Annotated in this window: 114 protein-coding genes, 2 pseudogenes and 2 riboswitches (1 of these 118 running past the window's edge); of the genes and pseudogenes, 88 read left to right on the forward strand and 28 right to left on the reverse strand. The window is 36.9% G+C overall.

The annotated features are described in order from the left end of the window. The first annotated feature begins 64 nt into the window (after positions 1-64). Entirely contained in the window at positions 65-493 is a 429-nt protein-coding gene (locus AN161_RS13635) for a MarR family transcriptional regulator (protein WP_053594912.1), read from the forward strand. A gap of 1 nt (position 494) precedes the next feature. After that, positions 495-1,538, forward strand: coding sequence for a hypothetical protein (locus tag AN161_RS13640; protein ID WP_053594913.1), 1,044 nt, complete (start codon positions 495-497; stop codon positions 1,536-1,538). A gap of 438 nt (positions 1,539-1,976) precedes the next feature. Here the strand turns inward: AN161_RS13640 and AN161_RS13645 are convergent, their stop codons facing one another. The 3 genes from AN161_RS13645 to AN161_RS13655 form a co-directional block, all read right to left on the reverse strand. Next, the gene (locus AN161_RS13645) at positions 1,977-3,137 is read right to left on the reverse strand and encodes an acyltransferase family protein (protein ID WP_053594914.1); all 1,161 of its coding nucleotides are present in this window, start codon (positions 3,135-3,137) and stop codon (positions 1,977-1,979) included. Positions 3,138-3,412: 275 nt separating this feature from the next. Next, on the reverse strand, positions 3,413-3,856 hold the full coding sequence (radC, locus tag AN161_RS13650) for a DNA repair protein RadC (RefSeq protein WP_075807247.1): 444 nt from the start codon (positions 3,854-3,856) through the stop codon (positions 3,413-3,415). A 334-nt stretch (positions 3,857-4,190) separates the two neighbouring features. Next, complete coding sequence (locus tag AN161_RS13655) at positions 4,191-4,640, reverse strand: hypothetical protein (RefSeq protein ID WP_053594915.1); 450 nt, start codon at positions 4,638-4,640, stop codon at positions 4,191-4,193. A gap of 318 nt (positions 4,641-4,958) precedes the next feature. On the opposite strand from AN161_RS13655, the gene AN161_RS30600 reads away from it, so the two are divergent. Beyond that, positions 4,959-5,243, forward strand: a complete 285-nt coding sequence (locus tag AN161_RS30600; RefSeq protein WP_241774564.1) for a tyrosine-type recombinase/integrase — start codon at positions 4,959-4,961, stop codon at positions 5,241-5,243. A gap of 88 nt (positions 5,244-5,331) precedes the next feature. Here AN161_RS30600 and AN161_RS13665 read toward each other — a convergent pair whose 3' ends face one another. From AN161_RS13665 to AN161_RS13675, 3 genes are all read right to left on the reverse strand, one after another. Next, positions 5,332-6,444 (reverse strand): ABC transporter permease, encoded by a 1,113-nt coding sequence (locus AN161_RS13665; protein WP_053594916.1) that lies wholly within the window; start codon positions 6,442-6,444, stop codon positions 5,332-5,334. Further along, positions 6,437-7,135 carry an ABC transporter ATP-binding protein gene (locus tag AN161_RS13670; RefSeq protein WP_053594917.1) on the reverse strand — a complete coding sequence of 233 codons (699 nt, stop codon included), beginning with the start codon at positions 7,133-7,135 and terminating at the stop codon, positions 6,437-6,439. The genes AN161_RS13665 and AN161_RS13670 overlap by 8 nt, the downstream gene beginning before the upstream one ends. Positions 7,136-7,351: 216 nt before the next feature. Beyond that, entirely contained in the window at positions 7,352-7,816 is a 465-nt protein-coding gene (locus AN161_RS13675; RefSeq protein ID WP_053594918.1) for a hypothetical protein, read from the reverse strand. A gap of 159 nt (positions 7,817-7,975) precedes the next feature. On the opposite strand from AN161_RS13675, the gene AN161_RS13680 reads away from it, so the two are divergent. The 6 genes from AN161_RS13680 to AN161_RS31045 all read left to right on the forward strand — a co-directional run bounded on the left by AN161_RS13680 (position 7,976) and on the right by AN161_RS31045 (position 12,630). Next, positions 7,976-8,161, forward strand: a complete 186-nt coding sequence (locus AN161_RS13680) for a DUF4177 domain-containing protein (protein WP_053594919.1) — start codon at positions 7,976-7,978, stop codon at positions 8,159-8,161. Positions 8,162-8,382: 221 nt separating this feature from the next. Further along, a complete protein-coding gene (gene bioD / locus AN161_RS13685; RefSeq protein WP_053594920.1) occupies positions 8,383-9,087 on the forward strand; it encodes a dethiobiotin synthase in 705 nt (234 codons plus the stop codon). After that, the gene (bioA, locus tag AN161_RS13690) at positions 9,068-10,474 is read left to right on the forward strand and encodes an adenosylmethionine--8-amino-7-oxononanoate transaminase (RefSeq protein WP_053594921.1); all 1,407 of its coding nucleotides are present in this window, start codon (positions 9,068-9,070) and stop codon (positions 10,472-10,474) included. Before bioD ends, bioA begins: the two co-directional genes overlap by 20 nt. Continuing rightward, positions 10,438-11,028 (forward strand): biotin transporter BioY, encoded by a 591-nt coding sequence (locus AN161_RS13695; RefSeq protein WP_053594922.1) that lies wholly within the window; start codon positions 10,438-10,440, stop codon positions 11,026-11,028. Before bioA ends, AN161_RS13695 begins: the two co-directional genes overlap by 37 nt. Beyond that, positions 11,029-12,027, forward strand: a complete 999-nt coding sequence (gene bioB, locus AN161_RS13700) for a biotin synthase BioB (RefSeq protein WP_053594923.1) — start codon at positions 11,029-11,031, stop codon at positions 12,025-12,027. Between the two features lie 480 nt (positions 12,028-12,507). After that, positions 12,508-12,630, forward strand: a complete 123-nt coding sequence (locus tag AN161_RS31045; RefSeq protein WP_277815945.1) for a hypothetical protein — start codon at positions 12,508-12,510, stop codon at positions 12,628-12,630. 80 nt (positions 12,631-12,710) lie between these two features. Here the strand turns inward: AN161_RS31045 and AN161_RS13705 are convergent, their stop codons facing one another. Continuing rightward, on the reverse strand, positions 12,711-13,298 hold the full coding sequence (locus AN161_RS13705; protein ID WP_053594924.1) for a LysE family transporter: 588 nt from the start codon (positions 13,296-13,298) through the stop codon (positions 12,711-12,713). A gap of 115 nt (positions 13,299-13,413) precedes the next feature. Here AN161_RS13705 and AN161_RS13710 point away from each other — a divergent pair, with 115 nt between their 5' ends. Then, positions 13,414-13,968 carry a helix-turn-helix domain-containing protein gene (locus tag AN161_RS13710; RefSeq protein WP_053594925.1) on the forward strand — a complete coding sequence of 185 codons (555 nt, stop codon included), beginning with the start codon at positions 13,414-13,416 and terminating at the stop codon, positions 13,966-13,968. Between the two features lie 204 nt (positions 13,969-14,172). Here the strand turns inward: AN161_RS13710 and AN161_RS13715 are convergent, their stop codons facing one another. Beyond that, positions 14,173-15,339, reverse strand: a complete 1,167-nt coding sequence (locus AN161_RS13715) for a PLP-dependent aminotransferase family protein (RefSeq protein WP_053594926.1) — start codon at positions 15,337-15,339, stop codon at positions 14,173-14,175. Between the two features lie 133 nt (positions 15,340-15,472). On the opposite strand from AN161_RS13715, the gene AN161_RS13720 reads away from it, so the two are divergent. Together AN161_RS13720 and AN161_RS13725 are read left to right on the forward strand one after the other, a co-directional pair. Continuing rightward, positions 15,473-16,870 carry a PLP-dependent aminotransferase family protein gene (locus AN161_RS13720; protein WP_053594927.1) on the forward strand — a complete coding sequence of 466 codons (1,398 nt, stop codon included), beginning with the start codon at positions 15,473-15,475 and terminating at the stop codon, positions 16,868-16,870. A gap of 164 nt (positions 16,871-17,034) precedes the next feature. Continuing rightward, positions 17,035-18,270 (forward strand): DNA polymerase IV, encoded by a 1,236-nt coding sequence (locus AN161_RS13725; RefSeq protein WP_053594928.1) that lies wholly within the window; start codon positions 17,035-17,037, stop codon positions 18,268-18,270. A gap of 173 nt (positions 18,271-18,443) precedes the next feature. On the opposite strand, the gene AN161_RS31050 is transcribed toward AN161_RS13725, so the two are convergent. The 4 genes from AN161_RS31050 to AN161_RS13740 all read right to left on the reverse strand — a co-directional run bounded on the left by AN161_RS31050 (position 18,444) and on the right by AN161_RS13740 (position 22,726). Continuing rightward, positions 18,444-18,569, reverse strand: coding sequence for a hypothetical protein (locus AN161_RS31050; RefSeq protein ID WP_277815946.1), 126 nt, complete (start codon positions 18,567-18,569; stop codon positions 18,444-18,446). Further along, positions 18,566-19,309, reverse strand: coding sequence for a hypothetical protein (locus tag AN161_RS13730; RefSeq protein WP_053594929.1), 744 nt, complete (start codon positions 19,307-19,309; stop codon positions 18,566-18,568). Before AN161_RS13730 ends, AN161_RS31050 begins: the two co-directional genes overlap by 4 nt. Before the next feature lie 194 nt (positions 19,310-19,503). Continuing rightward, entirely contained in the window at positions 19,504-20,067 is a 564-nt protein-coding gene (locus AN161_RS13735; protein ID WP_053594930.1) for a hypothetical protein, read from the reverse strand. 559 nt (positions 20,068-20,626) lie between these two features. Further along, complete coding sequence (locus AN161_RS13740) at positions 20,627-22,726, reverse strand: hypothetical protein (protein WP_053594931.1); 2,100 nt, start codon at positions 22,724-22,726, stop codon at positions 20,627-20,629. Between the two features lie 211 nt (positions 22,727-22,937). On the opposite strand from AN161_RS13740, the gene AN161_RS13745 reads away from it, so the two are divergent. The 3 genes from AN161_RS13745 to AN161_RS13755 all read left to right on the forward strand — a co-directional run bounded on the left by AN161_RS13745 (position 22,938) and on the right by AN161_RS13755 (position 25,046). Beyond that, complete coding sequence (locus AN161_RS13745; protein WP_053594932.1) at positions 22,938-23,711, forward strand: alpha/beta hydrolase; 774 nt, start codon at positions 22,938-22,940, stop codon at positions 23,709-23,711. 212 nt (positions 23,712-23,923) lie between these two features. Next, the gene (locus tag AN161_RS13750) at positions 23,924-24,301 is read left to right on the forward strand and encodes a VOC family protein (protein WP_053594933.1); all 378 of its coding nucleotides are present in this window, start codon (positions 23,924-23,926) and stop codon (positions 24,299-24,301) included. 307 nt (positions 24,302-24,608) lie between these two features. Further along, positions 24,609-25,046, forward strand: coding sequence for a VOC family protein (locus tag AN161_RS13755; protein ID WP_053594934.1), 438 nt, complete (start codon positions 24,609-24,611; stop codon positions 25,044-25,046). 671 nt (positions 25,047-25,717) lie between these two features. Here the strand turns inward: AN161_RS13755 and AN161_RS13765 are convergent. Then, positions 25,718-26,629: a LysR family transcriptional regulator gene (locus AN161_RS13765; RefSeq protein WP_053594936.1), complete on the reverse strand. Its 912-nt coding sequence runs from the start codon at positions 26,627-26,629 to the stop codon at positions 25,718-25,720. Between the two features lie 206 nt (positions 26,630-26,835). On the opposite strand from AN161_RS13765, the gene AN161_RS13770 reads away from it, so the two are divergent. From AN161_RS13770 to AN161_RS13835, 14 genes are all read left to right on the forward strand, one after another. After that, complete coding sequence (locus tag AN161_RS13770; protein ID WP_053594937.1) at positions 26,836-28,212, forward strand: aspartate aminotransferase family protein; 1,377 nt, start codon at positions 26,836-26,838, stop codon at positions 28,210-28,212. 61 nt (positions 28,213-28,273) lie between these two features. After that, on the forward strand, positions 28,274-29,695 hold the full coding sequence (locus AN161_RS13775) for an NAD-dependent succinate-semialdehyde dehydrogenase (protein WP_053594938.1): 1,422 nt from the start codon (positions 28,274-28,276) through the stop codon (positions 29,693-29,695). Between the two features lie 167 nt (positions 29,696-29,862). Next, a complete protein-coding gene (locus AN161_RS13780) occupies positions 29,863-30,519 on the forward strand; it encodes a GNAT family N-acetyltransferase (protein WP_053594939.1) in 657 nt (218 codons plus the stop codon). Between the two features lie 157 nt (positions 30,520-30,676). Next, a complete protein-coding gene (locus tag AN161_RS13785) occupies positions 30,677-32,311 on the forward strand; it encodes an amidohydrolase (protein WP_053594940.1) in 1,635 nt (544 codons plus the stop codon). Between the two features lie 48 nt (positions 32,312-32,359). Continuing rightward, positions 32,360-33,712 (forward strand): APC family permease, encoded by a 1,353-nt coding sequence (locus tag AN161_RS13790; RefSeq protein WP_053594941.1) that lies wholly within the window; start codon positions 32,360-32,362, stop codon positions 33,710-33,712. A 42-nt stretch (positions 33,713-33,754) separates the two neighbouring features. Continuing rightward, on the forward strand, positions 33,755-35,143 hold the full coding sequence (locus tag AN161_RS13795) for an APC family permease (RefSeq protein WP_053594942.1): 1,389 nt from the start codon (positions 33,755-33,757) through the stop codon (positions 35,141-35,143). A gap of 77 nt (positions 35,144-35,220) precedes the next feature. After that, positions 35,221-36,474, forward strand: coding sequence for an ArgE/DapE family deacylase (locus tag AN161_RS13800; RefSeq protein WP_158003029.1), 1,254 nt, complete (start codon positions 35,221-35,223; stop codon positions 36,472-36,474). A gap of 299 nt (positions 36,475-36,773) precedes the next feature. Then, positions 36,774-38,084, forward strand: a complete 1,311-nt coding sequence (locus tag AN161_RS13805; RefSeq protein ID WP_053594944.1) for an aspartate aminotransferase family protein — start codon at positions 36,774-36,776, stop codon at positions 38,082-38,084. 16 nt (positions 38,085-38,100) lie between these two features. Then, on the forward strand, positions 38,101-39,528 hold the full coding sequence (locus tag AN161_RS13810) for an aldehyde dehydrogenase family protein (protein WP_281399325.1): 1,428 nt from the start codon (positions 38,101-38,103) through the stop codon (positions 39,526-39,528). A gap of 26 nt (positions 39,529-39,554) precedes the next feature. Further along, on the forward strand, positions 39,555-40,700 hold the full coding sequence (ald, locus tag AN161_RS13815; RefSeq protein ID WP_053594946.1) for an alanine dehydrogenase: 1,146 nt from the start codon (positions 39,555-39,557) through the stop codon (positions 40,698-40,700). Between the two features lie 265 nt (positions 40,701-40,965). Next, a complete protein-coding gene (locus AN161_RS13820) occupies positions 40,966-42,036 on the forward strand; it encodes a hypothetical protein (RefSeq protein WP_053594947.1) in 1,071 nt (356 codons plus the stop codon). Between the two features lie 213 nt (positions 42,037-42,249). Continuing rightward, positions 42,250-42,819 carry a hypothetical protein gene (locus AN161_RS13825; protein WP_053594948.1) on the forward strand — a complete coding sequence of 190 codons (570 nt, stop codon included), beginning with the start codon at positions 42,250-42,252 and terminating at the stop codon, positions 42,817-42,819. Between the two features lie 803 nt (positions 42,820-43,622). Beyond that, positions 43,623-45,053: a PLP-dependent aminotransferase family protein gene (locus AN161_RS13830; RefSeq protein ID WP_053594949.1), complete on the forward strand. Its 1,431-nt coding sequence runs from the start codon at positions 43,623-43,625 to the stop codon at positions 45,051-45,053. 196 nt (positions 45,054-45,249) lie between these two features. Continuing rightward, positions 45,250-45,696: a YfmQ family protein gene (locus tag AN161_RS13835; protein WP_053594950.1), complete on the forward strand. Its 447-nt coding sequence runs from the start codon at positions 45,250-45,252 to the stop codon at positions 45,694-45,696. 202 nt (positions 45,697-45,898) lie between these two features. Here the strand turns inward: AN161_RS13835 and AN161_RS13840 are convergent, their stop codons facing one another. Continuing rightward, positions 45,899-46,624, reverse strand: a complete 726-nt coding sequence (locus AN161_RS13840; protein WP_053594951.1) for a FadR/GntR family transcriptional regulator — start codon at positions 46,622-46,624, stop codon at positions 45,899-45,901. Positions 46,625-46,870: 246 nt separating this feature from the next. Here AN161_RS13840 and AN161_RS13845 point away from each other — a divergent pair, with 246 nt between their 5' ends. The 3 genes and pseudogenes from AN161_RS13845 to AN161_RS13855 form a co-directional block, all read left to right on the forward strand. After that, a complete protein-coding gene (locus tag AN161_RS13845; protein ID WP_053594952.1) occupies positions 46,871-48,271 on the forward strand; it encodes an FAD-linked oxidase C-terminal domain-containing protein in 1,401 nt (466 codons plus the stop codon). After that, the gene (locus AN161_RS13850) at positions 48,268-49,251 is read left to right on the forward strand and encodes a bile acid:sodium symporter family protein (RefSeq protein ID WP_053594953.1); all 984 of its coding nucleotides are present in this window, start codon (positions 48,268-48,270) and stop codon (positions 49,249-49,251) included. Before AN161_RS13845 ends, AN161_RS13850 begins: the two co-directional genes overlap by 4 nt. 84 nt (positions 49,252-49,335) lie before the next feature. Continuing rightward, positions 49,336-49,881: pseudogene (locus AN161_RS13855) on the forward strand (DUF4261 domain-containing protein); the annotation flags it as partial. 314 nt (positions 49,882-50,195) lie between these two features. Here AN161_RS13855 and AN161_RS13860 read toward each other — a convergent pair. Genes AN161_RS13860 through AN161_RS13875 form a run of 4 tightly spaced genes read right to left on the reverse strand, consistent with a single transcriptional unit; the run spans position 50,196 to position 53,275 of the window. Next, positions 50,196-50,741 (reverse strand): DUF402 domain-containing protein, encoded by a 546-nt coding sequence (locus AN161_RS13860; protein WP_053594954.1) that lies wholly within the window; start codon positions 50,739-50,741, stop codon positions 50,196-50,198. Between the two features lie 15 nt (positions 50,742-50,756). Continuing rightward, positions 50,757-51,611 (reverse strand): SDR family oxidoreductase, encoded by an 855-nt coding sequence (locus AN161_RS13865; RefSeq protein ID WP_053594955.1) that lies wholly within the window; start codon positions 51,609-51,611, stop codon positions 50,757-50,759. Then, the gene (locus AN161_RS13870; protein WP_053594956.1) at positions 51,608-52,636 is read right to left on the reverse strand and encodes a polysaccharide biosynthesis protein; all 1,029 of its coding nucleotides are present in this window, start codon (positions 52,634-52,636) and stop codon (positions 51,608-51,610) included. The genes AN161_RS13865 and AN161_RS13870 overlap by 4 nt, the downstream gene beginning before the upstream one ends. Positions 52,637-52,675: 39 nt before the next feature. Then, entirely contained in the window at positions 52,676-53,275 is a 600-nt protein-coding gene (locus tag AN161_RS13875) for a glycosyltransferase family A protein (RefSeq protein WP_053594957.1), read from the reverse strand. A gap of 397 nt (positions 53,276-53,672) precedes the next feature. Here AN161_RS13875 and AN161_RS13880 point away from each other — a divergent pair, with 397 nt between their 5' ends. Then, complete coding sequence (locus AN161_RS13880; RefSeq protein ID WP_053594958.1) at positions 53,673-54,113, forward strand: GNAT family N-acetyltransferase; 441 nt, start codon at positions 53,673-53,675, stop codon at positions 54,111-54,113. 477 nt (positions 54,114-54,590) lie between these two features. Here the strand turns inward: AN161_RS13880 and AN161_RS13885 are convergent, their stop codons facing one another. The 5 genes from AN161_RS13885 to AN161_RS13905 all read right to left on the reverse strand — a co-directional run bounded on the left by AN161_RS13885 (position 54,591) and on the right by AN161_RS13905 (position 61,040). After that, positions 54,591-58,088 (reverse strand): S8 family peptidase, encoded by a 3,498-nt coding sequence (locus AN161_RS13885; protein ID WP_053594959.1) that lies wholly within the window; start codon positions 58,086-58,088, stop codon positions 54,591-54,593. A gap of 319 nt (positions 58,089-58,407) precedes the next feature. Next, the gene (locus AN161_RS13890) at positions 58,408-59,244 is read right to left on the reverse strand and encodes an ATP-binding cassette domain-containing protein (protein ID WP_053594960.1); all 837 of its coding nucleotides are present in this window, start codon (positions 59,242-59,244) and stop codon (positions 58,408-58,410) included. Continuing rightward, the gene (gene cbiQ / locus AN161_RS13895; protein ID WP_053594961.1) at positions 59,244-60,014 is read right to left on the reverse strand and encodes a cobalt ECF transporter T component CbiQ; all 771 of its coding nucleotides are present in this window, start codon (positions 60,012-60,014) and stop codon (positions 59,244-59,246) included. Before cbiQ ends, AN161_RS13890 begins: the two co-directional genes overlap by 1 nt. Positions 60,015-60,019: 5 nt before the next feature. After that, positions 60,020-60,292 carry an energy-coupling factor ABC transporter substrate-binding protein gene (locus AN161_RS13900; RefSeq protein ID WP_053594962.1) on the reverse strand — a complete coding sequence of 91 codons (273 nt, stop codon included), beginning with the start codon at positions 60,290-60,292 and terminating at the stop codon, positions 60,020-60,022. 1 nt (position 60,293) lies between these two features. Further along, on the reverse strand, positions 60,294-61,040 hold the full coding sequence (locus AN161_RS13905) for an energy-coupling factor ABC transporter permease (protein ID WP_053594963.1): 747 nt from the start codon (positions 61,038-61,040) through the stop codon (positions 60,294-60,296). A 143-nt stretch (positions 61,041-61,183) separates the two neighbouring features. Further along, positions 61,184-61,369, reverse strand: a riboswitch (cobalamin riboswitch). Positions 61,370-61,586: 217 nt separating this feature from the next. After that, a riboswitch (cobalamin riboswitch) is annotated at positions 61,587-61,775 on the forward strand. Between the two features lie 137 nt (positions 61,776-61,912). Between AN161_RS13905 and AN161_RS13910 the strand changes: the two genes are divergently transcribed. The 20 genes from AN161_RS13910 (at position 61,913) to AN161_RS14000 (ending at position 79,308) form a co-directional block, all read left to right on the forward strand. Further along, complete coding sequence (locus tag AN161_RS13910; RefSeq protein WP_053594964.1) at positions 61,913-62,284, forward strand: (2Fe-2S) ferredoxin domain-containing protein; 372 nt, start codon at positions 61,913-61,915, stop codon at positions 62,282-62,284. Between the two features lie 4 nt (positions 62,285-62,288). Beyond that, a complete protein-coding gene (cobJ, locus tag AN161_RS13915) occupies positions 62,289-63,959 on the forward strand; it encodes a precorrin-3B C(17)-methyltransferase (protein WP_053594965.1) in 1,671 nt (556 codons plus the stop codon). A gap of 14 nt (positions 63,960-63,973) precedes the next feature. Further along, entirely contained in the window at positions 63,974-64,855 is an 882-nt protein-coding gene (locus AN161_RS13920) for a sirohydrochlorin chelatase (protein ID WP_053594966.1), read from the forward strand. Continuing rightward, positions 64,852-65,613: a precorrin-6A reductase gene (cobK, locus tag AN161_RS13925; RefSeq protein WP_053594967.1), complete on the forward strand. Its 762-nt coding sequence runs from the start codon at positions 64,852-64,854 to the stop codon at positions 65,611-65,613. The genes AN161_RS13920 and cobK overlap by 4 nt, the downstream gene beginning before the upstream one ends. 12 nt (positions 65,614-65,625) lie before the next feature. Further along, the gene (locus tag AN161_RS13930) at positions 65,626-66,285 is read left to right on the forward strand and encodes a precorrin-8X methylmutase (protein ID WP_053594968.1); all 660 of its coding nucleotides are present in this window, start codon (positions 65,626-65,628) and stop codon (positions 66,283-66,285) included. After that, positions 66,285-67,418 (forward strand): cobalt-precorrin-5B (C(1))-methyltransferase, encoded by a 1,134-nt coding sequence (locus AN161_RS13935; protein ID WP_053594969.1) that lies wholly within the window; start codon positions 66,285-66,287, stop codon positions 67,416-67,418. Before AN161_RS13930 ends, AN161_RS13935 begins: the two co-directional genes overlap by 1 nt. After that, a complete protein-coding gene (gene cbiE, locus AN161_RS13940; protein ID WP_082340087.1) occupies positions 67,375-68,595 on the forward strand; it encodes a precorrin-6y C5,15-methyltransferase (decarboxylating) subunit CbiE in 1,221 nt (406 codons plus the stop codon). The genes AN161_RS13935 and cbiE overlap by 44 nt, the downstream gene beginning before the upstream one ends. Beyond that, the gene (cobI, locus tag AN161_RS13945; RefSeq protein WP_053594970.1) at positions 68,588-69,295 is read left to right on the forward strand and encodes a precorrin-2 C(20)-methyltransferase; all 708 of its coding nucleotides are present in this window, start codon (positions 68,588-68,590) and stop codon (positions 69,293-69,295) included. The genes cbiE and cobI overlap by 8 nt, the downstream gene beginning before the upstream one ends. Next, entirely contained in the window at positions 69,295-70,080 is a 786-nt protein-coding gene (gene cobM, locus AN161_RS13950; RefSeq protein ID WP_053594971.1) for a precorrin-4 C(11)-methyltransferase, read from the forward strand. The genes cobI and cobM overlap by 1 nt, the downstream gene beginning before the upstream one ends. Beyond that, entirely contained in the window at positions 70,073-71,194 is a 1,122-nt protein-coding gene (locus tag AN161_RS13955; protein ID WP_053594972.1) for a cobalamin biosynthesis protein, read from the forward strand. Before cobM ends, AN161_RS13955 begins: the two co-directional genes overlap by 8 nt. 11 nt (positions 71,195-71,205) lie before the next feature. Continuing rightward, the gene (locus AN161_RS13960; RefSeq protein WP_053594973.1) at positions 71,206-72,573 is read left to right on the forward strand and encodes a cobyrinate a,c-diamide synthase; all 1,368 of its coding nucleotides are present in this window, start codon (positions 71,206-71,208) and stop codon (positions 72,571-72,573) included. After that, complete coding sequence (locus tag AN161_RS13965; protein WP_053594974.1) at positions 72,566-73,204, forward strand: NAD(P)-dependent oxidoreductase; 639 nt, start codon at positions 72,566-72,568, stop codon at positions 73,202-73,204. Before AN161_RS13960 ends, AN161_RS13965 begins: the two co-directional genes overlap by 8 nt. Further along, the gene (gene cobA / locus AN161_RS13970; RefSeq protein WP_053594975.1) at positions 73,201-73,968 is read left to right on the forward strand and encodes a uroporphyrinogen-III C-methyltransferase; all 768 of its coding nucleotides are present in this window, start codon (positions 73,201-73,203) and stop codon (positions 73,966-73,968) included. Before AN161_RS13965 ends, cobA begins: the two co-directional genes overlap by 4 nt. Positions 73,969-74,007: 39 nt before the next feature. Next, positions 74,008-74,568, forward strand: coding sequence for a nitroreductase (locus AN161_RS13975; protein ID WP_053594976.1), 561 nt, complete (start codon positions 74,008-74,010; stop codon positions 74,566-74,568). Between the two features lie 14 nt (positions 74,569-74,582). Next, positions 74,583-75,119 carry a cob(I)yrinic acid a,c-diamide adenosyltransferase gene (locus tag AN161_RS13980; RefSeq protein WP_053594977.1) on the forward strand — a complete coding sequence of 179 codons (537 nt, stop codon included), beginning with the start codon at positions 74,583-74,585 and terminating at the stop codon, positions 75,117-75,119. 51 nt (positions 75,120-75,170) lie between these two features. Next, entirely contained in the window at positions 75,171-75,407 is a 237-nt protein-coding gene (locus tag AN161_RS28875) for a hypothetical protein (RefSeq protein ID WP_143114802.1), read from the forward strand. Then, positions 75,367-76,866, forward strand: coding sequence for a cobyric acid synthase (locus tag AN161_RS13985; RefSeq protein ID WP_053594978.1), 1,500 nt, complete (start codon positions 75,367-75,369; stop codon positions 76,864-76,866). Before AN161_RS28875 ends, AN161_RS13985 begins: the two co-directional genes overlap by 41 nt. Next, on the forward strand, positions 76,863-77,699 hold the full coding sequence (locus AN161_RS13990; protein ID WP_053594979.1) for a class I SAM-dependent methyltransferase: 837 nt from the start codon (positions 76,863-76,865) through the stop codon (positions 77,697-77,699). The genes AN161_RS13985 and AN161_RS13990 overlap by 4 nt, the downstream gene beginning before the upstream one ends. Before the next feature lie 97 nt (positions 77,700-77,796). After that, positions 77,797-78,729: a ribonuclease Z gene (rnz, locus tag AN161_RS13995; protein ID WP_053594980.1), complete on the forward strand. Its 933-nt coding sequence runs from the start codon at positions 77,797-77,799 to the stop codon at positions 78,727-78,729. A gap of 348 nt (positions 78,730-79,077) precedes the next feature. Then, complete coding sequence (locus tag AN161_RS14000; RefSeq protein WP_053594981.1) at positions 79,078-79,308, forward strand: hypothetical protein; 231 nt, start codon at positions 79,078-79,080, stop codon at positions 79,306-79,308. Positions 79,309-79,382: 74 nt separating this feature from the next. Here AN161_RS14000 and AN161_RS14005 read toward each other — a convergent pair whose 3' ends face one another. Next, positions 79,383-79,826 carry a hypothetical protein gene (locus tag AN161_RS14005; protein ID WP_053594982.1) on the reverse strand — a complete coding sequence of 148 codons (444 nt, stop codon included), beginning with the start codon at positions 79,824-79,826 and terminating at the stop codon, positions 79,383-79,385. A gap of 247 nt (positions 79,827-80,073) precedes the next feature. Between AN161_RS14005 and cdaS the strand changes: the two genes are divergently transcribed. The 5 genes from cdaS to AN161_RS14030 all read left to right on the forward strand — a co-directional run bounded on the left by cdaS (position 80,074) and on the right by AN161_RS14030 (position 84,040). Next, positions 80,074-80,694: a sporulation-specific diadenylate cyclase CdaS gene (gene cdaS, locus AN161_RS14010; RefSeq protein ID WP_053594983.1), complete on the forward strand. Its 621-nt coding sequence runs from the start codon at positions 80,074-80,076 to the stop codon at positions 80,692-80,694. A gap of 254 nt (positions 80,695-80,948) precedes the next feature. Further along, entirely contained in the window at positions 80,949-81,392 is a 444-nt protein-coding gene (locus AN161_RS14015; protein ID WP_053594984.1) for a MarR family transcriptional regulator, read from the forward strand. Between the two features lie 56 nt (positions 81,393-81,448). Next, on the forward strand, positions 81,449-82,390 hold the full coding sequence (locus AN161_RS14020) for a ring-cleaving dioxygenase (RefSeq protein WP_053594985.1): 942 nt from the start codon (positions 81,449-81,451) through the stop codon (positions 82,388-82,390). Between the two features lie 15 nt (positions 82,391-82,405). After that, positions 82,406-83,461 carry an LLM class flavin-dependent oxidoreductase gene (locus AN161_RS14025; protein WP_053594986.1) on the forward strand — a complete coding sequence of 352 codons (1,056 nt, stop codon included), beginning with the start codon at positions 82,406-82,408 and terminating at the stop codon, positions 83,459-83,461. A 12-nt stretch (positions 83,462-83,473) separates the two neighbouring features. Beyond that, entirely contained in the window at positions 83,474-84,040 is a 567-nt protein-coding gene (locus AN161_RS14030; RefSeq protein WP_053594987.1) for an NAD(P)H-dependent oxidoreductase, read from the forward strand. Between the two features lie 71 nt (positions 84,041-84,111). On the opposite strand, the gene AN161_RS14035 is transcribed toward AN161_RS14030, so the two are convergent. Continuing rightward, positions 84,112-85,137: a DUF2332 domain-containing protein gene (locus AN161_RS14035; protein WP_053594988.1), complete on the reverse strand. Its 1,026-nt coding sequence runs from the start codon at positions 85,135-85,137 to the stop codon at positions 84,112-84,114. 122 nt (positions 85,138-85,259) lie between these two features. Between AN161_RS14035 and AN161_RS14040 the strand changes: the two genes are divergently transcribed. The 17 genes and pseudogenes from AN161_RS14040 to AN161_RS31055 form a co-directional block, all read left to right on the forward strand. Beyond that, a complete protein-coding gene (locus AN161_RS14040) occupies positions 85,260-86,141 on the forward strand; it encodes a LysR family transcriptional regulator (protein WP_053594989.1) in 882 nt (293 codons plus the stop codon). A gap of 253 nt (positions 86,142-86,394) precedes the next feature. After that, positions 86,395-87,078: a response regulator transcription factor gene (locus tag AN161_RS14045; protein ID WP_241774563.1), complete on the forward strand. Its 684-nt coding sequence runs from the start codon at positions 86,395-86,397 to the stop codon at positions 87,076-87,078. 82 nt (positions 87,079-87,160) lie between these two features. Next, positions 87,161-88,084: an ATP-binding cassette domain-containing protein gene (locus AN161_RS14050; RefSeq protein WP_053594990.1), complete on the forward strand. Its 924-nt coding sequence runs from the start codon at positions 87,161-87,163 to the stop codon at positions 88,082-88,084. Next, complete coding sequence (locus tag AN161_RS14055) at positions 88,077-88,859, forward strand: ABC transporter permease (RefSeq protein ID WP_053594991.1); 783 nt, start codon at positions 88,077-88,079, stop codon at positions 88,857-88,859. The genes AN161_RS14050 and AN161_RS14055 overlap by 8 nt, the downstream gene beginning before the upstream one ends. A 13-nt stretch (positions 88,860-88,872) precedes the next feature. After that, positions 88,873-89,757: a HAMP domain-containing sensor histidine kinase gene (locus tag AN161_RS14060; protein ID WP_053594992.1), complete on the forward strand. Its 885-nt coding sequence runs from the start codon at positions 88,873-88,875 to the stop codon at positions 89,755-89,757. 229 nt (positions 89,758-89,986) lie between these two features. After that, on the forward strand, positions 89,987-90,292 hold the full coding sequence (locus tag AN161_RS14065; protein ID WP_277815948.1) for a DUF6241 domain-containing protein: 306 nt from the start codon (positions 89,987-89,989) through the stop codon (positions 90,290-90,292). A 156-nt stretch (positions 90,293-90,448) separates the two neighbouring features. Continuing rightward, positions 90,449-90,700, forward strand: a complete 252-nt coding sequence (locus AN161_RS14070; RefSeq protein WP_053594994.1) for a hypothetical protein — start codon at positions 90,449-90,451, stop codon at positions 90,698-90,700. Positions 90,701-90,865: 165 nt separating this feature from the next. Beyond that, positions 90,866-91,357, forward strand: a complete 492-nt coding sequence (locus AN161_RS14075; RefSeq protein ID WP_143114805.1) for a hypothetical protein — start codon at positions 90,866-90,868, stop codon at positions 91,355-91,357. Between the two features lie 313 nt (positions 91,358-91,670). Next, positions 91,671-92,012, forward strand: a complete 342-nt coding sequence (locus AN161_RS14080; RefSeq protein ID WP_053594996.1) for a hypothetical protein — start codon at positions 91,671-91,673, stop codon at positions 92,010-92,012. A 244-nt stretch (positions 92,013-92,256) separates the two neighbouring features. Next, complete coding sequence (locus AN161_RS14085) at positions 92,257-92,565, forward strand: hypothetical protein (protein WP_053594997.1); 309 nt, start codon at positions 92,257-92,259, stop codon at positions 92,563-92,565. A 216-nt stretch (positions 92,566-92,781) separates the two neighbouring features. After that, entirely contained in the window at positions 92,782-93,240 is a 459-nt protein-coding gene (locus tag AN161_RS14090; RefSeq protein WP_053594998.1) for a hypothetical protein, read from the forward strand. Between the two features lie 315 nt (positions 93,241-93,555). After that, entirely contained in the window at positions 93,556-93,756 is a 201-nt protein-coding gene (locus AN161_RS14095) for an Imm51 family immunity protein (RefSeq protein ID WP_053594999.1), read from the forward strand. A 163-nt stretch (positions 93,757-93,919) separates the two neighbouring features. Further along, positions 93,920-94,339 (forward strand): SMI1/KNR4 family protein, encoded by a 420-nt coding sequence (locus tag AN161_RS14100; RefSeq protein ID WP_053595000.1) that lies wholly within the window; start codon positions 93,920-93,922, stop codon positions 94,337-94,339. A gap of 350 nt (positions 94,340-94,689) precedes the next feature. After that, positions 94,690-94,968, forward strand: a complete 279-nt coding sequence (locus AN161_RS14105) for a DUF1450 domain-containing protein (RefSeq protein WP_075807250.1) — start codon at positions 94,690-94,692, stop codon at positions 94,966-94,968. A 995-nt stretch (positions 94,969-95,963) separates the two neighbouring features. Continuing rightward, positions 95,964-96,734, forward strand: a complete 771-nt coding sequence (locus AN161_RS14110; RefSeq protein ID WP_053595001.1) for a hypothetical protein — start codon at positions 95,964-95,966, stop codon at positions 96,732-96,734. A gap of 213 nt (positions 96,735-96,947) precedes the next feature. Continuing rightward, a complete protein-coding gene (locus AN161_RS14115; protein WP_053595002.1) occupies positions 96,948-97,334 on the forward strand; it encodes a DUF3997 domain-containing protein in 387 nt (128 codons plus the stop codon). Positions 97,335-97,571: 237 nt separating this feature from the next. Further along, positions 97,572-97,655, forward strand: a pseudogene (locus tag AN161_RS31055) (IS3 family transposase); the annotation flags it as partial. 100 nt (positions 97,656-97,755) lie between these two features. On the opposite strand, the gene namA reads toward AN161_RS31055, so the two are convergent. From namA to AN161_RS29690, 3 genes are all read right to left on the reverse strand, one after another. Beyond that, the gene (gene namA / locus AN161_RS14120) at positions 97,756-98,769 is read right to left on the reverse strand and encodes an NADPH dehydrogenase NamA (protein ID WP_053595003.1); all 1,014 of its coding nucleotides are present in this window, start codon (positions 98,767-98,769) and stop codon (positions 97,756-97,758) included. Between the two features lie 42 nt (positions 98,770-98,811). Next, positions 98,812-99,618: a pyrroline-5-carboxylate reductase gene (gene proC, locus AN161_RS14125; protein WP_053595004.1), complete on the reverse strand. Its 807-nt coding sequence runs from the start codon at positions 99,616-99,618 to the stop codon at positions 98,812-98,814. Between the two features lie 669 nt (positions 99,619-100,287). Next, entirely contained in the window at positions 100,288-100,455 is a 168-nt protein-coding gene (locus tag AN161_RS29690; protein ID WP_158003030.1) for a hypothetical protein, read from the reverse strand. A gap of 294 nt (positions 100,456-100,749) precedes the next feature. Between AN161_RS29690 and AN161_RS14130 the strand changes: the two genes are divergently transcribed. The 13 genes from AN161_RS14130 to AN161_RS14190 all read left to right on the forward strand — a co-directional run. Beyond that, entirely contained in the window at positions 100,750-101,697 is a 948-nt protein-coding gene (locus AN161_RS14130; protein WP_053595005.1) for an MBL fold metallo-hydrolase, read from the forward strand. An 8-nt stretch (positions 101,698-101,705) separates the two neighbouring features. Beyond that, positions 101,706-102,461, forward strand: a complete 756-nt coding sequence (locus AN161_RS14135; protein WP_053595006.1) for an SDR family NAD(P)-dependent oxidoreductase — start codon at positions 101,706-101,708, stop codon at positions 102,459-102,461. A gap of 790 nt (positions 102,462-103,251) precedes the next feature. Beyond that, a complete protein-coding gene (locus AN161_RS14140) occupies positions 103,252-104,445 on the forward strand; it encodes an argininosuccinate synthase (protein WP_053595007.1) in 1,194 nt (397 codons plus the stop codon). 79 nt (positions 104,446-104,524) lie between these two features. Next, positions 104,525-105,898, forward strand: coding sequence for an argininosuccinate lyase (gene argH / locus AN161_RS14145; RefSeq protein WP_053595008.1), 1,374 nt, complete (start codon positions 104,525-104,527; stop codon positions 105,896-105,898). A 211-nt stretch (positions 105,899-106,109) separates the two neighbouring features. Next, positions 106,110-106,487 (forward strand): carboxymuconolactone decarboxylase family protein, encoded by a 378-nt coding sequence (locus AN161_RS14150; RefSeq protein ID WP_053595009.1) that lies wholly within the window; start codon positions 106,110-106,112, stop codon positions 106,485-106,487. A gap of 474 nt (positions 106,488-106,961) precedes the next feature. Then, positions 106,962-107,339: a GntR family transcriptional regulator gene (locus tag AN161_RS14155; RefSeq protein ID WP_053595010.1), complete on the forward strand. Its 378-nt coding sequence runs from the start codon at positions 106,962-106,964 to the stop codon at positions 107,337-107,339. A gap of 7 nt (positions 107,340-107,346) precedes the next feature. Then, on the forward strand, positions 107,347-108,426 hold the full coding sequence (locus tag AN161_RS14160; protein ID WP_053595011.1) for a DUF1648 domain-containing protein: 1,080 nt from the start codon (positions 107,347-107,349) through the stop codon (positions 108,424-108,426). A 13-nt stretch (positions 108,427-108,439) separates the two neighbouring features. Further along, entirely contained in the window at positions 108,440-109,732 is a 1,293-nt protein-coding gene (locus AN161_RS14165) for an alpha/beta fold hydrolase (protein ID WP_075807251.1), read from the forward strand. Between the two features lie 351 nt (positions 109,733-110,083). Further along, entirely contained in the window at positions 110,084-110,821 is a 738-nt protein-coding gene (locus AN161_RS14170) for an ABC transporter ATP-binding protein (protein ID WP_053595020.1), read from the forward strand. Then, the gene (locus AN161_RS14175; protein ID WP_053595012.1) at positions 110,790-112,346 is read left to right on the forward strand and encodes a hypothetical protein; all 1,557 of its coding nucleotides are present in this window, start codon (positions 110,790-110,792) and stop codon (positions 112,344-112,346) included. The genes AN161_RS14170 and AN161_RS14175 overlap by 32 nt, the downstream gene beginning before the upstream one ends. Positions 112,347-112,515: 169 nt before the next feature. After that, positions 112,516-112,836: a DUF1648 domain-containing protein gene (locus tag AN161_RS14180; RefSeq protein WP_053595013.1), complete on the forward strand. Its 321-nt coding sequence runs from the start codon at positions 112,516-112,518 to the stop codon at positions 112,834-112,836. A gap of 695 nt (positions 112,837-113,531) precedes the next feature. Next, entirely contained in the window at positions 113,532-114,380 is an 849-nt protein-coding gene (locus AN161_RS14185) for a MerR family transcriptional regulator (protein ID WP_075807252.1), read from the forward strand. A gap of 87 nt (positions 114,381-114,467) precedes the next feature. After that, positions 114,468-115,343, forward strand: the 5' portion of a protein-coding gene (locus tag AN161_RS14190) for a C45 family peptidase (RefSeq protein WP_053595014.1). The gene runs 228 nt beyond the window's last position; 876 of the gene's 1,104 nt are visible here — the first part of the coding sequence; the start codon lies at positions 114,468-114,470; its stop codon lies off the right edge, out of view.

The following is a 115,343-nucleotide window of genomic DNA, read 5'->3' on the forward strand; positions in this document are numbered from 1 at the left end:
TGACTGAACATGGGGATTCATCCAATCTTTCAAAATACTAAAGTAACTAAATGCGACAACTATATTGACAAACACCGATAGTCATTTCATAAAGTTACATCAAAATTTAGTGAGTGATGAATTATCTCCTAAACAAATAATTTTATTAGATTTTATAAAAAAAAATGGCCAAGTGACGATTGGACAAATTGCGAGTTATATGAATATAACTTCTAGTGCTGTCGGACAGCTAGTTAGTAAACTTGAAGAACAGCACTATGTATCTCGGAGCATTAATCCGGAAAATAGACGTGAAATATGTGTGAGCCTTGATACTTTAGGCATTAAGTATTTTGAAAGAGAAGAAGAAATAAAACGATTTATTATCTCGAGATATTATTCAAAGCTTGAGTTAAGTGAAATCGTGCAATTGAAAGAGATTGTTCAGAAGTTAAACCAAATTGTATTAAAGGAAGGAATTATACATGAAATAAATGATAAGGGAGAGATTTAACATGATTGCATTAAAGAAAAAGCAAAATATATGGCTAGCATTTTTGTTAGTGGTACTTGCCAGTAATTACACGCTTTATAACACTGGACTCGGTGTTTCCATTTTACCACCTGAAACAAATGGCGTTGTGATGGGCTCATTAATTGATTTTGTCTTAGTTATGCCTGTTTTATTTCTGCTCTATAAAGGGAAGTTTTCTATAAAACAAGCGGTACTTTTAGCAGCTTCTGGTTGCATTGCAGCTCGTTTTATTATCCCAATAGAACATCTACAGCCGTTTGTAGCGGTGACTTGGGCTGGGTTTGCCATTGAAAGTACGATTATTCTATTAGAAATTTTACTAATTGCAACGCTCGTTCGCTATATGCCAAGAATTCTAGCGGATGTACGATCAACTACTTTACCAGATTTGTTTTCATTTCCCAAAGCAGTTGAAAAACATGCACCGAAGCATCTTATTATCCAAATGCTTTGCACAGACTTTTTAGTGATTTACTACGCTTTTGCAAGCTGGAAGAGAAAAGAGCAATCTGGGTTAACCTTGCACAAAAATTCGAGCTATATTGCCTTTATCATTATGCTTATCCATGGAATCGCCATTGAAACAATAGGGATTCATTGGTGGCTACATGAGAAATCACTTGTTCTTTCTATACTATTGCTTATTTTAAATGTATACTCTGTCCTATTTTTTGTAGCGGATATGCAGGCCATTCGTTTAAATCCTGTTCATGTAACATCTGATAAATTGTATTTGTCTTTAGGATTGATGAAACGAGCAGAAATTCGCTTTGACCAGATTGAAGAGATTGTTGAGGATAAGGAACTGTTGGAAGGAAAACTAGCCAAAGATACAATTGATTTTATAGCACGTGATTTTGAAGCGGCATATCCACAGTTTATATTAAAAATGAAGGAGCCTGTGGAAGTGACTTTTATGCTGGGGCGTAAAAAACGTTATAACAAAGTAGCCATTAAAGCCGACCAAGCACAGGAATTTAGAAACATGCTGCTACAAGGAATGGAAGATAATAGATATCAATAAACAACAGGTGCTAGCAAACTAAGCTGGCACCTGTTTTATTAGTCGGATGATATTTGTTAAAACATATAAAAGTCGGAACGGAAATCAACCTAACGTTTTGAGAAATATACAGATATATTCTAAGTGTATTGAATACATCATAATCCATTTATATCAACGTTTTGGGAATTGTAATATGGATAAAAATGTATGGCAAAGGATTGAAATTGAAATTACTTGAACCAATTTGAACCAACAAGATAGATGTTAGTTGAATACATTTTGCTAATATATTCCACTGCTATGTGTACATTTAAAGTCTTTTAATAATGGAGCTTATTAAAGTAAAGCACCCGTTAGTTGAACAAGAACCATTATTTTTATGACACATCATTATCCTATTAAGACAAAAGCCAGCATTAATGCTGGCTTTTTCACTTATCTAAAAATTATTTCCTTTTACATCATTTTTTTGAGGTATGGAATCTTTCTCCATACAAAATGACTAAGCAAAAAGCTTAGAATGATTCCTAAAAATACCGTTATAAGAAATTTAGTCCAGACTGATATTGGTAGGTCATTCAATGTATATTGAAGGAAGACAACTACTGGGACATGGATGAAATAAACAACAAATACATTGTTTGCTAACATCTTTGACCAACGATTAGCGCCGTTAACTTTCTCTCTAAATAAAATTAGAAGACCGATTACAAGTGAAATACACAGTAACGTCTCAATTAATGATCGAGCCAACGAACCGAAGTTTTGTCCACCCTTTAAAAGAAAAGGATCTATCGTATTTCCTCCAAAATACAAAATGGTCACTATTAATATTCCAATAACAAGCCAGATGTATCCTGCTCTCGCACTCATAGTTAAAAACCATTTGCGATGATAAGCCATAATGCCTAAACAAAAGAAACTCACATACTGTGGTACATGTGCAAATTCAGTTTGAATAAATCCTAAAAAAGCTGTCCAATGATCAATAGGAAACCATATCCTTGTAATAAAAGTCACTAAACTAACGACCAACCACAGGGAGAGAATCTGATAAACCTTAATGTTTCTATCAGACTTTTGTGTGAATTTCTTAGATGTAAAGAAGGTCCAGACCGAAAACACAATCGCATACACAAGTAAATGCTCTAAAAACCATAAATGGCCAAATTGCATATCAGGCCATGATGGCCCAGTCCAATTCGCGGGTTCATTACCAAGTCCAAAAAATATATTAACATAGTAAGAAAAAAATGGGATGGGTTCATAATCTCTGAAATTAATGTAATATAAATACATCAGAATAGGAATCATCACGAGAAATCCCAGTAGTAATGGAATACCAATTCTAATAAGCCGTTCTTTTAAAAACCGTTTCGGCCCTTTTCTTGAGATTGATTGGGGGAGAAAATAGGCTGATAAAAAGAAAAACAAACTCATAAAAAATGCTGCATTTACAGAGAAAAATCTGCCCAACCAATTGATAGATTCATCATCCAAAAAAAACCACCAACCACCTGGTCCATAAGCTTGTCCAGCATGGTGAGCTACTACAAGCATAATTAAAGCTATTTTTAAATTATCGATGAAATATAAACGATCACTCTCTTTTTTCACCTATAAACTCCTTTCCCACTAGAAGTTACACTGAGATAATATAAATGTATTTTTTACCACCTAAGGAAAATAAATCCATTTTTTAATCAATAACTATCCTGTCCCGTCAGTTGAACAAGCTTCGAAAATTTCATTGAATAAAAACACTTTAATATGTAATGATTCCATATTCTATATGATACATTAACTCTAATAATCATACTACCAAAACCTACATTTAATAATGCGAATATATAAATATACTTTGAAGAAAAAAAGTGAGCTGCTTCTCCCTTTTAAATATAGCCTCTCTCTTTCAGGCTAGTAAAACTGGTATCACTATTTACTACTAAGTGATCAAGCACTTTGATGCCTAGTAACTTTCCAGCTTCAGCTAATCTCTTTGTAACGTTAATATCTTCCTTCGATGGCGCTATGTCACCACTTGGATGCTGATGAGCAACAATGACACTGGATGCATTATTAAGAATTGCTGATTTAAACACCTCGCGTGGATGGACGAGTGAGGCATTTAACGAACCTACATGACAACGATGAACCGCAATAACATTATTTTTCGTATTTAGACACATTACAAAAAACACTTCACGATCATCACGTCCAATAAAGCGAGAAGCTGTCTTTGCTCCATCTTCTGGACTACGAATAATGTAGTTGACTCCCTCATCTGCCTCTCGAATAACTTGCTCAATACGAATAATCTCAAAAATGGTTTCCATCTAGATCAACCTCTCTATAATTTTTTGACCTTTTTGGTCACCATACAGAGAATCTTCGCATCGATTAATGTCAAGTGGCGTAAGTAGCAAAGCTATCAAGTGATTCGTAAATGTTTTGGGGAAGCCCAATGAATTAGGGTGCGTTAAAAGCGTTAATTGCTTTCTTACGCACCCTTATCCTACTTGGCTGACTCATAACATCCGAAGAACGAAGACCCTTTACTTAATCTTCTAATTCGTCTCTGCTTTACAGACGAATTAGAAGATTATAATTAGAAGAGCTGAAAAGGGAAAAATCTAGTCCAACTGCTACTTATAATAATCTTCATCAAGACTAGTACTTAGGGTTATTAATAATTTCATTTTTTACATTATCTTTTAAGTAATTTATCGCATCAATTTTAAATCCTAATAATTCACCATTGTTTTCAATTGCTACAAGAGGGTTTGTATAATCATGAATTAAGCTATTATTCATAAAGTGTTCCTGTATGTCATCATTAAACTTATCTTTATCAATTAATTGTTCAAATATAATCTGTAATAATTCCTCTTTCTTTTCCCTTATTTCTTCCTTAGATGGTATAGGGATTCTTTCATTCTTCATTTTGATGTATTTTGTTTTGGGTATCTTTTTCTCGTAAATACTTGGGTCAACTTTTAAATCTAGTATCTCTGCATAATTTTCAAATGTCTTTATAGCGTGATGATCTATCGTCATTTTTCGATTACCATTAATCTGTTTTACTAAATTCTCCTTTCTAAATGAAATAATTTCTTCCAAATGACTTTGCTCGTTTAGTAAAAACACGTGGAGAGAATCCACCTAAACGTAATAAAGCATTATCTATCACCGATTTTAGAAAGCTTCGTAATTACGTTTTACAGCATCCATAAGACGAATTTAACTTACTTGTATTACTTGCATTAGAAACGGGGGCGACGTGGAGAACTGCTAGCAATACGCCCAGAGAGTCTTTATGAATACGGAATAAAAGTTAGGCATTCAATTAGTCCTACTTCTGATGACACTTCATTAAAGACACAAAATGCAAAACGTGATGTTTCTATTAACAAAGAAGTATATGAACTCATTCGTAAAATTCCTGTTAAAGAGAATGGTTATACTTTCAGCTTTGGCGGTTTTAAACAGTCGGAACAATTAGCGGAGTTATTGAAGAAATTAGATATTAAGAAAACAACGTTTCACGGTTTAAGAGATACTCATGCATCGTTTTTATTTGCCCAAGACATAGATATTGCTTATGTATCAAAGCGATTAGGTCACATTAATATTCAAACCACACAGAATTATTATCTGGAATTAATGCCAGAAAAAAAGCACCAGCAAGATGCCGATGCTTTAAATCTGTTAAGTTCTTTATGAGGTTCAAGCCGATTTGAACCAACTTGAACCAAAAAACCTTTGTAAACGTTGATACAATAAGATATTGATTAACGTTTTAAGCCTTAATTTACAAGACTAAAATAATAATTAAAATAATAAGGACAATCAATAATGGCAGATCTACAAATCCCTTAAGTAATCGCCTGCTAGCAGCATGAATTTGTTCATTGGATACTTGAAAGATTGACCAAATTTTATGCTCTAAAATTTGCTGGATCACCGATTGCATCATAGAGCGTAAAGTAAAATAAAGAATTCCGAGCATGATCATTTTCGCCCATGCTGGCACAATAATGATGAGCCCAATACCACTCAATAAAAAGCGAAGATATCCTAAGCGATATTGTTTTTGGCGAAGCATCGTTTTGCAAATTAGTTCCTCTATAAAATAATCGGAACGTCGAAACATACGCTTTGAATTTTTCCATAGTAGGCGAGGCTTTTTTAATGTCGGTACTAGCTGACTTCGAAGCTCAGGAGCAATCTGGAATAAAAGACTTTGCCATTTATAAAATGCTGCTTGATCGAGCTCCACCTGTTGATCAAAATACTTAGTGTTATAGATAAAATGTTTATCATAATAGCTTGTACAATAAACAAGAAGAATTAGATAAATAAGTGAAGTAATAATAACAGGTACATACAAAAAGCAAACTGTACCGAGAATACACATAAAAATGTTGCATACTAGTTGCTGCCATTTACGAAGCTTTAATTGTAAAAGTACCTTCACAAAATTAGTCGTGAATAGTAGCAATAGTAAAGAAAGCAATTCTAATACCGTTACATGATGAACGATTATAAAGATCGGCGCTAATAGAGCAAGGCCGGAACCTAGTAAAATTAGGTGCTTACTTAGCGACCGATATAGACCGGCTCGTTTTAAGCGTATCATTTGTTTTCGGTTTTGGATTAAAAAAAGACGATCGGCTCGCTGCAAATAGGTACGAATAGTTTCGATACGTGTAATAAAAAATAACAGTACAATTAAGAAAGCTAGCGGAATATGTACGACCCACGATGTACTTATCGTTAAGAGAAAGTCTTTGTAAAGGAAAAAGCCAATGACTAGAGTCGGCACAACAACATATAAGGCGACTGTCCAATCGATAACGCTTGCCAGTAGCTTGAAATTGTGGGAGCGCTCTAATTTTCTTCGTTGCTGCACTATATTAGTCATGGTGATTTTCCTCAAGAAGTGTGTCGAAAATATCAAGAAGAGATGCTTTGTCCTGTTTTACCGCTAAGCGTAACGATGCGAGTGTACCTTGCTGTAAAATTCGACCATGATCAATTAAGATAAAACGATCACATATTTTTTCTGCCGTATCAAGTGCATGTGTACTCATTAAAATGGCGGCACCTTGTGCTTTTAATTCTTCTAAAATCGTTAAGAGTTTACGCATTGCCTGTGGGTCTAGTCCCATAAATGGTTCATCTAAAATATAGGTAGAATGTTTATCAAGAAATGCTAAAATAAGCATCACTTTTTGTTGCATACCTTTGGAAAACGTTGTTGGATAATCGTGTAGCTTATGGTCCAATTGAAAAATTTCTAGTAATTCTTTCGCGCGATTTGTTAAAGAATTCTCTTTACCAGCTACACGCAAATAGAAATCTATATGCTCCCATAATGTAAAATACTCATACAAAATTGGTCTTTCTGGTACATAGCCGTAAGTTCCTATTGTCACCTGACCATCAACTATTGGTAATACACCCATCATTGCTTGTAAGGTTGTACTTTTACCAGCCCCATTGGAACCGATTAATCCAACGAGTTCACCGCTATTTACTTGAAATTGAATGTTTGAAATAATGGCTTCGTTTTCTACATAACCACCTTTATGTATGTTAATATCTATTGTCATTCACTTCCTCTCCTAATTTATTTACGAACGGAAGAGGAAAATGTTTCAAGTTTTGAGTTTTTACTTTAGGTAAGAAATGGAGAGGCGGCAAAGAGGGAATTGTTGTACAGGGTGATATCGACCATTTTCATGCTTTTATCTTTTGTCTAGTACTCCATGCCTATCGATGGATAAAGAGAATGTTATCAACGGATAGTCTTGCAATTGCCCACCTATTTAATCTAGGTTGGCAATTGCATGTAATATGTCTTCACTGACGGCATTCCAAAATTGTTGCTGTACAGAATCACAATACATATAAAGCTCTTTATTTTGAACATGCTCATATAGCTCGGTAATCGCTTCTTTTTGAAAATGGAGTCGATGGTTTAATGCCTCTCGTTCTTCCTCAATGCAAAACGATTTATACATATCTGCGAGACGTTCAAGCTTTGATAACTTTTGTTTCGTTCCCTCATATTGTGTTTGGTGAAAGCGACCTACTGCAGAAGTCATAGCAACCTTTGATCGATGCTCGATACTTAACGTTCGTAATTCTTCCTGACGAATAGCCACGCGATACCAAAATTCATAACGAATAGGTAAGTCTCTTAGCTCGTATGTGAGCAAGGATTTTAAAATAAAACCAACTTGTTCATAAGTATCTATAATCTTTTCTGATTCTTTAAAAATACCAAACATACAGCCACCCCCGTTTAGTTTAATACTACGAACGAACAGTAAAATCCTTTAAATTTTTGATAATATTCAGAAAAGCAATGAAGTTAATAAACACTCCCTAAAAATTATTGAAACCTTAGCTACAATCATTGCGTAAATAGTTGAAAAGGGGTGAGTAGCATGTATGAATATCAATTTATACAAACACATTTAGGTGGATTTTTTAAGGATGCAACACATCGGGAAACAATCGAAGAATACGCAAAAGACGGTTGGCGTTTAGTACAAGTATTACCTATGGTTTATAATGGGCATGGAAAGCCAACAGAATATGAAATTATTTTTGAAAGACTAAGACAATCGTAAAATTAAATATAACAATATCAGCACTAGATTTTACCTCAAGGTAAGAATCTAGTGTTTTTTGTTGATGAAAAAAGTTATTGAATTATCGCAAAATTCTCTATTTTCTGCAATGAAAAGAGCTATTTTTGAAGAAATATGGAAATAGCATTTACAAAATAAAATCAAATGTGTTAACTTAAAAATTGTGAATGGTTAACTTAAAAAGAGGGGGTAGGTTAACGATGCAACATTTTTGGGTTGTTGGGACAGATACAGATGTCGGTAAAACGGTTATCACCACATTATTGATGCGTCAATTACAACAGCATGATTTACAAGTCACGCCTTACAAGCCTGTGCAAACTGGCGAAGTTTGTGACAATGGGCATTGCTATTACTACGATACAGCAATGTATGAAAAGTATTCATTACAAAGACTAAAGCAAGAAAATTTAAATGGCTATTCGTTTAAGGAAGCTGCATCACCACATTTTGCTGCACAACTGGAGGGACAGCAAATTAATGTGGAACATTTATTAAAGCAAATTCAGTTGTTACAGCAATCATACGATGTCGTAATTTGTGAAGGAGCAGGTGGACTTTTTGTTCCATTGGATACATATGGAGAAAATACACTCCTTGATGTAATCGTTCAAAGTAAGCTTCCGGTTGTTCTTGTCACACGAACAACACTAGGGACGATTAACCACACATTGCTAACACTGGAGGCTTTACATGCTCGTAATGTGGAGGTTCTTGGCATTGTATTTAATGGAGACACAGGCAGTAAGATGGAACAAGATAATGTGAAAACGATTCTACAACATCATGATTTGCCTTATGCGACAATTCCAAAGCTACAAGATATTTTACACATTGTTGACTATTCCATTTCACACACATCTTTGTTTGAAAGGTTGGTCAAATATGAAACAAGCATTAACTGAATTACAGAAGAGAGATTTACAGTATGTTTGGCATCCATGCTCACAAATGAAGGACTATGAGCAATTTCCGCCTATTGTTATTAAAAAAGGACAAGGGGTATGGCTTTACGATGAAAATAATCAACGCTATTTAGACGCTGTATCTTCCTGGTGGGTTAATTTATTTGGACATGCGAATGCGCGTATAAGCCAAGCATTAAGTGATCAAGCATTTATATTAGAACATACAATTTTCGCTAATTTTTCACATGAACCTGCGATTAAGGTGGCAGAAAAATTAGTAGCCTTAACGCCAGACGGTTTAAATAAAGTATTTTTTGCAGACAACGGCTCGTCAGCAATAGAAGTCGCACTAAAAATGAGTTTTCAATATCATATGCAAACTGGAAAAACAACGAAAAAGCGTTTTTTAGCCTTAACGGACGCTTATCACGGTGAAACACTTGGTGCCTTATCTGTTGGGGGAGTGGGGTTGTATAACGAAGTGTACCAGCCACTTTTATTGGATACCGTACGTGCACAAGGGCCAGATTGCTTCCGATGTCCTTTTCAAGAGAAGCCTGAAAGCTGCCATGCCCAATGTATACAATTTGTTGAAGAAGAGCTTAGTCAGCATCATGAAGAAATTACAGCTGTTATTATTGAGCCACTCATTCAAGCGGCAGCAGGCATGAAAATGTATCCTCCGATATATTTGAAGCGATTACGAGAGCTTTGTACAAAATACGATATTCATTTAATCGCTGATGAAATTGCAGTTGGTTTCGGACGTACAGGTACATTATTTGCCTGTGAGCAAGCGGGGATTGCTCCAGATTTTATGTGCTTGTCAAAAGGTTTAACAGGAGGGTACTTGCCACTATCTGTTGTATTAACGACTGATGATGTATACAACGCTTTTTATGATGACTACGGTACGATGAAAGCGTTTTTACACTCCCATAGCTATTCTGGTAATACACTTGCTTGTCGCGTAGCCCTAGAAGTTTTGACAATGTTTGAAGAGGAACGTGTGATCGACATGATACAAAACAAGGGTGAACGTATGCGAAAGATCGCTATGGAGGCATTTGAAGAGTTGCCGTTTGTTGGTGAATATCGACAGGTAGGACTAGTTGGCGCTATTGAACTAGTCGCCAATCGTGAAACAAAGGAGCCACTTCCGAGTGAGGAACGTATCGGTTATCAAATATATAAACGTGCTTTAGCAAAAGGCTTACTGATTCGCCCTCTTGGCAATATATTATATTTCATGCCTCCATATATCATATCTGATGATGAAATGCGTTTTATGATTGAGACAACAAAAGAGACGGTCGTGCAATTTTTTGAGGAGAGGGAGGGAGTAAGTTGTTCAAACGACAATCAACGCTGTCACTTGTCATGATTGCGCTGTTTGCCGCTTTAACCGCAATCGGTGCATTTATTAAAATACCACTACCTGTAGTGCCTTTTACATTACAAATTGTCTTTGTTTTCTTAGCGGGTTGCTTGCTCGGCAGTCGCAATGGATTACAAAGTCAGCTTGTCTACATAGGGGTTGGTTTAGTTGGTTTGCCTGTTTTTACACAAGGTGGGGGTATCACCTATGTATTGCAACCAACATTTGGCTTCCTGATTGGCTTTGCATTGGCCGCCTTAGTAATTGGTTTCATGATTGAAAGAGTGGATACGCCAACAAAAAAACATTTTATCGGTGCAAATATTGTCGGGCTCATTATTATTTATGGGGTGGCAGTACCATATTTATATGTATCTTTGAATTTCTGGTTACATATGAAAACGAGCTGGTCACATATTTTCGTAGTTGGCTTTTTAAACAGCATTGTTGCCGATTTTTGTTTAGCGATAGCTTCTGCATTTTTGGCAGAGCGCCTTTACAAAGTATTTAATTCCACAAGAGATTTAAAAATTGTAAGAGTAGAGAGGGAGAATGTCTAAATGAATTGGTTACAGTTAGCAGAGGAAGTTATTGCAGGGAAAATCATTAGCAATGAGGAGGCTCTTGCCATTTTAAATAGTGATGACGATGAACTATTGAAGGTGATGGACGGTGCCTTTGCTATTCGAAAGCACTACTATGGGAAAAAAGTAAAATTAAATATGATTATGAATGCTAAGAGCGGTTATTGCCCAGAGGATTGTGGCTATTGTTCTCAGTCATCTAAATCTACAGCACCGATTGAAAAATATCCTTTCATTACGAAAGAAGAAATTTTAGCGGGGGCAAAACGAGCATTTGACAATAAAATCGGCACTTATTGCATCGTGGCAAGTGGTCGTGGGCCAACTCGAAAGGATGTTAATGTCGTTAGTGAAGCTGTTACTGAAATTAAAGAGAAGTATGGCTTAAAAGTTTGTGCTTGTCTTGGCTTATTAAAAGAAGAACAGGCACAGCAATTAAAAGAAGCGGGGGTGGATCGTTACAACCATAACTTAAATACATCTGAACGACATCACTCTTATATTACTACGTCTCATACTTATGAAGATCGTGTGAATACGGTTGAAATTGCGAAAAAGCATGGAATCTCACCTTGCTCAGGTGCCATTATAGGTATGAAGGAAACAAAAGAGGATGTCGTGAATATTGCGCGTGCACTTCATCAATTAGACGCGGATTCCATCCCAGTCAACTTCTTAAATGCGATTGATGGCACGAAGCTGGAAGGGACAAAGGAATTAAATCCACGCTATTGTTTAAAGGTTTTAGCGTTATTCCGATATATCAATCCAACAAAGGAAATTCGTATTTCTGGTGGTCGTGAAGTCAATCTTGGGTCACTTCAGCCACTAGGCATTTATGCGGCAAACAGTATATTTGTTGGAGATTATTTAACAACTGAAGGTCAAGAAGCAAATAGTGATTATCGTATGCTTGAGGATTTAGGATTTGAAATTGAATTATCAGAGAAGCAAGAAGAAGCATTCTGTTCATAAAAACCTATGGAATTAAAATCTACTACTACTACTTAATTATTATCGAAATTGAAAAGCCGTTTGTGCGTCGTGGAAAAGGCGTACATACGGTTTTTTTCTGTTGGATGAATAAAATCGTAGAAACGTGCTCGGGTTCGTCGGGGAAACGCTCAGGTAGGAAGGTAAAGTGCCCGGGTTACCAAGAAAACTGCTCAGGTCAGTCGAAAACCCACTATTGGCAAATTAGAGATAAAAAGTGATGGGTGCTAAAACGAAAAGAATTGTTTTTATGCCTTGAAAAATCAGGTTTTCACAAATTGTTCAATGAAAGCGTTTTGAAATTGAACAGTTTGTGAAGGGCTTCACATAAAGCTTTATTTTTAAAAAAATCGGCGTAAAATAAGAATCAGGTTAGAAATTGTTATAAAACAGTTAGAAAAAGTATCACGATTTTCGGTGGTTGTTATATTACAAAAACAAATTGAAAGGGAGAATTTAATTATGTGGGTTATTACAGTATTTGACAAAAAGGACGTTCGGATTTTTGAGTATACAAACAAAAATGAGGCAACACAAGCTTTAGCTAAATTTAAGAAAAATGCCGTTTTGACATATACAAAATAATTTCAGATTTGAGCGAAGTAACCCTTTTCGACGCTATAGCGCACGAAGAGGGTTGCTTTTTACGTTGTCGGATTATCCTATTAATGAATGAGAATTGAAATCGCGCTGTACACTAATAAAAGAGCCATCACAATATTAAACGATTGACGATACTGTTGAAGTATTTTTTGAAAAGCTGAACCAAATAGAGCCCAACTAAATGTACTCATTATACCTACCATTCCTAAAAATAAAGTAAAAAGAAAATAGCTGATATAGGAAGAATAATAGGGAAGAATATAGGTTGCTACTACAGTAATGCCAAACAAAATACCTTTAGGGTTCACGAATTGTAATAAGACGCCTACTAAAAATAAGCTTCGTTTGTTTTCCTCTTCTTGATCACTATCATTTTCCTTGCTAGTTAGTACTTTATAAGCCAAATATAACATATACCCTACACCAATAATGGTCAAAGGAAATTCGATCATTGGCATGATATTTGTAAGGACCCCATTAAATAAACAACTCAAGCCCGTAATCGTTAAAAAGCCGACCCCAACACCAATACAAAATTGAAGAGTTCTTGCTAATCCATGTTTGTTTGCAAATGACATCGCCATGATATTGTTAGGACCTGGAGTGAAACTGGTAATTATTACGAATACTAAAAAAGAAAATAAAGGCATTTGTGGACCCCCTTTGAAATTGTTTGTTATAATGTCTGAAATAAACAATATAACGACCGTCTTTTTATTATACATATCGGTCGTTATATTGTACATTTCGAAGAGGGGATATTTAATGGAAGAAATTCATCTTATTTTTGCAAGAAATTTAAAGACGATTCGCGAGAAAGAAAAATTAAGCTTGGAGAAAGTTTCTCAATTGTGTGGTGTAAGTAAAACGATGATAGGACAAATTGAAAGGGGAGAGTCCAGCCCAACTCTTACAACTATTTGGAAAATAGCGAATGGGCTAAAGGTATCTTTTACTACTCTAATTAATAATCCACAGCCTGATACTGAGGTTATATGTAGAGAAGATATTCAAATACTGTCTGAGGATAATGGAAGGTATAGGGTATACCCAAATTTCCCTTTTCAAGAGGATAACCGCTTTGAAATATATACGGTGGAGATTGAAAGGGAAGGGACATTAAGCGCTGAGGCTCATAAAGATGGCACAGAGGAGTTTATCACTGTTTTTGATGGTGAACTAGTGATTAGAGTCAATGAAGATGAATTTCACTTAAAGTGTGGTGACTCCATTAGATTTAAAGCAGATCGTCCACACATCTACATGAATCCTTGTGATACGTTAACACGATTAAGTATGACTATCTATTATCCAAACTAAATGTATAAATGGGAAAGCCGTATAAGCACAACATAAAAAGTGCTCATACGGCTTTTTGTTCTTCTTATCCGGCATTTACGGGCAACCAAAGCGTCAGGTACAAACCTCAAAATGAAGGCATTAGCTGGAAGTTGAACTGCCCGTAAAAGCCCGATTGGTGAAGACTAATAATCAGAAAGAACCCACCATTGATTAAGTTTCACTTTATAAAATGCTACCTAAGCGTTTTATTCCTTCTCGGATGACTTCTGGTGTTGCATTTGTATAATTTAGGCGCATTGTATTTACACCCGTTTTAGCTGTGTAGAATGGGTCGCCAGGTACGAAGGCAACTTTTTGCTCCATCGCTTTTTGGAAGATATCTAATGACGAAGCTCCATTGTTCATTGTAGCCCAAATGAACATTCCACCTTCAGGTCGTGTATAGTCCACATGTGCGGGGAAAAACTCCTCCATCGCATTTAGCATAGCATCTGCTTGATTTTTATATAACGCTATAATTTTCTGAACGTGCTCCATATAGTCATTGTTTGCTAAATAATCATAAATGACATATTGAGAGAAAATATTTGTGTGTAGGTCTGTTGCTTGCTTCGCTGTTTCGATATGCTCCATTAATTCTTTATTTTTTGTAATGATAAAGCCAAGACGCATTCCTGGTGTGACCGTTTTAGAGAAAGAACCTAGCAAAATACTATTTTCTAATTTACCAGCACCAATGTACGGTAGTGGCTCGCCTTGGAAGCGTAATTCTCCATACGGGTCATCCTCAATTAACGCTACATCATTATATTTTGACATGATTTCGCAAATTTGCTGACGTTTTTCTTTAGAATACGTAAGACCTGTTGGGTTTTGGAAATTTGGAACTGTATACACGAATTTTACATTTGGTTGTTGTAGTGCATTCTCTAATTCTTCTAAGTTTAATCCATCATTTTCGAGTGTTACACCATAGAAGGTTGGCTCACTTAATGTGAAAGCTTGAATAGCACCTAAGTAACCAGGCTCCTCGATGACGATACCATCGCCTTTGTTAATAAGTACTTTCCCAATTAGTTCAAGAGCTTGTTGTGATCCTGTTGTAATTAATACATCGTCAGCATGAACATCTAGTCCGTGTACTCGTTGATATTTTGCAGCAATGTACTCACGTAAAGGCGCATAACCTTGTGTACCTGAGTATTGGAATAGACGACTACCATTTTCCGTAATGGCATGGTTCGCAGAAGCCTTTAACGCTTCAACTGGGAAAGAGATTGGGTTTGGAAGCCCCCCTGCAAAAGAAATGACATCCTCAGATTCAGTTACTTTCAAAATATTTCGGATGAATGAGGACGGGGTATTTAATATCTTTTCTGAAAATTGCATTATTTTTCATTCCTTTTTTCTGATTTTTTAAAAATTATATCATTGCCATCATATGCATACAATATTATCATTGTATGCAAGACAATTAAATATTGTATGCAAAAAATGAGAAAGAAGGAGCTTAGCTTAGAATATGCCAGTTAATTCGTTTGAAGAATATCCAATGAGTTGGAAACCGAATATTAGCAAAGGTTCGGCTCCATTATATATAGCAATTGCTGAACAGCTTGAACAAGATATAAAGGATGGAAAATTATCGCCAGGCACGAAGCTACCTCCTCAGCGTGAGCTAGCTGATTTTTTAGATGTTAATTTAAGCACGATCACAAGAGCTTTTAAACTTTGTGGGCAGAAGGGGCTTATTTATGCTTCTATCGGAAGTGGAACATTCGTTTCATCAGATGCGGCGACAAATAAAATTTTATTACCAACAAGTAATGCTTCTCAGATGATCGAAATGGGTTCTGTTTTACCAGAAAATCATGCTAATGAGGATATTACACGTTATATGAAAAAGATGATGAATGACCCTAATTTTAGTAAATTATTTCAGTACGGACGACCTGAAGGAAATGCGTGGCAAACGGAAGCCGCAATGAAGCTTTTGGAAAAGGTCAACTTTCAAACGGATCAACCTGTATTGCTTGGGGCAGGGGGACAAAATGCGATTGTTGGCACGTTAGCTGCATTGTTTCAACCAGGAGATCGAATTGGAACTGATCCCATTACCTATGCAGGTATAAAAACAGCAGCAAATATGCTTGGGATCCAACTAGTAGCAATCCAACAAAGAAATGGAGAAATGACAAGAGAGGGGCTATTATACGCTTGTAAAAATGAGCATATAAAAGGTCTTTATGTTATTCCTGATTTTCATAATCCAACTACCCATACAATGTCGATGGAAACAAGAAAAATAATCGCAGAAGTTGCAAAGCAGAGAGGCTTAATCGTCATTGAGGATGCGATATATAGTTTTCTGAAGGAGCAGCCACTTGCACCAATAGCCTCCTATGCACCAGAAAAAGTCATTTATATTGCCAGTGTGTCTAAAACCATTTCACCTGGCTTACGACTATCCTTTATCGTTACACCTCCAACGCTTCGGAAAAAAATAATGGAAACACTTTATAATATAAATATTTCAGTATCCCCAATGATGGCGGAGCTTACAGCAAGGATGATTCATGATGGTGTTGCACAAACAATTTTAGAAAAACACCGGTTGTATGCAAAGCAACAAAATGCCCTTGTTAATCAATATTTGGGGGATTATACCATTTTAGGAGAGGAAGAATGCATTTTCAGATGGCTTATACTCCCTGAAAAATTCACGAGTGTTCAGTTTGAATTGCTTGCATCAAGGGCTGGTGTGCAAGTGTATGCAGCTGAACGTTTTGCAGTTGGAAATGCGAAGCCGGTAAATGCAGTTCGTTTGGCAATTACTGCTCCGGAAAATCAGCTTGAACAAGCCCTAATTATATTGAAGGATTTACTTGAAAGTAATGGTGATTATTCATTTGTTGATTAAAGTAAGGAAGGCTTATAATAAAGGTATGTAAAGAAAAGTGGTGATACGATGGCGCATAAAGTGCGTATTATTTCTCATGTAAATATGAATAGTTTTTATGCGCCATTGTGCAGGCGCATAACCCCAGTCAGAAGGGTAAGCCAAAGTAAATGAGGAGATAGAATATGAATAAAGGAAGAATCATTTTACATATTGACCTTAATTGCTTCTATGCCTCTGTTGAACAAATTTACGATTCCTCATTAAAAGGGAAACCAGTAGCCATCGCGGGTAATCCTAAAGAGCGTAGAGGTATTATTATTACGTGTAGCTACGAAGCAAGAGCAAGTGGTGTTTATACAACTATGAATGTCGGAGAGGCGCGGCGAAAGTGCCCAGAGCTAATTGTCCTACCTCCTAATTTTGAACGATATAGAGCTGCGTCCAAGGCTTTTTTTAATTTGTTAAAAGAGTATAGCGAAATTCTCCAACCAGTTTCCATCGATGAAGGATATTTGCAACTTCCTATAGTGGAAGGCCAAAATGTATTGCAACAAGTACAAAATATGCAAGATAGAATTTGGAACGAACTGCAACTTCCTTGTTCAATCGGCATTGCACCGAATAAATTTTTGGCGAAAATGGCAAGTGATATGAAAAAGCCAATGGGGATTACAATACTCCGTAAGCGTGATGTGCCAACAGTATTGTGGCCGATGAATGTCATTGAGATGCATGGGGTTGGCAAAAGTACAGCGGAGAAATTGAGGAAATTAGGTATCCGAACAATTGGAGAACTAGCCGTAGCGGATGAATATGTATTAAAACAATACTTTGGCATTAATGGTCTACGTATGAAGCAAAAGGCAAATGGTGAAGATGATAGACCTGTTGATCCAGAAGCAATATACGATACGAAAAGTGTAGGGAATTCAACAACACTTTCTCATGATACGACAGATAGAGATGAATTATATAAAATTATATCAACACTTTCTGAAAAGGTAGCGGACAGATTAAAGGCCAAGAAACTTGCTGGAGTTACTGTAAGTATCATGATTCGTTCAGCTGATTGGGAAACATGTACACGGAGTAAGTCCATCAATAACGCGATTCATTCAAAAGAGGATATAGTTGAGCATGCCTGGTATCTATTTAATAAGCATTGGGACGAGGAACCTGTACGATTACTGGGCGTTACCGTATCGAATGTCAGTGATATTAAAGAAACGACACAGCAGCTAACGTTATTTAACTTTGAAGAACATATAAAAGATGAACCAATCATTAAACTGGTGGATCAAATCGAGCAAAAGTTTGGAAAAGGAACGATTTTACGAGGGTCAGATATTGCCAAACCAGTAGGGGAATATCAAGCAAATACGAGTTTTAGTAAGGACTTTTGGGATGAACATAAGTAAAAAGAAACGTATAGAGAATTTAGTTTCTTATGGATATTAAATGATTTTCATTATTGTACCTCTTAGTTAGAAAGATTAACTCCCTATTGACATAGCTTTCTTTAAAATGTTTTTTTGCATTTACTGTTATACAAAGGTTGAAGAAAACTTTTTAATCAATTTTTATTCTAAAGCTACAATATACTATCAAAGCCTTCAATTAATTGATGGCTTTGATAATTGGCAGCTTCCCATTCACGAACTTCTATTGTTTTAATTTTATCTTCAGCTATTCTAGTTTGTCTTTTAACAAGCTTCATATCTTTAAATCATTTTCTGCTTCATCTACAAATGACCAATAGAGCTGATAAAACTCGTCTGATTTTTGTTTTTCGGCTGGCGTCAGTCCGTAAGACCATTGTCCATTTACGCTTTCCATTACCTTAATCCCTCCAACGACGACATCATAGTCATAACCACCTAAAGAATTGATACTAGGACGCAACACGCCACCTGCCACAAGACTTTTATTTGTTTCCGTTTGTATATTGTCGTGTTTAATCAAATAATCCACAAGCGTCATTTCACCTATCTGTGTTGTTTCCTCTGATTCAAATTTTTTTATTGCTTGCATCGCTTGTTTGTGAAGCGTTTTTCGGTCAGGGGATACGGAAGAAATATATTGTGCGTGTAATTTATTTTTCTCGTAATGAAAGCCTTCTATGGCGTCTCGATTTGTATTTCGCATTGATTTTTCAACTAATGCTTTGAGTTGGCTGATTAATACATCCTGCGGGGGAACTTTCATGCCTTTTGTCGGGATGATGTCCCAATTCGGTGTATTTAATGAACGACTTCCTTTGAATGAAACCAGATTGACATTCGACTTCATTCCTACTTCATTTGGCGTATAGTTGCACGGTAGTTCGGAAGTCTGAACACTCTCCTGAGAATATACACCTGCTTCTGTTAAATGAGACTGATCACTTTTTATATGATTATTTTTATTCGTTGAGTATACAGGGTTAGATTGTATTTGCGATAAATTAGTGATTTTCATAACTTTATTACATCCCTTTCAAATTTTAAGCATTTGAAGTGTTCTTTAACTTTTTGTCTACTTCACACTGTATGCAGAGTAGACAAAAAGCTAGGGTAATGTCTCCAGTGAGTGTAGTTCGTAATTAGATATGTAACGTACCACTTGCAGCACCATTTATATAATTAGGTCTCATAGTGCCGTTTTTAAAAGTATTATTTGTATTCTACTATCATTTTGCTACCGAATACGGTGAACCCATCCATACCTGTCTGTTGCTTAAGAATAATTCCTTCTAACTGAACGAACCACTTTACATTAGCATCTTTATCTTTAAAAAATGTTGTTTTACTAGTAGATGTTGGGCTATTCGTTTTCTGAAACTTTACGGTAGCAGATTGACTACCGTCATAGCTAATAAGATAGTTGTCAATTGTTGTAAATTGAGATTGTGTCACTTTTATATCAGTTGGACAATAGATAGTGATGCTGACTACTTTCGATTTAGCGGGAATTACTTTGGTTAAATCAACGTATTGTCCGATAGATGTAACCTTACCGGTTTGCCCCGCGGATGTAGCGAAATCTTTAGATAGTACGCTTGTATTAGTTGGATTAGTTGCATATAACGATGTATCTAAAACGTCCTCTAAAGATACCTCAATACTTTTCACCTCATTGTCATCTGTCGTCGGTATGTATTCTGATGCAAGAGTAGTAGGCATACCAATAGACAATACCATCGCTGCCGTCAATCCTGAGTATATGAGCTTTTTCAAATTTATAACCACCTTCATATTTTTGTTAATAATACTTTTAACTAGCGCTATGAATATTGATCATACCATATTTTACATTTAAATTACAATTTTGTATTTTTTAACTTTTTTATATATATTTATACAACTGATTAAATCTGTGTAAAAAGCCACTTACTAGTATTCATCGGCAATCCATAATTTCTTTTGAATTATTTTGGTGTACTTTATAATAAGGTTAATCGTTTTATAATAAAGATTGATGAAAATTACCTTGTTTTTTTCTTAGAGGTGATTTTTTATTGGATATTTATGTTGAAATTGAAGATTGTGAAGAATTAAATTAATGGAGCGGAATAGTATATTAAAAATATGTTTTAATTCGGTAAAATTAATCTAGAGGGAAGGAAATGTAATGAAAAAGTTACACACTTGGAGATACGACGGGGGCTTAGTACAATAAGAAATGATCAAACTTTAAAATGAAACAGAAAACCGTCATTTTCGATCAATCTTTTTTTTCGAAATAACGGTTTTCTATTTATATTTAGATTGAAAGCTGCTTATTTAGGTAGAAATTTTATATGTTCGTAAAATATTCATTTTCCTTTTGTTCATAGGCTTCGCGGCGATTTTGGATTTTTTGTAATACACTGTCTAGAACATTCCGTTCAGACAGCGTTTGATAAAGGACATTCTGTACCTCTGCGGCTTCCTTGTTTTCTTCTTGGTTACTTAGAAATTCACTATATGTTCCCATATATTCATGATAGTCTATATTGGAAAGTGTCTTAGCAGCAATTTGTTTGTGCTCTGTTAATGCAGAAGTAAACTGTTTACGTGCCTCATCTGGTTGGGCAGGTATTATTTTGATTTTACCTCTTGAATCTGAGCTATCTGTGAGATCAAGGAATTGATAATCGAACGCCAATGGTTTAGCAAGAGCGATATGAGCGTGAAGAGCAACAGCATGGTCACTAAGTTTTTCGGTTACTTCACGAAGGATATCATTCCCTTTTTCAAGATAACGACTGCCATCGAGTGCAAGTACACGGCCGACTTCTTCAGAGAAAAAGTCTTGAGCAAGGAATTCCTGATCGTATCCGGTAGGTGGCAAAACTCGAAGTCTTAAGTTATTTGATACGATGTTATGGCCGTTTATTTGCATAGCTACTTGAATGTTATAAAATCCTGGGTCATCAATTAACCAGCCATTTTTCCCAACGGAAGCGAAAATGGTTTCATACAGGGATTCACCAGGCATAATTACCTTGTTCTCTAGGTTCCATAAATACTGGACATGAGGTAGTAACCGACGTCCTTGTTTTCCATCTTTTTTAACCATTACAGACATTCCGTATAAATCGGACAATAAATGTTTATTGATTGACTGAGGTTGATTTGAAGTATTAGTTAGTTTGATTTCAATAACTGTAGGTTCTAACCATTGGAATATAGGTGTTTTACGGTTAACTCTTAATTCAAGATTAAAAGAAGGGTGAATAGAAATGATCGGTTGTTCAAACCCATGATCTACAGCCCAGTCAGCATTACCCATTTGTACGAAGTGCTCAGGTGCGTGTCGCATAAACAAAAGCTCTTGATCACTAAAACGATACTCAAAGTTTTTAAAGAACTCCTTGCCACCAGCTTTACTATCAAAATTGTAAGGATAATTCATAAAGCTTAGAGCCTTTGGTTCTGGGGTAAGAGGGCGCTCCAACGGTTCCCAAGGATGACCTAGGTGTTTTTGCCAAGAGTGCAGGAGATTGAAAGCATGTCCCATCTCATGGCAAGCACACCAAAAACGATATCGCTGTACAAAAGCTTCAGGAGCGGGGTCACCTTTAGGTGGATCGGCAATAAATGAATTATTAAAAATGGCAGTCCCTTGGCGATGATTCGGACCTATGCTATCAAACATAATACCGCCCAGACCATGGCCTTCTTCAGCTTCCGAATTTGCAAAAAATGTCCACATGGACCATTGGGGCTTATTATCAAAGTGTGACCAATATACTTGCATGGCATCATGCATCTCTTGAGTGTTCCACTTTTTATCAGTCCCTGCATAGTCTTTGGAAACAATATTATTACCGTCCGATATTTTTACATCAAACCCAGTTCGTTTAAATATTTCTGCGATTGATAGAGTTTCATCCGGCAAAGATGTAGGCTTGTCTGGATGCGCGTGAGTTTGATAGGTTGTAACGGGTGTTGTCCCTTCTTCAGCATCAAATTCAAATTCCACAGGATGGAAATAAGGGGATTGAAACTGGAACGTGCTAGTTCTGTCTGTCTCCCCTCCGATCAGAAACGCGACTTCGGCAGTATGCTGTTCAGGCAATGACCCGCGTGTTATTTGTATTTTTACATTTGTATAAGGAAATGATTGTATTTCGTCTAGGTATTTATTTCGAATATTGCCTGTCCAAGTATCTGGACCATTAGCTGTTAACTTAGCAATCCAATGAATAGTAGAAGACTGGTTCGAAATAATAGTTCCGCTTGCTACCATTTGTGAGTAGTATCCGTCTACGTCAAGGCGAAGTTCCTCACGGATTTGCTGTTCGCTCCATGCATATAAACCACTAATTGGTGAGAGGGAAAAATCGCCTAAACTGGAAGGGTTAATGGCTTTTACTAATTCTTTAGCTTCGTTCGTTTTGTTTTGATCCATCTGTATTACCTCCATGTTTATTATTTTTTGTCTTTCTTCCTCAATCCCAAGAGCCACAATGCTTCATTAAAAAATCAAAATGTTTTTCAAGTATTATATATGCAGCAGTAACTATAAATATGACACTATAAATAGTAAAATAAATAAAGTGAGTGAAATGTAAGAATAATCTTATTATTTCCCGAGAAATACAAGAACGAAGAAAGAAGGTGTGGTAATGCATTATAAGGAGTACGGTGATCTACATAAGCCACTCATACTGTTGATTCATGGGGGGGGTGTTGGAGGGTGGATGTGGGATAAACAAGTCCAATATTTTTCCGATTATCATTGCGTTGTACCAGAATTAATAGATAACGAGGCTAATAATACCTCTATTTTTTCAATTGAAGATTGTGCAAAAAAGCTTCTATCTTTAATCGAAGAAAAAGCAGAAAATAAACGGGTCATAGTGGTCGGTTTTTCATTAGGGGCACAAATTGCTATTCAAATGATTAGTCTAAAGTCGCAATTAATAGATTATGCTATTATCAACAGTGCTTTAGTGACGCCTTCCCCAGTTGCAGAAAAATGGATTAGACCATTAATAAAATTATCTTTTCCCCTAATAAAAAATAAATCATTCGCAAAGCTTCAAGCGAAAACATTGTATGTAGATGATGAATATTTTGAGCAATATTATGAAGATAGTTCAAAGATGAAATTAGATACCCTTATTAAAATTTTGCAAGAAAATATGTCATTTGCCATCCCGCATGATTTTTCGAAAGCCCAATGTAACATTTTAGTAACTGTTGGTGAAAAAGAGAAGGGCAACATGAAAAAATCTGCGCTCCATCTTGTAAATAGCAATCCTAATTGCCAAGGTGTTGTGTTATCAAACATCGGCCACGGTGTCTCATTAGCGAACCCTGAGTTTTTTAACCGTTTTGTAGAAGAGTGGCTAATAGATGGTAAGTTACCAGAAGGAAAGATTATTAAATAGTACATAGTGCAAATTTTTTAGTTGATTAGGGTGGAGATAAGATTTCTCCTTGAGAATCAGAGAATATCGGATGTCCCCAGAATTTACATCCAACGCATCTAACGGGGTAGAATAGTTGAAGAAGAAGGAAAATGTTCGGATTAAATAGAATAGATAGGATTGTGGCTCTTACAATTTGGCATACAAATCGAGTGTTCAATGGAGGAATAATAATGGAAACTAATGTAATTCAAAAGATTGGACAAATTGGAGTACCAGTGAAAAATGTAGAAAATGCAATTGAATTTTATAAAGAAGTATTAGGGTTATCCCTTCTTTTTAGTACAGAAAGAATGGCATTTTTTGAGTGCAATGGGCAACGACTTCTTCTTTCACTTCCTGAAAAAAATGAATTTGCAAATTCAAGTTCAGTTATCTATTTTCAGGTCGAAGATATAAAAAAAACCTTCGAAGAATTGCTTGAAAAAGGAGTGTCCTTTATCGATCAGCCACATGTTGTTGCGAAAATGGGAAATACAGAAACGTGGATGGCTTTCTTTAAAGATACTGAAGGAAATACACATGCTTTAATGAGCGAAGTACAAATTTAATTCGTAATATCTTCTTTATTAAATGAACTGGGGCTTTACCTCAAGATGGGATTCCACAAAGATCCCATCTTTTTCTTGTTCAACAAATTGTTAAATAATCAAAGTATGAAAAAATAGGTAGAAAGTATATGAATAATTATCCCATTGACAGCGTTAGGGTAATGGGAAGGAATTTAAAATAATTAATATAAAATTAGTTAAATGATTTTTTTCTTCACTGTTAGTATTATTGTAATCGTCCCATTGTTAATACTAGAATTTGAATACAGGATAGTGCAAAATAACAAGAACATAGGAGGTATGAAATTTGAAGATCCAAAGAATAGATCATGTGGGTGTAATCGTAAATGATCTCTCTGCCGCTAAAGAGTTTTTTCTCGATTTTGGACTTGAGGTGAAAGGGGAATGGGAAATGGAAGGAGAGTTAATGGGATATGCAGTTGGGCTTAATGACGCTAAAGTAGCGTGTGTAGGATTGGGAACGACAGATAGTCAGACATGGATAGAGCTAATCAAATTTTATACACCATCAGATGAAAAAGATATTCAGCAACCCCTCGCAAATACACTGGGTATCCGACATATTGCATTTACTGTTGAAGATATTGAAGCAGTTGTTGCCAAATTGAAAAAGAAGGGTACGGAAATCTTTAGTGAGATACAGCAATATGAAGAAAGTTATAAATTATGCTACGTTCGTGGTCCAGAGGGAATTATTTTGGAGTTGGCTGAGGAAATCAAATAAGTAATGTTAATTAAAATGAAAAGAATTCTGTAATGGAAGCAGTGTTATTAAAAAAAGAAATAACAGCTCCAGATTTCTGTTTCCTTTTCCTTTTATTTACCTAACAAGAAGCTTTATTGTTTTCCCCACTATTAAAACAGGGTGCAGGAGTTTAAGATCAAGCTACCAAAGTCAAAGGAGCCTTTCTTATTGAGTTAACTTTGCGGATTAGTAAGGTAAGGTAGCTGTGACAAAGTATCATGAAAAACACAAGCCTGCCAAATTTGATAAAAAGCAGCAACTTGAAAAAATACGTACGGAGTATTTGAAAAAGAAGCAAGAACAAACAGATAAATAATATGAATGAAAACATAGGAGGACTAAAATCTCCCTATGTTTTTCTTATTCGAAGTTCTTTTTCAATTGATGATAGAGTTATTTGAATTTAAGCTTAGCTACAATTGTTATAAAAAGAATTTAAAAGCTATACATTCTAGCGTAATCCCTTCATCACATCTTGTCTCGTAGCACATAGAGCAGGAAATAAAACTGCTCCCATACCTATTAATGGAGAAAGAACAAACTTTTAAGGCACTCTTATCTTAACTGATGTTATAGTGAGAATGCTTATTTTGACTTATTATGCATTATCTACCGAATATTTTAACTTGAACGCCATTACTTAAATCACATTAATCATTGAAAATGCTTGCCATTTTCTCTGCAACCTCTTCGGTAATCGCAAGAAATCGTTTGGAAATTGATGTCATGTAACGATCCTTAAGTGTAATTATATTAAGTTTTGTTTGTAACACTGGATTTGCTAGTGGTCTAAGTACCGGTAAATCAGGAGAATTAAGTAGCTTGAAACAGCTAGGTACAAAACAAATTCCTGCGCCTTTCATTACCATCATAAGTGTTGGTAATGTTTCTGTCCCCCAGTAAACGACATTAGGCGTAAATCCACTTTTTTGGCATGCCTCGATCACATCATCAGCAACACCTGATCCATAAGATGTTGTATTTAAAAGAAATCGTTCGTTTTTCAAGTCTGCAATATCAATAGAATCTTTTTCACATAGATGATGGTTGGGTGGAAGAGCTAAAAGTAAAGGTTCTGTTAGTAGTGTTGAAGTATGGATGTCCTCCGCTCTTACTGAAGTTCGGACAATTCCAATATCTATTTTATGACTTCTTAGTTCTTCTAAAATATATGATGTATTACCCTCGCGAACATGTGTAACTATGTTAGGAGTTTCCTTTTGAATTTTTTTTAAGACATTTGGCAAAATAAATAGATTTGCTGAAGTAGTACAACCCAATTTCACAGTACCTCTAATTCCTTCGTGAAACTCGACTAATTTCTTCTCCGTATTCTCAGATAAATCAAGTAATTCTTTTCCTTTTTCATATAAAAATACTCCACTTGGTGTTAATTCAAGAGATCTACCTAAACGATTAAACAAAGTGACATTTAATTCTTGTTCAAATTTTCTAATTAAAATACTTAAGGGGGGTTGAGTCATTTGCAGTGCAGTAGCAGCTTTTGTAATGCTACCTTCCTCAACTACTGTAATAAAACAATGTAAACGATGAAGGTTCATTTGGATAACTCCTCCTTTTAGTATTCATAAAATATATGGAAGTCATATAAATATTATAATTTACATTATAAAAATGTAAAGATATACTATTCTCATAATTAAGAATAGTTCAAAAATTGTATCTGAACTGTATTTCAATTTGAAGTTAGTTGATACCAGAGTATGTCCAATCGCAAATTATTAATTTATAAATGGAGGTTTTATCAATGACAACTAAAATTACTCAACAATCAAAAACTGTAGAGTTAGCTAAACTGGACAAAAAGCACTTGCTACATCCAGCTACAAATCCGAAGGCTTTAATTGACAATGGACCGCCTATAATTTTTGCTAAAGGTAAAGGCGTTACAGTTACAAGTACGGATGATGTGGAATACATCGACGGGATGTCAATGCTTTGGAACGTGAACTTAGGACATGGGAATCAAGAACTTGCAGATGCTGGTAATAGTCAATTATCTACCCTCGCGTATGCATCATCATTTAAAGGATTCTCAAATGAACCATCCATTCTACTTGCTGAAAAATTAGCTGAGTTAGCACCAGGAGATTTAAATAGTGTATTCTACACTTCTGGTGGGTCAGAATCAAATGATACAGCAATTAAATTAGCTCGTTTCTACTGGGAGCTTAAAGGGAAATCAGAAAAAAGAAAGATTATTGCGCTAACGAATGCTTATCACGGTGTAACAATAGGAGCACAAACAGCTACTGGTCTTGCAGCATACCACAAGTTCGCATCATCAAATATAGACGGAGTTGTTCGTGCAACAGCCCACCTATTAAACAGCGAGTTAGGTGATAAAAGTGACCCGAACTATGCAGATTCTATACGTGGAACAATTGAAAGAGAAGGTGCGGAGACGATTGCCGGAATTATTATTGAACCTGTGCAAGGTGCGGGCGGAGTTAATATTCCACCAGAAGGTTACTTAGAAGCAGTTCGTAAAATCTGTGACGAGCACAATATCCTTTTCATGGCAGATGAAGTTATTTGTGGATTTGGTCGTACGGGGAAAATGTTTGGTGTAAACAACTGGAATGTTGTCCCTGATATGATGTCAATTGCAAAAGGAATTACGAGTGGTTATTCGCAACTTGGCGGGGTCATGATGAATGATGAAATTAGAGAAACAATTGCTAACTTCGATGCTGTTATCCCACATGGTTTCACATATAGTGGCCATCCGACTGCTTGTGCGATTGGACTGAAAAACATTGAAATACTAGAGCGTGATAATATTATTGACCACGTAAACGAAATGGAGAAAGAACTTAAAAAAGGTTTAGATTACTTAGCTGAAAAACATATTATTGTAACAAATTGCAGAGTAATTGGTCTGTTGGCTGCATTTGAACTTTACGAAGATCCAACAAGTGGAAAATTATTTGATCCAACTGTTTTCCCAGCAAATGCGGTAGTTGACGCATGTTTCGAACGCCAATTAATATTAAGAGCGCTTGGAGCCAATAACCAAATTGTAGCAATTGCGCCACCGCTTATTATTAACAAAGAAGAAATTGAAAAAATGATTCAAATTATAGACGATTCGATTACTGCTTTTAAAAATACACGCAACTAAACTATTCCTATAAAGTAAGTTGAGTAGTGGTGGTTATAGTTAAAAAAGGGGAGGTTCTCTAGTGCTTTATATAAATGGTGAATGGCGAGATACAGGAAATAAATTAGATGTAACAAATCCTGCGACAGGAGAAATAATTAGAACTGTTGCTACAGGTGGTAAAACTGAAACTAAAGAAGCAATCGAAAGTGCGAAGAGAGCATTTGAATTCTGGGGTAAGACAACTGGAAATGAGCGCAGCAACTACCTGTTTCAAGTGGTTCAATTGATGAAAGAAAAAACAAAAGAATTAGCTGAAACAATTACACTTGAAAATGGTAAGCCTTTACCAGATGCTACTCGTGAAGTAGCAGGTGCGATCGGCTATCTAGAGTGGTATGCAGAGGAAGCTAAGAGAATTTATGGGGAAACAATTCCTGCATCTGCAGCTGATAAACATCTAATGGTAATTCGCGAACCTGTTGGGGTATGTGCAGCTATTACACCATGGAATTTCCCGTTATCGATGATTACAAGAAAAATTGCACCTGCACTTGCTGCAGGTTGTACGATTGTTTTAAAACCGGCTGACTTAACTCCTCTTTCGGCGATAAAAGTATTCGAATGCTTTCATGAAGTTGGACTACCTGCTGGAGTTGCAAACCTGGTAATTGGCCCAGCTGAAGAAATTGGAAACGAGATGACGAGTAACCCAGATGTTCGTAAAATCACATTTACTGGCTCGACGCGTGTGGGGAAAAAACTTATCCGTGAATCGTCTGATACAGTGAAGAAAATATCAATGGAGCTTGGTGGACACGCACCGTATATTGTATTTGAGGATGCTGATATTGACGCAGCAGTTAATGGTATCTTAGTGTCTAAGTTTATTAACTCAGGTCAAACTTGCATCAGCACTAACCGGATTTACGTAGCAGAAACTGTAGCTGATGAATTCTCAGAAAAGTTAGCTGAAAAGGTATCTAAATTAGTTGTAGGAAATGGATTAGAAGATGGCGTAAATGTCGGTCCAGTAATTAATAAAGTGGCTCTTGAAAAAGTGAAAAGTCAAGTAGAAGACGCTGTGAAACATGATGGTAAAGTAATTGCGGGTGGTAATGTATTTACATTAAATAATGGAAGCGGTTACTTCTTTGAGCCCACAGTTATTCAATATGCAAGCGATAATATGAAGATTACAACAGAAGAAACATTTGGACCAGTTGCACCAATTTATACATTTCAGACGGAAGAAGAGGTAGTTGAAAGAGCAAACCATCCTGAATATGGTCTTGCAGCTTATTGTTATACGCGAGACATTGGTCGAGGCTTACGAATGATGCGTGCTTTAGAGTTCGGAATTGTTGGTATTAATGATCCAGCTCCAGTGGTTGTACAAGCTCCGTTTGGTGGTATGAAGGAAAGTGGAATGGGGAAAGAAGGCGGTTGGTACGGACTTGAGGAGTACTTGGAGAAGAAGTTTGTATCGATTTATTTAAAATAATAAAAAATGTTACTAATCTAGGTAACTAAATATATTGTAGTAGACTTGTTTACATTCTCCATGTCTCCCATACATATTTTCTAAAGAATGTATGGGAGACAGTCTACACAATTAATAAAGTAATAAACTTTAATTTAATTCCAATAAAATAAGAGGGTGAATTTATTATGTCTCAAGTAAATTTAAAAAATAATGGACAAGAAATAGTTGTCCGCAATATTTTAAAAGAGGATCTTGCTGAAGTTGCCGCACTTTCTATGAGGTGTTTTGGACCTGATATGGCATTAAAATATGAGCATTTTGAAAGTCAGATTGAGTTGTTTCCAGAAGGTCAAATTTGTCTAGAATATAACGGTAAAATTGTAGGAACCGCTTTAAGTCTAATTGTAAATTTTGAAGATTACGGAGATAATCACTCATATTTTCAAATCTGTGATTTAGGATTTATTCGAAATCATAACCCTAATGGTAGAAACCTATATGGTATTGAAATTGGAGTACACGAAGATTTTAGAGGGTTACAATTGGGACGTCATTTGTATGATGGCCGAAAAAGAATATGTGAGAAACTTAACTTAGAAAGTATCTTAGTAGGTGGTCGTATACCTTTTTACTATAAATATGCTGAGCAGATGAGTGCAGATGAGTATGCACTAGAGGTAATGAAAGGGAAGATATATGATCCTGTATTAACATTCCAAATGAAAAACGGATACGTATTAAATAAAGTAATGCCAGGCTATTTACCTGGGGATGTTGAGTCATTAGAATATGCAACACTTTTGGAATGGAAAAATCCAGTTTATAAGCTTAAATTAGTATGAGTCTTTTGTCCGTTATGTTCGCCTATTATAATAGGCGAACAGTGGATGCCCATTGTTTATCGCGATTATTTAACTTCTTTAGATATGTAAGCGCTTTCAATTAATTGTTATAAGAGTTCCATTAGAAGTAAATCTTAGGTAAAGAGAGGCGTTATAAATGGTTATCGCTGATAAAGTTATTTCGAGTGAAGCAGTATTTACAGGTATAGAAAATGAAGCAAAGTCAGCTGCTATTGCGATTAAAGGTAACAAAATCATTGCGGTAGGTTTGATGGAGGAAATAAAACCATTTATAGGTTTAGACACGAAGGAATATCATTATGGCAACCAACTCATTATGCCAGGATTTCATGATGCGCACCTTCATCTCATGTTTGGTAGTCTTTTCTCGCATGCAAGTATCAATTTATCGGATGCTCATTCGGAAGAAGAAGTTGCTAGTTTAGTAAAGCAATTCTCGAAAAACGTGCATGCTGATGAGTGGATTATAGGCTATGGATGGGATCATACAAATTGGGCAGAGAAATGCTTGCCGACACGTTTTTCTTTAGACAAAGTAGTTCCTAATCGCCCGATTATTCTTTTCCACGCAGAAGGTCATTATTCGTGGGTTAATAGTTTAGCACTTGAAAATGCTAGGGTTACAAATGAAACTGAAGACCCTCCTAATGGTACGATTCAAAAAGATGAAAATAATGAAATTACAGGAGTTCTTCTTGAAACAGCAATGAATTTAGTTGTGGATATTGCTCTCGCATTTCCGGATAAACGGAAAGAAGAATTGTTTGAAGAGTTCTTAAAAAAATCAGCTCAATTAGGCATTACATCAGTAAATGATTTGTTTGCAAGTAGTTTTGATAAGTTAAATAGTTTCGATATGTATAAGGCATATGATGAAGCTGGAAAACTTACGACTCGAATTCATCTTTACCCTGAGTTAAATGATGATATAGATAGAGCGATAAGCTTGCGTGAAAAGTACAATTCCGAAAAATTACAGCTTGCAGGACTTAAGCAGTTTATTGATGGTGTTGTAACTGGACATACCGCATACATGTTAGATCCGTACTTAGACAAACCTATAACACGAGGGAGTACTGCTTTTCCTGTAGAAACGATCAAAAACTGGGTGACAAAAGCGGACAAAGAAGGATTTCAAATTCGCTTCCATACAATTGGTGATGGCGCAGTTAGGCTTGCTCTAGATATATTTGAAGCAGCAAGGATGGATAATGGTGTGAGAGATTCACGACATGCGCTAGAGCATATTGAAGTGATTCATCCGACAGATATTAAGAGATTTAAAGAATTGGGGGTTGTTCCATCTGTACAGCCTTCTCATCTAGCATTGATGCCAAAAGAAAGTCATACTTTGCGTGTCGGTAAAGAGAAAGACCCTTATACGTATTTATGTAAAACGTTATACGACGCAGTCGAGTATATTGCTCTTGGTACAGACTATCCAATAGCAACATTAGATCCTTTTAAAGAAATTTTCCATGCGATTACGAGACTAGACTTTACTGGTGATTATGAGTGGAATAGTCAAGAGCAGATAACACTCGCAGAAGCGTTGAAAGCGTATACAAAAGGTTCAGCATACAGCACATTCAGAGAAAAAGATTTGGGTACATTAGAAGTTGGAAAATTAGCAGATATTATTGTACTAGATAAAAACCTCTTTGAAGTAGAAAATAAAGAAATTCTTCAAACGAAAGTTTTGTTAACAATTATGGATGGTGAAGTTGTTTATAGTGAATCAGTCTACTATCCTACTATTTTAGTTAATTGATCATTTTACTGGGAAGATTTTTTTATTACTATTCGAGGAGTGAAAAAAATGAAACATCCAGTTAATTTGTCTAGATCGCTTTCTTTAACGTCTGTTGTTGTTACTGGGATGGCCTTTATGGCTTTAACTACAGTGTTTAGCACATACGGCATAGCCTCTAAAATATCTCATGGTATGGTCGCTGGATCGTATGTACTTGCATTAATTGTGATGATGTTTACGGCTCATAGTTATGGTCAAATGGCAAAAGCGTACCCCATTGCGGGATCTGCCTATACCTATGCGCAAAAAGCTATTAATTCTCATGTTGGTTTCTTAGTGGGATGGGCAATTTTAATGGATTATCTCTTGATCCCAATGGTTAACTTTTTACTATTTGGTATTTTCTTCTCAGCTGCTATACCTGAAGTTCCACAGTATGTTTGGATACTTACATTAGTAATTCTTGTGACGTTTGTAAATGTTAGAGGTGTAAAGTTAAGCGCAAATATCAACATGATCGTAGTAGGCTTATCGGTATTATTTCTAATTGTCTTTTGCATCTTATCAGTTAAATCAATAGTAACTGGAACCGGGACTGGCATTTTATTTAACCTTGATCCCTTTTTTAATACCGAGGAGTCATTTAAGTATATAGTTGCTGGTGCTGCACTATTATGTTTCTCTTTCCTCGGTTTTGATGCAGTTTCTACTTTTTCAGAAGAAGTAAAAAATCCGGAGAAAAACATACCGCGTGCAATATCTTTAGTAACAATAATTGGTGGATTATGTTTTGTAGTCGTATCTTATTTTGCACATAATGTTTGGCCAGATTATACGAGTTTTAAAGATGCTGATTCTGCTTCCTATGAAATTATTTTCCTAGTAGGCGGGAATGCCTTACAAGCAGCATTCCTAGCAAAAACTGCAGTGGTTGTATTTGGTTCCGCGTCCGCATCTCAAGCAAGTGCTGCACGTGTATTATACGCAATGGGAAGAGATGGACAATTACCTAAAAATTTTTTTGGAAAACTAAATAAAAGAACGAGAACCCCGGTTAACAACATTTTATTAATTGGTCTTTTATCATTATCTTCATTGTTTTTAAGTTTAACTATTGTCGCGTCTTTCATTAACTTTGGCGCCCTACTTGCATTTACTGCTGTGAATCTATCCGTTGTTTTTTTATATTACGGTAAGCGAAAAGAACGCTCCTTAAAGGGGATTATCTTCTATTTGATTTTTCCATTAATCGGAGCAGTACTTACAACTTGTTTGCTTTTCAACCTAGATGTTTATTCGATTGCTCTTGGTAGTGTTTGGTTAGGAATTGGTGTTATTTATTTATTATTTATGACAAAAGGTCTTAAGCATAAACCACCAGTGCTCAATACAGATCAGATTGATTATTCGCAGTTTTAAACATTAATGAAGCAGCTAAAAATATGTAAAGGGGATGGATGAATGACAGATAACACTACGCTCAAAAGGTCATTAGGTGTTTGGTCAATTGTTGCACTGGGATTAGGATATATGACGCCTACAGTGGTCTTTGATACGTTTGGAATTGTATCAAAATTAACAAATGGTGTAGTACCAATGGCGTATTTTGTCGCCTTGGTAGTAATGGTATTGACGGCGATTAGTTATGGAAAGATGGTACAGGTATTCCCGGCTGCTGGTTCAGCATATACATACACCCGGGAAACAATGGGGTCTCACCTAGGATTCCTCGTAGGATGGACATCGTTATTAGATTATTTATTATTACCTTTAGTTAATGCATTAATTATTCGAATATATATGGAATCTCTGTTTCCAAATGTACCTGTTTGGATTTGGGTTTTTGCTTATGTCATTGTAGTTACTGCAATTAATGCTTATAGTATGGAATCAACATCCAGCTTAAACTTTATACTCGTTGTTTTCACGATTTGTTTAATAGGTATCTTCATAATACTTGCTTCTGTACAACTTTATCACGGTATGGGAAATGGTACTTTATTCACGATTCATCCACTATCACATGAAAATGTGAAATTAATAGCCGTTTTAACTGGGGCAACAGTAGTAGCTTTCTCGTTTATCGGTTTCGACGCAATAACAATGTATACGGAAGAAGCAAAGGATACATCAACAGTTCCTAGAGCAATCCTTCTAACTGTTTTAATCGGTGGGGGTATTTTCTTTATTGCTTCTTATTTTACACAAGCATTATTCCCGGATGTTTCTGTGTTCGAAAATGTAGATGATACATTGCCGGAAATTGGTTTATATGTAGGAGGGAAGTTATTCCAACTGCTTTTCATTGCAGGAGCTTTCGCTGCTACTGTAGCTTCAGGACTTGCATCTCATGCAAGTGCATCTCGTTTGCTGTTTGTTATGGGCAGAAATGGTGTACTTCCTAAAAAAACTTTCGGATACTTACACCCTAAATTTAGAACGCCTGTTTTTACGATTGTTTTGACGGGAATCGTATCATTATTTGCAATAGGACCAAATTTAGAATTAATTGCTTCAGTCATTAACTTTGGGGCATTAATTGCATTCACATTCGTTAACCTATCTGTTATTGTTCATTTCTATATTCGTCAGAAAAGGAGATCAGGCAGTGAAACCTTTAAGTACTTAATTATGCCTTCTTTCGGAGCATTAGCTACTGGGGTTCTTTGGTATCATTTACACGCTGATGCATTTATAGGTGGAATCGTTTGGCTTATAATCGGAATCATTTACATGCTGTTTATAACACGATTCTTTAAAAAAGAACTTGGAAGCATGGACTCTATTGATGACTTGGAGTCATTAGATAAAGAGATTTTTAATGAAGATAAGATTAAAGTCTTGAATTAACTATTTAGAGGATGAGAATCTCTTAGATAATCTTCCTCTTTTTAATGACACAAGAAGTAAATAAAGGAGTGATTGCTTTGAAAGAAAAAATTCGACTGTATATAGAAGAAAATAAAGAAGAATTATTTAAAACAATTCAAGATGTCGTACGTATAAAAAGCGTTGTTGGTAATGAACAAGAGATGCAATTATACATGAAAAAAAAATATGAAGAACTTAACTTGATTTTGCATGAGATTGAACCAAAATATGAGAAGGTTTCAGCTCATGAAGCGTTTATTGATTCAGGTATTCCGTTTGAAGACCGAAAAAATATTATCGGAATACATAAAGGTGTCTCCAAAGGTAAGTCATTAACGATTCACGGGCATGTAGATGTTGTTTCTCCTGAACCATATTCAAACTGGACGATGGACCCATGGAGTGGAGATATTATTGGAAACAAGTTATACGGTCGAGGCTCTGCCGATATGAAAGCAGGACTTATTTCAAATTGGTTCGCATTGAAAACATTAATTGATTTAGGTTATCCAATTGCTGGAGATGTTCAGCTACATTCAGTAATAGAAGAAGAAGCTGGTGGTGGCGGCGGAGCTTTAGCATGTTTGGAGGAAGGCTTCGTAACAGATGGGTACATTTCGACAGAGCCACATAATTTGAATATGACAATATGTCATGGGGGGATTATGTATTTCCGAGTGTATGTAAAGGGAAGAACAGCGCATGCTGGTTTAGCGCATGAAGGCATAAATGCTATTTCAAAAATGATGAAAATCCTTAGTGCGCTGGATGAATTAAGTGAATGGCGTGCTAAAAATGTTAAGTTTGATTTATTTGAAAAGGGGTCTGGACAGTCCGTTCACTTAAACTTAGGTGTACTAAAAGCTGGGGACTGGGTATCGACAGTTCCAGGGGAAGCGATCCTCGAAGGAAGAATTGGTTTTATCCCAGGGGAAACTCGCGAAGAAATTAAGCAACTAGTACAAGACACGATTATGAAATCTGTCTTAGGCGATGAGTGGATGGATAAAAATCCACCTGTTATAGAGTGGTTTGGATGGTCAACGGAGCCATGGTACCAAGATCCTGAGAACCCTTTTGTAAAATTATTCAACGAAAATGCAGAAGATGTTATCGGACATAAAGTAATAATGGTTGGAAGAGCTGGAGGAAATGATGCACGATTTACTCAGTATTACGGAAAACAAGGATTGTGCTTTGGGCCAATTGGAGAAAATATGCATGGACCAGATGAATGTGTTCATTTAGATAGCGTAGTAGAAGTAACTAATGTTTTGGCAAATTATATTATTAAGTGGAGCGAGAGTTAATCATCGTTAACTTTTGGGAATATCCATTTCAAACTAATATAGTGTCTCTCATAATGCTTCTAGCTTAGGTAGCTGGATGATTAGGAATGTTATGGAAAAAGGGGGTAGGCTTATTTGATAAAACAAATCTCTCTTAACAATTAAATCGACGAAACAATTCCTATATTCAGAGTTAATTGAAAATTAAATTAATTTATTTCCGAGATGTAAGTAAATCACATTTTAGTAGTTGGCAAGCTTATTGTTTATTAATTGTGAGTGTATTGTTTAAAAACATTTAAAAGAGAGGATGTATTTTTATGAAAAGAAATTATTCTGTTGAAGAACTTAAAGTGTTAGACCAAAAGCATTTTCTACACCCTACTTCACCAGTAAAGACGGAAAATGGACCGGCATTTATTTTTACAGAAGGAAAAGGTGTTTATCTGTATGATATTACAGGTAAAAAAGTTATTGATGGTATGTCTTCGCTTTGGAATGTGAATATCGGACATGGTAGAACAGAACTTGGTGAAGTAGCGAAGGAACAAATGGATAAATTAGCCTTCAGTTCTTGTTTTGCAACGTTTAGTAATGAGCCTGCTATTCTATTAGCAAAAAAGTTAGCAGAATTAGCACCTGGTGATTTAAATACTACATTTTTTACGTCCGGTGGTTCCGAATCCAATGATAGCGCCTATAAATTGGCTCGTCATTATTGGATATTAAAAGGGGAAACTTCTCGAAAAAAAATTATCTCAAGATCGAGATCTTATCACGGGGTGGCAATCGGTGCTACAAGTGCGACGGGTTTAAAAGGATTTCGTGATTTTACAAATTCAAATGCACCGGATTTTCTATTCGTAGATCATTTCTCCATACAGGCTTTACGTGATTTGATTGAAACTGAAGGTCCAGAAACAATAGCTGCTTTCATCACCGAGCCAGTACAAGGTGCAGGGGGGGTGCATGTTGCACCGGATAATTATTTCAAAGAAATTCGTGAAATTTGCAATGAGTACGGTATTTTGATGATAACTGATGAAGTTATCACAGGATTTGGTAGGACGGGTAAGTTCTTTGCGATGGAACATTTTAATGTGGTACCGGATATGATGTGCTTTGCAAAAGGTGTTACTAGTGGATATGCACAATTAGGTGGTGTAATGATTTCAGAGAAAATACACCAAGAATTTTCTGAGTTATCAGAAGGAACTATATTGCATGGATACACTTATAGTGGTCATCCAATGGCCTGTGCAGTTGGGTTGAAAAACATTGAAATTATAGAGAAAGATAATTTAGTAGCAAATGCAGAAATTCGTGGTCAAGAGCTATTAGCAGGGTTAAAAGTATTACAAGCGAAGTATCCATTTATTGTAGATGCAAGAGGTTTAGGTTTAATGGCAGGTATAGAAATCTCTTATGAAGGAAAACTCCTCGCTCCGCAAATAGTGACAGAGGCAGCAAAGTTGGGATTAATATGTCGCTCTGTTGTACTAGATGCTCAAGATATTGTTGTATTTTCACCACCATTATCAATAAGCCAAAAAGAGTTAAGAGATTTATTAGATATTCTAGAAAAAGCGATTCAAGAAGTAGAGAATCAGGTATTGGCAAATAAGTTGTAATACGAAAGGTGAGGTAATTATAATGAGGAAAAATTTATTTATCAATGGGGATTGGGTGGAAGCAGCAGAGTATACAGAATTATGCTCTCCATATAGTAGCGAGATCATTGCAGAAATACCGAAGGCAAATGTCGAGGAAGTAGAAGCAGCTTTAGTAGCTGCCGATGCTGCACGTAAAACGATGGCGAATATGCCTTTGTATAAGCGTGCGATTATTCTTGAAAAATTAGCTTCTTTATTAGAAGCACGTGCTGAAGAAGCAGCAGAGCTAATAGCACTAGAAGCAGCCAAGCCTATTTCAACCGCCAAAGCTGAAGTTCAGCGTACAATTCAAACGTATAAATTTGCTGCTGAAGAAGCAAAGCGAATACACGGAGAAACAATTCCTGTGGATGCTGCCCCCGGTGGAGACGGGCGCATTGCCTATACGGTTCGTGAACCATTAGGCATCGTGGCAGCTATTACACCTTTTAATTTCCCAATGAATCTAGTAGCTCATAAAGTAGGGCCAGCAATAGCATCAGGTAACACGGTTGTATTAAAACCTGCAAGTCAAACACCATTAACTTCCTATTTTATTGGTGAATTATTAGTAGAGGCGGGATTACCGAAGGGTGCGTTAAATATCGTTACTGGTGCAGGTTCTTTAATTGGTAACAAATTAGTCACGGATAATCGCGTGAAAAAGATTTCTTTTACAGGTAGCCCCGCTGTAGGTATTGGCATACGCAATCAAGCAGGTCTTAAGAAAGTAACGCTTGAATTGGGTTCTAATGCGGCTGTTATTATCGATGAAAATGTTAATATTGATAAATTAATTCCACGTGTCGTTTCCGGTGCATTTGCATTCCAAGGGCAGGTATGTATTTCAGTTCAACGAATCTATGTTCACGAAAAAATGTATGATTTGTTTGTAGATAAATTTGTAGCAGCTACAAAAGAGTTGAAACTTGGTGATCCCCTAGATCCTACAACGGATGTTTCAGCCTTAATTAGTCCACAAGATGTAAAACGAACATTAAGTTGGATTGAAGAAGCAAAGGGGCAAGGGGCAATTATTGCAACTGGTGGAGAATCTGAAGGGAATATCTTACAACCTACCGTACTATTAAATGTAAAACCGGAGCAGAAGGTTTCCTGTCAGGAGGTATTCGCACCAATCGTATCTATTATGAAGTTTACATCTATTCAAGAGGCATTTGATCAAGTAAATGACTCCAAATATGGTTTGCAAGCTGGTATTTATACAGATAATATCCATGTTGCTTTACAGGCAACGCAAAAACTCCATGTAGGTGGTGTCATTATAAATGATATTCCTACATTCCGTTTAGATCATCTACCATATGGTGGCGTAAAGGAGAGTGGTATGGGAAGAGAAGGGCTGAAGTATGCAATTGAGGAAATGACAGAAATGAAACTTGTAGTTATAAACCAAAACTAATAAAAAAATAGGTAGGAGGAAATATAATGATAATTGGTGTACCTAAAGAAATAAAAAATAATGAAAATCGAGTAGGAATTACTCCAGCAGGTGTTGTGGCTTACAAAAAAGGTGGTCATGAAGTAATAATTGAATCGAGTGCAGGGCTAGGTAGTGGATTTACAGACCAAGATTATTTAGATGTAGGCGCTCAAATTACTAAATCGACTAAGGAAGCTTGGGATGTTGATATGGTGATTAAAGTGAAGGAGCCGATTCAGGAGGAGTACAAATATTTTAAAGAGAATCTAATTCTCTACACATACCTACATTTAGCTCCAGAGCCAGAATTAACGAAAGCTTTGCTTGAAAGTAAAGTTACTGGAATTGCTTATGAAACAATTCAATTAGATTCAGGTGCCTTACCGTTGTTAACGCCAATGAGTGAAGTTGCAGGCCGAATGTCTGTACAAATTGGTGCACAGTTTTTAGAAAATCCCAAAGGAGGAAAAGGAGTTCTCTTAGGTGGTATTCCTGGTGTTGCACCTGGAAATGTAGTGATTGTAGGTGCTGGGGTTGTCGGGACGAATGCTGCGAAAATGGCAGTAGGATTAGGTGCAAACGTAACAATTTTAGACGTTAATATTACACGCTTAAGTCAAATAGATGATATGTTCCAAGGACGTGTTCGTACACTTGCATCAAATACCTACAATATCGCTGAAGCAGTGAAAACAGCAGATTTGTTAATTGGTGCTGTACTAATTCCAGGTTCACGTGCACCACAATTAGTTTCAAAAGAAATGATTCAAACGATGCAAAAGGGGTCTGTTATAGTGGATGTAGCGGTAGATCAAGGGGGTTCTATTGAAACAATTGATCGAATTACTACTCATAGTAATCCTACTTATGAAGTATACGGTGTTGTCCATTACGCAGTTGCGAATATGCCAGGTGCTTGCGCGCGTACCTCAACAATGGGCTTGTCAAATGTAACTGTTCCATACGGTTTGCAAATAGCTAATAAAGGCTATCGCCAAGCTGCTTTAGATAATCCTGTTTTAGCGAAGGGGATAAACGTAGTAAATGGAAAAATAGTATATAAAGCGGTAGCTGATGCACATGGATTACCATATACGGATCTACAAGTAGAATTAGCAGCAGATTCAACTTCGGCGTTAGCAGTTAAATAGAATAAGAGAAATAATGTTATTTGAAATGAAAGAAGGTGAAAATTGGTAGGGAACGTAATCTACCAAGCTTTCACCTTCTTTTCTATTTTTAAATTTCGACCTATTAATTACATCATTTTTATTAAGGGAAAAGTTAATTTTATCAATGGTCGAATCCATGAAAAAAATAGTTATGGAAACGACCCTTATCCACCAAGAGGCTAATATTAATATCTATTCACCACTCCATGTTGGATAGAAGCGACCTACAGCGCGTAAATGTTGAATGATTGGTGTTAATAAATCGCCGTACAGCTTAGACCATGGACTTCGTAGAGAGCAATTTAGTTTAGATATTGAGACAGAGGAAAAAATTCAACGGGCAGACAAAATTATTTTGGTAAATAAAGGGACGAATAATCCAGACCAACGCTTAAAAGTATTGCTTGAGCATTTTATTTTGACCGGACAAATCCAAAAATTAGTGTTATGTCACACGCATATGGATACATTTAAGGGTAGTGAATTTAAAAAGGAAAGTACACGCCAAAAGCATGTAAAGAAAAATTTACAGCAGGTGGTTACACTGTTAGAAGAGCCCCAGCAACCAGCGATTGAAGCATTAATAGAAAGTGCAAGCTTCTACTTTTCTGGATTAGATATACAGTATGAGGAGAATGTGAAGAATGAGGAGCTAAGCTGTTTAATTGAATTCCTTTCTGAGGAAGCCCATTCTATTCGACTCAATACAGATATCCAGTTTGATGAGAAGAGCTTTATGGATGAATTTATACAACAAGTAGAAAACTATTATGATTTATGGGACAAGGGCTATTTAAACAAGCATTGGGCAACTGTAAAGGCATTGAATCGTCGCTATGCAGTGCTAGATGAGTATGAGTATCAGGGAATGAACCCGTTAAACGATTTCAAAAAAGTATTATATTTAGTATGTTACAATAGCTTCTGTCAGTCTCTTAAAAATAATCATTTAGATACTGAGGAGCGAAATCAAATTCAGCAGCAGTTTAGTCAGTCTTGTGCTAAGGATATTAATAAAAAAGCAAACCAACGCCTAGTAGAATCGAAAAAGCAGCAATGGGTTAGTGCTTTTAATTTAAGTGGGCAAGGTTCTACATTAGATCGTAAAACTGCGTTAAAAAATCTAGCTCAAGAAGTATATCCATCTACTAAGAAGCAAGGGCTTATAAGCGGTGACGATAGTAATGGCGTGCATTTTTACCAGGAGCTTAAAGTGATTGTTGATGTAGCCTTAAAAGAAATTGGTCAACAGCAGCCAGACCTATCGTTAAAAATTCGACCATTTGAAATTCAAGAGGTACACGAAGTTAAATAAAGGTCATAGCTCTGTTATAGGATTAAGTCTTTAACAAAATGGACACGAATGCAGGTATAAAACCTTAACACCATGCTGATCTCCAGTTTTCAGGTGTGTAAATTTATAAAAAGTTTCAAGAGGGAAGGGGAATACTCGATATATATAGGTAGGTAACGGATTAGTATAGTCTAGTTTGGATACTTGTGGGATATTGAAGGGAGAAATAGATTTATGGAGTATGTTAATAAATTTTTAGATAGAATTATTTCTGAAGCTCCTTCGCTTTTGGAATTTAGAATTGGGGAGCAAGAATATAAATTTAGTAAAATTAGACCGAGTTCTTCTGCTGGAGCAATTCTTCGATATGAAGCTAATACTGCATCAGCCTATTATATTAAGTTAGAAATTCGTCATGCATTTAACCCGGATACAAATTTTAATAGGCTAGAAATCCATGCTCCGGGTAAGAGTGCTCAACTTACTTGTTTTCATTTTGGACAATTAGGTTTTGTAACAGGAGAACGTATAATTGATATTTCACAGATTGTTAAATTTTCAGGACAAAATAATTCAGATATTAATAAACAGAAAAAAGAAGCGGTTGTGGAGATATTAGAAAATGAGGGGCTAATAATAAACGAAAAGAATAAAGCACCACGGTGGTATATAGGTACTTACAATAATGAAAATCAAGAATGGCTATATGGAAATAGCACTAGTGAATTGTTATCAAATTTTCTAAAAGTGTCTTTGATTATGGGACATTTTCGTGGAGACAGGAACATTGAATTAAATTTGTAGAAGTCCTTATTAAAATCATAGAATAATAACCCACCAGCACCGCATGTGTTGTTATATATACTCCACGTGGTTTGAACTAGCTGACTAAACCTAAATTAACTATGCTTTCTAACATAGCCTTTGTTAGGACGAAATTTAGGAATCGGTAATTTAATATTCGTTGAAACATAAAAAAACAGACGGTTTAGAAGTGCAATAATCCACTTCTAAACCCTTTTGATTTTACAATTATTTTATGAATGAAGCGGGCTCTTAGAATGCTCTGTTTTACCGTGTATAATATTTGAAACTTATAGGAGGTGACTCAGAGGTGACAATATGAAAAGTCATAGATAGATTTAATAATGGTACAAACCCTCAGGAAAGCTGTTATAACATTTATAGCTATAGTCCCTTTATATAACTCCATAGTGTCACCACCATACTTTTTATTTTCTTTTAACAAAAAACATTACTTACAGAATAACCATTGAAATAAGTACTTTCGCTTATGATTTAGTTTTACAGTACTCGGTCAGTCGAGTTTCTGTACTGATGGATTGTTTGTGGAGGTGCTTTTTTCTCTGTCCAAAAAGAAGGGAATATTGAAATACAGCACTACCTTATCAAACTTTATTTCATGCTCATTATAAAATAGAAAACGAAGATTGATTTTTTCAGTGGATGGCTAAAATAACAATAAAGTGGATGGTTTATTACAATTGAAATAATATTAATATATAATCTTTTCCCAGGAATAACATTGCTAAAAGAAAAAGCTAAAATTTTAAGCATGTTTGAAGGAAATAATGAGGTGTGAATATATGGATTGGAAACCTGATAGAAATGCGAAAAAAGCGATCTATAAACAACTCGCAGAATATATTGAAAAGGGAATTGCAGATGGTACATTTCCACCTGATAAACCATTGCCGTCAGAGAGATATTTAGCGAGTGCTCTAAATTTAAACAGAAGTACTGTTGTTCATGCATATGACGAATTAGAATCGATGGGACTGATTGAAAGAAATAGAGGAAGTGGTACTACCATTAGTAAAGATATATGGGGTATAACCAAAAAGCGGATTCCTAGCTGGAATAGGTATATTGAGGCGGGTTCTTTTTTACCTAGTCAACCTGTAACGCAAAAAATAAGAAAAGAAGCGGTTGAACATAAATTAATAAATTTAGCTTCCGGTGAATTGTCAGAAGAACTTTTTCCAAAAAGATTTTTAAGCGAGATAACGTCAACACGTTCTTTTATTGGAAGCCTAGGATACGATCATCCACAGGGGAATGAAATCTTTAGAACTACCATTGCAAAACACGTAAAAGAATGTCGGGGAATCGAAACTGATCCTTCTTCAATACTGATAACATCAGGAGCACAGCAAGCATTACATTTAATTGTACAATGTTTGTTAAAGCCTGGAGATGCTATAGCGATAGAAGATCCTTCCTACAATTTTAATCTTCCGATATTCAAATCGGTAGGTATACAAATACATTATCTACCTGTCGATAAGGATGGAATAAACCCAGAAGATTTGCAGTCATTATATAAAAAGCATCGAATTAAAATGGTTTTTTTAAATCCATGTTTTCAAAATCCAACAGGCTCCTTATTGAATAAAAAGAAAAAAGAAGCGGTTTTAGATATATCCTCAAAGCTTGGAATTCCAGTAGTAGAAGATGATCCTTATAGTTTAACAGCTTTTTCAGGAGATAAAATCTCTACCCTTAAATCAATGGATAGGAATGGCAATGTATTATACATTAGTTCATTGTCCAAAATTGTTGCCTCAGGATTAAGAATAGGGTGGATTATTGGCCCAACATCGGTGATTGAAAGATTATCCGATGCGAAGCAACAAATCGACTTCGGTCATTCTAGTTATACACAATGGGTAGCGAATGATTTTTTAGAATCAGAAAATTTTCAAATTCATATAAAACGTTTAATGAAGGAATTAGAAAAAAGGAGAGATAAAATTGTAAAAAGCCTTGATACTTATTTAAAAGATCTGGTGGAATATTCTATTCCTCAAGGTGGTATTCATATATGGTGTAAAATACTTAAAAATTATAATGAAACCCAATTGCTTGAAGAATCCATTAAAAGAGGCGTCATTTATGTTCCTGGTTCTACACTGGGATCCGAAGATGGTTTTGTTCGTTTTACTTTCGCAAAGGAAGATGAAGATTCAATAGATGAAGGAATCAAAAGGTTTGCAGAAGCTCTTAATAGTTTATAGACAATTGGATTATGATTAAAAGTGGATTAGATTGGATGGTCAAAAAAGCATCGAATTGGATGGTTATAAAAAATATAAAACCCTTATCATTGAGAGGTAGATGATAAAACATCGATATAGCCTAATTACTAAATATTTTTTTATTATATAGTAATTGCTATTAAAATGATTAAATTATTGAAAGAGTTGATATGATATGACAACGGGTTTGATTATTACGCTAGTGATTGGATCTATTATTAAATTGTTAATGAGCCCTCCCAGTATAGCTGTGGCATGGGGAGTAAGTAAATTTGAACTTCATAAAAAACTTGATTCAAAAGATGTTACGGTAACATTTAATGGAAAGGATTTAGAAGAGGAAGAAAAAAATAGATTTACAGACTATTTTAATAAAGCTTCCTTTTTGAAAAAACACTATATATTTCCGGGCAATGAAAAATTATTTTTACAGCCAGAGACTAATGTTACTCCATTTGTCATCAACGTAAAAAGAGGCAAAAAAGATGTTGATTTCTTTGTTTTTAGTTACGACAATCACGTTGATGTAGTCAAGAAGTACAAGGAGAAGGTTGTTTCATATAGTATTAGTTCTGAATACCTACAAAATTTTACCATTTTAACTACGAATGCAAACCATTAAAAAAGGTTTTCGAAAAATTAGGGATTCGGTCGGGGCTTCGGTCACTAACGTAGAATCCCTTTTTTATTACCCTGAAAATTACGTGAGTATAGTACCGGAATTATCCTCCAATTCAATTGAATGGAGGATTTTTTTATGGGGTTATATTACTACTCATCCCAGCACTCAATACTTGATGAACGACTTTCTTTAAATCGTGGTTTTAGTCGTGTTGTTCTCCAATATGACTTAAAAGCGATTCTGTCAATTCTCGCCTTATTTGCGTAATATGTTTTTCCATGAGTTGTTTGGCTTGATTTGCATCACCAGCTGCGATTGCTAAGAAAATTTCTTTATGTTCATCAATGGTCTCTTGCGTGCGTTCTGGATCTTTCAAGCGTTGTCTTCGGGTAACACGGATTGTGTCTTGCATATGTTCACTAAGGGTTTGAAATAATTGTAAAAATATTGAATTATGTGAAGCGAGAACAATATTAATATGGAAACTTAGGTCAGCTTGAATTCCTAATTCTACATCATTTTTAACTCGATCCATCATTTCTAATGCTTTACCAATTCGTTCTAAATCTTCAGAAGTGGCTCGTCGTGAAGCTAAAAAGGCACATTCAACTTCAAGTGCCTGGCGAAGTTCTAACATTTCATATATTAGTTTTTTTTCAGTTTTTATGATCGTAGATGAAAGTTCTTCTCCTAATGAATGGTATTCTGGTGTTTTGATAAAACTGCCACTGCCTTGTTTAATTTCAATAATTCCTTTGATTTCAAGCTTCCGAAGTGCCTCTCTAACCGATGTTCGACTTACATTAAAACGACTCGCTAATTCTCTTTCTGTCGGGAGTTTTTCTCCGGGCTGTAATTCCCCATTTAAAAAATATTCCCTTATTTGATCAACAATTACTTGATATGCTTTTTTCTTTGGTTGTGGCATTACCTATGTCACTCCCCTCAAATACGTAGTACTATAAATGCTTTAATCATACAGAAATACTTCTTGATTAGCAATTTAATAAAAATAATAATTATTGATATTTTCTGAATATTTAGTACAATAATAAAGGTTGGACCAATTTGAAGAATTCGATAAATTGGTATGACATATATATTTATAGTTCAAACAACTAAAATACCATTAACAAATACTTTGAAAGAATGAGCGTAAAAAGGGGAGAATAAAATGATTACAACAAATGAGGAATTAGTGATTGCTCTACGGAGTGTTCTTACTGAAAGCCAAGTAACGATCAATCAAACGATTTTAGAACAACATAGCAGTGATGAATCGTATCATAGTGCCAGTCTACCGGATATTGTTGTGTTTCCGACAACGACGGAAGAAGTGAGTTTTATTATAAACATAGCAAACCAATACAAAGTACCGATAGTACCATTTGGAAGAGGAACAAGCTTAGAAGGGCATGTTATTCCTTATGACCACGGGATAACGATAGATTTTTCTCTGATGAACAAAATATTAGAAGTTAGGGAGAAGGACTTTCTCGTAAAAGTTCAACCAGGGGTGACGCGTTCTCAGTTGAATAAAGAGTTGAAAAAATACGGATTGTTTTTCTCTGTGGATCCGGGAGCAGATGCAACACTTGGGGGTATGGCAGCAACAAATGCTAGTGGAACAACATCCGTTAAATATGGGGTTATGCGCGATCAAGTTCGAGATTTAGAGGTTGTTCTCTCAGATGGTACGGTAATTCATACGGGGAATTTAGCAGAAAAATCTTCATCTGGTTATCATTTAAACGGTCTATTTGTAGGGTCTGAGGGAACGCTCGGTTGCTTTACTGAATTGACGCTAAGAGTCTATGGGATTCCTGAATATGTTATGGCTGCTCGAGCATCCTTCAAAACAGTCAATGATGCTGTCGAAGCAGTCGTTAGTATTTTACAAGCGGGAATTCCAATTGCAAGAGTTGAACTGGTAGATGAACCTTCAATAAAACAAGTGAACTTGCATAGTAAAACAGCTTATGAGGAACAACCAACCTTATTTTTAGAGTTTCAAGGCAATGAAGCTGGCTTAAAGCAAGACGTTGAATTTATGAAGGAGATTGTAGCAGCGTACAATTGTGAACATATTGATTTTGAGGGCGATAATGCAGCTCGAAATCAACTGTGGGAAGCTCGCCATAATTTAGCTTACGCCTATGTTCATGGACACCCAGGAAAAAAACTAATGGTGACCGATGTTTGTTTACCGATTTCCGAGTTAGCAGGTGCTATTGCCCATGCGAGAGAAGCACTAGATTTATTAGCGCTTACAGGTGGGATTGTTGGCCATGTCGGTGATGGCAATTTCCATGTTCTTTTAATGATTGATATGAATGATTCTAATGAAATAAAAAAAGCTGATGAATTTAATGAGTTGATTGTGATGTATGCACTTGAACGAGGGGGAACTTGTACAGGAGAGCATGGTGTCGGCATTGGTAAACAGAAATACCAAGAGAAAGAACATGGTAAAGCATTGCTTGTGATGGAAAAGATTAAACAAGCGCTCGATCCTGACGGACTCTTAAATCCAAATAAAATCTTAAAAATAAAGAAAGAGGGAGTGGAAATATGAAAATTTTAGAAGCCATTAGTACGATAGCTGGAAAATACTTTGCCGTATGGGTCATCTGTATAGCAGTTATTGCCTTTGTAGCTCCAGATCCATTTTTAATATTTGGGGGATATATAACGATTTTGCTAGGCATTGTTATGTTTGGTATGGGGCTGACGTTAAAAGCGGTTGATTTCAAACTGGTCATAACGAATCCAGTGCCAGTCATCATTGGTGTATGTGCCCAATATATTATCATGCCACTTTCCGCTTTTTTAATTGCGTATATTATGAACTTACCAGCGGAATTAGCTGCAGGGCTAGTCCTTCTTGGCTCTGTTCCAGGGGGTACTGCTTCAAACGTCATGGTGTATCTAGCTAAAGGCAATGTACCATTATCAATCACAATGACATCTTTTTCGACGTTATTAGCTCCAATTGCAACACCATTAATACTACTATTACTTGCAGGTAAATGGATGCCGGTGGATCCAATGGCGATGTTTACTTCAATTATTCAAGTAATCATCTTCCCAATTATACTAGGTATTGTTGTAAGAAGATTTGCTCCACGTGTCGTAGAAAAAAGCATGAATGTCATTCCACTTATCTCAGTAGTTGCTATTATGATCATTGTCTCTGCTGTTGTTGCGGGTAATGTTAATAATATCGCTTCGGCGGGAGCCATTATTTTTGCGGCAGTAGCGCTCCATAATGCATTTGGATTGCTGTTTGGCTATTTAATAGGACGTGTATTAGGACTTGATGAAAGTAATCGAAGAGCTATCTCTATTGAAGTTGGCATGCAAAACTCTGGTCTAGGTGTAGCGTTAGCTACTGCTCATTTTGGTCCCTTAGCTGCCCTACCTAGTGTTCTTGGCGCTGTTTGGCATAATATTTCTGGTCCGATTCTCGCTACTTATTGGTCGAAGAAACAGGAGAACGTAAAGAAACAGCTTAATGAACAGATTCAGGAAGGTAACGGTGGAACTCATATTTAACTTCTTTAAAGCAAATGTCTTTTGTAGCGAAAGTGCAACGTCAGTTACAAATGACATTTGTACCGAAAGCCTAGCGACAAGTACGGTGAGGCTGAGCATTATGCACAGGGAAACTACATGTGGAAGGAAGCGGTGGAGGTTACTCAAACGCATGTAGCTCAAATCATCCTTGCTGCATTTACCCGCTCCGGTTCTCCGCTGGACAGTGGCAGGCTATAAACTAAGCTGGCTGCCAGTTGTTTAAAGCTTCCTAACGCAATAGGGATCTATACATCCGGCACCGTATTTCAGCCTGAACTTTTTCTGGATATGGCTGAAGGCATGAAGAATGACGACATGTTTCCTTTACTGAATCTGGTTTATTTCGGCCTGGTCGGAACGGAAACCGAGGTAGATGGATATACCTATGGGCTAAAAGCCTTTGGCAAGGATGAAATTGAAATCCTGGACAGTCAAGCATCTCCTGCCGAGCTACGTGAGTTTTTGATTACTATTTCCGGATATATTGTAGAAGAGAATGTCACTTTAAGAGATGGAGAAACGATCGGCTTCTCAGCAGAGCAAAAGCTGCCAATTTCCCGTTCCGAGGGAGTTTATGTCGGTGGGGATACTCTCAAAATTAAATACTAGTCTCATGCCAAAAAGGCACCGTAGCAGGTGCCTTTTATGCTGCATAATCAAAAATACTTTGCTTAACTAATAGCGAATTTCCGACCGTAAGTGAGGGAAGTAATACCATCTTTTTCAGCCTTTAAGATGTCAGCTTCATCATATTTTGAAATGCTACTGCCAAATAAAATACCTTTTACATTTGTATAGCCTAATAAACTTTTGGTCGATCCTTTATTCCGCTTGGTTTGTTGTTTTCTTGTTTCGGATGTTGTGCCTATTGAAGTATCTTATTCGCATATGATTAGGACTAGTTCGCTCTTGAAAAATATGATTTATGAAATTGATTCATTTATTAAAATATCTTTATGTTGTTTAGAAAGGTTAACCAACTTAAATTCACCTTTGCGTATATCTCTTTTTATGCTGTTTAGCTCGTTCCAAGCCAAATCATAAAGAGATTTATCAATGATGCCATTCAAATAAGCTTCTTCTAATTCATCAGCATCTTTTTCAATCAACTCTCCCGATGGCAACAAGATAAGATCTAAAAATAGATCATCCATATAAGGAACATTATTTTCTATTGAGTTTTTATAGCAAATATCGATATACCATTGAATTATTTCTCCGTTAGCATCAAACATTGTTGTTACAGAATGATTTTTCTCAAGAGGAAATTGTTGTAACCATATGTAGCCGTTATCAACAATACATAGGTTTTTCTCTCCATAATTCACGAATAAAGGTTCAGTAACTCGGATTGTTTTTAATAATGTTATAAAACCCTTAAATTCACTAGTATCAAGGTATGACTGACTATACTTTCTTTCTATAACTCGTTGCCATTCTGAACGGTTTCCAAACTTTCTCTTTAGCATCCTGATCCTCCAAATTCATTTAAAATAATGAGGATACAATTCTTTATGCCCCCATATCCATTTTTTCATCTCAATGATCATTTCTTCATAGTTAGGTACAGTAAATGAAAAATCTTTTCGTGTGTTAACTTGTGTTTTATCAATGTTTACGAGCTGATATGGACGGATAGTTACTTTATTTTCCTTGAAGTGCTTATTGAATAATTGCAGTAAATCAAACTTTGAAATACTACTATTGTTGACGAGGTGATAGAGGCCTGTTGTCCCTTCGATTGTTGCACGTTCAATTGCTTTTGCTAATGTTAGGGTAGTAACTCCGGTCCATATTGCGCCAGTATAGCCGTCAATAGTATCGTGCTGCTTCATAAACCAATGAAAGAGGCCTATGCCATCCTCTTTCATATCAGGGCCGATAATAGAGTTGCGAAACGTCAGATGTTGAGTGCTTTCAATTTCCCCTAAGCCCTTCGTACGGTCATAAAAGGTTACCCCGTCGCGAAGGCTTTTTTCATGATAGGGAGCGGCTTTTCCTGAAAATACACAATCCGTACTCAAATGAATAAGCTTAGTTTTCCTGTTTTTTAATAAAGATACAATGGCATGAGGCAAATAACTATTGAGATATATGCTCTTCTCACGGTCCGTTTCACAGGCATCATTTAATATACCAATACAATTGACCACAAAATCATAGTCGTGATCTAGTAATAGTGACCTTAAAAAATTTGAATCAGTAATATCTCCCGTTATATTTTTTCCGTATGAAAAGGCTGTTCTTGAATAGGTTGTCACATCATGCCCTTGAGAGCATAAATAGATTGAAATCGTGTGACCAGCCATTCCAGTAGCGCCAAGAACTAAAAATTTCAAGGTTTTCCTCCCATCCAATTATGTAATTCTTCTTGAATGAAAGGGAGCTTCAATAATTTTTCTTTTATTTCTGCCACGGACAGTATTTTCGTATTAGTAGAGTTGTATTCATCGGTTAATGTAATTTTAGGAGAGCCCTCATCAAGATATTTTCCATAATTTAAATCTCGATTATCGGCAGGGATTCTATAAAAATTCCCCATATCAATGGCCTTTGCAGCTTCTTCCTTTGTTAATAACACTTCGTAAATCTTTTCACCATGTCGTGTTCCGATAATTTGTATCTTATTTTGAGCTTGAAAAATTTCGAGTAGGGCCTTGGCTAAATTCTCAATAGAAGCAGCTGGTGATTTTTGCACCATAATGTCCCCGTTATCAGCATGTGAGAAGGCGTATAAAACTAGTTCTACTGCCTCATCAAGACTCATCATAAAGCGTGTCATTTTTGGATCTGTAATCGTTAAAGGCTTGCCAACTTTAATTTGTTCGATAAATAAAGGAATAACAGAGCCTCGGGAAGCCATTACATTCCCATATCGTGTACCGCAAATCAAGGTTTTATCTGGATGAACCATTCTTGACTTTGCAATAAACGTTTTTTCCATCATGGCTTTTGAAATGCCCATCGCATTTACTGGATAGGCAGCTTTATCAGTAGAGAGGCAAATAATTTTTTTAACACTTGCTTGAATAGCAGCCGTTAAAACATTATCAGTACCTAGGATGTTTGTTTTAACTGCTTCCAGTGGGAAAAATTCACAGGAGGGGACTTGCTTGAGAGCGGCAGCGTGAAAAACATAATCGACATCATACATCGCGTTGTGAATGCTTTGAATGTCACGTACATCGCCAATAAAAAATTTAACTTTCGGATTCTGATAGAGCTTACGCATATCATCCTGTTTTTTCTCATCCCTTGAAAAGATGCGAACTTCCTTAATGTCGGTATTCAAAAACTTCTTTAATACCGCATTGCCAAAAGAGCCAGTTCCACCTGTTATCAGTAAAACTTTATCTGTAAACATTGTATTGTCAATTACACCTCCTGCATGGAAATAATGGCGTTATTTTAATCCTCTTCGGTGTAAATCGTATTCAGAATTTTCCCTTGGGAAGTTATACCAGTATGCCAATTCATTTGTGTATTTACTTGTTGGGTTTTTATTCATTAAGGCACAATTAAAATCCCAATCCCCAGCAATATCCTTTCTCATCGTAAATTTTGCATCACCTATTAGACTTCTTCGAATGATTTTAAACTGACCAGGTAAACTGTAACGATTGGATTCATCTTTAATAAATGCATAGCCAGCCTTTGTTAACATGTTGTAATAATAAATGTCAAATTGACCATCTACTTGTGCTAAAACGTTTCGGATGGCGGGTAAATAATAATCATCACTATCGATGATAGCTATATAATCACCCGTAGCTTCTGCAATACATCGATTATAGGCTTCACTAGCACCCAAATTGCTTGGATGAACTAATATTTTTAAGGCATGACATTTTTTTTGATAGTTCTTTAATATGGCTAAAGTATTATCAGTTGAGCCGTCATCGCAAATGATAATTTCATAGGCATATTCTTTAGGGATACTTTCCAGCATGGTCAATATCCACTCTTCACTATTGTAGGCAGGTGATAAAAAGCTAATATTCATGTAAACCCTCGATTCTTTTATAGTTATTAGAAGTGTCCAATAGGCGTAAGCAGGAACATTGATGTTGTTTACTTTGTCGATACAAAGGATTCTTTATTACAATATGCGTTGCAAGAGTTGCTCTGTAGGCAATTGTTTACATTAGTTAGTTCTATAAAAGAGAGGGACACTTTAAACATGAGGTGATTTTGCTAGAGGAGATGTTGTTCATGGTGCTTAAATATACTAATCTTTTCACGTTGCAAAAAGTTGTTGAATATTTGGATGAAAAACCATGCTAAAGTGTATTCTTGCTTGAATATGGGGGAATTCTTTTCTTTATTCCATTATTTCCTATATAATGAAAAATAGATTCATAATTTTAGACGATCATGGGTAGACACAAGGGGAGAATAAGATGGAAATATTTCAAGCAACAATGAATGAACTAGAGGAGCTAACAGTGCTTTTTGATGAATATCGCCAGTTTTATGGGATTGAGTCAGATGTAAGCAGTGCCAAGGCATTTTTACAATTACGAATCGCCTTAAAGGAATCCGTTATTTTTATAGCTGTGGAAAATGGCAAAGCTATTGGAATTGCACAATTGTATCCAACATTTTCTTCCATTGCATTACAGCGAGCATATATTTTAAATGATATTTATGTAACGGAAGATGCTAGAGGCCTAGGGGTGGGCAGGGCATTAATGGAGAAGGTATTTCAATATTGTGAGCAGCAGTATGCTCGTTATGTGACGCTCCAAACAGCAACTGACAATGTTAATGCGCGTAAGCTATATGAAAAGCTAGAAATGACACAGGATCAATATAGTAATTATGTTAAATATTTCGGTTAGAAAAAAATCATCTCGTCCATTACGGATGAAGATGCTTTTTAGTGTGTGTAATCTATAGTGCGCTAATCTAGCCTGTTTCATTAAGTATTTTTTTATTTTTCCTAGCATATTGATTAGGGAAATATAGGGTTATAATTGATTGATAAATTTTTAAAGCGCCCAGTCGGAACGGAAATCAACTCCATGTTATGGTGATGAGCTTCAAATAAAAATAGTTTAAATAAAACACCTAATACTCTTTACTTTAAATAGTATCGAATTAGTTTAAAACACTAACAGGCGTGTTGATTAGGGTGGATAAAAATGGTTAATCAACACACCTGAAACACTAATAAAATAATCCCCTAGATTTTTAATCATCTAGGGGATAAACCTTCACTTTTTTGAAAATTTAAATAGTTCCTTGCTACACTATCTTCAACCGAAAATACTAACCTTTTACTAAGTTTATTTTTTCGGTCCAAAGGGATTTATATCTTATTTTATTTCAAGTGTATATGGTTGAGTACTAGCTTTGCCGTAATATTCACTTACTTCAATATAGTAAGTTCCTTTATCGAGTTCGACTGTACCTACTTCAGCATCTCCAGCTCCGTAAAAATCTAAAGTTTGTACTGTTTTTCCGTTTGCATCAATAATACGGATGACGCCATCTAGTGCTTTTTCTGTTTGAAGAGAGAAGAACACATCGCGTTTGCTGTCGTTTTTAAATTCAAAATAGTCTTTATCGCCAAATGGAACCCCTGCATTTAGATATTGAGTAGCTACCCATTTACCATCTTTTTTCGTAAGTACAGTTGGTTTCGTGGGTACACCGTTAACTAATTTGGAATCTGCATCTTCATCTGCATTTTTATGATCAAACAAAGTTAAAGTATACGGTTGGATTGATACTTGTCCAACATTGCTTCCGTTAAGAACAATAAAATACGCGTGATCCTTTTTGGCTTTAAAAGAAGTATTTACATCTGTTGTTCCTCCAAGGCCTAGTAGTTGTTGAAGGATGTCTTCACTCTGTCCAAATGGAATTTCTGTTGCCATTTCTTCTGGATCAATTTTCTTATTACCATTTGTATCTTCTATAATGGAGCCTGAAAACTTCAAATCATTTTGAAGTTCTTTAGGTAATTGATCTAGCTGTTCTTTTGTATATGGTGCAGAAGAAATAAGAAGGCTCATGACTTCATCTTTGCCTTGTTGTCTAAAATAGTAAAAATCTGTATCATCTTGATAAATGAGATGATCTTTGTAAGTGATATTAGGTCCAATCGTTTTAGCAGTTTTTGGTGTATTGTTTTTTCTATTATACTCTTCTGGAATAGCTGCCATTTTACTTGTTTTAAGTGTATACGGTTCAGCAGAACGGTCACCAAGATTCATTACTTTTACAACATAGGTTTTATCCTTTTTCAATGCAATTGCCTTAGCTTCGTTTTCATCAATTGTTGATCCAAGAAGTAGACTAAGTAACCCCATATCATTAGTTAATGAAGAAACTGGGATTAATTCATTTGTTTTCTCATCGTATTCGAATATATTACCAGCTGGTGATTGGTTGATACCTTTTTGAATCTTGAAACCATAAACGGCATTTTCTTTAGCTGTAAACGTGAAGTAATCTTCATCATCTTCAGTTTGGAAGTATGCTTTTTGATCTTGACCAATATCAAAACGAATTGCTTGTTCCATAATCTGGTCAGCGTTTTCTGGTTGTCCCATTGCATCTGGGTTCATGAATATATTCATGAAATCATTTACTTGATTACGTTTTTTTGTTTTATATTCAGCTAAAGGTAAAAGATCCTTTTGTATGTTGTTTTCTTGCATTTCCCCATTAAATGTAAGGCCGTCTTCATCTTGAGGAAGGGTTACGACTTCACTTTTTAATGTGTAAGGAATGATTGATTCACTAACAGTTTCTTCAGTATTAATACCGCCGCTAAAGAACATATCAAGTAAAAAATTGTTACTGTTTTTATTAGATACGCTTATTACATACTCTTGATCTGGCATAGCATCGACAACCAAGTTTACTCCTTCGCCTTTATCCGTACCATAAGATGTTCGAATTGGATATGCCTCATCTAATCCTTCAGCATCGAATTCCTCTGTTGGTACATTAACTAAGTCTTCTTTTAAATAAAGCTCCATGGATGCAGTAACACCTGGAATCCCAGTTAAATCAAATTTCAGTGTCGTTGGTTCATTTACTGAAAATGTAAAATAATCTTTGTCACCTAGATGATCTTCAGAAAGTAGGGTATAGTTTTTCCCTGCTGTACTGAATGGGAATTTTTCAATATTCTCCATATGCTCCATATCTAGTGAATCAATTGGTAATTTATTAGTTGTTTGAGCTGTGAAGACATAGTTAGAATCGCCCTTTGAGCTATAGTTACCATTATGATCTTTAACTCCAATAAGAAGGGTTCCCTTTTGCTCTGCTTTATATAGGTATCCTTCTTGCTTGCCAACGCGAACATCATTGACGTTAATTGGTTCTACTTCTTTACTGTTACCTTCAGGGTAGAAGTACAAATCAAATGCATAATCATATTTGTTTGCACCGTTTAATGTCAGCTGAGCATATTCATTTTCATCTAAATTAACCTTGTACCATTTCTTTTCGTCCGGTTGGTTGAATGCACCTTTTTCAGTATTTAATGTATCCTTTTTAAGGACTTTAGCGTTTTTCAAGCGCTCTCCTTTTGTTTCTGAATACTGTTTTGGTAAATCTTTTATATTATACTGTAATGCTTTCACAGGATCTACTAGACCATGTCCATATGTAAGATCATACCCCGTCTCACCTAAATCCTTTGCAGTCTGTTCGAGAATAGCTTCTATTTCATAAGGCTTTAAATCTGGGTATTTTGATTTTAATAGGGAAGCCACACCTGCAACAACAGGAGATGCCATCGATGTTCCACTAAATTTTACAAATGATGATCCTTTTTTCTCATCATGAACTGTACTATAAATTTCTTCACCTGGAGCTACTAGGTCAACCGATGGACCATAATTTGAATAGCTTGATAGTTTGTTTCGATCATTCGTAGAACCTACACTAATAACACCTTCGTATGAAGCAGGGAAGGAGTAGTTATCTGTCGATTCATTTCCAGCAGCTGCGACAATGGTAATTCCTTTATCAATGGCTTTCTGAACTGCATCCTCTAACAGTGGAGATGTTCCGTAGCCGCCAAGGCTCATATTAATAACATCAGCGCCTTGCTCAATGGCGTAAAGGATGCCTTGTGCAATGACGAAATCATTGGAACCTTCTTTTCCGTTGAATACATCAATCGGAAGAAGTTTGGCTTTTGGATTAATCCCGTGTCCTCCAATGCCATTATCTTTTGCCGCGCCAATAATTCCTGCTACATGCGTTCCATGATCACCAGGATAAGAAGTATTGGCAGGTGCTGCAGCATTATATGGTGGTAGCACTTGAGATTTTAAATCTGGATGTTTAAAATCCACACCAGAATCGATAACGGCTACTTTTACATCATTGTTGCCCGCTAATTCTAGTGCTTTATCAATTTGAAGTAGGTTTAAATGATACATATCCTGTTTCTTTGGATCTGTTTTTGTGCCAAAGGAATGATACACATAGCTTGGGGATACACTTTTAACCCCTTTTTGTGTAGCATAATATGAAACTGCTTTTTCTAAATTTGTTCCTTTGTTCAGTTGGATAACATCGTAACCTAATGAAGGGATAGAGCGGATCACTTTTGAGCCAATTTTATTATGTACATTCTTATCAAGACCGGAATGTTTGACGATAATCGTATCCTTGCTAATCCATTCTTTTTGATTTTTAAATGTTTGGTCCTTATTGCTAGCTACTTTCACTAAATCTTGGTTCTTTGCTGTTTTTTGTGGAGCTTCAGCAAAGGCAGAAGTAGCAGGAACCATTAGTGCTGCAGATGCTACTAAAGCGATTGATTTCTTATTCCATTTCTTCAATTATATTTCCTCCTTGAATGTCTTATTTTGTGACATCTATACTAATACGAATGGACGATAGAAAAGTTTCGTAATAAAAATATATTTTTCCAAAAGAACCAATCCGTATTTTTCTATTTAATACATGGTAAAAAAGTTGCGTTAGCAGACTAAAAGGGGAGGGAGTTCGAATACCCTCTTTGACCAATAAGTGTCCATAGCTAAAACAGACTTATAGGCTACGGGTGTCCCTTATCTAATCGATTTGTGAGATTGCAGTCAAGGAGAGTGAAAAAGCACGCAACAATAATCCCCAACAGGCTATGTTCCTAAAAATGTTTTAAAGCTGCTCAATAAGTCTTTGTAAATCTTCTTTCGATCGAGGCATTATAATGTTTTTCTCAATTAGTTTTTTGTTTTGTAAGGCAATCGTCATTTCAAAGACCCATGGACGTTCAAGATGGGCTCTTTCAAGCAAATCCTCTTGAAAGAACATTTCAACTGGATCCCCATTATAAATAATTCTCCCAGCTTCCATGACGATTATTTGATCTGCCCATTCATATGCCAAAGCGATATCATGCGTTGCTAGTAAAATTGTTCGTTCACCGTTCTCTAATGTAGCTAAATACTGTAAAACTTGTGCAGCATAATAATTATCTAGCCCAGCTGTCGGTTCATCTAATAGTAATACGGAAGGTTCCATTGCTAGTACTCCTGCCATTGCGACACGTTTTTTCTGTCCAACACTTAAAAAATGTATCGGTTTATCGAGCAATGCTTCAACTTCAGTTTGAGCGACAGCCCATGCAATTTTCTCTTCAATTTTTTCAGTTGTCCAGCCAAGATTCAGAGGCCCAAATGCAATATCCTGCTTAACTGTACCCGAAAAAAGCTGGTTGTCTGCATCCTGAAAAACAATACCAACCTGTTGGCGTAATACTTTTAATGCTTTTCTACTATAATTAAGTTCTTTGTCACAAAAGGCTATACTTCCAGTGGTTGGCTTCAAAATTCCATTTAAATGCTGAAATAACGTTGATTTCCCAGCCCCGTTATGACCAAGTAAAGCGATTTTTTTCCCCTTTGGAATCTGTAGTGTAATATCTGTTAAGGCATGAGTTCCATCTGCATAAGCGTAAGATAAATGTTTTAATTCAAAGAATAAGTCTGTCATCAGAAAAAACCTCCATAAATGATGAGGAATATAAAAATTGCAGCAATACCTAGCCAGTTTTTCATGTTATAGGTAACATCCTCCTGCCAATAGACAGTTTCGCCACCACGTGCTTCCATCGCATTGTTTAATTCACGACTTCGTTGGAACATCTCAGCAAATAAAGCTGTGATCAGCATTGATACTGAGCGAAGCCACTGCATAGGGGAGCTGTAACCTAGTCGAGCCTGCTGGGCAAGATGAATTTTTTGCATACTATCTAAAAAGATAAAAATAAATCGATACGTAAGTTCTACTAGTTCTACAAACAAAGTGGGAAGTCGCCAAAGTCGTAGGACGTGACAAATAGATTGTACCGATGTCGTGAGAATTAAAAAATACAAACAGCTAATGCTGCCAAGGACGATGAAAAAAAGCTGTTGCGCTGTCACTAGGCTCGCACTGCCTACAAAAATTGTCCAACTATTAAGAGAAAATGACCAAATGTGTGCAGGTAGCGTGCTCGTTGATGGCGTTATCGAAATTAAAATAGATACTAAACTTGACAGTAAAAAAAATCCCGGTAGCAATAGTAGTTTTGCATAATATTTAATAGGGATTTTTGCGCTTAAAATGATAAAAGCACTCATTACAATAAATGTAATGAGTGAAATTCGTTCATCTCTCATGATAAGCGACAATAGAAGAAGTCCAAGGGATAACGTCATTTTTTCTAGCGGATGAACAGACGCTAGCTTATTCATATAAGCATACTTATCAATGAGTAACATAGCGTTTAACCTTCTTTATGTTTGCCGCGCATTAAACCGATGAAATAGCCGATAAATCCAGCGCCGATAGCAGCTTGTAGTGCGAATAATAAGCTTTCAATTTCACCACTTGGTGGCTCCCATAAGCTTTCAAACCATGGCTCGTAGTCAGCATTTATTTCACTAATTGCTGCTTCCGCTTCGCCATCAGCACCCTCAAATTCTGCGCCCTTTTGGATAAATAGGGGGATGATTGCTAGTAACACAACAATTGCTAAGAGCAGTAAGTTTTTTTTCATTTTAGTGTGCCTCCTTTGCTGAGAAAACACGTAATGCTTTTAATTCGCTCACATTGTATTTTTTCAAGAAGTTCATAACGATCACTGTTAAAATTCCTTCACTAACAGCAAGAGGAACTTGTGTTAACGCAAAAATGCCAGCAAATTTTGTGAATGACGCCATAAAGCCTCCGACTTCAGATGGGAAGGCAAGGGCTAGCTGTACAGAAGTGACAACATATGTACCTAAGTCACCAAGCATTGCTGCTAAAAAGACAGCTACTGAAAAGGATAGTCCCATTTTTTGTGAGCCCTTAAATACATAGTAAACAATAATAGGACCAACAATTGCCATGGAAAAGGTATTTGCCCCTAATGTTGTAAGACCACCATGTGCTAAAAGTAAAGATTGGAATAATAATACGATTGTTCCGATAACACTCATGGCTAGTGGCCCAAAAAGAACTGTCCCAAGTCCAACTCCTGTCGGATGTGAGCAACTTCCCGTTACAGAAGGGATTTTTAAGGCTGATAGCACAAAGGCAAAGGCACCCGATAGACCTAATATCATTTTTGTCTCAGGATTTTCATCAATGGTTTTACGAATAGAACGTAATCCTAAAATAATAAATGGAATCGATACGACCCACCAAAAAATCGCCCATTCAATCGGCAAAAAGCCCTCCATGATATGCATCGCAAATGCACGATTTGGCACGAATAAAAATGCCAGTAAGAAATAACTAAGCTTCCAACCTGAGAATTTCAAATATCTCTCCTCCTAACATTAAATTTTTCGATTGTAGCGTGCGAAAATAAAAAAAACACTTCTCCAATTGCGGAAAAGTGTATAGCTAAAAAAGCAAATAGAATTCTAATCTGCTAAGCCGCACACCTATCCTCGTAGGTTGAAACGATCACATATTTTTCGGCAGGTCTCCTGGCTTTAGTTCAACGTTTTATAGGCCTTCCCATCCTTTGGACAGTGACATTATCTATAAAACTCTCTAGTACAGTGGCGGGACCGCGCCGGATTTGAACCGGCTTCCCTTTTAAGCGAAATGACGAACACTTCGCACCGAAAAAAGATGAAGTTGTGAGATTTCACGACAAAGTGTAACATGAATTTCCATATATATGCTATACTTTTTATGAAAAAATGTTTAATTGAGTCTCAATGTCGAAAATTCAGATAAATAGAGAACTAATGTCACATTTTTCTAAAAAAATTAATATAAATGTCACAAATTAAGAAAGAAATATTGAAATTTTAAAAAAATAAGCTATGATAGAAACAGTTTTCAATTACATAAATTCATATAAAACGTCCATAAGTGCTTGAATATTTTCAAGATAATAGGGAAATCGGTGAAAATCCGATACAGCCCCCGCTACTGTAATAGCTGATGAAATCGCAAAGGCCACCATTTATAAAAAAAATGGGAAGGTGCGAAAGTAAAAGGAAGCTTAAGTCAGGAAACCTGCTTATGTGATGATGCATGCAAACTTTTCGGAGGGAGAAGTTGAAGCGAGAGCGAGTACCCGTATATTCGTTTTTATTTAGCTTCTACAAAACCTTTACTCTTCCGTCTAGAGTAAAGGTTTTTCTTTTTCCTAAAAGCAAATGAGGGGAGAACAACTATGACAACTTGGAATTTAGAGGGGATGAAAACACATCTTTTTATTTGCAATGGTAGTAGCTGTATGAAAAAAGATGCAGAGGAAATTACACAGGCAATCCGAGATGAAATACAGTTGCTGGCACTTGATAAGGAGATACATACGACAAGGACTCGCTGTAATGGCAGATGTAAGGATGCTTGCGTTGTCATTGGATATCCTCAAGGGAATTGGTACCGTGTGCCGACAACGGAGCATGCGAGGGCACTCGTGCAAGATTTAAATCATGAATCGTTACATAATGAGCATGTCTTTACATTGCGTGAAGGTTCGTTACAGCGGACAGCACAAACAACAGCCATTAAAGGCATTGAAAAGGTGAAAGAGGGGTAACAAAATGGCGCAAAAAGGTAAGATTTTCGTAGTTGGCTTTGGCCCTGGAGATTTTAAACATATTACGACTCGTGCTGTGGAGGCACTACAACAAAGTGATATGATCATTGGTTATAAAACTTATGTTGAACTTATTCAGGATTTAGTTAGCGCAAAGTCGATTATTAGTACTGGTATGACAGAGGAAGTTTCACGTGCACAGGAAGCAGTACGTCAAGCAGAGGCTGGAAGTATCGTATCGGTTATTTCGAGCGGAGATGCAGGCGTTTATGGCATGGCAGGATTAGTGTATGAGGTATTAATCGAGCTAGGTTGGACAGAAGCAACTGGTATCGAGGTTGAAATTGTTCCAGGCATTTCGGCTATTAATTCGTGTGCAAGTTTACTAGGTGCTCCAATAATGCATGACGCCTGTACCATTAGTTTAAGTGACCATTTGACACCTTGGAATTTAATTGCAAAGCGAGTAGAAGCGGCAGCAATGGCGGATTTTGTTATCGCTCTTTATAACCCAAAGAGTGGCCGTCGTACGAGACAGATCGTAGAGGCACAACGAATTTTATTAGAATATCGTTCGCCAGATACGCCGGTAGGACTTGTGAAGAGTGCTTACCGTGATCGCCAGGAAATTACGATGACGACTTTAGCAGAAATGCTGGAACATGATATCGGCATGTTAACAACGGTTATTATCGGGAATTCATCAACGTTCTTCTATGACAATAAAATGATTACGCCGCGTGGTTATCAGCGCAAATATACACTTGGTGAAGAAAAACAACCGTTACGACCACATCAACGACTTAGAGATGAAAATGAACCTTGGGCAATGAATCAAGAAACAGGGAAGGCACGTAATGATTTTGCGACAGATCCCAATGCCAATCGAATTAAGCCCAGTTTAGCCATAACACCAGAACCGAAGCCTAAAAAATCATCACTTGAAATGGCGACAGCAGCTCTAACAATGGTGAATGGAACAAGTGCTATGAAGGTAACACCTAAGCTTGTTCAACAAAAAATCCAATCCATTTTTGAATTAGCTGTTAGTCCAGGGGTAGCCAATAAGTTCTTTACGCCTCAACAAATGATGACGTTAGCGGAGGTCGTTGGTGAGGAAGGAACGATGGAGTATACACCAGACCATCAAATTCATTTGAAAATTCCAACGGCTGAGCCTGAAGAAATTACTGCAAAGCTTCGTGAAGTGGGCTTTTTACTAACACCAATTGGTGACGTGCTATCGTTAAAGGCTTGTGACTTCTGTTACGGAGAAAAGGCCGATTCGATTCCTTATGCGGAAGAGATTCAAGAAAAGCTTGGAGGTATGTCGTTACCGAAAACATTAAATATTGGCTTTAATGGCTGTGGTATGGCATGTTATCGAGCCGTATTTGATGATATTGGTATTGTTTATCGCAAAAGTAAATTTGATGTTTTTATTGGTGCTAAGCCGGTTGGCCGTACTGCACATGCTGCCCAGCCTGTTGTTGAGGGCCTAGAGCCTGAACAGCTTATACCGCTTATCACAGACATTATCGAAGAGTATAAAGCAAATGCACATCCAAATGAACGTTTGTTTAAATACTTTAAGCGTGTGAAAAAGATCCTACATTTTACGTATCAGGATATGTCTTCAAAAATAAAAGTAGAGCCAGCTCCGTGCGGCGACTAGTGAGGAGTAATGAGATGAAAGCAATTTTATTTGTCGGCCATGGGAGCCGTTTAGCAGCAGGAAATGATGAGGTACGCACGTTTATCGAGCAAATGACACCTCGTATTGATGAAAGCTTTTTAGTGGAAACATGTTTCTTAGAGTTTGCATCTCCAAATATTGAAGAAGGTATTACGAACTGTGTGAAGAAGGGTGCTACAGAGGTACATGTTATTCCGATTATTCTTCTTCATGCTGGACATTCAAAACTTCATATTCCAGCAGAAATCGAACATGCGCGTGAGCATTATCCAAATATTACGTTCACATATGGCCAAACAATCGGTATCCATGACGAAATATTTGCTATTTTAGAAGACCGTTTAGCAGAAATTGGCTTTAATGCTGAGGAAGAACATAAGGATACTGCCATTTTATTAATTGCACGAGGCGGTAGTGACCCAGCTGCAAATGGTGATTTTTATAAAATTACACGTTTATTATGGGAAAAACTCCCGGTTCAGTATGTAGAAAGCGCCTTTATGGGTGTCACAGATCCTCGTGTTGAAGAAGGAATTGAGCGCTGTGTGAAGCTGGGTGCTAAAAAAATCATTATGCTACCGTATTTCTTATTCACAGGTATCCTAATGGAACGTATGAACGGCATGTGTAAGCAATTTAACGAAAAATATGCTGACTGTGATATTCAAATTGCCAACTATTTTGGCTATCATGAGCGTTTGCAAAATGTGTTATTAGAGCGAATTGAGCAAGCTGTGAATGGTACATCAACAGGTATGCAAGATTTAGAAAATTATCGTGCTTATGCGGCGGTGCATGGACATGCGCATCATCATCACCATCATGACCACGATCATGGACATGATCACCACCATGAAGAGGAGCCAGTGAAATGATTTTCATGTTAGCAGGGACGAGTGATGCAAGGAATCTAGCACTTGAATTACAGTCAGCAGGTTACGCTGTGACAGCTACGGTCGTTACTGAATCAGCCGCTTCAAGCCTTGCAGAAGTAGGCCTCCCTCATTTAATTGGTCGATTAACGGCTGAGGAAATGGCGACGATTATCACAGAGCGAGGGTATCGTTTAGTTGTAGATGCCTCTCATCCATTTGCTGAAGAAGCTTCAAAAAATGCTATGGCTGCTGCTGAGCAAGCAAATGTTCCGTATATTCGCTATGAACGTGCCCATGAGCATTATGCACACCCACTAATTACGATTGTGAAAGATTATGAGGAGGCTGCCCATTTAGCAGCGGAAAAACGCGGCGTCATTATGCTAACGACGGGCAGTAAAACGCTAGCAACATTTACAAAGGTGTTACATGGTTTAGAACATACACGAGTAATTGCGCGTATGCTTCCTCGACTCGATAATATGGAAAAATGCGAAGCACTTGGTGTGGCACAAAGAGATATTGTTGCCATACAAGGCCCTTTTTCAAAGGAATTAAACGAAGCCCTCTTTCGTCAATATGGTGTGACATTGATGATTACGAAAGAAAGCGGCAAGGTTGGCTCGGTGGATGAAAAGCTAGAGGCTGCTCTTGTATGTGGCATTGAAACAATTTTAATCGCAAGACCAAATATAAAATACGGACAGCAATATTCTACATTTGAAGATGTACTACAAGCTGTACAAAACACACTTTAGGAGGCAATCCAGATGGACTTTAAAACAGATTTCAAACCATTAACAGTAGACCCAGATAAAATTTACGATTACAGTTTCTCCATTATTGCAGAAGAAATGGGCGAGCATAATTTCTCAGAAGACGAGTGGAAAGTAGTACGTCGTATCATCCATGCTTCTGCTGATTTTGAGCTTGGACGTAGCGTTATTATTACACCAGGAGCGCTTGAGGCAGGTATTAAATCAATTCTTGCTGGTCGCCATGTCATTGCAGATGTGCAAATGATCGAAAGTGGTTCAGGGAAAAAACGTTTCCAAAAGCATGGCGGCGATTTGCACTGCTATATTGCAGATGAAGACGTATCGATTGAAGCCAAAAAACAAAACACAACGCGCGCGATTATTTCTATGCAAAAGGCTACTAAATTACATGAAGGTGGTATTTATGCAATTGGGAATGCACCAACAGCATTGCTTGAATTAATTCGTTTAATTAAAGAAGGCTTAGCGAAACCGGATTTAATTATCGGTATGCCAGTTGGCTTCGTGTCAGCTGCTGAGTCGAAGGAAGAGCTACTAAAACTAGAAGGTATTCCGTATATTACAAATGTTGGTCGTAAAGGCGGTAGTACAGTGACGGTTGCCGCATTGAATGCTGTCTCACTTTTAGCGGATGAACAGGCGAAAAAATAATGGAGCGGAAGCCTAAAAAGGATCCCAAAGACATGCGTCACGGTTATACAACTGGATCCTGTGCGACTGCAGTAACGAAGGCCGCATTACTTGCCTTAATAACAAATGAAGAGCAAGAAACAAGTACCATTCATTTGCCGATTGGGCGAGATGCGACCTTTACGATAGAAAAATGTACATTTCAGCATGATGCTGTTAGCTGTGAAACGATTAAAGATGCTGGTGATGACCCGGACGCAACACATAAAGCACTCATTGTTGGCACAGTAAGCTGGTCGGATATACCAGGCATTCATCTGGACGGTGGAATTGGTGTCGGGCGCGTAACAAAGCCCGGCTTACCAGTACCTGTCGGGGAAGCAGCCATCAATCCTGTACCACGGAAGATGATTCATAGTACTGTACAAGGCGTACTTGACGAATTTCAAATTAAACGAGGCGTTAACGTAGTTATTTCAGTCCCTAAAGGTGAGGAAATGGCTAAAAAAACGTTAAATGGGCGACTTGGTATTATTGGAGGCATCTCCATTTTAGGCACAAGGGGAACCGTCGTGCCTTTTTCGAGTTCCGCGTATATGGCCAGTATCGTCCAAGCGATTAGTGTTGCAAAAGAGGCTGGTTGTGAGCATTTAGTTGTCACTACAGGTGGACGCAGTGAAAAGTATGCAATGGCACAATACCCTGATTTGCCAGAGGAAGCGTTCGTTGAGATGGGCGATTTTGTTGGCTTTACATTAAAGCATTGTAAGCGACTCGGTATGAAGAAAGTATCGCTTGTTGGGATGATGGGGAAATTCTCGAAGGTGGCACAAGGTGTCATGATGGTGCACTCCAAAAGTGCTCCTATTGATTTTAACTTTTTAGCTCAATTAGCAGTGGATATAGGTGCAAATGAAGAAACCGTTACAAACGTACGAGAGGCAAACACTGCTTCGCAAGTCGGAGAAATTATGGCAGAAAAGGGCTATGATGCATTCTTCAACCACTTATGCGAAGCTTGCTGTTATTCATCATTACATCACATTAAGGGCGGTTTAACGCTTTCCACATCGATCTATTCGATGCAGGGACAATTATTAGGAAGGGCTGATGACATTGCATCGATCAATGAAATTGATTGGGATCGGGGATAATGGACAAGAAAGCTTGCTACGACAATATGTACAGTGGATTGAAGACTGTGAGGTGCTTGTTGGCGGGGAGCGTGTCCTAGAATTTTTCCCGAATTTTACTGGAGAGAAAATTTTGATTAAAGGTGGTCTTTCAGCGCTGGTTGAAAGATTATCTACAGAAACAAGAAATACAGTTATTTTTGCGTCAGGTGATCCATTATTTTATGGAATCGGTGGTTATTTAGCGAAAAAGCTAGATATTGAAATTTACCCATATATGAGCTCAGTACAGCTTGCTTTTTCAAAGATGGGGGAAAGTTGGCAAGATGCCTATGTAACAAGCATTCATGGGCGCTCTATGAAAGGCTTAGCACAACGTATTGATGGTCAAAAGAAAGTGGCACTGCTAACAGATGCAGAAAATAACCCAAACGCGCTGGCACGTTATTTAAAGCATTTTGGCATGACAGAATACCGTGCATTTGTGGCAGAAAATTTACAAGGTACAAATGAAAAATTTGGCTGGTATTCGCTTAATGAATTAGAAATGGCTGATTTTTCTCCATTAAATGTTGTCATTTTACAGCAAACTTCAGTGCCGAAACGTTATGCACTCGGTATTGATGATGAAGAATTCTCACAGCGCAAGCCAGATAAAGGGCTTATTACGAAAAAAGAAATTCGCGTCTTAAGTTTACAAGCGATGCAGCTACAACAGGATAGCATCATTTGGGACGTTGGTACATGCACAGGGTCGATGGCGATTGAAGCTGGCAAGCTTGCGCCAGAAGGTCAAATATTTGCAGTGGAGAAAAACGCTCCTGATTTAGAAAATTGCCTGCAAAACCAACAAAAGTTCCGTGTAGATATTACAGCTATTCATAGTAAAGCGCCAGCAGGACTTGAAAACTTCCCTGATCCGGACGCGATTTTTATCGGCGGCACAGGAGGAGAAATGGTGGAGCTATTACAATTATGCTGTACACGCTTAAAGCCAAATGGTCGTATTGTATTGAATGCTGCAACCATTGAAAATTTATATAAGGCTGTCGAAGCGTTTAAGTCTTGTGGCTTTGCTGTAGACATATTGCAGGCACAGCTTGCGCGCAGTAAACCAATATTAGATATGACACGTTTTGTCCCATTAAATCCGATTTACATTATTTCTGCATATCGAAAGGAAGAAAATCATGAGTAATCTAGGTATATTATATGGCTTGGGCGTAGGTCCTGGCGATCCAGAGTTAATTACAGTTAAGGCTTTCCGCGTCATTCAGGAATCGCCCGTTATTGCCTATCCGAAAAAACTAAAAGGTAGTAAAAGCTATGCCCATCGTATTGTAGATGTCTATATTAACCCAGAAGAAAAGGATATGCTTGGACTAGTATTTCCTATGACAAAAGATGAGGCTGTATTAGAACGCGAATGGACGAAATCAGTGGAACTTGTCTATGGAAAATTAAAAGAAGGTAAGGATGTCGCATTCGTTACAGAAGGTGACCCATTATTATATAGTACGTTCATCCATATGATGAAGCTTATGCAAGAAATGCATCCTGATGTTGAAATTCAAACAGTTCCTGGAATTTCTTCGTTCAATGGTTCTGCATCACGACTTGGGATCGCGCTAGCAGATGGTGATGACCGTGTTGCCATTGTCCCCGCCCATGATGACTATGATGCCATGCGTGAAGCGATTGAAAGTCACGATGCAGTGGTGTTCATAAAAGTAGCCAAGGTTATTGATTTAATGCTTGAGGTGCTACGTGATTTAGATTTACTGGATAAGGCATCAGTCGTAACAAAGGTAACGTCTGACGAGGAAATTATTTGGGATGTGCGCGAGCTAGACGGAGTCGATTTAGAATATTTAACATTAATGGTGGTGCGTAAATAATGAAGAAAATATATATTGTCGGCGCTGGTCCTGGTGATCCAGATTTAATTACAGTAAAAGGCTTACATATGCTACAAACAGCAGACGTTGTGATGTATACAGATTCTTTAGTAAGTGAGGACCTGATTGCAAAGGCAAGGCCAGATGCAGAGGTCATTCGTACAGCAGGTATGCACTTAGAGGAAATGGTAGCGGTCATGGTAGATCGTGTTAATGCGGGTAAAGTAGTGGCTCGTATGCATACAGGTGACCCTGCGATGTATGGAGCAATCATGGAGCAGGTGGCCCTATTAAAAAAAGAAGGCATTGGCTATGAGGTTATTCCTGGTGTTAGCTCTGTCTTCGCTTCGGCAGCGGCAATCGGGGCAGAATTAACAATTCCTGACTTAACACAAACACTTATTTTAACGCGTGCCGAAGGACGTACACCTGTGCCAGAGTTTGAAAAACTACGCGATTTAGCAAGTCACCATTGTACAATTGCCTTATTCCTGAGCGCAACGCTAACGAAGAAAATAGTAAAAGAATTGCAGAGTGCTGGATGGGCTGATGATACACCAGTAGCTGTTATTCAACGTGCTTCTTGGCCAGATCAAAAAATCGTGCGTACAACATTAATAGAGTTGGATGAAGCAATGCGTGTCAACGGTATTCGTAAGCATGCGATGATTTTAGCTGGCTGGGCATTAGATCCGACTATTCATGATAAGGATCAATATCGTTCGAAATTATATGATGCTTCCTTTACACATGGCTTTAGAAAAGGTGTGAAGACAAGTGATTGAGTTACAAGAGGGTTTATTACCAGAAGTTGATCAACGAAATCCTTATGCAGTTGTAGCCATCACAAAACACGGTGTTCAAATCGGACGTCGCTTGCAGCATACTTTTGCTGCGAGCGACTTATATTACATGAGTAAATTTGAGCAGGGCGATGAAGCAGAAAAGCATATTCAAATGTTTACAGGTACTGTGCGGTTACTGCTGCCTACTCTTTTTAAGCAATATAAAGGCCTAATTTTAATCATCTCACTCGGAGCAGTTGTCCGCATGATAGCACCGATTTTAAAGGATAAAAAGACAGATCCAGGCGTTGTTGTTATTGACGACCGTGGTGAAAACGTTATTAGCGTGTTATCGGGACATTTAGGTGGCGCCAATGAGCTAACACATGAAGTAGCTGCAGCGCTTGGGGCAAATCCAATTATTACAACAGCCTCAGATGTGCAAAAGACTATTCCGGTTGATTTATTTGGTGCACGTTTTGGCTGGGTATGGGATAGTGCCGATAAACTGACACCTGTAAGTGCCTCAGTTGTCAACGAGGAGCATGTTGCAATCGTTCAGGAAACGGGGGAACGTGACTGGTGGATGCGTGACACAGCGATGCCAGAACAAATTAAAATTTACTCGACAACATATGCTGCGATAGAAGCGAAACCACATGCGACATTGCTGATTACTGACCGCATCATTGACCCCGAAGAAGAAGTGCTTCTTGAAAATGGTGTCATTTATCGACCAAAATCGGTCGTGCTTGGCATGGGCTGTAATCGTGGGACATCTGTGGAAGAAATTGAGCAAGTCATTGATGAAACCCTTGCGGAGCTAAAGCTTTCGAAAAAAAGTGTTAAAGCGCTATGCACGATTGATTTAAAGAAGGACGAGCAATGCTTCCTAGAAATAACAAAGAAATACGATTGGGAATTTGTAACATATTCACCGGAGGAATTAAATGAAATTGATTTCCCATCACCTTCGGAAACCGTTTTTAAATATACAGGAGCATACGGAGTGAGTGAGCCTGCAGCAATGCGTTATGCGCAGGTGGAGTCACTTGTGCTAGAAAAGAAAAAATCGGGCAATGCTACTATCTCTGTTGCTAGATTAACATTTTAAGGAGGAAGCCTATGCAAACGAATCGTTTTGTACTTGCTGGTACTGGTAGTGGAGTTGGTAAAACAACCTTTACAATTGGACTCATGAAAGCATTACAAGAAAAGGGCAAAATTGTGCAGGGCTTTAAATGTGGTCCCGATTATATTGACCCTACTTATCATACTGCTGTTACAGGAAGGGTCTCACGCAATATCGATAGCTGGATGTTTTCACATGAAGCAGTGCGTGATATTGTTGCGCGCGCAAGTAAAGATGCTGATGTTTCCATTATTGAAGGAGTTATGGGTTTTTATGATGGCAAAAGTCCGCTATCGGATGCTGGCTCTGCAGCAGACATTAGTGTTGTCACAGAGAGCCCTGTTATTTTAATTGTCAATTGTGCAAGTATGGCACGAAGTGTAGCAGCAGTTGTGAAAGGCTTTCAATTGTTGTCGGATCAACCGAATATCGTTGGTGTCATTGCCAACCAAGTTGGTAGTGTCGGTCACTATGAGATTGCGAAGGCTGCAATTGAGCAGGAATGTGGTATTCCTGTTATCGGATATTTGAAGCGTGAGGAAGGGATTGATATTCCAAGTCGTCATTTAGGATTAGTGCCTGCAATCGAACGCGGAGAACTCGATACATTTTTTGATAAGCTAGGCTCTTTAATGGCAGAGACGATTGATTTAGATCAATTGCTTGCATTAACAAAGGCTCCCGTTCTACAAGAATCCGGGCAACTATTTGAGGAACAACCATCGGAAAATATTTGCATTGCCGTAGCTAAGGATGCCGCGTTTAACTTCTATTATGAAGAAAATTTGGCGTTGCTACGTGCAAAAGGAGCAGAGCTGCAATTTTTCTCACCACTTGCGAATGAGCCTGTTCCCGCAGAAGCAGACGGTTTGTATATAGGTGGGGGCTTCCCAGAGGAATTTGCTGATATATTAGCGAAAAATTCCGATGTGAAAAAATCTATTCGTGAAGCAATCGCCAAAGGTTTACCGACATTAGCTGAGTGTGGAGGCTTCATGTATTTGACAGAGGCTATTACGAATAGTAATGGTGACTGTTATGACATGGTAGGTGTTATTCCAGGAGAAGTAGCGATGCAAACAAAGCTAGCGGCTCTCGGCTACCGTGAAATTTTTGGCACACCCAATAATTTTTTAATTGGTACAGATGAAGAAGCAAAGGGACATGAATTCCACTATTCAAAATATAGCGGCACACACAATACGCCGGCCTATGAAACGAAGGGGCGCTTTGGTAATAAACAAGAGGGCTATCAAGCAGGAAATTTAGTAGCAGGCTATACACATTTTCATTTTGTATCTAACCCAAAGCTTGTTGACAACTGGTTAACAGCTTGTAAGAAGGTGAAAAATCATGACTAATTATTTTCCTATTCATATCAATATTGAATATAAAACGGTAGTAATTGTTGGTGGGGGGCACGTTGCAACACAGAAGGTAGCATCACTGCTTCCAGCTAAAGCAAATATTGTCGTTGTAAGCCCAACTCTAGATGACTCATTGGTGCCACTTGCGGAATCCGGGCAAATTACGTGGCATGAAAAAGAATTTGAACCGCGTGACTTAGATGATGCATCACTCATTATTGCGGCAACAAATGATACGTCAGTAAATGAGGCTGTACAAGAAGCAGCCCAGCATTGGCAGCTCATCAATCGCACTGATGCGCAGGCTGAGAGCGACTTTATTACGCCAGCGACAGTGCGCCGTGGTCCATTAGTGTTAACTGTATCAACGTCAGGTGCCAGTCCAGCACTAGCGCGTAAAATCAAAGCGGACCTCGAAGAGCAATTTGATGCCGTTTATGATGACTATGTATGCTTCCTACAGCAAGCGCGGTTAATGATTGCTGCTAAGTTTGAGAAAGGTCCGCAAAGACGTGCGGCATTACAATCATTACTTGAACCGAGCTTACTAGAATGGACACGTAATGGAGAGATTGATAGACGTGAAGCATTTTTACAACAAATACTGATGGGAGAAGCGCGATGAAAGACGGAATAGTGTATTTAGTTGGAGCTGGACCAGGAGATCCAAAGCTCATTACAGTGTACGGGCTCGAATGTATTCAAAAGGCTGATGTCATTGCATACGACCGTCTTGTGAACCCGAAATTATTAGAGTTTGCGAAAAAAGATGCTGAGCTTGTGTACTGTGGTAAATTACCTGGTAAGCATCACTTAATTCAAGATGAGATTCATTCATTACTTGTCGAAAAAGCGCAGGAAGGCAAGATTGTCACACGTTTAAAGGGTGGCGATCCATTCGTTTTTGGTCGCGGTGCAGAGGAAGCGGAAATCTTAAAAAATCATGGTATTGCTTATGAAATTGTACCTGGTATTACTGCAGGAATTGCTGCCCCAGCATATGCCGGCATCCCTGTAACACACCGTGATTTTGCGACAAGCTTTGCCCTTGTAACAGGGCACGGTCGTGAGGAAAAAGGACAGGACTTTTTAAATTGGCCTGCCCTTGCAACAGGTATTGATACAGTTGCCTTTTATATGAGTGTTGGCAATATTGCTTATATTTCAAAAAAGCTCATCGAAAATGGGCGCAAGGCAACTACTCCAGTTGCCGTTATTGAGTGGGGAACAACAGATCAACAGCGTACTATTACAGGACAGCTTGATGAAATAGCTAGCATTATTGAACGAGAAGGCTACCATAACCCTTCCATGATTGTCGTTGGCGAAGTCGTCAATGTGCGCGAGAAAATTCAATGGTTTGAAGAGCAAGGAATGGCCTTTACATAAAGGAATAAAACTTGTTTTCGCATAAGGAGGAAATACATCATGACAGTAATCGAGGCTTTAAAAAATCGTCGTGCGATTCGCAATTACACGACACAGCCTGTTGAAAAAGAGAAAATCGAGCAAATTTTACAAGCTGCCACTTATGCTCCAAATGACCGTATGCGTGAGCCTTGGCATTTTTATGTTATTCAAGACGATGCGATGAAACGCTATGAGGAAATGGCAAGTACTTATTTACAGGAGCGATTCCCAACAAAGCCAAATTTAGTAGAAAGCTCATTAAAGGTTGTGCAAACAACACCTGTTGCCATTGTTGTAACGGCAGATATTGTGGAAGACGATACTGATGCGACAGCAGATAATGTCTTTGCTGTAAGCAGTGCCATTATGTCCATGTGGCTTGCCGCAGAGGAGCTAGGGCTTGGCTTTGTATGGCGTACACGCGGTGTAGGACTTGTTCATGATCCACGTATGCATGCATTCATTGGCGCAAGTGAATCACAAAAGGTAGTAGGAACAATCTTTATTGGCTATCCAGAAGAGCAGGAGCTTAAAGACAAGAAACGTACCCCATTTGAAGAAAAAACAACATGGCTTTAAGGGAGGCTTAAAAAATGGCTAGAAAAGGCTTATTTTTAGTATATACAGGTGAAGGGAAGGGCAAAACAACAGCTTCTCTTGGTGTCACATTACGCGCAGTTGGTCGTGGCCTCAATGTCCGTTATATGCAGTTCATTAAATCACCAGAGCGTACATACGGAGAGCAAATTGCTCTTCGTAAACTTGGCGTAGAAATGGAGCAAATGGGAATCGGCTTTACATGGACAAAAACGCCTGAGGAGCATCGTGCTGCTTTAGCAAAGGCATGGAAGAAAACAAAGGCCGCCCTGCAAGACGACAGTATTGATGTACTCGTATTAGATGAGCTCAACAATGCGCTTGCTATCACAAAATTCCCGATTGATGATGTACTCCCATTAGCTGAAGTCATTGAAGCCATTCAACAGCGTCCATCTACAATGCATCTAGTTGTAACAGGGCGTAGCGCAAATCCAGCGCTCGTAGCTATGGCAGATTTAGTATCATCAATCGATGCGACAAAGCATTATTATGACGAAGGAATTCCAGCTGTCAAAGGTCTAGAATTCTAAGCAATAAAGGATAAGAGGGATATTCGCGGAGCCGGGCAGAATACCCGCGCTTTGGGGGGAAATACCCGCGGAGCCGGGCAGAATACCCGCGCTTCGGGGGGAAATACCCGCGGAACCGGGCAGAATACCCGCGCTTTTGGGGGAAATACCCGCGGAACGGAGCATAATACCCGCGCTTTGGCAAGAAATACCCGCGGAACGGATCAGAACACCCGCGCTTCAACTATAAATACGGAGGAAAAAGACTATGCCAGCAAAATCTATCATGATTCAAGGAACGGCTTCTGATGTTGGGAAAAGTATGATTTGTACTGCGCTATGCCGTATTTTTTCGGATGATGGGCTAAAGGTAGTACCGTTTAAATCGCAAAATATGGCCCTTAATTCGTTTGTAACTCAAGATGGTGGAGAAATCGGCCGTGCGCAGGGTGTACAAGCAGAGGCTGCACGTGTTGTCGCAACTACGGATATGAATCCTATATTGCTAAAACCGAAGCAGGATATGGTATCTGAAGTGATTGTTCATGGCAAGCATTTTTTAAATATGGATGCCAAAAGCTATCGCAATAAATTCGTACAAGAAGCGATGCCAATCGTAGAAAAGTCGGTACGAACTTTACAAAATACATATGATGTTATTGTACTTGAAGGAGCGGGAAGCCCTGCAGAAATTAATTTAAAGGACCGTGATATAGCAAATATGCGCATGGCTCATTTAGCAGATGCAGCTGTTGTGTTAGTTGCTGATATCGATCGGGGTGGAGTATTTGCATCGATTGTTGGAACACTCGCATTGCTTGACGATGTAGAGCGTGCACGTGTAAAAGGGTTGATCATCAATAAATTCAGAGGGATGCGTGAATTACTCGATGATGGTATTGAGTGGGTAGAGCGTGAAACTGGTATTCCTGTACTTGGTGTTGTGCCGTATGTAGATGTCAATATTGAGGCTGAGGATTCGCTAGCACTATCTTCATTGCGCTTTAAAAAACCAAAGCCTGGGGAATTCTCAGTCGATGTAGCTATGATTCGTTTACCGCGCATTTCCAACTTTACGGATGTTGATCCATTTTTCGATGAGCCAGAGGTTGGTGTACGGTTAATTGGCGATGTCAATGAGCTTGGTACGCCTGACTTACTGATACTACCTGGAACAAAAAGTACAATGGATGATTTAGTGTGGTTAAAGACACAAGGCTTCGATCAAGCCATACCTAATTTACGCCAACAAGGGACCAAAATTATTGGAATTTGTGGTGGCTTCCAAATGCTTGGCGAAACGTTACTAGACCCAGATGCAGTAGAAGGAAATGGAGATTCAGCGCAAGGTCTAGGGTTATTGCCAATGGAAACTATTTTCGTTGGTGATAAAAAAACGGTTCAAATGACAGGAACAAGAGGACAAGATACGTTTACTGGCTATGAGATTCATCTTGGACGTACAAAAATTTTGCGTGACGAAGTCTCACCATTTTTACAACTTGCAGATGGGCGGGAAGATGGGGCAGTAAGTGCTGACGAACAAGTTATCGGAACATATTTCCATGGTTTATTCCATAATCGCGCCTTTACACGACAGCTTGTCAATGACATACGCCTGAAAAAAGGGCTGACTACTTTACCAAGTGATGTAAAAAGTGACGCAGAACGTAGAGAGGACGCTTACAATATGCTGGCAAAGCATGTGCGCGCTAATCTCGATATGAAAAAAGTATACGAAATTATGAATATAGAGGTACCCGTATGACAAGAAAAGGACCGTTAGCTATTAATTATGAGGCATTGTGGCAGGAAGGTATGAAGGACTGGCATGGCCAAATGCCTGAAAGAATGGTCAATGATCAATTAGAGGAGCAGTTTTGGGCGCAGTCTATTGCACGTAAAAAGACAGGGCAAACAGATCCTTACGCTACAAGAATTTTTCAAGAAATAAAAAAAAGTATTCAACCAGAGCACTCGGTATTGGAAATTGGTCCAGGCTGGGGCAATTATACGTTTCCACTAGCTGATCATGTACGAAAGCTAACTTGTGTAGATAGCTCAGATAGCATCCTTCGCTACCTACAAAATTGTATGCACGATAAGCAACATGTGTCTTATATTCATGCAAAATGGGAAAGCCTTGCTGAGGATGAGGTAGAAGCCCACGATATCGTCATTGGTGTCAATTGTTTTTATCGTATGTATGAAATCAAATCGGCACTTTACCATATGAATCGTCTTGCTAAAAAGCGTGCAATTATTGGCATGACAACAGGGCCGATACAACCCCATTATGAAATTTTATATGAAAAGTATGGCTACGATATTAAATTTCCACGAAGAGATTATATAGAATTTTTAAATTTGCTATATGAAATGGATATTTATGCGGAGTGCAAAATCATTCCATTGGAAAGAGTGTATGAATATGAAAGCTATGAGCAGCTTGTGACAACACAAAGTAAAAAAATATTAAATACTAATTTTAATAGAGCACATGTTGAGGAGTCGCTCATGCCGTTTATGGAAGAGAAGAATGGGCGTTATTATTATCGCCATGACTTCCATGCGGCACTCGTATCATGGGAGCCGAAATAACTAATAAACCTTTGGAGAAAGCTGTTCACCAAAGGTTTTTCTTATTGTGAACGATAAGGTACAATAGAGCGATAGACATAGAAGAGAGGTGGCATATGTGCAACTACATTTTTTAGGAACAGGCGCAGGAATGCCTTCAAAGGAACGAAATACAAGTGCCCTAATGGTAAAGCTTTTAGATGAAGTGGGCGAAATGTGGCTTTTTGATTGTGGGGAGGCGACGCAACATCAAATTTTGCATACATCCTTAAAGCCACGTAAAGTAACGAAAATATTCATAACGCATTTACACGGTGACCATATTTTCGGTTTACCTGGCTTTTTAAGCTCCCGTTCATTTCAAGGTGGGGAAGAGCCATTAACAATATTTGGTCCACAAGGTTTGCAGCAATGGATTGAGCAAACCTTTGCCTTGTCAAAGACGCATTTAACATATCCATTACAATTTGTTGAAGTCCATGAGGGTGTTATTTATGAGGATGAACATTTTACAGTAAGTGCAAGTGAATTGCGACATGTAGTCCCATGCTTTGGCTACCGTATTGAGCAAAAAGATTTGCCTGGAGAACTGTTAATGGAAAAAGCGCTAGCTCTTGGTGTTCCCAAAGGTCCGTTGCTAGGACAATTAAAGGGTAGGCAAGATATTGAGCTTGAGGATGGCACCATTGTTTATGCGAAAGATGTTGTCGCTCCGCCTAAAAAAGGCTTTACGCTCACTATTTTAGGAGATACAAAATACTGTCCAGAGGCTGTTTCATTAGCTAATGGAGCAGATATCGTTATTCATGAAGCGACCTTTGATGGCACGACGACAGATTTAGCAGCTAGCTACGGACACTCTACAAATGTCGAAGCGGCAAAGGTGGCACAACAAGCAGGAGCAAATTATTTACTTCTGAACCATTTAAGTGCCCGCTTCTTACCACAGGATTTACCATTATTCTTAGCAGATGCACAGAAGATTTTCCCACAAACCTTCCTTACATCCGATCAATCAGTATTTACATGGAATAACAATAAATTAATTTAATGGAAAACGTAAAGTACCTTTTGAATGACGCTTCATTTAAAGGGTACTTTTTATATTTAGAACTAGTAAATATCAATTGAATGAAGCAAATAAGATAGAATAAAAATGTACCTAATAGCTTTAATGCTCATCACCAAAAGTTGAAGTTGACATTTTGAGTTGATTGAAGTGAAGGCTGGGCGACTCCATGGGGATCATCGGACGCCCCAAGGAAAGTGCCTAGTCGGAGTAGAAATCAACCCCACGTTTTGGTGATGAGCTAGTTTTCATGAAAATTTGGAATATAAAAGAAATATAATGCAGTTAATAGTAGATTTTCGTATAATTGAGTAAAGGGGAGTGGTTTATATGAATCAGCAAAAGATGCCACCAGCACTATTACGTTTAATCGTTATTTTTCCAAATGTGCTGAGCTATTTATTACTATTTGGACTTATTGTTTTTGTTATCTCTAATTATGACACATTAAAAGCAACGGACAACTTAACGGTTTGGCTTATTTTTATCGTAGTGCTTGCACCAGCTGCTGCCTACACGACATTCAGCATTGTTAAGAAAATTCGTGCTGGACATATGTAAGCTAAATGACAACACGTGTATTCGTTAGATAATCTAATGGCTACACGTGTTTTTTATCTTTAAAGTCTATATTTTCATTGATTTTTAGATTTTTTAGCTCGGAACATGACTCCAATTACAATTAGTGCCATTATTACAGCAACAGATATGAAGTAAATATTAGAAATTACATTCATTATGTGAAAAGGTGCTTTATGAACATAAATAGCCTTTACCCACTGATTAGCTTCTTTTACTGCAATTGCAGTGGAAGTTGATGTCCCTTTTATTTCATAATATTTTGTTCCTTTTGGGTAATAGTTTGAAGCATCCCCGTAATATTTTCCGGTCATACCATTAGGTTTGGTCTTTACTTCCCCTATAATTTGACCAATTTTACTATTTTCAATAAATTCTTCTTGTTTAATTTCATAAACTTTTTCTTTCCAAACGACAAAAGGATAAGCCCAGGATAGTGCTTGAACAGAGGATGAAATCATAAATATAAGTAATAGTGATAACAACGTTTTTCTTTTCATAAGCACCTCCAATGGTTAATCATTTTATTCTAGTATAAAAGGAAAATTTGGAAATGGTGAATCAATTTAAAAAAATTGCTTTTTAAAAAAATCTGTGAAACGGTAAGGTTTCTCATTTTATGAGGGCTATAGATCTAGTTGTATTAGTTGATTAAATAAATCCAAGACGAATAAAAAAATTCCATCTAGAGAAACTAAAAATAATACGAGGTGTTTCATAATAAATTTGAAAAGTGGGGTGTTTTTTATGGATCCAACAAATTGCGACTTCTCACCAATGAAACAAACATTAAAAGAAGAGCTTTTACAGGTTATTATGTCATTGCAGCAAAGTGTAGAAGCAATGGATACTGATACAAACTGTCTTCTTGGGAATTTTGAAAAAATTAAAGAAAAATTTGTAATGATCGAAATGAAAGCTGCAACATTTTATTTAAATTGCTATCTTTCCCCGTTTACTGAAAAATATCCTGAGCTTTCGCATTGCGTACAAAATATGTCTACGAGGAGACATGGAGGATTAATTGTTATTGAACGCAAGGATTCTCTGGCGTCTCTTATACAGCCTGGTATTCATATTGGCGCAGAAGTAACGCATTCCTTATTAGAATCTATTTTTTTTCCTGGAAATCCGCTTCATGATGGCGCAGTTTTAGTAAGCCAAAATCTAATTGAGTCCGCAGCAAATGTATTGCCGCTTTCAGATAGATACACAGGAGAAAAGAAATTAGGCACAAGACATAGAGCAGCATTAGGGTTAAGTGAAATAAGTGATGCGCTCGTCATGGTAGTGTCTGAAGAAACAGGGAGAATTTCTTTTGCCTTTAAAGGAAACTTATATCCAATCACAACGCATGGCATTATATAGTGTGAGCTTTACAGGCGTTTTCACAAGATGTGAAGTTTTTAGCCTGAGTTCCTCAATTTCAGTTAGTATTATAAGAGGTGAGATTCTTCTGTGGCTGCCGCATTGCTTTCGCCCACAAAAAACATCTGTGGCTGCCGCATGACTTTCACACAAAAACATGTACTGAATGAAAATTTATATCTTGAATTCGAGACATTCTCCTTGCTTGTCTATCACTTGCATGGTAAAGTGATGAATGAAAGGAGGATGAAGCGATGCGAAAACACACGCTTGGATCACTGACTTGGATTCGGATGATGCGCTTTACAAATCAAAGTAACCAATCATCCAATGAATTTTTAAAACGCTTTGACTTAACGACTGCACAATTTGATGTCCTGATACAAATAAAGACATATGCACCGTTAACGCAATCACAGCTAGCAGAGAAAGTGACAGTCACGCAAGGGGGTATATCTCGGATGCTTGCTCGTCTTGAAAAAGAGGGACTTATTGAGCGCAAACAAAATTGGAAGACCAAAACAATCTCGCTCACTGCTAAAGGCGAACAGATGATTGATGCAGCGACACCAAGTCAGCTTCACTTTCAATCCTCATTTTTTGAAGAAGTATTAACAGAAGAAGAAATGAAAACTTTATATACACTTATGTCAAAATTAGAAAAGCATAGTCGTGAAAAAAAATTACCACCAGCGTGATTTTTTTTACATTATCACTTGCTTAGTCAAGTGAAACGAACAAGGAGGAAATAAATATGAACAAACTAAGCGGACATCATCATATATCCATGCTAACGAAAAACGGCAAACGAAATAATGATTTTTATACAAAAATTCTCGGATTACGTCGTGTGAAAAAAACGGTCAACCAAGATTCGCCATCCATGTATCACTTATTTTATGGAGATTTAACAGGAGCTGCAGGTACAGAATTAACATTTTTTGAAATGCCTGTAGCAGGAAGAACAGTTCGAGGAACAAATGCTATTACACGTATTGGATTACTAGTACCAAGTTATGACAGTCTGCAATATTGGAAAAATCGCTTTCAACAGTTAGAAGTTGAACATAGTGAAATTACCACATATGCAGGTAAAGATGCATTGTTTTTTGAGGATCATGAAGGGTTACGAATGGTGCTTTTAAACTATCACGATCATGAAACACCAGCTCATTGGCAACCATGGAACGGCTCCGAAATCCCGGCAGAATATCGCATTTTAGGGATGGGTACAGTTGAGATTACAGTTCGTTATTTGCAACGAACAGTGGATTTATTAAAAGGGCTTTTTAATTACACAGTCGTTGCAGAAGATGAGAAAGAAACAGTATTGCAATCCATACTTGGTGAAGCACTTGGAGAGATTGTCGTTAAAGAATTAGAAGGGCCAAGTGAGAAACCAGGTCGAGGAAGTATACATCATCTTGCACTACGTGTCGCAAACATTGAGGAATTACAGGAATGGGATGTCAAAATTAGGGGGCGAGGCTTAGATAGTACAGGAGTAGTGGATCGTTATTACTTCCAAAGTCTTTATTTTAGAGATCGTAATGGAATTTTATTTGAAATGGCAACAGATGGCCCGGGCTTCACAGTGGATTCGACAGTAGAGGACCTTGGAAAAGAGTTAGATCTTCCGCCATTTTTAGAAGAAAAACGCGCAGAAATTGAAGCCATTCTAGAACCACTAGATTAAGGAGAGAATTTAATCATGGAAAAATATCGCATTGATCAATCGAAAGGCATCGAATTTGGTCTGTATTCATTAGGGGATCATATTCCAAACCCATTAACAGGTGAACGTATTTCAGCTCAGCAACGAATCCAAGAGCTAATTGAAGCAAGTCAGCTAGCAGAGCAAGCAGGTATTGATGTATTCGGTGTTGGCGAAAGTCACCAATCGTACTTTACTACACAGGCACATACGGTTGTTTTAGGAGCAATCGCACAAGCTACTTCAAAAATCAAATTAGCAAGCTCGGCAACGGTACTGAGTGTCTCTGATCCAGTACGTGTATATGAGGATTTTGCGACGATTGATTTAATTTCAGATGGACGTGCAGAAATTGTTGCAGGGCGTGGCTCTCGAGTTGGTGCCTATCAATTACTAGGCGTTGATTTACAGGATTATGAAGAGATTTTTGAGGAAAAATTAGAGCTGCTGAAAAAAATAAATGAAAATGAGCTTGTCACTTGGGAAGGTCAATTTCGTGCACCACTTCACAATGCGCAAATTTTGCCACAACCTAAAAATGGATCGTTGCCAATTTGGCGGGCTGTCGGAGGACCACCTGCAAGTGCCATTAAAGCAGGCTATATGGGCATCCCAATGATGTTGACGACATTAGGCGGTCCAGCTGTTAATTTTAAACCTTCAGTAGATGCCTACAAGGAAGCAGCAGAGCGAAGTGGCTTTGATCCGAAAGAGTTACCGATTGCTACAACAAGCCTATTCTATGTTGCTGATACGACGAAAGAGGCGCTACAAGGGATGTATCCACATTTAAATGGCGGTTTCCAAGCAATTCGTGGCGGGGGTTATCCAAAGCAGCAGTTTGCGCAAGCGCCAGATACACGCGACGCCTTAATGGTCGGAAGTAAGGAACAGATTATTGAAAAGCTACTGTATCAATACGAGCTATATGGCATGCAGCGATTTATGGCACAAATTGATTTTGGCGGTGTGCCATTCGATAAATTAATGAAAAATATTGAAATCATAGGGAACGATATTCTACCTGCTATCAAAAAATATACAGCAAAATAAGGAGTGTACAGCATGAAAATTGTTGCACTAGCTGGTTCAATTATTGGCTCAAAAACAAAAACAGCCATCAGTAAAGTGGTTGAAATTTTACAAGATAAATATCCAGAGCATGAAGTAACGTTACTAGATCTCGCTGAATATAATATGGAATTTAGTGATGGACGAAATTATTTTGACTATGATGGGGATACAAAATATGTGGCCGAAACAATTATGGCTGCAGATGCGATTGTCATTGGAACGCCGACATTTCAAGCTTCGATTCCGGCAACGTTGAAAAATATTTTTGATTTACTACCGGTCAATGCCTTCCGCGATAAAGTGGTAAGTATGATTGTCACAGCAGGTACAGCGAAACACTATCTAATGATCGAACAGCAGTTAAAGCCAATTCTTGCTTACATGAAAGCTCACATCGTCCCAACATATGTTTTTATAGAAGAAAAGGATTTTTTACGGAAGGAAATCGTGAATGATGATGTTCTGTTCCGCCTTGAGCGTTTAGCTGAGGATACAGTGATGGTAGCCGATGCGTTTGCAGAAATTCGTGCTAAAAAAGATGCGGAATATGATTTTTAGAGAATACTAATTTTAATAAAATATAGACGCTGCATAAGAGGGAAATCTTATGCAGCGTTTTTTCGTGCTTATTATTTATTGTTGGACCACTTGAACCAACGAGCATGGCCATCAGGGCGTTCCATTATACGTATAGATTCTATATCTCCTTGATCAATAAAATCCTGGTGCAGTTGCATATCAAATAAATTGTTATAACAATGGTAGAGAGGTCGTTCCATGCTTATCTCTTTTAACTGTTCAATTAGTTCAAGGCGTAATTCCAATGGGATTTGATTAGCCACGTGTGTATGATAAACAACTAACATCGCATCTTCATTAATATCTCTAACAATATCTTTTATAAGTTTAATGGCATCTCCTTTTATCAGTTGTAAATCGAGCTCTTTTAAAATAGGGAGCGCTTGATTTAACAAAAGTCTGCGTTCTTGATGCTCTGGCCAAATTAATGCTTGGAGCCATTGGAGCTCTTCCTCATTATGAATATCAATAGGATTTAAATCGATGCCCACCCGCTTACAAACAACTGGAGCATTTGAAATAGAAGCTGGAAGCGGCTGTCCTCGATTTTCTGAGGACAAAACGAAAGCATTATTAGAATTGTTTATGTGAAGCTGTTGATTATAGCAGTAATTGTATTGATCCATTCCAAGTTGAAGTCCTGCACTTGCACCGATTTCTAGTAAAGCTAATGGCTTTTTGTGGCGTTCATAAATTTCTGTCATCATCGGATAAAGGTAAGAACAACGGCGAATTTCATTAGTCTGAACAAGTTTTTCTTGAAATAAAGCTTTCAATTCATCTGAATGCGACAAAACGAATGCTTTAAAAACAGGATACACTTCCTTTATGGGCCTTGTTGTTGTTGTTAAGGATGGATAAAAATAAACTAAATCATCTTTTGATGGTGACAGTAAATACTGAACTCCAGCTAATAATAAATTAGGTACAGGTTGTCCTTGAGGTATAAATGTTGCAACTTTTAATAGTTCCTCATCATCGGCAATCTTATTGGCTAAATGTTCATACAGTGGACTTGAGTTTTCGCATTCATTTTTTGCAAAAGTACGGAATTGCTTACTTAATTTAGCTAACATACGATTCTCCCCTTTGTGTAAAAGTAATCGATCTACTTTTAAGTTTATTATTATTGGATAATTTAGTAAATTAAATATAGTTAATGAAGTTGATTAAAAACATTAATTGAAGGGGTGAGGTTTTGGATTATAAATGGATACAGTCTTTTGTAGTTGCAGCTAAATCTTGTAATTTTCGAATGGCAGCAGAAAAGTTGAATTTATCGCAACCAAGTATCACTGTTCATATTCATCAGTTAGAACAATTTTTGAATGTTAAATTATTTAAACGTGAAAAAAACCGTGTGCTATTAACGGAGGCAGGGCAGCTTTTTCTAATTGAAGCTCAGCAAATCATCCATCAATGGGATAAAAGTATTGAACGTTTTCAGTTAGCTACTAAAGGAATTGAAGAAAAGCTAATTATTGCAATGACGCCATTAATGGTGGAAACGATATTGCCTCATGTTATTTATCAGTTTATTAATGAAAATCCTTCTATCGAAATATCTATTTTAGTGGAAGATTCAGCAAAAATTGAGGATTTAATAAATAGTGATAAGGCGCATATTGGTATTTCATTATTGCCAACGCGTTATCGACATTGGCACCAAGAGCTTCTTGTAGAGAGCCCTCTAGAATTGGTTATTCCATTAGATGCTTTCGATGATGAGACAGGAGCTTATATTGAATATGAGGAATTATTTCAAACCTACACTTTATTTACAAACCATCATCCAACTATTTGGAAGGAGCTATTACATAAACTACAGGAAAAATATGTAGTTACAAAACAAGTGTCCATATCTCAATCCTATGTGGTAAAACGCTTAATAAAAGATGGATTAGGCATGTCATTTTTACCACGAATGATTGTTAGAAGAGAGCGAATGGAAGGGCGGTTTAACATTGTTCCCTTCGAAGAAATAGCATTACCAAGTGTTCCTGTATATCTTTTTTATAAGGATTCAGTAGAAATTCCAGAAGAGTTACTATGTTTATTTCAGACGAGGGATTATTTGTAAAATTATTGTCATCTATTTCAACACAATTACTTATCGATCTCATAACTTTATTAATGTGGTCATATCAAAAGTAGGGAAGTCTTTAGTAAAACTTATGCTATGTAAGTTGATTTCCATTCCGACTGGACGCCCCCAGGAAAGCGCCCAGTCGGAATGGAAATCAACCCATGTTATGATGATAGCTATTAAAATTATTTAATGTTGAACGACATAAAGTTTTATATAATATTAATAGGAATATTTTAACAAAGGTGTGATTGTATTGAGAATTTTAATGGTTGAGGATCATGAAGATGTAAATGCAATGTTAACAGAATTGTTTGAGCAAGCAGATTATCAGGTAACAAGTGTAATGGATGGAGTAGAAGGTCAGCGGGCATTTCTGCAAAATGAGTTTGATCTTGTGCTTCTTGATATTATGCTTCCCTTTAAAAGTGGGGATAAATTACTAAAAGAAATTCGCGCTATTTCGGATGTGCCTGTTGTCATGATTTCAGCTAAAGATTTAGTGTCAACAAAAATTGATTTGCTTCGTTTAGGAGCGGACGATTATATTACGAAACCTTTTGACCTTGGTGAGGTTCTTGCCCGTGTTGAATCTATCTTACGTCGTGTTAAAAAACAAGTTACACCAATGAAGCAACTACAATTTAAGGATATAGTACTGGATGATGTCGCTAAGCGAGTGACAGTGAGTGGTGAAGAGGTCTTGCTAACTGCAAAGGAATATTTATTGCTCGAATTGTTTATGAGAAACCAAGAGAAAGTATTCACAAAAGCAAATTTATATGAATCCATTTGGCAGGAAGAATATTTAGGAGATGAACATATTATTAAAATCCATATTAGTAATCTTCGACATAAATTAAAGACAAAAAATCCACAGGCGGATTATATCGAGACGCTTCGAGGGCTTGGTTATCGTCTACGTCCATAAATTATCCGTAATCTATACGCCATCTTTACTTTATCTATACCTTTCATGAGTAATCTATGAATATGAAAGGGAGGTGCTTAATATGGGGGAAACCATATTAAAAACGAATCAATTAACAAAAACATATAAAAAGCAACCAGTACTTCACGACGTATCAATCGAATTAAAAGAAGGACGTATTTATGGGCTTATTGGTGAAAATGGTGCGGGAAAATCAACCTTAATGAAGATTATTTCAGGGATTAGTTTTCAAACAGAAGGTTCATTTGAGTTATTTGGAAAATCATCTGATAAGGAAATACAGCAGCAACGAAAACGTATTGCCAGCATGATTGAACAACCAGCGATTAGTCCTGATATGACTGCAAAAGGTAACCTTAAATATCATCGTATAATGCGAGGGATTCCGAATGAGGAGCTTGAGGATGAGATACTGCAATTAGTTGGATTGACAAGTACCAACAAGAAGAAAGCGAAGCATTTTTCACTAGGAATGAAGCAACGTTTAGGCATTGCCATTGCGTTATTAACTAACCCAGAGCTTTTGATTTTAGATGAGCCAGTGAATGGGTTAGACCCTCTAGGTGTTGTTGAAATTCGTCTGCTTTTAACACGGCTTTGTGAAGAGCGACAGATGACGATTTTAATTTCGAGTCATAATTTACCAGAACTTTATCAAACGACAACTGATTATATCATTATTCATAAAGGGAAAATTATGAAACAAATGACTCAACAACAGCTCGACGAGGAGTGTAGACATTATATTCGCATGGGTTGTACAGCTCCAGAACAATGTGCACATGTATTAGAAACAGTTCTTAAAACACAAAACTTTCAAGTCATGCCTAATAAAACGATAAAATTGTATGATTTTTTAGAAGACCTTGGGGATGTGTCAACCGCATTATTTGAAAATGGGATAACACTTACGGAATTTAGTCTACAAGGAGATACATTAGAGAACTACTTCCTTACGTTAATTGGAGGTGAGCGACATGTTTAATTTAGTACGTGCTTACCTCTATAAAACAACTAAATCCAAAATATTTTGGGTCTTACTGGCTCTTACAACCTTTTCTGCAATAGGAATGTTTAGTATTGCATATGGCATTGGCAATAACTCCATAAATGAAAGCATCAGCAACGTTGGTTTTTTATTATCTGATATGAATACGATGACAATAGTAGGCGCAGTACTTGCCACTATACTTATTTGTTCAGATTTTGACACAAAAAATATCCATCATCCGATTATAAGCGGGTTTGCAAGAATCCAAATCGTCGTAAGTAAAGCGATTGTTTTCTGGATCTTACTTATAGTTCTTGTAAGTCCTTATATCATAGTGACAATAATTGGGCTATCAATGGACAGCACGTTTAGTATGGGCGGGAAAGCAGCAGGTTACTTAAGTATTTTAACGTTGACTACTACTGGCAGCTTCGGCGAATACGTAACAATAATGATCACCATGGCAATTGTCTATCTTGCCCAGTTAACGGTTTGTATTTTACTAGCATTTGCTTTAAGAAAATCTGTGCTTGTAGTAGCTGCGTATTATATGATGTCAATGTTCTTTGGGCAGGTAGCAAGCTTCCAAAACTCATTTGAGATTATGAATAAAATATTATCCTTTACACCATATGCAGCGGAATATATTACAATTAATTTAAGCATGAGTAAAGGTGATATGATGTCGGCCATTTCTATTTGTGTCATCTTTATAATAGTAGTGATGTATTTAACATTTATGACATTTAGAAAAGCAGAAATCAGATAAGGGGATGTAGGGAATGTGGATCGTGGCAATTGTAGTCATTGTAGGATTACTGTTTTATATTTTTTATATACAAAGGCAACTACGATTGATGAACGTACAATTGTCACAACGTATACATGAGCAATATACGCAGCCAATTAGCGTAGAGCTATTAAACAAAGAAGTAAATCAACTCGTGGCAAATATAAATCGCATATTAATAGAATCGCAAAAATCAAGGTCATATATTAAACGGGAAGAAAAATACTATAAGGAAATGATTTCAAACATTTCTCATGATTTTCGTACGCCGCTAACTGCGATCAAGGGCTATCAACAAATGCTTTTAAAAGAACCCTTAACAGAAAAGCAGCTTGCAAAGCTTGAAGTCGCACAAAAACATGTTGGAAGACTGGAGCAATTATTAGCAACATTTTTTGAATATTCCTATTTGCATAGTAATGAAGATAAACCTAAAAAGAATCGTATTAATATATCAAATATCGTCTTTGAAGCAATTGCTGGTGCCTTTGCACAATTTGAACAAAAAGGAATAGCCGTCAACTTGCCTAAATTTGAGCCACTCATTATTAATTCTGATGAAGAAATGCTTTTACGTATTGTGCAAAACTTAGTACGAAATAGCATCATGCATTCGCAAGGTGATGTAACTATCAAGATGTGGTTAGAAGAAGAACATGCATATATCTGTTTTCAAAATCCGATTGACGAAAATATTCAACTAAATCCTAACCAACTCTTTGATCGATTTTATACAACAGATAATTCCAGACGTAAAAATACTGGTCTAGGGCTATCTATTGTCAAGCTGCTTGCAGAAAAACTAGGTGGAAGTGCAACGGCCAAAATAGAAGATGGCATGATTGAGTTTTTAGTGTGCTTAAAAAAGAATTTGTAATAGTAATAGCCAAGAAGCTTAGTGCATCTTGGCTACTACTATTACATATAACGTTTACAACAATGTTATAATTACCATGGAAATATAAAACTTTTTATGGTAGTTATAGTATATTCTGTAATGATTATGTTGGTGGCGATTTCATCATTATATGTACACCTAATACATTTTGGATTGGACTTGCATTACTAGGGATATCTTGTATCTCTGATTTAGTCATATACAAATAATTTCACATCAAAAGATTATTGCAGATGAGAAAGAATCATCCATTTTGATTACACCGGAAAGAATTGAAACTTTACTGCAAATGGTAGAGGAAAATAAAGATGGATACGAACACAGTGATAAATATTTAGATATATTAAATCGTTGGAAACAAGGTGATTTTAAATCTGTTGATAAAGACCATAATGATATGTGGTTTATTCAAGGAACAAAAGAAGGTGGTATAGCCACTGGTATTACTACAAAAGAACAAGAGAAAGATTATATATTCCAAGTCTTTGGTATTCCAATAGAAAAGCAGAGTTAAATTCTGTTTTTTTGCGCTTGAAATTAGAGATAATTGCTAATTGGTTTAGAAAAGATTTAAAAGAAACAAATAATATCTCACTACATTTCCTGCCGATAAAATGAGTATCAAAATTCTTTATCTAAGACACAAAGTAAATAGGGCAAGTGATTAAGTGTGAATAAAGAATATAATAACGCAAAATTGAAAACTGACATTCAGAATGGCTTAATAAATCATTTTGAATTTTTTGACTTGCATAAAATCCTTAAGGAATATAAAGATGCCGGTGGTAAGCAAAATGATGCATATGCGGTGTTAGAAAGTTTAAGAGGAGACCTTAAGGATGATTCTTCTGAAGATATACTACTCGAATTATTAGATGTTGTAATTGGATTCTGTTCACCGCATATAAGGATATGGGACTGAAGTGTCTGAAAACCACTAGAAAACGCTTTGTTCAGCGATTCAAGTCTCTTCATACTGAGGATTGTGGAAACATAATAATTGAGCGTCTCGTGAGCCAGGTGTGTAACTTACACTGTTTAGAAAGAGGTGGGTGTCACGATAAAGAAAAGAAATTTTGATGAAATCATGGATTGCTTAGAACATCGAAATAGAATTCCTAAGATCAGTGAGTTTTCAAGGAAGGATTGTTTATTTTTATATGAGAAACTTGCCGATAATAAAATCGAGGCAGATCATATTTTTTTATCTTATGAAAAAGCGAAAAATTATAATAAAGAGTTCCACGAAGATTTTAGTGAATTTAAAGAAAGCCATTGGATATTCGCAGAAACTGGTAGAGGCGATTTTTGGATAATCGATCTTGATGATATTCAATCACCGCCTACAGTATTTTTTTATGATCATGACCTTGAGGATTTTAGTCCTGAAAACATGTTGAATATGTCAATTAATATACTAGAGTGGTTTGAGTTAGCAGATTTAATTTCTCAAATTCATAACGAAAATTTTTATGACGAAGATTTTAGATTAAAGGAGCAATGGAAGCAAAAAGCTATTGAGGAAATTGAAGAGATTAAAAAGGGACTTTCAAAAAAATCTCCTTTTCAATTATTTTGATTAATAGAGTTTATGATGTATATATAAAACTCTTTATTACACATGGTTTCAATCATACAAATTAACTTTTTTTAAGTGAAAATAGAGAAGTTCCGTTTTGATACCTTGAATCGGCTTTTATAGGAAAACCTTCCCCACATAGTAACGACGAAAAATGAGCTCTTTATATTGAGTTTGATGTTCCTACTTCTAGTATAAAACAGAAGGATGGGCAAAAATTGTAGAACCAAAAGAAAAAACTGTCGATAAAGAAGAGGTTACCGATTCCTGAACTGCTTGATATGAAAAATGTTGTTGGAAAAGGAGAAAATGGATGGAGGAAAGTGAAAATATTTTAAAAGATTTTGAAGAATGGTTTGTTACAGTAGGTAAGTCGTCATTAATATCTCCTAGTTCATTGAACATCGAACATATACTTCATCCAAATGGTAATCACTATTATTGTTTAAAAATAGATTTCGAAAGTAAAAATTCTATTGCAAGATTAACACTTTGGGAAGAGAAATCAGTGTATTTAGAAGCTATAGATTTGAAAAATGCTAAAAATTTTATTAATGAAAACTATTTTTTTTCAGATTTAAATGAATTAATAAACAAAGTGCTGCAATTTATAAAACAACTAAATGATAAAGAGCAAAACGCGCAAGCAAAGTAGTTTGAAGTAGCCTCTGTTAGTTAAGTTTTTTTTAATTAATGTAGGCTGTCTATACATGCAACAGATCTTATTGATTCTTCAAATGATATGAAGTATTGAATTTAAAAAGGGTAATAGAACCATTAAAAAGGGTTTATTGCCCTTTGTTTTTTGATGCTCGATATGGAAAAATACAACATGAAACAATAGACTCTTTAGAGATAAAAGATAAGTTTTATTAGAGTTCATAGGGGGGAGCGGACTTATGGATACAGAAGAAGCAATAGCTATAATTTATGATGGGTTAGTAAGTGAAAATTCAGTACCGGTAAAATTAAGAATGAATAGGGAATTAGATTCTGATTTATTAAATCTAGTGAGAGAGGCACTGGATGTAGTAACACAATACTATAAAGATAAAGAGACAGTTCCCAAAAAGTTAGCATTAGCTATGGTTGATATCTATGGTGCATTTTCATTTCAAGCAGGGTATTTTGACGATAAGTTTTTGGAGGAATTAGAGGGAATCGGTATTGAGTTACAGGAAAAGGCTACAGAGCTTTTTTCTGAATGATTTATTTCGTGGAATTTTATAATAGACATGGAGATAAATATGTATTTTAAGTGGAACTAGATGTGAAGCTTCAACTTTTCGAGAGACCAAAAAAGATGAAAAAGAGATTTATATTTGAAGGCATTGTGGAACAACAATTGAAAAAAGTCTATGGATAAGTATATTTTTTTACCAAATGTGTAAAATGTTAATTTGCCTTTTATAGGGGTGTGCTGTATGGATTTTTCAATAGTTTCAGACACTGCGGGTGCGAGAGTTGGTGAATTAGCTAGTGAATTAAGAAACGCATTGATATCTAATATAAATTCAAAATATAAGAATGTCGATGTTTCGATCGGGATAGCCTTTAGATGCTTACCAGAATCCTATGAAAGAAAATCATTTATTAGATATACGAAAAAAGATAACTATCTGACAATCGATATGGCAGTTACGGTAGAAGAATATGAAAAATTGTATAAAGTAGAACAAAGGTATTATTTAGGAAATCTATTTTTAGAGTTTCTAAACAGGGCGTTAGAAAAACACAACTTTGAAGGGCTTGAAAAAGAGATGTTCATAAGTGACATTAAAATGTGGGCAAGAGAAATCCCTTTGAAAATGGATAATGGTTCAACAAAATTGTGTAATTGGTTTAATGAAGATATTGATTGGTCTGTAGATCTTGATAAATAAAGGTTATTTGACCAAATATAATTTACGAAAAGGATTTAATGTCAGGTGTTGTAAAAATGAATGAGAGAACAAGAAAAAAATGTTAGTAGTACGGATCTTTGTTTGTTTAAAATGAAACGTTAAATTGAATTCTGCATGGAAGAAGAAACACGATGAAAATAACACTGACACTTAGTACTTGCCTGACAGTAAAGGGGACTGTAAAACATGAAATACCTAGCTCATTCGATATTAAAAAAATGAAAACGGTAATAAGATTAGGTTTCTAGAAACATCTGAAGAAACGAAAGGGGAGTTAGAAGAAGGAGGTTATGATTGGGAATCCTTGGCGATGTCTTTCTTGACGAAAAAATGCCCGAATTAAAAGGTATTGTCAAGTTTGATTCGGAAGCTAGCATGTTTTGTGCCTATTCCTTCGATAAAAAAGCATTAGAGAAGTTTGCTATTTCATTTAAAAATACATGTGAAGATGAATCTACTATTACGGATTTATTTTCTCGTGCAGAATTAGATTGAAGTTTTTTTTAGATTGTTTGAAATTTTCTTGAGTATTAGAGATTGTACAATGTCAGTGAGCTATTTTGTAACAGATTCTTTTATTAATTTAATGAATAATAATCAAATCAAAGGATTACGATATGAAAACGTTGGACATGCAGAATGAAAGAAGGAATGCTCAATGAAATTTTCAATTATGAAAGATAATACTAGTCTTCAGTTTACCCCAATAAAAAACGATGAAGTTGAACAAGTGGAAGGTGAACTAGGTATTGTTTTTCCAAAAGAATTAAAGCTATTTTTGACGGAGATTGGTTATGGGTCTTTTGTTGGCGAAGAAGAACTAGACGAAAATTGTGTGTTAAGCCCGGCATCAATTAGAGATTTTCGATTCAGACAAGGTTTTTTTGATGCTTACCCTAACTACGATGTAGAAAATAAAATAATTTTCTTTATTGGATGGGAATCAGTGCCTTTTTCAATCGAATTAACAGATGGGGAACAAAATGCTGTCTATGATAACGAAAAAAAGATTGCAAACTCTCTTGAAGAATTTTTATTAAAGATTATCGAAGATCCTGAATACTTCCAACGGGATTAGTGTGAAGGGTTAAAAATGGCGAAAAAATCATTGTTGTTTGTAACGTAAAGAGCTTTTTCAATTCAAATTGACGCAGGCTCCCCTATCCCTAAAGCTGAAGGTCAAGGTTTCTTTAGTTTTTCAACAGTTTTAGCAATTATGAGTATACTGATCTATAATGGCGCGAAGCATTCTTTATTTATGATTACTTTGCTTATGCTATTATATGGTATATACGAGATGATTTTTAAACAAAATCAAGCCGAAAAATGTGATATTTGGTGTGGCAATACTTTTGTTTTATTACGTATTGCATTTTTATTCATAGTTTGTTTGAGAGCGTAGGGGTACGTTCAAGGGAGGTAAAGTGAATGGTATTTTCTCTTTTTAAGAAAAAGAAAGAGCCGCAGCAGTTGAAAAATAGAGTAGAGTTTTGTATCACAAATTTATCACTAGGTGCAGCGGATGCCTATGATGTATTAATTGAAAGATCCGATATTGAAATTGAGGAATCTGGCTGTACATCACACTGTGAAATTTGTGAGCAAGGTATTTTCGCCATCGTCAATGGAGAAGTTGTCACAGCGGATGATGCAGAGGTGCTTGTACAAGCAATAGATGAAGAGCTGAAACAAAATCCTCTTTATTAAAATGAAAAACAGCTTGTTAAACAAGCTGTTTTTATTTGGCCTCATATAAATGTACCATCTTTTTAAGAAATATTTTAAAAAGAATATTCCATAACAAAAACCCGGAATAAATTCCGGGTTTGATTACCACTTACATTTCTTCCTCCATGACACACTGCCTCGCTTCCGTATTGGAAACTTAAGATTTTCCTAAGACAACCATACTTTAGCTTTATTCAGTATTGATGGTCCTTCAGAGTTATCGATCAACCGTACTCATCGGGTTAACCCTCCTAGTCACATTGGATTTGAAGTGAAATCTTTAATAGTATAGATCAATTATTATTTTTCATACACATTATTTTTGTGAAATTAGAGTTATGAGACTAAATATTTTATTGCACAAACGGCGGAGGTTAGTTCAACAAGAAAGGCTATTGAATGAAGTTCTTGTTAGTATCGAAATCTGATTGGTTTGCATATTAGTTCTTTAAGAAATATCTTCATTCAGCAAATGTTTTGGTAGCGAAAGCGAAGCGGCAGCTACAAATGTTTTGGTAGCGAAAGCGAAGCGGCAGCTACAAATGTTTTGGTAAGCGAAAGCGAAGCGGCAGCTACAAATGTCTTTTGTACCGAAAGCGTAGTGACAGGTACAGATGTTTTATGTAACGTAAGTGAAACGGCAGTTACAGAAGACTCCCACCTCTGCAGGTGGTGAGATGAATGCGGATGTGGTTCATTTTCAGTAGGTGTCCAAACACATGCTGAAATAGAGGAACTCAGTCTAAGAACGCCACGTCCTGTGGCAATTTATCTGTGCGAAAGCGAAGCGACAGCAACACTGAGTGACCAACATCACGTTGGCCCAAAGCCTCCGGCGGATGTCACGGATTTTCAAAGGAATGAATTGTGCTAGCACAATTCAAAATCCAGACGCAATTACGCCAAGGCGGAATTGATTTTTAATATAAGGGGAAAATAACTACAAAATTCACACCCAGAGGTGGCGACAATTCTTGAGAAAGTTAATGCTACTAGTCATGGTGATTGTTGGATTATTTACTCCAATGCAATTAGTAAATGCAAATAATCAACCAAAATTAAAAACAGAGGATATTTTATTTGTTCAAGTAAACCGTTTATACGGTGGAACTCGTTCATTTAAGGAAAATGATGGGTATGAGGAAGCAATCATCAGTAAGGTTGTTAACTGGATAAACACGTCAAGTCCTTCCGAAGGAGTAATTGAGTTAGAGTTAAATAAAATTCCCGTAGTCTCGACAATGAAAATAAAAATGAAAAACGGGGACGTTGCAGTTATTGAAACTGCATATAATTGTGTGACCGAATACCAAGTAAAAACATGCACGATAGCAGATGGTGAAGTTATATATACCCGAAATAATAAAAAGGTTCGATTGAAATCACTAGAACTTTATGATTGGCTCTTAGTTGGCTGGAAATATGAAAGTATTGGGGCACCAAAAGATGAGTTGCTTGAAGAAACTTTATATACCAAATATTATTCCTACCTAGACAAAACTTACTCAGATTTTGTCATGTGTCCCAAAATAGATAAAATTGAAAGAATACATGGCGATACAAGAAGACATCTCGTTCATGCAAGTGCGTTAAATTATAGTGCACATCATGGTGGCGCTCCCTTTGATAGAATCCATATCACGTTAACTGATACTCCAGAAAATGGTGTTAAAATAAATAAAGTTATTATACAGAAGGGTATCTCTGAAAAAGAAAGCCGTATGCAATGTAGACGGGAAAGTTGAGGGGTTTGGTTCAACTCCCATGAAAATAAAATCTCTGGCACTAAAAAATTCATTGCTAAAACAGACGCGATTTTGGTATTTTAAAAAATGGTAGCGCCTATTTAAATTGAACCCCGTTACCTAAAAGTTCGATATACATTAGAGGGGTGTGAAATTCTGCTAAAAAAAGTGATGTGAATATTACTATGTTTAATTTGATCTGGCTGTGCTGGGATGGCTGATTATACAATCAATTTAGAAAATGGATATCGAATTGACCGAATATCAGCTCATCAAATTGCTATTTACGGGGATGAGCCTGTACAGTCAGATGATAAAACAATCGATAATTATTTGTCTGTTCCGGCTAAAGTGACAGACGTTTGGTGGAACAAGGAATATATAGTTACTAAGCAAATAGTATTAGCTGCTGATGAAAATGGTTATGAAGAGCCACCTGAAAATCCATCTATTAATAACATTTCATATTGGATAATTGATGTAAATAATCATCAAGTTTTTGGTCCATTTGAGGAAAAAGAATTAGAATATGAAACAGATAAATTTGGATTAACTGAAAAAATATCCTTAACACCAATTAAAAAATTAAAAATAAATTAATTTAAGTATTTGATGGATTATCCGAAGGAGCTTATGACATATCTTATGTTGTACAAGAGGAAGAGTTCCTATAGATATAAAACTGAAGGTAAAGGTAGAGTTACTTCCCTAAGGCGGGGTTTGGAACAAGCAAAAATGATTCATTGCATGTCACGTAATAGGTGATGGATCAACGGGATCCTTTTGGGGAACGTAAAATGTAAAAAAATTTATTTACATTAGTAAACATTTGAAACGTTACAACAAGCGATCGGTGATTATATCCAGATTTACAATAACGAACGTTACCAAAAAAGATTAAACGGCTTGAGCCCCTTGGAATACAGAGTTCAAGCCGTTTTTACTTTGACAGGGGGCAGTTCAAACGCCGGAAGAACTAGGGGAAATGCCGATAGCTCAAAGAAACCGCCGACCATTATTTTTACCAGCCTCGTACGTATTGCACCGGAGGTTTCACTTCTTCTCCTAATTCCTTGGCAGCATGAAGTGGCCAATATGGTTCGCGAAGTAAAACACGGGCTAGGAAAATTAAATCAGCACGATTATTTTGTAAAATTTCCTCAGCTTGAATAGCTGTCGTAATAAGACCTACTGCACCAGTTGGGATACTAGCACCATGCTTAATCGCTTCAGCATGAGGCACTTGGTAGCCTGGAAAAACATTAATCCCTGCTTGCACGACACCTCCTGTAGAAACATCAACCAAATCGACACCTTGTGATTTCATCCAACGACTGAAGACGATAAAATCATCCATTGTTGTACCATCTTCTGCATAGTCTTCAGCAGAAACACGCACAAGTAAAGGGCCTTCCCAAACACTACGAATAGCATCGATGACTTGACGTAATAGTCGATAACGATTTTCCTCGGAGCCACCGTATTGGTCATTGCGTTTATTCGTTGCTGGTGATAAAAATTCACTAATTAAATAGCCATGTGCACCATGAATTTCAAGAACATCAAAGCCTGCTTTAGCAGCACGAACAGCCGCTAGTTTAAATGCTTCTACAACATATTCAATATCTTCTAAAGTCATCTCAATAGGCGTTTTATAAGCATCGCTAAATGCAATGGCTGATGGCGCAAATATTTCTCCCTCTACAGTTGCTTTACGTCCAGCGTGTGCAAGCTGTATGCCGGTTTTTGCTCCGTATGCCTTCATTCCTTGCACTAATTGACTTAAACCTTCAATATGAGCGTCATTCCAAATACCAAGATCGTTACTAGAAATACGACCCTCTGGTACAACACCAGTAGCTTCGACAATGATTAAACCAACTTGACCAGAAGCCCGCGTTGCATAATGTACTTGGTGGAATGGTGTAACAAGCCCATCATCCTGTGCCGAGTACATACACATCGGTGCCATCACAACACGATTTTTTAAAGAGATAGTTTGTAATTGATAAGGTTCGAATAATTTAGTCAACATAAAGCCCCCTAATTCCTAGTGATATACTTCATTTTGCACATGTTATTTACTATTTGCAAGTGAACGAGATCGAGCTTCAGCTTCTTTAATACATGCTTCAATGGCTTCATTAAACTGATATTGTTCAAGAGCCTTAATGCCAGCTTCCGTTGTGCCGCCTGGACTTGTTACTTTTCGGCGCAATACATCAGGATCGTCAACAGATTGCTTCAGCATTTCAGCAGTACCAGCAAGTGTTTGCGTCATTAATAGTCGTACTGTATCCTTCGAGAGGCCCACCTTTGTACCAACCCGTTCAAATGCCTCCATTAAATAATAAATATAAGCTGGGCCACTTCCTGAAAGAGCCGTTACAGCATGTAATTGATCCTCATCTACCTCAATAACTGAACCAACCGCTTCTAATAGCTGTAAGAAAATTGAGCGCTGTTCGGTTGTCACTTTGTCATTAAATGCAATCCCACTTGCAGACATACCAATAGTGGCGGAAGTGTTAGGCATGACACGTGCGACTGGACGAGCGCCTAAATGTTCTGTAATAGTATTAATAGCAATCCCAGCTAAAATAGAGAGGATGGCTGATTGCCCTGTGATTTTAGGCTTTAACTCATGCATAGCTGAAATGGCATCCTTAGGCTTCATCGCTAAAATGATTAAATCAGCCTGTTGATAAGTATCGTGATCAAAATTGCAATTAACACCATATGTGTCGTGTAAAAATTGTAAGCGTTCTTTGTCTGAACGATTGGTGACGTAAATTTCTTGCGCTGTAAATACTTTTTCTTTAATCCAGCCCTGAATCAATGCCTCTGCCATAGAGCCTGCACCTATAAATAGTATTTTTTTCATAATAAAACCTCCAGTTCTCAAAATCAATTTCGCCTTGGCGTAATTGCGTCCGGATTTTGAATTGTGCTAGCACAATTCATTCCTTTGAAAATCCGTGACATCCGCCGGAGGCTTTATCTTCATTCAGCTGCCGCTTCGCTTTCGCTACCAAAACATTTGTAGCTGTCGCTTCGCTTTCGCTACCAAAACATTTGTAGCTGTCGCTTCGCTTTCGCTACCAAAACATTTGTAGCTGTCGCTTCGCTTTCGCTACCAAAACATTTGTAGCTGTCGCTTCGCTTTCGCTACCAAAACATTTGTAGCTGTCGCTTCGCTTTCGCTACCAAAACATTTGTAGCTGTCGCTTCGCTTTCGCTACCAAAACATTTGTAGCTGTCGCTTCGCTTTCGCTACCAAAACATTTGTAGCTGTCGCTTCGCTTTCGCTACCAAAACATTTGTAGCTGTCGCTTCGCTTTCGCTACCAAAACATTTGTAGCTGTCGCTTCGCTTTCGCTACCAAAACATTTGTAGCTGTCGCTTCGCTTTCGCTACCAAAACATTTGTAGCTGTCGCTTCGCTTTCGCTACCAAAACATTTGTAGCTGTCGCTTCGCTTTCGCTACCAAAACATTTGTAGCTGTCGCTTCGCTTTCGCTACCAAAACATTTGTAGCTGTCGCTTCGCTTTCGCTACCAAAACATTTGTAGCTGTCGCTTCGCTTTCGCTACCAAAACATTTGTAGCTGTCGCTTCGCTTTCGCTACCAAAACATTTGCTGAATGAAGATAAAAAAGCGCTTTCGTCCTTATAATGAAGGACGAAAACGCTTGTTTCCGCGGTACCACCTTTGTTTGCCAATTGGCACAACTCATAGCCCTTTTATCGCAAGGGAAACGGTTATGTTTTCATAACTGCTCAGAAGTAGGTTCGGTAGTGGGAGCGGGTGATGTTACTTTCAGCAAATGTAACACTCTCTAATACACCTTCACCAATTACGTACTTGGCTTCATCAACGCACAAAAAATAATTAGATTATTCAAAATTATATTGATAATACGTCAACCTGTCAACAGGAGGGTGACGAAAAGAAGAAAAACTTGTAAAATAGAATGAATCGGTATTCACTAGTTGCATAAAAGGGGGAAACAGCTTTTGTCTATATACAAAATAGAAATACCAACACCCTATGAAGTGGGAGATGTAAATGCATTTGTTGTCAAAGGCGATGCATTAACAATTTTTGATGTTGGTCCAAAAACAATGGAAGCCTATGATGCGCTAAAATGGGGTATTCGAGCGGCAGGCTTTGAAATGAGAGATATTGAACAGGTTGTGTTAACCCATCATCATCCAGACCATGCAGGTTGGGTGGATGCCTTTCCGCATGCAGAAATTTTAGGGCATGCCTATAACGATAAATGGCTTCGTCATGACGAGGATTTTTTACGTTATCACGAGCAATTTTACAGTGAGAGCTTATTTGAGCACGGAGTTCCACAAGAATATATCCAAACAAGTGTACATGTACGTCGTGAAATAGAGCTTGTAGGTGAGCGACCATTAACACAAATTCTTTATGATGGTGATGAGGTGCCAGGACATCCTGGATTAAAGGCTATTGAAACATTAGGTCACGCACAAAGCCATCTAATCTTCTGGGATGAAAAAACGCATCATGTAATCGGTGGAGATTTATTGCTTGAAAAAATAACGCCCAACCCATTAATTGAACCACCATTGGACCGTACATTAGGACGTACTAAATCGTTACTGCAATATAATGAATCGCTAGAAATTTTACGTCGATTACCCGTAAAAATGATGCATACAGGACATGGTGCAGAATTAGAGGATATTCCTCAATTAATCGATAAACGACTAGAACGTCAACATCAGCAATCTTTGAAGGTTTACGAATTATTTGATGACGAATCATTAACTGCTGTACAAGTAACGAAACGCTTTTACCCAGCAATTTTTCAACGTCAGCTTGGTCTGACGCTGTCCAAAACGCTCGGTTATTTAGATTACTTAGAGGCCAACAATTTGATTACATCTACAAAAACGGAAGAAGGTATCTGTTTATTTCAAAGGAAGTAGGTTGAAACATGAGTGTTAATAAAAAGACTATCTTCGTGACAGGTGCAACAAGTGGTGTTGGACTGAAAATTACAGAAATATTAGTAGCACAAGGTCATACGGTTTATGCAACAGGACGCAATACAGTGGCATTAAAAGCATTAGAACGCGTAGGCGCCAACGTGATCCAAGCAGATTTAACTAATTTAGCTACAATAGATGAAGTATGTGCACAGCTCCCGCCTCTTGATGTAGCTATTTTATCTGCTGGGGTAGGTAAATTTGGCATTGTACCTAACTTATCAGATGAAGCTATTAGACAAATGGTTGAGTTAAATGTCAGTGTACCGATGTATTTAGCAAAACGTTTAGCAGCGCCTATGATACAACGTCAGCAAGGTCAGCTAATCTTCATCGGCTCACAGGCAGGAAAGGTAGCGACACCAAAGGCTAGTGTTTATGCTGCTACAAAGCATGCGATTGTCGGCTTTACGAATGGGCTTCGCATGGAATTGGCTCCTTATAACGTTAAAGTCACTGCAATACATCCAGGTCCAATCGATACACCATTTTTAGATAAGGCGAGTGATGAAAGTGGTTATCGAGAGTCTTTAGGGAGATTTTTATTAACCGCTGAAGAAGTGGCACAAGCTACTGTAAAAACAATCGAGCGCCCTGTCCGAGAGGTTAATTTACCATGGATCATGGGGTTAACAAGCAAGCTGTATGCAATCGCACCTACAACCGTTGAATTTTTAGGCAAATCATTTTTCAATAAGAAGTAACAAAAAACTCAATAAAATAATATTAATCAAACTGTAAACATACTTAAGTAAGAATTGAGTGTGTATACAGTTTTTTTATGGCTCTACACCAAAACGTGTGATTGATTTCTTTGATAGAAAGAGCTTGTTTTTCGATAAAAGCCCAAAAAGTTTCGATAAAATGAGATTTTGTTTCGATAAAAGCTCAAATAGTTTCGATAAAGAGCGATTTTGTTTCGATAAATCTTCAAAGTATTCCTATAAAACGANTCAAAGTATTAAAACGAACGAAAGGAGCTTTAGCGAGTTGTCTCTTGCGCTGAGACAGCTCTTTTTTGTATGCCGGGCTCCGTCAACTAAGTGATGAAAGTTCGCTGTGGCATTTAGGATATGCGAACCACTAGCTAAGTGCAAGGGTGTCCATTCGCGCAAAAAACAACCTGCCGCTGCCGCTAAGTTAGCGCTAGTTTTCGCACAGAAAACATTTGTTGCTCCGCCGCCCAAAGAAAGCGCACATCCGAAACGGAAATCAATACCTCGTTTTGCCGAAGAACCGTTTACTTTCCCGAAATCTATATTATATACATTCATGTTGCGAGTAAAAAATCGTTTTTCCGAGTAAATATATTCATAGTTTGTACAAAGGCTTAAAGTATTGGAGTGACACACTTTTTACAATAAACATAAAAGTCTATTAATTTATAAAAATACACTTGTTTTTATTTTTATAACATGATACTATTCGTGTATAAACTTTTAAATGGATGTATAAACATACATATCTTATAGATTAATTGGAGGCGCATTTTTTATGGCAAACAAAAAAGTAGTATTAGCATACTCAGGCGGTCTTGATACTTCAGTAGCAATTCCGTGGTTAAAAGAACAAGGTTGGGACGTTATCGCAGTTTGCCTTGATGTTGGTGAAGGTAAGGATCTTGAATTCATAAAAAATAAAGCTCTTCAAGTAGGAGCAATTGAATCATATATGGTAGATGCGAAGGACGAATTTGCTGAAGAATATGCATTAATTTCATTACAAGCACATACTTGGTATGAACAAAAATATCCATTAGTATCGGCACTTTCTCGTCCGTTAATTTCTAAAAAATTAGTGGAAATTGCTAACCAAGTAGATGCTGACGCAGTAGCTCATGGTTGCACAGGTAAAGGTAATGACCAAGTTCGTTTCGAAGTTTCAATCAAAGCTTTAAATCCAGATTTAGAGGTATTAGCACCTGTACGTGAGTGGGGCTGGAGCCGTGATGAGGAAATCGAATATGCAATGAAACATAATGTTCCGATCCCTGCAACTTTAGATTCTCCATTCTCTATTGACCAAAACTTATGGGGCCGTGCAAATGAAGCGGGTGTAATGGAAGATCCATGGGTATCTCCACCAGAAGAAGCTTACGGTTTAACAATTTCTGTGGAAAACGCTCCAAATGAAGCGGAATACGTAGAAATTGAATTTGTAGCTGGTAAGCCAGTATCTTTAAATGGTAAAGAAATGAAGCTTGCTGATTTAATCCAAGAACTAAATGCAGTAGCTGGTGCACACGGTGTTGGCCGTATCGATCACGTAGAAAACCGTTTAGTTGGTATTAAATCCCGTGAAGTATATGAAATCCCAGGAGCAAAAGTGCTATTAACGGCTCATAAAGAGCTTGAAGACTTAACACTTGTAAAGGAGTTAGCACACTTCAAGCCAGTCATTGAGAAAAAACTATCTGAATTAATTTATGATGGTTTATGGTTCTCTCCACTACGTGATGCATTGGAAGCATTCCTTGCTGAATCACAAAAATTTGTGAACGGTACTGTACGCGTGAAGCTTTACAAAGGTCATGCGATTGTGGAAGGACGTAAATCTCCAAACTCACTATATAGTGAAAAGCTAGCAACATATTCTAAAGAAGACCAATTCAACCATGCTTCAGCAGTAGGCTTCATCGAATTATGGGGTCTGCCAACAGTGGTTAATTCTTCAGTAAATAAAAAATAAATTCGACGAGCAAGGTGTAGTGAAGCATTGCGCTGAGCTGCACCTTTTCAAAAAGAAATGAAGGAAAAGGTGAGCTGTTATGACAAAACTTTGGGGCGGACGTTTCCAAAAATCAGCAGAAGCATGGGTGGACGAGTTCGGCGCATCGATTGGCTTTGACCAACAGCTTGTTCTAGAAGATCTAGAAGGTAGCGTAGCACATGTTACGATGCTCGGCGCAACAGGGATTTTACCAGCCGCTGACGTAGAGGCCATTCTTGGTGGTCTAGCACAATTACAAGAAAAGGCAATCGCAGGGGAGCTTGAATTTACAGTTGCTAATGAAGATATTCACTTAAATCTGGAAAAAATGCTCATTGATTTAATTGGGCCTGTAGGTGGTAAGCTTCACACAGGCCGTAGCCGAAATGACCAAGTAGCAACGGATATGCATATTTTCTTGAAAAAGCGCGTGAAAGAAGCAATCGGTTTAATGGAGACATTCCAAAAGACTTTGCTAGAAAAGGCTGAGGAGCATGTAGAAACAATCGCTCCAGGCTATACGCATTTACAACGTGCACAACCAATCTCATTTGCACATCACATAATGGCCTATTTCTGGATGTTAGAGCGTGATAAACAACGCTTCACGGAATCGCTTAAGCGTATTGATATTTTACCTTTAGGCGCAGGTGCCATGGCTGGTACAACATTCCCAATCGACCGATTAAAATCAGCTGAGCTTCTAGGCTTCAGTGAGGTTTATGCAAACTCAATGGATGCAGTAAGTGATCGTGATTTTATCGTTGAATTTTTAAGCAATTCGTCACTATTAATGGCACATTTATCTCGTTTTGCAGAGGAAATTATATTGTGGTCGACAGATGAATTTAAATTTATCGAGTTGGATGATGCCTTCTCAACAGGTTCTTCCATTATGCCACAAAAGAAAAATCCTGATATGGCGGAGTTAATCCGTGGAAAATCGGGACGTGTGTACGGTAACTTAATGGGTTTATTAACCGTTCTAAAAGGAACACCGTTAACATACAACAAAGATATGCAGGAAGATAAAGAAGGTATGTTTGATACAGTCCATACAATTCTTGGTTCACTAAAAATCTTTGAAGGTATGATTCGTACGATGACTGTTAATACAGAGCGTTTGCACCAGGCAGTACACTCTGACTTCTCAAATGCAACGGAGCTTGCAGATTATCTTGCAACAAAAGGTATGCCTTTCCGTGAAGCACATGAAGTGACAGGAAAACTTGTATTCACATGTATTCAAAAGGGCATCTATTTATTAGATTTACCGCTTGAAGACATGAAACAAGAAAGTGAGCTTATCGAAGCGGATATTTACGATGTTTTAGCACCTGAAGCAGCCGTTCGTCGTCGTCATTCTTTAGGTGGTACAGGATTTGATCAAGTAAAAATCCAAATCGAAAAAGCAAAAGCTTGCCTTGTTTAACCATTACCTTAGCGTGCATGTCCTTGTGACTTTTGCATAGATATTCATTAAAGCTGTCCAGTGAGGCACTATGAAAACCTATTTTCCTTTTTCGTTAGAGCCAGAGGGTGAAACGAAAAAGAGACCCTTACATAGGTGAAGGACAATCCCCAATTCTGGAGACGCGGAATTGGGGTTTTTGTATAAAGAAATAACAATGGAGGTATTCGCAATGAATGATCGTTTTACAAAGGGGTTAGAAACAGTTAAACAGTATGTCACTGAGGAGGAAGCAGCACGAATGATTGAAGCAGATGCACTTGCTGACGTGGCACCTGATTTACGCAAAATGATTATCGAATTTGCCTATGGTGATGTTTATTCACGACCAGGGCTAGATGCAAAAAGCCGTGCGCTTGTTGTTATTACAGCGGTAGTTTCTCAAGGCGCTGCTCCACAAACAAAAACACATATTAAACGTGGTTTATATGCAGGATTAACACAGACAGAAATTGTGGAAGCACTATTACAATTAGTGCCGTACATAGGTTTTCCACGTGTGCAAAATGCGCTAACCATTGCGCAACAAGTTTTTAAAGAAGAGGCTTAAAAAAATTACGCTTTTAAGGCAAAATCAAAACAAATAATAAAACATGAATATATATTAGTTAAACGGTTCATATTAAGGGAGTAAACACTTATTAATCTAATATGATTAGGAGGATGTAGAATGAGTAGTCAAGCACCGAAAGACCAGGAATCTCAGGAAAGTCCGCCACAACTGTATAGGGTGAGCTTCTAAAAAACTTAAGGAATCGGTGGGCAGAGGTTATTCTGTTTTGCTGTATCTTAAGAAGAAGCAAAAACCGATACAGATAAAATCAAATAGAAATAAGTGTTCTTGGATCCAGAATTTTTCTGGGTCCTTTTTTTATCTCGCATTAACTGCCCGTAAAAGCCCGATTGATGAAAACTAAAAGAAAAACCCCACTTAATACAAAATTTGACTTTATTAAAAAACTGTATTACTCTATGTATAACAGATTTCTGTTTGGTGATAAGCGATACAGATAGGAGAGATAAGATGCATATTCATTTAGATCCAAGCAGTGAATTACAGCTCTATAAACAGTTAGTGAATCAGTTAATTGAGTTAATTGCTAAGGGAGAGCTAAAAAATGGTGATACATTACCTTCAGTTCGTTCAATGGCTTCGGATTTAGGTATTAATGTCAGCACGGTAAGTAAGAGCTATCATGAACTTGAAGAAAAAGGTTTAATCGAATTAAAGCCGAAAGCGAAGGCTATCATTATCGGTGGTCAAAAAAAAGAACTAGAAGAGACGGAAGTAGAAATAGTAGAAAATGCATTAAAACCGATTATGGCAGAGGCATTTGCACGTGGTCTCGAAAAAGATCAGATGACAAGTTTGTTTCATCGAATTTTAAAACAATGGAAGTAGGGGAAATATGCTTTTTATAATAAGCATCTTCATCTTTGGAGGCGTACTGGAAACATTAACACCATTTTTGGCTAGAAAAACAACAGTATTTGGTGTTTCAATTCCTGAGCCCTATGTGCAACATGAGCAATTACAAATATTTAAAAAGCATTATAGCATGCTGGTAGGGAGCATAGCAGCTGCATTTCTTTTAGGCCAAATTTTACTACTATTTACTTCCATTAAAGAAGAGAAATTTGTTTTATTATCTTTTATCTTGCTATTTGTCATGCTACTCATATCAGCTGCTCTTTATATGTCTTATCATATAAAAATCAAAAAACTAAAAAAACAAGAAAATTGGGAAGCACATGTCAAAACTGTTTATGTGACGGATCTATCTATACGTGATAGAGATGAAGTACTATCACCTACATTTTTCGCATTACCGATCATTGTCACATTAGCGTTAATTACCTTTACCTATATGAATTACAATGCCATCCCAGATGTATTTGCTACCCATTGGAATGCAGCAGGTGAGGTAGACGGTTGGACTGAAAAAACATGGATCTCAGTAATAGTAATGCCACTTATTTTACTAGGGACACAAATTAGCCTTTTCATCATGAGTTTTGGAATGAAAAATGCCAAAATACAATTGAGCGCACAGGCAAAAGCAGCCTCGGTCAATAGAGAGCTTACACAGCGTAAATATAGCAGCTGGTACTTTGCGGCGATTAATTATAGTATGACTATTCTTTTTGTTGTTTTACATTACACGACAGTAATTTTAAAAAATCAAACAGCTCCTTATTTCTTCCCTCTTTTTACCAGTATTATGATTGTTTCTTTAGGGGGACTGATCCTCTTCATTTGGAAGTTAAGTAAAAGTAATGAGCGCTTTGATGATTTACATACAAACGAAACAGCTGCAGCCGATGATCGATACTGGAAATGGGGTATGATTTACATTAATAAAAATGATCCTTCACTATTAGTGGAAAAGAAATACGGTGTTGGTTGGACTGTGAATATGGCGAATAAATGGAGCTATATCATTTTACTTGTCATATTTTTGCCAATCTTATTAGTCATCTTCATATAGAAGGAGAGATTTTATGAAAAAACTATTGTTTTTATGTTGTGCACTCTTATTATTAGTAGCTTGCGCTCAGAAGGAAGACAATACAAAAGGGAAAGAGACGAAAGGGGACAATAAAATGAATGAACAACTAATCGGAAAATGGGAAGGGAATATTGAAACACCAAATGGAGCATTTCCAATTATCGTTGATTTGCAAAAAGATAACGGGAAATTATCAGTACCTGCGCAAGGGGATCATCCATTTAAAAGCATTACATATATTGGTGACCAAGTAAATGTTTCCATCAACTTAAATGGCTCTGCAGTTGAAATTAATGGCACATTAAAAGATGGGCAAATTGAAGCAACATTCCAACAAAATGGTGGCAAATTCCCACTTGTCTTAAAGCCATTCAAAGAACAGCCAGAACAACCAGTTACGTATGAACCGTTAAAGATTCCCGTTCAAAATGGTGAGTTAACAGCGGCTCTTCAAAAGGCTAGCAACGAGCCATCCCCAGTCGCACTCATTATAGCAGGCTCTGGTCCAACTGATAAGGATGGAAATTCAGCCTTAGCTGGTAAAAATAATAGCTTAAAAATGATAGCGGAGGGGTTAGCGAAAGATGGTATTGCATCTGTCCGCTATGATAAACGTGGAATTGGCGATAATCAATCCCTTTTAACAAAGGAAGAAGATATAACTTTTGACCAATACGTAGATGATGCAGTTCAAGTAATTAATGCCCTGTTAGCCGAAAAAGAATTTTCAAGTGTTCATATTATTGGCCATAGCGAAGGCTCACTGATCGGTTTGCTAGCAGCACAAAAAGCACATGTAGAGTCCTTTGTTTCCATAGCAGGTACTGGAAGACCAATAGATAATGTTCTGTTAGAGCAATTAAAAGTTCAGTTAACACCAGCCCTTCTAAAAGAATCAACAGATGCTCTTGCATCCTTGAAAAAAGGCGAGCTAGTGAAGAACGTTTCTCCAGAGTTACAATCACTCTTCCGTTCTTCCATTCAACCGTATATGATTTCATGGTTAAAATATAACCCTGCAAGTGAGTTAGCAAAAGTGAATAGCCGAGTTTTAATTCTTCAAGGAACAACCGATTTACAAGTAGTTGCAACTGATGCGGAGGCGTTAAAGAAAGGTAAACCAGATGCCGAACTGATATATATGGAAGGAATGAATCATGTGTTAAAAAATGCTCCAGCAGATCGCGCGAAAAATTTTGCGACGTATTCAGACCCAACATTACCACTTCATAAAGAATTGTTGCCAGCCATCCAGCAATTTATTATGAATGAAAATAGAGACTAGGTATGGTGAATGCCATTGTTTGTTTTATCATTATGATTCCAATCTTTGCGATAGTTCTATCTCAAGGAAAAGGTGCATTTTTATTAGCGGGCTAATACTATGCCCGCTAGTGAGAAAGAGAATATAACGAAAAAGCGTAGAAAGAGTGTTGAAAAGATTTCTGAAAGAATGATGCTTAGCAATGAGATAATTAATCCAGAATATAGTGAATGGATTTAAACTTCAAACATTTGATGATAACCACTTTTTTCATTTACTTGTGATGATCTCCATGAAAGCTTTACGAAGGTCATTAGCGAGGTTGTAGGTAATCGACCGGTAATAATAAGATAAGGAGATGAAAGAATGGGAATCCTAGATATAAAAAAATTTTCAAAGGTGTATAAAGATGGGAAAAAAGCTGTCGATAACATAAGTTTATCTGTTGAAAATGGCGATGTTTTTGGATTTATAGGTCATAATGGAGCGGGGAAAAGTACAACAATCAAATCAGTAGTAGGAATCCTAGATTTTGAGGAAGGCGACATCTACATTGATGGGCATTCTATTAAGAAAGAGCCTCTTGAATGCAAATCGAAATTTGCTTATATTCCTGATAGTCCCGAATTATATGAACATTTGACAGGAATCCAGTATTTGAATTTTGTAGCAGATATTTTCGGAGTACCGGAAGATGTTCGAGTAAAGAGAATAAAAGAACATGCTGGAATGTTTGGAATAACAGAAAGTCTTGGAAATCTAATATCCTCTTATTCTCACGGAATGAAGCAAAAGCTAGCAATAACTGGGGCTATTATTCATGAACCAAAGCTTTTGATTCTGGACGAGCCATTTGTAGGTCTTGATCCAAAAGCAGTAGTTGTTTTAAAAGAGATAATGAAGAAAATGACTGCTAAAGGGAATGCAATATTTTTTTCAACACATGTCTTAGATGTTGCAGAAAAGCTTTGTAATAAGGTGGCTATGATTAATCGTGGAAAGCTAGTTTATAGTGGTACGATGGATGAAATAATACAAAATCAAACATTGGAAGAGTTCTTTATGAAGGAGTTAAAAGATGAGGCATTTATCGATTCTTCTAAAAATTAGGATTGTTTCACTGGTGAGACTTAATACCCTAAAAGGTAAAGCCAGCTTTGGTGATAAAATAGCTATTGTTGGTGTATTTCTTGCGTCTGTTTTCGCGCTAGCGTATTTTACAAGTCTTGGATATATGCTGAATGAAAATAATATGAGAGAACACATACTTGCATTTTCATTTTTATTGAGTACTCTTTTATCATTGTTTATAGCATTTTTTAGTGCTAGTGATGAGTTTTTTGGAAAAAGAGATTATGAGACATTAATGTCACTTCCTATTAAAACATCAATAATAGTTGTAAGTAGATTCTTATATATTTATTTCTTGAATACGGTAGTATCTTTAATAATCATGCTTCTAATGGGAGCAGTATATTTCTTTACAGGAACAGTAAGCGGAGTTTTTTGGATAAAGATGCTGATTGGAATACTTACAGTTGCATTAGTACCATCAATTGTAGCGTCAATTGTTAGTATATTAGTTTTAGAAATTTCATCGAGAGCAAAATATTCTCGTGCGGTTTCTTCAATTAGCTATATTATTTTATTTATAGTATTAGCACTAACAATGAGTGGTGGTTATAAATTAGATCAAAGCGATATGAAATTGATATTAACAAATGTATTGAATCAAGCTAACCAAGTGTATCCAATGTTTTATTTGTATAATAAAATACTGGTAACAGGAAAAGTGGGAGATTTTCTTATATATATAGCAGTTTCATTAGTGGTAACAGTGATTTTCATTATTGGTCTTTCGTTTGTATACAAAGGACTAAATACTAAAATTCGATCAAAGAGTAGTAACAAAAAATATGAAGTAAAAACATTAAAAAGATCAAGTAAATTAAAAGCATTATATGTGAAAGAAATCAAGCGACTATTTTCGTCCACAACGTACTTAATAAACACAGGATTCGGAATGATCATGATGGTTATTTTTACGATTTCTTTAATGAGGTCAATCACAAAAGTGATGGAAAATATGCCGATAGATAATATTAATACAGTAGCGACTATAATACCGTATATAATGTCATTGTTGGTATGTCTATCAAATACAAGTAGCGTGTCTTTTTCACTTGAAGGTAAAAATATTTGGATAATCAAAACTTTACCATTGTCGAAAGAATTGGTTGTAAAGAGTAAGATACTTGTTAATCTTACGCTTACAATACCTCTTACGATTATAAACGGAATAATAATCGGAAGAGTGTTTGGAGCAACAATATTTGATTCCATCATATTAGTACTTCTTCCATGTGCATTTGCAGTATTTTCAGCAATATACGGAGTTGCTATTAATTTAAGATTTGTAAATTATAGTTGGCAATCAGAACTCCAAGTAGTAAAGAGGAGTGTATCAAGTGTATTGGGGTTTTTCGGTGCAGCGATTCTGGTACTCATTGCAGCAGTTCCAAAAGTACTATGGTCAGGTTCGATAGTAGGCATATATGATGTTGTTATTATTTTATGCTTGGGCATCGTAACTAGCAAGTTATATGCTAAAACAATAAATGGTGAGCCTATTTAATTTGGGAAGAGTAGTGTGAAAACGAAATTAATAAATATTACTGAAAAAAGTAAGCTAAATAAAGATCGCAATTAATTGAAAAATCTATTAAAAAAATAAAGTGTTCCGCTCACTCGTTTTCATTACTGTTTGTGTCGTGAAGCGGACACGGGAGAGAATGGAGATTATTATGAATAAATCTAAAAAGTCAGTACGTATAATTCCTTGGATATTTTGTGCCTTGTTTTTTGTGTTTTCAATTATTGGTGTACAAAATATATCGGATGAGATTCCTATTACCTTCAACATGGCCGGTCCCAATTTGAACGGTAGTAAGTATTTTATCTTTATATATCCTGCATTGTCCTTTTTTATAGGGATTACTGCGCTAGGTGTAGTAGGGAAAAAGGAAAATACTAAATTAAAAGGAAACTTACCATTTATAATTATTGGGAACTTAATAGTAGGTGGATTTATGGTTTATACAATCTTATCAAATTGGAATATGTAATGTTAAAAATAATTGGTGAATAAAGAAGGAAGAAAACGAATGAATGTACTAGAAGTAAAGAACCTCACACAACATTTTGCTGAAAAAAGGTACTGGATAATAAATCGTTTTCTGTCAAAGAAGGAGATGTAGTTGGATTCTTATAAGTTTGATTCTGGCAAAAAGTGTTCAATCTTGTTGAGCAATAATTGACTACTTTAGATTAGCAATTACATAGAAGGAAAGTAAATACCCGCGAAAGGTAAATCCCGCGAGCAGAGGGCAATACCCACGGAAATACCCGCGGAAGCAGGGCAAATACCCTCGAAAGCAAGGAAATCCGCGAGCAGAGGGCAATACCCATGGAAACAAGGTAATGCACATACGAAACAAATTAGTATTTAACCTAAAGAAGTATGCTCAAATCAAAAAATGATGAGCATACTCTTTTGGTTTTTAGGCATCTTTTCACCTTATGTATTTGGGCAAGCTGTCGCTGTTATTTGTCAATACGTTGATTAGAGCGAAAGCAGATTGTTGAGACGTAGAGCAATTCAATTTAATGGATGCCTTATGGTGAAGTGCATTATAGTGAAACAATTATTACAACTTTAACGTACAATAACTAAGCAAAGAGAGGTTTATTTTAATTCATTCAATATGAATGAAAAAGCACGATGAATCGAAATTAACTAAATTAAAAAGAAGGTGTTCTTTTGTATAGCATAGGAAAATTTTCGAACCTGTGTAATGTTCCTGTAAAGACTATTCGTTACTATAGCGATATTGGATTACTCGAACCATCCTTTATAGATGAAGTGACCGGTTATCGTTATTTTGATTACGATAAAATGAAAGAACTAAATATGATTCGGGTGCTAAAAAATTGTCATTTTTCATTAAAAGAGATCGAACAGATTGTGAAAGGAAAAAATGATCGGCAAGATTTAGAGCTAAGATTACATAAAAAAGTTCAGGAATTAGAGCACCAACAAGAAATGATTGCTCAACAAATTCATAATATTGTCCAAGTGAAAAATTCTCTAAGGAACGCTGAGACATTTAATCCAAAGCCAACATTATCAAGTTGTTACATAGAAGAACGACCAAAAATACAGGTGCTTGCCATTCGTGAAAAGATCAATATTATTGAAATGGATAGGCTAGTACAAAAATTATTTGAACGAATCTATGCATATCAATTAGAGATAGAAGGTAAGCTTACTGCAATTTTTCATCAACAGGACAGGGAGAAAAATATAGCGGATGTTGAACTACTGTTACCGGTAAAAGCAACTCAACTGGGGGAGTATATTAAAATAATACCTGAAGGCAAGTATGCTTGTATAAATATAAATGGACCGTATTCAGAGTTGAATTTTGGCTATAGTCGCTTGCAGAAATGGCTAACTGAACAATCCCTTCATGTAGAAGGACTGTTTATGGAGCAATACATAAAGGGGCTAATCCCATCTGACGTAGTAAATCCAATTAATATTAGACCAAATATTGAGCTACATCCAAATGATTTTTTGACAAAAGTATTTGTGAAAGTAAGAAACTAGCTAAACTCTCCAGTAGATGGAGACTTTATTCTGTATTTAGCAAGGGTAGAAATGTCTTGCAAGTACTATATGGAATGGAGTATATCAATGAAAACAAATACAGGGCAGTTTGCATTTCTTAAAGGTGGTTCGTACGAGATTGGCATACAACAAGCGCGAGAATTGCAAAAAAATCCAATTGCAAAATCACTATTCTTTACGGATAATATCACTTCTGACAAAGCTTATTTTGATATGACAGCACAAATAGAGCAATATTGCCCAGGGTTAAATAAAGAATTAGCGGGCTTTGCGGAAGGCTTTGGCTATGAGCCCAACCAACTAAATTTTTATCAAAATGCGTGGTTAATTCCTGGGGGATGTAGTTTAGGAGCGATTTTGCCTGGAAAAATGGCTGATGGTAAAACATATGTCGTAAGAAATTATGATTTATCACCTGATATTTCAGATATGCGCTTATGTACCACAGCAGTCGAAGGAAAATATACTCATACAGGATTTTCTGTTTCCACATTCGGTCGAAGTGAAGGCTTGAATGAGAAGGGGCTATGTGTTGCATATGCATCGTGTGGTATGCCAATTGGTAAATATCCTGGCATGAGACCACCGGCAGTGACTGGCTTACAGTTTATGGTTATCGTAAGAGCTCTATTAGAAAATTGTAAAAATGTAGAAGAGGCTATTTATATGGTTAACAATATGCCGGTAGGAACAAATATGAATTTACTTTTAGCTGATGCAAGTGGAGACGCAGCTTTGATTGGGACATATGACGGAATAAAAGAAGTTAAACGTGCTGAACTAGATTATCTTATTGCAACTAATCATGGACTATTTTCGGCAATACAAGAAATAGAGCCAAGGAAGCTCGAACATTCTCAATTAAGATATGATATTTTAGAGAGGAAATTTAAGGAAAGTGGAAAAAGATCTATGCATGAAATCCAAGAACTTCTTTTAACA

This window comes from Lysinibacillus sp. FJAT-14222 (genome assembly GCF_001278875.1).
GTDB classification, from domain to species: Bacteria; Bacillota; Bacilli; order Bacillales_A; family Planococcaceae; genus Lysinibacillus; species Lysinibacillus agricola.

Bases quoted from the DNA above. Each gene is read 5' to 3' on its own strand.
- AN161_RS13710 (WP_053594925.1), top strand. From the start codon at position 13,414: ATGGAAGAAATTCATCTTATTTTTGCAAGAAATTTAAAGACGATTCGC.
- AN161_RS14135 (WP_053595006.1), top strand. From the start codon at position 101,706: ATGAGTGTTAATAAAAAGACTATCTTCGTGACAGGTGCAACAAGTGGT.
- AN161_RS14180 (WP_053595013.1), top strand. From the start codon at position 112,516: ATGAATAAATCTAAAAAGTCAGTACGTATAATTCCTTGGATATTTTGT.
- AN161_RS13730 (WP_053594929.1), bottom strand. From the start codon at position 19,309: ATGAAAATCACTAATTTATCGCAAATACAATCTAACCCTGTATACTCA.
- AN161_RS13665 (WP_053594916.1), bottom strand. From the start codon at position 6,444: ATGACTAATATAGTGCAGCAACGAAGAAAATTAGAGCGCTCCCACAAT.
- AN161_RS14115 (WP_053595002.1), top strand. From the start codon at position 96,948: ATGGCTGATTATACAATCAATTTAGAAAATGGATATCGAATTGACCGA.
- AN161_RS14060 (WP_053594992.1), top strand. From the start codon at position 88,873: ATGTGGATCGTGGCAATTGTAGTCATTGTAGGATTACTGTTTTATATT.
- AN161_RS14035 (WP_053594988.1), bottom strand. From the start codon at position 85,137: ATGTTAGCTAAATTAAGTAAGCAATTCCGTACTTTTGCAAAAAATGAA.
- AN161_RS14030 (WP_053594987.1), top strand. From the start codon at position 83,474: ATGAAAATTGTTGCACTAGCTGGTTCAATTATTGGCTCAAAAACAAAA.
- bioB (WP_053594923.1), top strand. From the start codon at position 11,029: ATGAATTGGTTACAGTTAGCAGAGGAAGTTATTGCAGGGAAAATCATT.
- AN161_RS14020 (WP_053594985.1), top strand. From the start codon at position 81,449: ATGAACAAACTAAGCGGACATCATCATATATCCATGCTAACGAAAAAC.
- AN161_RS13930 (WP_053594968.1), top strand. From the start codon at position 65,626: ATGGACTTTAAAACAGATTTCAAACCATTAACAGTAGACCCAGATAAA.
- AN161_RS13870 (WP_053594956.1), bottom strand. From the start codon at position 52,636: ATGTTTACAGATAAAGTTTTACTGATAACAGGTGGAACTGGCTCTTTT.
- AN161_RS13670 (WP_053594917.1), bottom strand. From the start codon at position 7,135: ATGACAATAGATATTAACATACATAAAGGTGGTTATGTAGAAAACGAA.
- cobI (WP_053594970.1), top strand. From the start codon at position 68,588: ATGAGTAATCTAGGTATATTATATGGCTTGGGCGTAGGTCCTGGCGAT.
- AN161_RS13640 (WP_053594913.1), top strand. From the start codon at position 495: ATGATTGCATTAAAGAAAAAGCAAAATATATGGCTAGCATTTTTGTTA.
- AN161_RS14105 (WP_075807250.1), top strand. From the start codon at position 94,690: ATGGTATTTTCTCTTTTTAAGAAAAAGAAAGAGCCGCAGCAGTTGAAA.
- AN161_RS13850 (WP_053594953.1), top strand. From the start codon at position 48,268: ATGAAAATTTTAGAAGCCATTAGTACGATAGCTGGAAAATACTTTGCC.
- AN161_RS13705 (WP_053594924.1), bottom strand. From the start codon at position 13,298: ATGCCTTTATTTTCTTTTTTAGTATTCGTAATAATTACCAGTTTCACT.
- AN161_RS13725 (WP_053594928.1), top strand. From the start codon at position 17,035: ATGAATAAAGGAAGAATCATTTTACATATTGACCTTAATTGCTTCTAT.
- AN161_RS13900 (WP_053594962.1), bottom strand. From the start codon at position 60,292: ATGAAAAAAAACTTACTGCTCTTAGCAATTGTTGTGTTACTAGCAATC.
- AN161_RS13790 (WP_053594941.1), top strand. From the start codon at position 32,360: ATGAAACATCCAGTTAATTTGTCTAGATCGCTTTCTTTAACGTCTGTT.
- namA (WP_053595003.1), bottom strand. From the start codon at position 98,769: ATGTTGACTAAATTATTCGAACCTTATCAATTACAAACTATCTCTTTA.
- AN161_RS14175 (WP_053595012.1), top strand. From the start codon at position 110,790: ATGAGGCATTTATCGATTCTTCTAAAAATTAGGATTGTTTCACTGGTG.
- AN161_RS14090 (WP_053594998.1), top strand. From the start codon at position 92,782: ATGGATTTTTCAATAGTTTCAGACACTGCGGGTGCGAGAGTTGGTGAA.
- AN161_RS14160 (WP_053595011.1), top strand. From the start codon at position 107,347: ATGCTTTTTATAATAAGCATCTTCATCTTTGGAGGCGTACTGGAAACA.
- AN161_RS14005 (WP_053594982.1), bottom strand. From the start codon at position 79,826: ATGAAAAGAAAAACGTTGTTATCACTATTACTTATATTTATGATTTCA.
- AN161_RS13840 (WP_053594951.1), bottom strand. From the start codon at position 46,624: ATGCCACAACCAAAGAAAAAAGCATATCAAGTAATTGTTGATCAAATA.
- AN161_RS13990 (WP_053594979.1), top strand. From the start codon at position 76,863: ATGACAAGAAAAGGACCGTTAGCTATTAATTATGAGGCATTGTGGCAG.
- AN161_RS13715 (WP_053594926.1), bottom strand. From the start codon at position 15,339: ATGCAATTTTCAGAAAAGATATTAAATACCCCGTCCTCATTCATCCGA.
- cbiE (WP_082340087.1), top strand. From the start codon at position 67,375: ATGACATTGCATCGATCAATGAAATTGATTGGGATCGGGGATAATGGA.
- AN161_RS14075 (WP_143114805.1), top strand. From the start codon at position 90,866: ATGGATTGCTTAGAACATCGAAATAGAATTCCTAAGATCAGTGAGTTT.
- AN161_RS14100 (WP_053595000.1), top strand. From the start codon at position 93,920: ATGAAATTTTCAATTATGAAAGATAATACTAGTCTTCAGTTTACCCCA.
- AN161_RS13975 (WP_053594976.1), top strand. From the start codon at position 74,008: ATGACAGTAATCGAGGCTTTAAAAAATCGTCGTGCGATTCGCAATTAC.
- bioA (WP_053594921.1), top strand. From the start codon at position 9,068: ATGAAACAAGCATTAACTGAATTACAGAAGAGAGATTTACAGTATGTT.
- AN161_RS13720 (WP_053594927.1), top strand. From the start codon at position 15,473: ATGCCAGTTAATTCGTTTGAAGAATATCCAATGAGTTGGAAACCGAAT.
- AN161_RS13830 (WP_053594949.1), top strand. From the start codon at position 43,623: ATGGATTGGAAACCTGATAGAAATGCGAAAAAAGCGATCTATAAACAA.
- AN161_RS13740 (WP_053594931.1), bottom strand. From the start codon at position 22,726: ATGGATCAAAACAAAACGAACGAAGCTAAAGAATTAGTAAAAGCCATT.
- AN161_RS14155 (WP_053595010.1), top strand. From the start codon at position 106,962: ATGCATATTCATTTAGATCCAAGCAGTGAATTACAGCTCTATAAACAG.
- AN161_RS13825 (WP_053594948.1), top strand. From the start codon at position 42,250: ATGGAGTATGTTAATAAATTTTTAGATAGAATTATTTCTGAAGCTCCT.
- AN161_RS13880 (WP_053594958.1), top strand. From the start codon at position 53,673: ATGGAAATATTTCAAGCAACAATGAATGAACTAGAGGAGCTAACAGTG.
- AN161_RS13750 (WP_053594933.1), top strand. From the start codon at position 23,924: ATGGAAACTAATGTAATTCAAAAGATTGGACAAATTGGAGTACCAGTG.
- AN161_RS13875 (WP_053594957.1), bottom strand. From the start codon at position 53,275: ATGAATATTAGCTTTTTATCACCTGCCTACAATAGTGAAGAGTGGATA.
- AN161_RS14025 (WP_053594986.1), top strand. From the start codon at position 82,406: ATGGAAAAATATCGCATTGATCAATCGAAAGGCATCGAATTTGGTCTG.
- AN161_RS14085 (WP_053594997.1), top strand. From the start codon at position 92,257: ATGGATACAGAAGAAGCAATAGCTATAATTTATGATGGGTTAGTAAGT.
- cobA (WP_053594975.1), top strand. From the start codon at position 73,201: ATGAAAGACGGAATAGTGTATTTAGTTGGAGCTGGACCAGGAGATCCA.
- AN161_RS13890 (WP_053594960.1), bottom strand. From the start codon at position 59,244: ATGACAGACTTATTCTTTGAATTAAAACATTTATCTTACGCTTATGCA.
- AN161_RS13845 (WP_053594952.1), top strand. From the start codon at position 46,871: ATGATTACAACAAATGAGGAATTAGTGATTGCTCTACGGAGTGTTCTT.
- argH (WP_053595008.1), top strand. From the start codon at position 104,525: ATGACAAAACTTTGGGGCGGACGTTTCCAAAAATCAGCAGAAGCATGG.
- AN161_RS13935 (WP_053594969.1), top strand. From the start codon at position 66,285: ATGGAGCGGAAGCCTAAAAAGGATCCCAAAGACATGCGTCACGGTTAT.
- AN161_RS31050 (WP_277815946.1), bottom strand. From the start codon at position 18,569: ATGAAGCTTGTTAAAAGACAAACTAGAATAGCTGAAGATAAAATTAAA.
- bioD (WP_053594920.1), top strand. From the start codon at position 8,383: ATGCAACATTTTTGGGTTGTTGGGACAGATACAGATGTCGGTAAAACG.
- AN161_RS13675 (WP_053594918.1), bottom strand. From the start codon at position 7,816: ATGTTTGGTATTTTTAAAGAATCAGAAAAGATTATAGATACTTATGAA.
- cobJ (WP_053594965.1), top strand. From the start codon at position 62,289: ATGGCGCAAAAAGGTAAGATTTTCGTAGTTGGCTTTGGCCCTGGAGAT.
- AN161_RS31045 (WP_277815945.1), top strand. From the start codon at position 12,508: ATGTGGGTTATTACAGTATTTGACAAAAAGGACGTTCGGATTTTTGAG.
- cdaS (WP_053594983.1), top strand. From the start codon at position 80,074: ATGGATCCAACAAATTGCGACTTCTCACCAATGAAACAAACATTAAAA.
- AN161_RS13680 (WP_053594919.1), top strand. From the start codon at position 7,976: ATGTATGAATATCAATTTATACAAACACATTTAGGTGGATTTTTTAAG.
- AN161_RS13980 (WP_053594977.1), top strand. From the start codon at position 74,583: ATGGCTAGAAAAGGCTTATTTTTAGTATATACAGGTGAAGGGAAGGGC.
- AN161_RS13835 (WP_053594950.1), top strand. From the start codon at position 45,250: ATGACAACGGGTTTGATTATTACGCTAGTGATTGGATCTATTATTAAA.
- radC (WP_075807247.1), bottom strand. From the start codon at position 3,856: ATGGAAACCATTTTTGAGATTATTCGTATTGAGCAAGTTATTCGAGAG.
- AN161_RS14015 (WP_053594984.1), top strand. From the start codon at position 80,949: ATGCGAAAACACACGCTTGGATCACTGACTTGGATTCGGATGATGCGC.
- AN161_RS13985 (WP_053594978.1), top strand. From the start codon at position 75,367: ATGCCAGCAAAATCTATCATGATTCAAGGAACGGCTTCTGATGTTGGG.
- AN161_RS13960 (WP_053594973.1), top strand. From the start codon at position 71,206: ATGCAAACGAATCGTTTTGTACTTGCTGGTACTGGTAGTGGAGTTGGT.
- AN161_RS13920 (WP_053594966.1), top strand. From the start codon at position 63,974: ATGAAAGCAATTTTATTTGTCGGCCATGGGAGCCGTTTAGCAGCAGGA.
- AN161_RS13785 (WP_053594940.1), top strand. From the start codon at position 30,677: ATGGTTATCGCTGATAAAGTTATTTCGAGTGAAGCAGTATTTACAGGT.
- ald (WP_053594946.1), top strand. From the start codon at position 39,555: ATGATAATTGGTGTACCTAAAGAAATAAAAAATAATGAAAATCGAGTA.
- proC (WP_053595004.1), bottom strand. From the start codon at position 99,618: ATGAAAAAAATACTATTTATAGGTGCAGGCTCTATGGCAGAGGCATTG.
- AN161_RS13795 (WP_053594942.1), top strand. From the start codon at position 33,755: ATGACAGATAACACTACGCTCAAAAGGTCATTAGGTGTTTGGTCAATT.
- AN161_RS13860 (WP_053594954.1), bottom strand. From the start codon at position 50,741: ATGCTAAAGAGAAAGTTTGGAAACCGTTCAGAATGGCAACGAGTTATA.
- AN161_RS14080 (WP_053594996.1), top strand. From the start codon at position 91,671: ATGGAGGAAAGTGAAAATATTTTAAAAGATTTTGAAGAATGGTTTGTT.
- AN161_RS14050 (WP_053594990.1), top strand. From the start codon at position 87,161: ATGGGGGAAACCATATTAAAAACGAATCAATTAACAAAAACATATAAA.
- AN161_RS14165 (WP_075807251.1), top strand. From the start codon at position 108,440: ATGAAAAAACTATTGTTTTTATGTTGTGCACTCTTATTATTAGTAGCT.
- AN161_RS13780 (WP_053594939.1), top strand. From the start codon at position 29,863: ATGTCTCAAGTAAATTTAAAAAATAATGGACAAGAAATAGTTGTCCGC.
- AN161_RS13910 (WP_053594964.1), top strand. From the start codon at position 61,913: ATGACAACTTGGAATTTAGAGGGGATGAAAACACATCTTTTTATTTGC.
- AN161_RS14140 (WP_053595007.1), top strand. From the start codon at position 103,252: ATGGCAAACAAAAAAGTAGTATTAGCATACTCAGGCGGTCTTGATACT.
- AN161_RS14000 (WP_053594981.1), top strand. From the start codon at position 79,078: ATGAATCAGCAAAAGATGCCACCAGCACTATTACGTTTAATCGTTATT.
- cbiQ (WP_053594961.1), bottom strand. From the start codon at position 60,014: ATGTTACTCATTGATAAGTATGCTTATATGAATAAGCTAGCGTCTGTT.
- AN161_RS13805 (WP_053594944.1), top strand. From the start codon at position 36,774: ATGAAAAGAAATTATTCTGTTGAAGAACTTAAAGTGTTAGACCAAAAG.
- AN161_RS13965 (WP_053594974.1), top strand. From the start codon at position 72,566: ATGACTAATTATTTTCCTATTCATATCAATATTGAATATAAAACGGTA.
- AN161_RS13770 (WP_053594937.1), top strand. From the start codon at position 26,836: ATGACAACTAAAATTACTCAACAATCAAAAACTGTAGAGTTAGCTAAA.
- AN161_RS14150 (WP_053595009.1), top strand. From the start codon at position 106,110: ATGAATGATCGTTTTACAAAGGGGTTAGAAACAGTTAAACAGTATGTC.
- AN161_RS13820 (WP_053594947.1), top strand. From the start codon at position 40,966: ATGATTGGTGTTAATAAATCGCCGTACAGCTTAGACCATGGACTTCGT.
- AN161_RS13765 (WP_053594936.1), bottom strand. From the start codon at position 26,629: ATGAACCTTCATCGTTTACATTGTTTTATTACAGTAGTTGAGGAAGGT.
- cobM (WP_053594971.1), top strand. From the start codon at position 69,295: ATGAAGAAAATATATATTGTCGGCGCTGGTCCTGGTGATCCAGATTTA.
- AN161_RS14055 (WP_053594991.1), top strand. From the start codon at position 88,077: ATGTTTAATTTAGTACGTGCTTACCTCTATAAAACAACTAAATCCAAA.
- cobK (WP_053594967.1), top strand. From the start codon at position 64,852: ATGATTTTCATGTTAGCAGGGACGAGTGATGCAAGGAATCTAGCACTT.